Below are 115,343 nucleotides of genomic sequence, written 5' to 3' on the forward strand. Positions count from 1 at the left end.
TGGGGCTTTCCAGCGAAGCCATGCAGAAGATGATGAACGTCGACGAGCCGGACTACGGGCACCTGCTCGACGAGATGGAGGTCTTCGAGGACACCCCGATCAAGACCTCGGCGTATCTGTATCCGCGGGTTGAGGTCGAGGTGGGGTTCATCCTGGCCAGCGATCTGCCCGGCGCCGGTTGCACCGAGGACGACGTCTTGGCGGCCACGGCGGCGTTCGTTCCGTCCATCGAGTTGATCGACACCCGGATCAAGAACTGGCAGATCAAACTGTGCGACACCATTGCCGACAACGCGTCCTCGGCGGGTTGGGTGTTGGGCAAGGAACGGGTGTCCCCCAAGGACATCGACATCACCGCCATCGATGCCGTGCTCACCTGCAACGGCGAGGTGGTCGCCGAGGGGCGCAGCGATGCCGTGTTGGGAAATCCGGTCACCGCCGTGGCGTGGCTGGCCCGCAAGGTCGACAGTTTCGGTGTGCGGTTGAAGGCCGGCGACGTGGTGCTGCCCGGCTCGTGCACCCGTGCGATAGATGCACGTCCGGGCGACAATTTCGTCGCGGACTTCGCTGGGTTAGGTTCAGTACGACTGACTTTCGAATGAGCTGTGTTTTTCCGAGATTGAGCTTGGGTTTTTCCAGATGAGCAGGAGTCCACACATGAAAGCCTCCGTTGCGATTGTCGGGTCGGGCAATATCAGCACCGACCTGCTGTACAAGCTGCTGCGCTCGGATTGGCTCGAGCCACGCTGGATGGTGGGCATCGACCCGGAAAGCGAGGGCCTGGCCCGCGCCCGCAAGCTCGGCCTGGAAACCAGCCACGAGGGTGTCGACTGGCTGCTGGGACTCGACGAGAAACCGGACCTGGTGTTCGAGGCCACCAGCGCCTACGTCCACCGCGAAGCCGCACCGCGCTACGCCGAGGCCGGTATCCGGGCGATCGATCTGACCCCGGCCGCGGTCGGGCCGGCCGTGATCCCGCCGGCCAACCTGCACGAACACGTCAACGCGCCGAACGTCAACATGATCACCTGCGGTGGCCAGGCCACCATCCCGATCGTGTACGCGGTAAGTCGCGTGGTGGACGTGCCGTATGCCGAGATCGTCGCGTCGGTGGCCTCGGCCTCCGCCGGCCCCGGCACCCGGGCCAACATCGACGAGTTCACCAAGACCACCAGCAAGGGTGTGGAGACCATCGGCGGCGCCAAGCGGGGCAAGGCCATCATCATCCTCAACCCCGCCGACCCGCCAATGATCATGCGCGACACCATCTTCTGCGCCATCCCCGAGGACGCCGATCAGGCCGCGATCACGAAGTCCATCAAGGAGGTGGTCGCCGACGTGCAAACCTACGTGCCGGGCTACCGCCTGCTCAACGAACCGCAGTTCGACCCGCCCTCGATGACCTCCGGCGGGTACGCCACCGTCACCACGTTCATCGAGGTGGAGGGCGCCGGCGATTACCTGCCGCCCTACGCGGGAAATCTGGACATCATGACCGCCGCGGCGACCAAGGTCGGCGAGGAGATCGCCCGCGAGTTGGTCTCGGCCGAGAAGGAAGCAGCACGATGAGTACTTCAGAGATCTTCTTCAACCCCGTCTGGGATGTCCGGATGACCGACACCTCGCTGCGGGACGGATCGCACCACAAGCGGCACCAGTTCACCAAGGACGAGGTGCACAGCATCGTCGCGGCGCTGGACACCGCGGGTGTGCCGGTCATCGAGGTCACCCACGGTGACGGGCTCGGTGGATCGAGCTTCAACTACGGGTTCTCCAAGACCCCCGAGCAGGAACTGATCAAGTTGGCGGCCGAGACCGCCAAGGAGGCCAAGATCGCCTTCCTGATGCTGCCCGGGGTGGGCACCAAGGAAGACATCAAGGAGGCGCAGGCCAACGGCGGGTCCATTTGCCGGATCGCCACGCACTGCACCGAGGCCGACGTCTCCATCCAGCACTTCGGGCTGGCCCGCGAACTCGGACTGGAAACCGTCGGGTTCCTGATGATGAGCCACACGATTTCGCCCGAAAAGCTCGCCAAGCAGGCCCGCATCATGGCCGATGCAGGCTGCCAGTGCGTATATGTCGTCGATTCGGCCGGCGCGTTGGTGCTCGAAGGGGTCGCCGACCGCGTGGCCGCCCTGGTGGCCGAACTCGGCGACGACGCCCAGGTCGGTTTTCATGGCCATGAGAACCTCGGTCTCGGGGTGGCGAACTCGGTGGAGGCCGTGCGTGCCGGCGCCAAGCAGATCGACGGCAGTTGCCGGCGGTTTGGTGCGGGCGCTGGAAACGCCCCGGTGGAGGCGCTGATCGGTGTCTTCGACAAGATCGGCGTCAAGACCGGGATCGACTTCTTCGACATTGCCGACGCCGCCGAGGAGGTGGTGGCCCCGGCCATGCCCGCCGAATGTCTGCTCGACCGCAACGCCCTGATCATGGGGTATGCCGGGGTGTATTCGAGTTTCCTCAAGCACGCCATCCGGCAGTCGGAGCGCTACGGCGTCCCCGCCCACGTGCTGTTGCACCGAGCGGGGCAGCGCAAGCTGATCGGCGGCCAGGAGGACCAGCTCATCGACATCGCGCTGGAGATCAAGCGGGAACAGGAAGCCGCGCCGGCCGGCTGAACAGTCCTCGGCGCTTCAGGCGTTCGCCTTGATCCAGTCCGCGGTGAACTGCTGGAGAACGGAGATGTTCTGCACCAGCGATCGGCCCATGACGTTTTCGATCTGACCGCCGATCAGCGGCACTTTGAACTCCACGGTCGCGTTGCATTTCAGGCGGGAACCGCCCCGAGTCGGAACCAGCAGGGCCGAGCCGGACCCGGAGCCCGGCGCTCCGTGGGACATCAGGCGAACCTCACCCCGCACGCGGCCGTCGCCGATGGGACTCCAGGTCTCGCTTTGCACGACTCGCCACTCGCGGGGGAAGAACTTGGCCGCGGGCCCGGGTAACCCGTCGGGCCTGAGGTCCTTGACGCACACCGCGGTGACCGCGCCATCGTCGTCGACAGTTAACGAATCCAAGTCGCCGAGCCCGCCAAAAGAGGACAGCCGCGCACGCCAGTAGTCCCTGCTGGCAAACGCAGAATGGATTTGCTCGACACTGGCTGGCGAGTCGACCGTGAAGTCGTATGACCGCGGCACAGCAACAGGCTATGCCGGATCGCGGATTTTTACACCTCTCTTCAAGAGAAGTCGCTATGCTGACTGCCAGCAACAAGTAAGTAGCTGGAGCTGGCCACCGAGGCAGACAACACGGAAGCAAGGCGTGGGGGCGCATTTGCACCGGACCGTCGAACGATCTCACCGGCCGGCTCGAGGCTCTAGGGTGGGGAGGCCCGAGTGAGCGTCAATCCGTTTGACGACGACAATGGCAATTTTGTCGTATTGATCAATGACGAAGAACAACACAGCCTTTGGCCAACCTTTGCCGACGTTCCGGCGGGTTGGAAGGTTGTCTACGGCGAGGCCGGCCGGACTGAGTGTCTGGAATACATGGAGCAGAACTGGCCCGACATAAGGCCCAGGAGTCTGCGCGAGAGGCTGGAGAGCCACTTCTCCGACCGATAGGCAGCTCAACAATTTAAGTGCCCGGGGGGGGGCATGGGGTAGTAAATCCTGCGGTGGGGGAACCAATGCAGCATGATGACCGGACGCTGCCCGTAACACGCGCACAGCTCGATATATGGCTGGCGGGGACTACGGCTTACAGCAGCACAGAATGGCAACTCGGCCTCTTCGTGAGGATCGAGGGCACGCTAGACCGTGATGCCCTGGAGTGGGCGGTCCGTCGGGCGGTGCGCGAAGCCGAACCGGTTAGGGCCACCTTCTTCGAGAAGGACGGCCAGATCTTCCAAACGGCGCGCGACTATCCGAATGTCGAACTGGTCTGTCACGACCTGACCGGCTCTTCGGATCCCGTTGCGGACGCGCGCGAGATGGCAGCGTCGATGCAACGCACGCCGATGCCCTTCACTGGGCCGCTGTTCAAATTTGCGTTGTTTCAGACACAAGCCAATGAATCGTACTTCTTCGGTTGTTGTCACCACATTGTCCTCGACGGAACCGGTATTGCCCTGGTAGGCCACCGGATTTCGGCGCTCTACTCTGCGGTCGTTTCCGGGGCGCCCATCCCAACTGCCCTGTTCGGCTCATTGTCTGATCTGGTTGACTGTGAGTCCCGGTACGAAGCGTCCGACGAGTACGTCGACGATGCCAACTATTGGAAGAACAACCTTCCCCCCGACGCCGAATCGCCTCATCGGTTGCCCGACAAAGACAGCGCGGACGACCGACATTGGCCTTCTGCGCCAGCGCCATTGGACCCCGCGGTACTTCGCCGAGTCGAGGATCTATCCCGCGGTTGGAACGTTCCTCGTTCCTCGATCATCACCGCTGCCTGTGCACTGTTGGTTCGTGGTTGGCACGCCGAGGGTGCGGATGTAGTGCTCGATTTCCCAGTCAGCCGGCGTGTCAGTCCGGAGTCGAAGACACTTCCCGGGATGGTCGCGGGCGTGGTGCCGCTGGTTCTGAAGGCACGACCGGATGATTCGGTGGCCAATTTCTGTGCACACGTCGATCTGCGTATCCGGGAAGCCCTGCGACATCAACGATTCCCGGTCTATTCCCTTGAACGCAAGATCAACTCTCGTGCGCCTGGTCGGCTGGCGAGCCGGGTGAGCGTCAATTTCCTTCCATCTACCTTCACCCTGGACTTCGGGGGTCTGGCGGCGACGGCATCGCTGACGAATGCCGGGATCGTGGGTGGTTTCGGGCTGGTCTTCTCAGGCATCGGCGACCAGCTTTCGCTCAGCACCATGGGTGCCGGACAACCGTTTTCGAATATCGAGGCTCCTGAGCTGGCCCGCCATCTGGAGCGGGTGTTGGTGGCGATGACGGGTGATCCGGGGCGGCGGTTGTCGTCGGTGGATGTGCTCGATGGCGCCGAGCGGGTGCGGTTGGAGGAGTTCGGTCGGGGGGCGGTGTTGGCGGAGCCGGTGTCGGCGGTGTCGATTCCGGCGGTGTTCGCCGGGGAGGTGGAGCGTGCCCCGGATGCGGTCGCGTTGGTATCCGGCGATAGCTCGTGGACGTACCGAGAGTTGGATGAGGCGTCGAATCGGTTGGCGCACTTGTTGGCTGGTCTTGGTGCGGGACCGGGTCGGTGTGTGGCGTTGCTGCTGGAGCGTTCCGCGGCGGCGATCACGGCGATTGTGGCGGTGCTCAAGACCGGCGCGGCGTATCTGCCGATCGATCCGGCGCATCCCGAGGCGCGGGTGCGGTTCATGGTGGAGGATGCGGCGCCGATTGCGGCGGTGAGCTCGCCCGGGCTGGTTGACCGGCTGGCCGGGTGTGCAGTGCTGGTGGTCGAGGTGGGGGATCCCCGCATCGACCACCAGCCCAGCACCGCATTGCCCGGGCCGGGGCCGATGGCCGAGGATGTGGCGCACCTGATTTACACCTCGGGCACCACTGGGGCCCCGAAGGGGGTGGCGGTCACGCATGCCAATGTGACGCGGTTGTTCGACGGGCTGGATGTCGGCGTGGAGATGGGTCCGGGTCAGGTGTGGACGCAGTGTTCGTCGTTGGCGTTCGACTATTCGGTGTGGGAGATCTGGGGTGCGTTGCTGCACGGGGGCCGGTTGGTGGTGGTTGCCGAGGACGTGACGCGTTCGCCGCAGGAGTTGCATGCGTTGTTGGTGGCCGAGAAGGTCAGTGTGCTCAGTCAGACCCCGTCGGCGGTCGGGGTGCTTGCGAGTGAGGGCTTGGAGTCGGCGGCGTTGATGATTGCTGCGGAGCCGTGTCCGGTGGAGGTGGTGGATCGGTGGGCGCCGGGTCGGGTGATGATCAACGGCTACGGTCCGACCGAGACGACGGTGTATGCCACGATCAGCGCGCCGTTGCAGGCCGGTGCCGGGGTGGTGCCGATCGGTTTCCCGGTTCCGGGGGCGGCACTGTTCGTGCTGGATCGGTGGTTGCGGCCGGTGCCGGTCGGGGTGGTCGGGGAATTGTATGTGGCCGGTCGTGGTGTCGGGTTGGGGTATGTGCGCCGGCCGGGGTTGACCGGATCCCGGTTCGTGGCGTGTCCGTTCGGGGCGCCAGGATCGCGCATGTACCGGTCCGGGGATCTGGTGCGTTGGGGTCCTGACGGGCAGTTGCAGTATCTGGGCCGGGCCGATGAGCAGGTCAAGATCCGCGGCTACCGCATCGAACTCGGCGAGATCCAGGCGGTGCTGGCCGATCTGGACGGGGTCGAGCAGGCGGTGGTGATCGCCCGCGAGGACCGACCCGGCGACAAGCGCCTGGTCGGCTACATCACCGAGTCGGTTCCGGGCACCGTCGATCCGGTCGAGGGCCGGACCGCGCTTTCGGAGCGATTGCCGGCCTACATGGTGCCGACGGCGGTCGTGGTGCTGGATGCGTTGCCGCTGACGGTCAACGGGAAACTCGATCGCCGGGCCCTGCCCGCGCCGGAGTACTCCGACATCGACCACTACCGGGCACCGGCCAACGCGGTCGAGGAGATTCTGGCCGGTGTCTACGCCGAGGTCCTGGGTCTGGAACGCGTCGGGGTCGACGACTCCTTCTTCGACCTCGGCGGCGACTCGTTGTCGGCGATGCGCCTGATCGCCGCGATCAACACCAATCTCGACGCCGGATTGGCGGTCCGCGCCCTGTTCGACGCACCTACCGTCGCCCAGTTGGCGCCGCACATCGGGGAGAGTGCGGGCACGCGCGCGCCGCTGACGGCGCAGCAGCGCCCGGAGCGGGTGCCGTTGTCCTACGCCCAGAGCCGGATGTGGTTCCTCAACCGGTTCGAGGGCGGGGTCGCGACCTACAACATGCCTACCGCCTTCCGGATCAACGGAAAGCTGGATGCCGAGGCGTTGGGGGCAGCGCTCGATGACGTGATCGCCCGCCACGAGTCGCTGCGCACGGTGTTCCCCGACGTCGACGGTGTGCCCGTGCAGCAGGTACTGCCCGCGGCAGCGGGAATGTGGCGCCGCCGCGAAGCGACTGTGGTCTCGGTGTCGGAGCAGGACGTCGCGGCCGAACTGGTGACGCTGGCACAGTACCGGTTCGACCTATCGACCGAGATTCCGGTACGCGCCCACATCTACCGGGTCGGACCGGAAGAGCACGTGTTGGGTATTGTCCTGCACCACATTGCCTTTGACGGCTGGTCAATGGCTCCGATGGTCCGCGACGTGAGTGCCGCCTATCGAGCGCGGCGTCAGGGCGAAGCGCCGGGCTGGTCCCCGCTGCCGGTGCAGTACGTCGATTACACGCTGTGGCAACAGGGTTGGTTGGGAGTCGAGTCCGATCCCGAGAGCGTGATCACCGGACAGTTGGACTACTGGCGGCGCCAGCTGTCCGACTTGCCCGAGGTGGTGTCCCTGCCCACGGATCGGCCTCGCCCGCCGGTTCCCAGCTACCGCGGCGACGGTGTCGAACTGCGCATCGATCCGCAGACCTGGGCCGCGGTCAAGGCGCTCGCGGCCGAGCACAATGCCACGGCATCAATGGTGGTGCAGGCCGTGGTGGCGGTGCTGTTGCACCGGGCCGGGGTGGGTGAGGACGTGGCGATGGGCACGCCGATCGCCGGCCGGATGGATCAGGCCCTCGACGAGTTGGTCGGGTTCTTCGTCAACACCTGGGTGCTGCGAGTGGGGGTCAATCCCGGATTGCGGTTCACTGACGTGCTGGCGCAGGTGCGTCAGCAGGCCCTGGACGCCTACAGCAACCAGGATGTGCCGTTCGAGTTGCTGGTGGAGCGGCTCAACCCGACCCGCTCCCCGTCTCATCACCCGTTGTTCCAGGTGGCCACGGTCTTCCAGAACAACGTGCGTCCCGAACTGGCATTCGACGGAATCGGCGTGCAACCGGTCGAGGTGGGCACGCGCACCGCCAAGTTCGATCTCGAATTCGATCTGCGTGAAGTGCCGACCGACGAATCCGACGCGCCCTTCGCCCTGCGGGAGATGCCCAGCGCGGACGCGGGCGCGGCGATGGCCGCCGGGACGCTGACCTATGCCACGGACCTGTTCGACCGCGCCTCCATGCAGCGGTTGGTGGGGTGGTTCGGTCGGGTGGTCGAGGCTGTGGTGGCCGATCCCTCGGTGCTGGTGGGTCAGGTGGCGCTGCTGGACCGCGGCGAGCGTGAGTTGGTGCTGTCGGATTGGGCCGGTGCGGGTGTGACGGCCCCGGTGGGGTTGGTGCCGGAGTTGTTGGCCGCCGCGGTGGCCGCCGATCCGGACGCGATTGCGCTCGTCGACGGGGTGCGGCAGTGGTCCTATCGCGCGCTCGACGTGTGGTCGACGCGGTTGGCTCGGGTGCTGATCGACTGCGGTGTCGGTCCGGAGCGCGCGGTCGGTGTGGTGATGGACCGCTGTGCCGAGTTGGTGGTGGCCTGGTGGGCGGTGCTCAAGGCCGGCGGGGTGTACGTGCCGGTGGATCGAGCGCATCCGGTCGAGCGGATCGCCACGGTGCTCGATGCTGCGGGTGCGGTGTGCGTGTTGACCTGTGGGGTCGATGTGGTGGCCGGTGCGGGTGAGCGTCCGGTGTTGCGGGTCGATGAGATGGATTTGTCGGGACGCAGCGCATATCCGATCACGGATGTCGATCGGCTGGCGCCGCTGTCCATCGACAATCTGGCGTATGTGATCTTCACGTCGGGGTCGACGGGGACGCCGAAGGGGGTGGCGGTCGCCCACGCCGGTTTGTTGGGTGTGGCTGCGGCGCATCGTGATTTGTTCGGGGTGGCTGCGGGGGCGCGGTTGTTGATGGTGGCCGCGCCGACGTTCGATGCCTCGGTGTTCGAGTGGTTGTGGGCGACGGCGTCGGGGGCGGCGTTGGTGGTGGCGCCGTCGGATTCGTATGCGGGTGAGGCGTTGTCGGCGCTGGTGGCCGAGCAGCGGGTGGATGCGGCGTTGCTGACCCCGACGGTGTTGGCGACGTTGGATCGGGATCGGCTGCGGGGGCGGTTGGGCACGCTGATCACCGGTGGAGAGGCATGTGCGCCGGAGTTGGTGGCGGGTTGGGCGCCGGGGCGCCGGATGTTCAATGCGTACGGTCCGACCGAGGTGTCCATCTGGGTGACCTGGAGCGCGTTGTCGGCGGGGCGACCGGTGGGCATCGGTGCCCCGATCCCGGGTGTGTGCGCGATGGTGCTCGACAGTCGGCTCAATCCGGTGCCGGTCGGGGTAGTCGGTGAGTTGTATCTGGCTGGAACAGGTTTGGCGCGCGGCTACGTGGGCCGGCCGGATCTGACGGCGGATCGGTTTGTGGCCAATCCGTTCGGGGCCGCCGGTGCGCGAATGTATCGCAGCGGTGATCTGGTGCGGTGGACTGCTACCGGTTCGTTGGAGTATCTGGGTCGTGCCGATGCGCAGGTGAAGTTGCGAGGGCAGCGGCTGGAACTCGGCGAGATCGAGAACACCCTGCTCGCCTGCCCGCAGGTCAACCGGGCCGCGGCCGCCCTGCACCACAGCGACACCGGCTCCCAACTGATCGCGTACCTGGCACTGGAGCGCACCAGCACCGCTGATCATGAGGCCGAGGTGGTGGATCAGTGGCAGCACATCTATGACGAGTTGTATGACGCCCACCTCGAGGTCGCGGAGTTCGGCAGTGATTTCCGGGGTTGGAACAGCAGCTACACCGGGCAGCCGATTCCGCTGCCGCAGATGCAGGAGTGGCGTTCGGCGGCAGTGGAGCGGATCCTGGCCCTGCGGCCGCAGCGGGTACTGGAGATCGGTGTGGGCTCGGGGTTGGTGCTGGCCCGGGTCGCTCCGGGATCGGTGGAGTATTGGGGGACGGACTTCTCGGCTCCCACCATCGAGACCCTGCGATCGGCGGTGGCAGTCCAGCCGTGGGGCGACCGGGTGCGGTTGCGGGCACAACCTGCGCACGTCACCGACGGGTTGCCACCAGGCCACTTCGACACCATCGTCTGCAACTCGGTCGTGCAGTACTTCCCCAACTCTGGGTATCTGGCCGACGTTATCGGCAAGGCCCTGCAGCTGCTGGCACCCGGTGGCCGGCTTTTCATCGGCGACGTGCGCAACTTCAGTCTCCAAGGCGCCTTCCAAACCGGTATCGCCCTGGCGCACACCGGCACCGATGCCGATACCGACGATGTGCGCCAACGCGTGCAGCGGGCGATGCTGGGTGAACCCGAATTGCTACTGGCACCGGAGTTCTTCACCAGCCTGCTGGCCGAGCATGCTGAGGCGGCCGGCGTGGACATCCAGGTCAAACGGGGAGAGGCCGACAACGAGCTGACCCGGTACCGCTACGACGTCACCATCCACAAGTCGCCGACCGCGGTGTGCTCGCTCGCCGCGGCGCCCACCTGGCAGTGGGGCGACTGCGCGAGCCTCAGCGGACTGCACGCCGAACTGAGCTCACAGCGCCCGAACCTGGTGCGCATCAGCGGTATTCCGCGTAGCGGTGTGATCGCCGACGTGCTCATCGAGCAGGCACTGGCCGAAGGGGCGCCGCTGGCGGAGGCGCTGGCACGCGCCGAGGCCACCGACGACACCGCCGCTCCCGAACAACTGCATCGCCTCGCCGCCACCATCGGATATCGGGTCATGGTCACCTGGGGTGCCGAACCCGGCACGCTCGATGCCGTCTTCCTGGCACGCGACGCAGGAGGGGATCCGGCGGCGTTCACCGACGTCTACCTACCGGTGACCGGTGCGCTGCAACGCAGCGCCTACGCCAGTGATCCCGATACCAACAGCAAGGTCAACGCGGTCCGGCAGTGGCTGTCCGCGCGGTTGCCGGAATACATGGTGCCGACGCATCTGATGGTGCTCGACGAGTTCCCGCTGACGACGTCGGGCAAGATCGACCGCAAGGCGCTACCGGAGCCGGTGCTGGCCGCCACGCAGTTCCGGGCGCCGAAGACACTGACCGAGATCACCGTCGCCGAGGTGTTCGGCGAGGTACTCGGGCTCGAGCGGGTCGGCCTCGACGACGACTTCTTCGCCCTCGGCGGCGATTCCCTGATCGCGATCCGGGTCAGCTCGCGGCTGCAATCGGCACTGGACAGAGAAGTGCCGGTGCGGTATCTGTTCGACACGCCGACGGCCGGCGCCCTTGCCGACTACCTGGATCGCAATCAGGGCCGCACAGCCCGCCCACCGTTGCGACTGATGACGCGGCCCCCCCAGATCCCGCTGTCCTACGCCCAACAACGGTTGTGGTTCTTGGAGCAGTTGCAGGGGCCGTCGCCGATCTACAACATGTCGGTGGCGTTGCAGTTGAGCGGTCCGCTGGAGGTGGACGCACTGGGTGCGGCGCTTGGCGATGTCGTGGGGCGGCACGAGAGTCTGCGTACCGTCTTTGCCGCTAGTGGGGGTGTGCCCCGGCAGGTGGTGGTACCGGTCGAGCAGGCAGATCTGGACTGGCAGGTGGTAGATGCGCTCGGCTGGTCGGCGGACCGGTTGGCGGAGGAAATCGGAGAGGTGGCCCGGCACAGCTTTGACGTGGCCACCGAAATCCCCTTGCGGGCGACGCTGTTCCGGATCGCCGAGGACGAGCATGTGTTGGCCGCCGTGGTGCATCACATCGCCGCCGACGGCTGGTCAGTCACCCCGCTGGTGCATGACCTCAGTGTGGCGTATGCCAGCCGGTGCGCCGGGCGGGCGCCCGGCTGGAGTCCGCTGCCCGTGCAGTACGCCGATTATACGTTGTGGCAACAGGATTGGCTGGGCGTCGAGTCCGACCCCGACAGTGCGATCGCCGGCCAGCTGTCGTATTGGGAGCAGGCGCTGGCCGGGTTGCCCGAGCGGTTGGAGTTGCCCACCGACCGGCCGTATCCCGCGGTGGCCGACTACCGGGGTGCCAGTGTGGCCGTCAACTTGCCCGCACAGCTGCAGCAGCAGATCGTGCGGGTCGCTCGCGAGCACAACGCCACCAGCGCCATGGTGGTCCAGGCCGCGCTGGCGGTACTGCTGGGCAAGCTCAGCGCCAGTCCCGATGTGCCCGTCGGAGTCGCGACCGCCGGACGCGGCGATCCGGCCCTGGACGAGTTGGTGGGTTTCTTCGTCAACACCCTGGTGCTGCGGGTCGATGCGTCCGGTGATCCCACGATCTCCGAGCTGCTGGATCAGGTGCGTCGGCGCAGCCTTGCCGCCTATGAGCATCAGGACGTGCCGTTCGAGGTGCTGGTCGAACGGCTCAACCCGAGCCGGAGCCTGACCCACCATCCCCTGATCCAAGCGATGCTGACCTGGCAAAACCTGCCCTGGCGCAGTACCGACCCCGCGGCCGGGCTGTCGCTGGGCTCCGTACGCGCCGTCCCGCTGCCGGCCGAAACCCGGACCGCGCGGATGGATCTGGTGTTTTCGCTGGCCGAACGCTTCGCCGAGGACGGTGCTCCGGCCGGCATCGAGGGGATCGTGGAGTTCCGCACCGACGTCTATGACGCGGCCAGCATCGAGACGATGGTTCGGCGCCTGGAGCGGGTGTTGGTGGCGATGACGGGTGATCCGGGGCGGCGGTTGTCGTCGGTGGATGTGCTCGATGGCGCCGAGCGGGTGCGGTTGGAGGAGTTCGGTCACCGCTCGGTGTTGGCGGAGGCCGGTTCGGCGGTGTCGATTCCGGAGTTGTTCGCTGAACAGGTGGAGCGCGCCCCGGAAGCGGTCGCGTTGGTATCCGGCGATAGCTCGTGGACGTACCGAGAGTTGGATGAGGCGTCGAATCGGTTGGCGCACTTGTTGGCTGGTCTTGGTGCGGGGCCGGGTCGGTGTGTGGCGTTGCTGCTGGAGCGTTCGGCGGAGGCGATCACGGCGATTGTGGCGGTGCTCAAGAGCGGCGCGGCGTATCTGCCGATCGATCCGGCGCATCCCGAGGCGCGGGTGCGGTTCATGGTGGAGGATGCGGCGCCGATTGCGGCGGTGAGCTCGCCCGGGCTGGCCGACCGGCTGGCCGGGTGTGCAGTGCTGGTGGTCGAGGTGGGTGATCCCCGCATCGACCACCAGCCCAGCACCGCATTGCCCGGGCCGGGGCCGATGGCCGAGGATGTGGCGCACCTGATTTACACCTCGGGAACCACGGGCATCCCGAAGGGGGTGGCGGTCACGCATGCCAATGTGACCCGGTTGTTCGACGGGCTGGATGTCGGCATCGAGATGGGTCCAGGGCAGGTGTGGACGCAGTGTTCGTCGTTGGCGTTCGACTACTCGGTGTGGGAGATCTGGGGTGCGTTGCTGCACGGGGGCCGGTTGGTGGTGGTTGCCGAGGACGTGACGCGTTCGCCGCAGGAGTTGCATGCGTTGTTGGTGGCCGAGAAGGTCAGTGTGCTCAGCCAGACCCCGTCGGCGGTCGGGGTGCTTGCGAGTGAGGGCTTGGAGTCGGCGGCGTTGATGATTGCTGCGGAGCCGTGTCCGGTGGAGGTGGTGGATCGGTGGGCGCCGGGTCGGGTGATGATCAACGGCTACGGTCCGACCGAGACGACGGTGTATGCCACGATCAGCGCGCCGTTGCAGGCCGGTGCCGGGGTGGTGCCGATCGGTTTCCCGGTTCCGGGGGCCGCACTGTTCGTCCTGGATCGGTGGTTGCGGCCGGTGCCGGTCGGGGTGGTCGGGGAATTGTATGTGGCCGGTCGTGGTGTCGGGTTGGGGTATGTGCGCCGGCCGGGGTTGACCGGATCCCGGTTCGTGGCGTGTCCGTTCGGGGCGCCAGGATCGCGCATGTACCGGTCCGGGGATCTGGTGCGTTGGGGTCCTGACGGGCAGTTGCAGTATCTGGGCCGCGCCGATGAGCAGGTCAAGATCCGCGGCTACCGCATCGAACTCGGCGAAATCCAAGCTGTCCTGGCAGACTTGGACGGCGTCGAGCAGGCCGTGGTCATCGCCCGCGAAGACCGGCCTGACGACAAGCGCCTCGTTGGCTACCTCACTGGGACCGCGGATCCAGCAGAGGTGCGAGCCACGATGGCCGACCGGCTCCCGGCCTACATGGTCCCGGCGGCCATCGTGGCGCTCGACGAACTGCCGTTGACGGTCAACGGAAAACTCGACCGCCGCGCGCTGCCGGCTCCGGAGTATGGCGGGACCGGTGACGGTTACCGCGCGCCGGCAACTCCCACCGAAGAGATCCTGACCGGCATCTACGCGCAGGTCCTGGGTCTGGAACGCGTCGGGGTTGATGACTCCTTCTTCGACCTCGGCGGCGACTCACTCTCGGCGATGCGGCTGATCGCGGCCGTCAACGCAGCCCTTGACACCGAACTCGGCGTCCGCACGCTGTTCGACGCGCCCGCCGTGGCGCAACTCGCGCCGCGCGTTGGAGCCGGCAGCGGCCGCCCCGAACCCCTGGTGCCGATGCCCCGGCCCGCGGAGATCCCGTTGTCGTATGCGCAGCAGCGGTTGTGGTTCCTGGAGCAATTGCAGGGCCCGTCGCCGATCTACAACATGCCGATCGCGCTGCGGCTCAACGGACGCCTCGACACCGATGCGTTGGGTCGTGCCCTGGCAGACGTGGTAACCCGGCACGAGAGCCTGCGTACCACCTTCACGGCCAGCGAAGGAGTGCCGCGGCAGGTGGTGGTGCCTGCCGAGTACGCGGATCTCGGCTGGCAGGTGGTGGACGCCGCGCAGTGGTCCGCCGCCCAACTGGCGGAGGAAGTCGGCGCGGTGGCGCGTCACAGCATTGACTTGATGAGTGAGATTCCCTTACGGGCCACCCTTTTCCGGCTGGCAGACGACGAGCATGTGCTGGTCGCCGTGGTGCATCACATCGCCGCCGACGGCTGGTCGATCACTCCGCTGGTGACCGATCTGAGTGTGGCCTATGCCAGCCGATCCGCAGGCCGGTCGCCGGAGTGGACGCCGCTGCCGGTGCAGTACGTCGATTACACGCTGTGGCAGCGCGCCTATCTCGGCGATCTCACCGACGAGGGGAGTCGGATCGCGGCGCAGCTGAACTATTGGGAGCAGGCGTTGACCGGGCTGCCGGAGCGGCTGGAGTTGCCCACCGATCGGCCGTACCCATCCGTAGCGGACTACCGCGGCGCCAGCGTCGCGGTGCAATGGCCCACCGAGTTGCATCAGCGGATCGCTGGACTCGCCCGCGATCACCACGCCACCAACTTCATGGTGGTGCAGGCCGCACTGGCGATGCTGCTCTCCAAGCTCAGCGCCAGTTCCGATGTGGCTCTGGGCTTTGCGACCGCCGGCCGTACTGATCCGGCGCTGGATCAGCTGGTGGGATTCTTCGTCAACACCTTGGTGCTTCGGCTCGAAGTGGACGGCGATCCCACCGTCACCACACTGTTGGACCAGGTGCGCCAACGTGGACTGGCCGCATTCGAACATCAGGACGTGCCCTTCGAGTTACTGGTCGACCGCCTCAACCCGGTTCGGTCCCTGACCCATCACCCGCTGGTCCAGGTGATGCTGTCATGGCAGAACTTCGCCGGCGACCCGGCCTCCGAGTTGACGCTGGGTGAGGCGCGGGCCATCCCGTTGGATACGGAAACCCAGACCGCCCGAATGGATCTGGTGTTCTCGTTGGCTGAACGCTTCGCCGAGGACGGTGAGCATGCGGGGATCAACGGCGTAGTGGAGTACCGTACCGACGTCTACGACGCGGCGACAATCGAGACGCTGATCGAGCGACTGCAGCTGGTCTTGGTCGCGATGACGACGGATCCGGCTCGGCGATTGTCGTCGGTGGATGTGATCGAGCCCGCCGAGCACGTCCTGCTGGATGGATTCGGCAACTTGGCGGTACTGGCCGAACCCGCCGGCCCGGCGTCGATTCCGGCGCTGTTCGCCGAGCAAGCGCGACGAACCCCGCAGCGCGTGGCGGTGACGTTCGGCGACAAGTCGATGACATATCAGCAACTGGACGAGGCTTCGAACAGGTTGGCGCACTACCTGATCGAATACGGCGTGGGTCCGGGGCGGTGTGTGGCGTTGCTGCTGCCTCGATCGGCGGAGGCGATCCTGGCGATTGTGGCGGTGCTCAAGACCGGCGCGGCGTATCTGCCGATCGATCCGGCGCACCCGGAAGCACGAATCCAGTTCATGGTGGACGATGCCCTCCCCATCGCGGCGGTTACGTCCTCGACGCTCGCGGATCGGTTGACGGGGTCCGGCGTGCTGGTGGTCGAGGTCGACGATCCGCGCATTGTCCTTCGGCCCGACGTCGCGTTGCCGGCGCCGGCCGGTGACGATATCGCGCACATCATTTACACCTCGGGCACTACCGGGGCCCCGAAGGGGGTGGCGGTCACGCATGCCAATGTGACCCGGTTGTTCGACGGGCTGGATGTCGGCGTGGAGATGGGTCCGGGTCAGGTGTGGACGCAGTGTTCGTCGTTGGCGTTCGACTATTCGGTGTGGGAGATCTGGGGTGCGTTGCTGCACGGGGGCCGGTTGGTGGTGGTGCCGGATTCGGTCACGCGGATGCCGGACGAGTTGCATGCGTTGTTGGTGGCCGAGAAGGTCAGTGTGCTCAGTCAGACCCCGTCGGCGGTCGGGGTGCTTGCGAGTGAGGGCTTGGAGTCGGCGGCGTTGATGATTGCTGCGGAGCCGTGTCCGGTGGAGGTGGTGGATCGGTGGGCGCCGGGTCGGGTGATGATCAACGGCTACGGTCCGACCGAGACGACGGTGTATGCCACGATCAGCGCGCCGTTGCAGGCCGGTGCCGGGGTGGTGCCGATCGGTGTCCCGGTTCCGGGGGCGGCACTGTTCGTGCTGGATCGGTGGTTGCGGCCGGTGCCGGTCGGGGTGGTCGGGGAATTGTATGTGGCCGGTCGTGGTGTCGGGTTGGGGTATGTGCGCCGGCCGGGGTTGACCGGATCCCGGTTCGTGGCGTGTCCGTTCGGGGCGCCAGGATCGCGCATGTACCGGTCCGGGGATCTGGTGCGTTGGGGTGCTGACGGGCAGTTGCAGTATCTGGGCCGGGCCGATGAGCAGGTCAAGATCCGCGGCTACCGCATCGAACTCGGCGAAATCCAGGCGGTGCTGGCCGATCTGGACGGGGTCGAGCAGGCGGTGGTGATCGCCCGCGAGGACCGACCCGGCGACAAGCGCCTGGTCGGCTACATCACCGAGTCGGTTCCGGGCACCGTTGATCCGGTCGAGGGCCGGGCCGCGCTTTCGGAGCGATTGCCCGCCTATATGGTCCCGGCGGCCATCGTGGTTCTCGATGCGTTGCCGCTAACCGTCAATGCGAAGCTGGACCGCCGGGCGCTGCCTGCACCGGAATACAGCCACACCGACGACGGCTGCCGCCCTCCGACCACCCCCACCGAAGAGATCCTGGCCGGCATCTACGCGCAGGTCCTGGGTCTGGACCGCGTCGGGGTCGACGACTCGTTCTTCGATCTCGGTGGCGACTCGCTGTCGGCGATGCGGTTGATCGCAGCCGTAAACACCGGCCTCGACGGCGACCTAGGAGTGCGAGCCCTGTTCGACGCGCCCACCGTCGCGCAACTCGCACCGCACATCGGCGCAGGCGCGGGCCGGCGTGCGCCCTTGAGCCGAGTTCAGCGGCCAGCTGTCATCCCGCTGTCCTATGCCCAGCAGAGGTTGTGGTTCCTCAATCGGTTCGAGGGCGGGGCGGCGACCTACAACATGCCGATCGCGTTCCGGGTCAACGGAAGACTCGATATCGAGGCGCTGCAGACGGCCCTCGACGATGTGATCGCCCGGCACGAATCGCTGCGTACCGTTTTCCCCGACATCGAGGGCGTGGCGTTGCAGAAGGTGCTGCCGGCCGAGGCCGGCATGTGGCGACGAGGCGGCCCGGTGACGCTGACGGTGTCCGAGCAGGAGGTTGCCGGTGAGCTGATCGCGCTGGCGGGGCATCGATTCGATCTGGCTGCGGAGATTCCGGTCCGCGCGCAGCTCTATCAGGTCGGACCGGACCGGTATGTGCTGGGGATGGTATTGCACCACATAGCCTTTGATGGCTGGTCGATGGCGCCGATGGTCCGCGATGTGGCCGTCGCGTACGGGGCACGGCGAAACGGACGGGCCCCAGACTGGATGCCGCTGCCGGTGCAGTACGTCGATTACACGCTGTGGCAGCGCGCGCACCTGGGTGAGCTGACCGATCCCAACAGCCGCATCAGCGGTCAACTGAACTACTGGCAGAACGCGTTGGCCGGGCTGCCGGAGGTGGTGTCGTTGCCGACTGACCGGCCTCGCCCGCCGGTGCCCAGTTACTGCGGTGACGGCGTCGAATTGCGCATCGACCCGCAGACCTGGGCCGGGGTCAAGGCGGTGGCGACCGAGCACAATGCAACCGCCTCGATGGTCCTGCAGGCCGTGATGGCGGTGCTGATGTACCGGGTCGGCGCGGGTGAGGACGTGGCACTGGGCACGGCGATCGCCGGCCGGATGGACCCGGCGCTCGAGGAGTTGGTCGGGTTCTTCGTCAACACCTGGGTGCTGCGGGTGGAGGTGAACGCCCAGAAGCGCTTCGGTGAGGTGCTCGAGGACGTTCGGCACACGGCACTGGATGCCTACAGCAACCAGGACGTGCCGTTCGAGTTGCTGGTGGAGCGGCTCAACCCGACGCGCTCCACATCGCATCATCCGCTGTTTCAGGTGGCCCTGGTGTTCCAGAACAACGTCCGCCCCGAGGTGGCACTCGACGGGGTGGGCATCGAGCCGATATCGATGGTGACCCGCACGGCCAAGTTCGACCTCGATTTCGACCTGCGGGAACTGCCCGGACAGGATTCCGGCGCGCCGATGGCCGCCGGGGTGGTGACCTACGCCACGGATCTGTTCGACCGGTCCACCATCGAGCGGTTGGTCGGATGGTTCGGCCGGGTCATCGACGCCGTGGTGGCCGACTCGTCGGTGGTGGTGGGGGAGGTGGCGCTCCTCGATGACGCCGAGCGCGATCTGGTGCTGACGCGCTGGTCAGGCGCCGCGATGGCGGCCCCGGAGGGGCTGGCGCCGGAGTTGTTGGCCGCGGCGGTGGCCGCTGAACCGGACGCGATCGCGCTCGTCGACGGGGTGCGGCAGTGGACGTACCGCGAGCTGGACGAGACGTCGAATCGGTTGGCGCGGAACCTGATCCATGCTGGGGTGGGTCCGGAACGTGCGGTGGGCGTGGCGATGGAACGGTGCGCGGAGTTGGTGCTCGCCTGGTGGGCGGTGCTCAAGGCCGGTGGGACCTACGTACCGGTGGATCGGACTCATCCCGTCGAGCGGATCGCCACGGTGCTCGACGCAGTCGAGGCGGTGTGCGTGATGACCATTGGCGCTGACTTCATGGTCGGGGTCGGGCAGCGCCCAGTGTTGCGCATTGACGGCCTCGACTTGTCGAGTTGGTCCGAGCAACCGATCACCGACGCCGATCGGTTGGCGCCCCTGAGGATCGACGACGCCGCGTACATCATCTTCACGTCGGGATCCACCGGCGTCCCGAAGGGAGTGGCCGTCAGCCACGCCGGTCTGCTTGGCGTGGCTGCGGCGCAACGTGCAACGTTCGAGTTGGAGCGGCGATCGCGGGCGCTGCTGGTCGCAGCACCGACCTTCGATGCGTCGGTCTTCGAGATCATTCTGGCGGTCGGTTCCGCCGCCGTGTTGGTGGTGGCGCCACGGGACTCCTACGCTGGGGAACCGTTGACCGCCCTGGTGCGCGATCAGCGAGTCGACGCGGCCGTGTTGACCCCGACAGTGCTGCTGACGCTGGAACTCGACTGCCTCGAAGGACGGCTTGGCACCCTGATCACCGCGGGCGAGGCGTGCCCGGCTGAGTTGGTGGCCGCGTGGGCGCCAGGTCGGCGCATGTTCAACGCCTATGGACCCACCGAGTCCACCATCTGGTCCACCTGCACGGCGCCGCTGGTGGCCGGGCAACCGGTGGACATCGGCGCCCCGATCACGGGCGTGAGCGCGCTGGTGCTCGACGGCCGGCTCAGCCCCACCCCGATCGGGGTGGTCGGTGAGCTCTATCTCGGTGGTCCGGCGCTGGCGCGAGGCTATGTGGGCCGAGCCGACCTGACCGCGGACCGGTTCGTGGCCAACCCCTTTGGGGCGGCCGGCACCCGCATGTACCGCACCGGCGACCTGGTCCGCTGGACCGCGACCGGCACGCTGGAGTATCTGGGCCGCGCCGATGCCCAGATCAAGCTGCGCGGGCAGCGCCTGGAACTCGGCGAGATCGAGAACACCCTGCTGGCCTGCCCGCAGGTCAACCGGGCCGCGGTCGCGATGCATCACAGCGACACCGGTGCCCACCTGATTGCCTACGTCGCCCTGGCGCGTACCAGCAGTGTCGATCGCGATGCCGAAGTCGTCGATCAATGGCAACAGATGTACGACGAGTTGTATGACGGCGAGGTCGGCATCGCCGAGTTCGGCAACGATTTTCGCGGTTGGAACAGTAGTTACACCGGCGAAGCGATTCCGCTGCCGCAGATGCAGGAATGGCGCTCGGCAACCGTGGATCGGATCCTGACCCTGCAGCCGAGGCGGGTGCTGGAGATCGGTGCCGGGTCGGGTCTCGTCCTGTCCCAGGTCGCCCCGCATTGCGAACACTACGTCGGCACCGACATGTCGGCCGTCGCGATGGACACGCTGGCCCGCACGCTGGAGCGGCTGCAGATCCCGTGGCGGGACCGGGTGCAACTGCTGGCCCAGCCTGCGCACGTCACGGCGGCATTGCCGCGGGAGTACTTCGATACCATCATTCTCAACTCGGTGGTCCAGTACTTCCCCAACGCCGATTACCTGGCCGACGTCATCGATCAGGCCGTAGATCTGCTGGCACCTGGTGGGCGGCTGTTCATCGGAGATGTGCGCAACCACAGTCTGCAGGGTGCCTTTCAAACCGGCGTCGCCCTGGCGCACGCCACGACCGTCGATGCCGATGAAGTTCGTCAGCAGGTGCAGCGCGCGGTGCTGGGAGACCCCGAATTGCTGTTGGCTCCACAGTTCTTCAGCTACTGGGTCGCGCAGCATGACGGCGGAGCGGGCGTGGACATTCAGCTCAAACGCGGTGCGGCCGACAATGAGCTGAGCCGATACCGCTATGACGTCATCATCCACAAGGCGCCGGCCGCGGTGCGCTCGCTGGCCGCGGCGCCCGCTTGGGCGTGGTCCGATTGCGCGAGCCTCAGCGGGCTGCACTGCGAGTTGACCGAACAGCATCCGAATGTCGTTCGCATCACCGGGATTCCTCGAACCGGGGTGATCGCCGATGTATACCTCGAACAGGCCTTGTCCGACGGGCGCCCGCTGGCCGAGGTGCTTGCCAACGCCGGTGCCACCGCCACCGGCGCCCCCGAAGACACCGCAACCCCCGAACAGTTGTACCGGCTGGGTGAGAGCGCCGGGTACCGCGTCGCGGTTACCTGGGGTGCTCGGCCCGGCACGCTGGACGCCGTCTTCATCTCCCCCGACGTCGGCCACGTCTCGGCGCTGACCGACCTCTACCTCGCTCCCACGGAGGGCCGCCAGCGGCATAGCTACGCCAACGACCCCGACGCCAACGCCAAGGTCAGCGCGATCCGGCAGCAGATCAGCGCGCGGTTGCCCGAATACATGGTGCCCACCCAAATCATGGTGCTCGACGAGTTTCCGGTTACCTCCTCGGGCAAGATCGATCGAAAAGCCCTGCCCCAACCGGTGTTTGCGGCCGCGGCTTTCAGGGCGCCGCAGACCCAGTCCGAAAAGGTCGTCACCGAGGCCTTCGCCGAGGTGCTCGGGCTCGACCGAATCGGGCTCGACGACGATTTCTTCGCCCTTGGTGGGGACTCGCTCACCGCCACCCGGGTCAGTGCGCGGCTGCAGTCGGCGCTGGGCATGGAGGTGCCGGTGCGGTATCTGTTCGACACGCCCACCGCCGGGGCGTTGGCCGCCTGCCTGGACCGGCAGCAGGGTGGTACCGCCCGCCCGCCGCTGCAGGTGATGCCGCGCCCGCAACACATCCCGTTGTCCTATGCCCAGCAGCGACTTTGGTTCTTTGACCAGCTGCAGGGCCCGTCACCGATTTACAACATGGCGGTGGCGCTGCGGCTGAGCGGACGCCTCGACACCGCCGCGCTCGGCCAGGCGCTGGTCGATGTGGTGCACCGTCACGAGAGCCTGCGCACCGTCTTCGTCGTGGTCGAGGGGACGCCTCGGCAGGTGGTGGTGCCTGTCGACCGGACACGGCTGTGCTGGCAGGTTGTTGACGCCACCGGCTGGCCGGAGGAACAGTTGGCGGACGCGATCGGGGCGGTGGCGCGTCATCCGTTTGACCTGGCCAACGAAATACCTTTGCGAGCAACTCTTCTCCGGATCGGCGAGGAAGAGCACGTGTTGGTGGCCGTCGTCCACCACATTGCCGCCGACGGCTGGTCAATCACCCCGCTGGTGGCGAATCTGGGGGCGGCGTACGCCAGCCGGACGGCGGGGCAACTCCCGGACTGGGCTCCGTTGCCTGTGCAATACGCCGATTACACGCTCTGGCAACGCGAACACCTTGGCGACCTCGACGACAGCAGCAGCCGCATCTCCGCACAGCTGTCCTACTGGGAACAAGCATTGTCCGGGCTGCCCGAGCGGCTGCAGCTGCCCACCGACCGACCGTATCCGCCGGTGGCGGATTACCGCGGGGCCAGCGTGGCCGTGGACTGGCCGGCCGAGTTGCAGCAGCAGGTGGCGCGGATGGCCCGCGAGCACAACGCGACGAGTTTCATGGTGATCCAGGCCGCCCTGGCGGTGTTGCTGTCCAAGCTCAGCGCGAGTCCCGATGTCGCGGTGGGGATCACGATTGCCGGCCGCAGCGATCCCGCGTTGGACGAGCTGGTGGGATTCTTCGTCAACACGCTGGTGTTGCGGGTCGATCTGTCCGGCGACCCCACCATCGCCGACCTGATGGCGCAGGTTCGCCGGTCCGGGCTGGCCGCCTACGAGCACCAGGATGTGCCGTTCGAGGTGCTGGTCGATCGGCTCAAACCGACGCGAAGCCTGGCCCACCATCCGCTGGTTCAGGTGGCCCTTTCCTGGCAGAACCTGGACTGGCAGCGCAGCAGCGGTCCCGCGGCCGGGCTGACCCTGGGTGATGTGAAGGTCACCCCGCTGCCTGCACACACCCAGACCGCCCGCATGGACCTGACCCTCGCCCTGGGTGAGCGTTGGAGTGAGACCGGCGAACCCGCCGGGATTGGAGGGACCGTGGAGTTCCGTACCGATGTATTCGACACCGAGACCGTCCAAACCCTGATCGAGCGGTTGCGGCGGGTGCTGGTGGCGATCACTGCCGACGCGGAGGACCGGTCATGACCGCGGACCTCAGTCGGCGGTTGTCGTCGATGGATCTGCTGGACGAGGATGAGCACACGCGGTTGTTCGGGTGGGGCAATCTCGCTGCGCTGACCCGGCCGGTGGGCCCATCGCTGTCGATTCCGGAGTTGTTCGCCGCGCAGGTGGCGCGTGCTCCGGAAGCCGGCGCGGTGACGTTCGAGGGCCGCTCGATGTCGTACCGCGAGGTTGACGAGGCCGCGAATCAGTTGGCCCACCTATTGATTGGACATGGGGCGGCCCCGGGCCAGTGCGTGGCACTGTTGTGTGCCCGGTCGGCCCGGTCGGTCGTGGCGATCTTGGCGGTGCTCAAGACCGGCGCGGCGTATCTGCCGATCGATCCGATGCATCCGGCCGCGCGGATCGAATTCATGGTGGCCGACGCCGCCCCGATCGCGGCGGTCACCACCGCCGAGTTGGCCGACCGGCTTGACGGGTGCGAACTGCCGATCATCGATATCGATGATCCGCGCATCGACACCCAGCCGTGCACCGGCCTTGCGCCGCCGCAAGCCGATGACGTCGCCTATCTCATCTACACCTCGGGTACCACTGGTGTCCCGAAGGGGGTGGCCATCACCCATCAGAATGTGGCCGAGCTGCTGAAATCGCTGGACGACCGGCTGGAGCTGGCGGGGCAGGTGTGGACGCAATGGCACTCGTTGGCCTTCGACGTCTCGGTGTGGGAGATCTGGGGGGCGCTGCTGTACGGCGGGCGTGTGGTGGTCGTGCCGGAATCGGTGGCGCGCGCACCAGAGGACTGCCATGCCTTGCTGGTTGCTGAACAGATCACCGTCCTGAGCCAGACCCCGTCGGCGTTCTATGCATTGCTGACCGCCGATGAGCTGCACCCTGAGCTGGGACGGCAGCTCAAGCTGGAGACCGTTGTCTTTGGCGGTGAGGCGCTGGAACCGCAGCGGCTCAGGACGTGGCTGCGTGACCATCCGGGCCTGCCACACATGATCAACATGTATGGCACTACCGAGACGACGGTGCATGCCTCGTTCCGCGAGATCGTGGAGGCCGATACCGATAGCAGCGTCAGCCCGATCGGGGTGCCGTTGGCGCATTTGGCGTTCTTCGTGCTGGACCGGTGGCTGCAGCCCGCGCCGGTCGGTGTGGTGGGCGAGCTGTACGTGGCCGGAACCGGTCTGGGGTACGGGTACTGGCGGCGGCCGGGATTGACCGCATCACGCTTTGTGGCGTGCCCGTTCGCCGGGTCTGCAGCGCCGGGCGGACGCATGTATCGCACCGGGGATCTGGCGTCTTGGGGCGCCGACGGGCAGTTGCAGTATCTGGGTCGCGCCGATCAACAAGTCAAGATTCGTGGCTACCGCATCGAACTCGGTGAGATCCAAACTGCGCTGGCCGAATTGGATGGGGTCGATCAGGCCGCGGTGATCGCTCGCGAGGACCAGCCCGGCGACAAGCGCCTGGTCGGCTACATCACCGTATCGAGGGAGGGGGCGGTAAGCCCTGCGGAGGCGCGGGCCGCATTGGCCGAGCGACTGCCGCCTTATATGGTGCCGGTCGCCGTGGTGGTGCTCGATGCGTTGCCGTTGACGGTCAACGCCAAGCTCGACAAACGGGCGCTGCCGGCGCCGGAGTACAGCGATGCTGACCAGTATCGTGCCCCGACCACTCCGACCGAGGAGATGCTGGCCGGGATTTACGGACAGGTGCTGGGGCTGGAACGGGTCGGGGTCGACGACTCGTTCTTCGACCTGGGCGGGGACTCGCTCTCGGCGACGCGGGTGATCAATGCGGTCAACCTGAGCCTGGGTGGCGGCCTCGCCGTGCGCGCGGTTTTCGAGTCACCCACCGTGGCCCAGCTGGCGCTGCGCATCGGTGAAAGTGCCAGTGGGCGTGTGCCGTTGGCGGCGCAGCACCGGCCGCCGACAGTGCCGTTGTCGTATGCCCAGCAGCGGTTGTGGTTCCTGGACCAGTTGCAGGGTCCGTCACCGATCTACAACATGCCGGTGGCTCTGCGGCTGAGCGGCCCCCTGGATGCCGATGCGTTGGGGGCGGCGCTGGGCGACGTGGTGGGCCGTCATGAGAGCCTGCGCACGCTGTTCGCCGCAGACGAGGGAATCCCGCGGCAGGTTGTCATGCCCGCCGAGCAGGCCGATCTTGGTTGGCGGGTCGTCGATGCCACCGACTGGCCGGCGGACCGGCTGACCGCGGCCCTCGAGGCGGCGGTGTGTCACACCTTTGATTTGAGCGCTGAGATCCCCTTGCGTGCAACGCTATTCCGCGTCGGCGAGGACGAGCACGTGTTGGTGATGGTGGTGCACCACATCGCCGCCGACGGGGGGTCGGTCCGACCGTTGGCGCGTGACCTCGGCGCGGCGTACGCCAGCCGGTGCGCGCAGCGGGAGCCGGACTGGGCGCCGTTGCCGGTGCAGTACGTCGATTACGCACTGTGGCAACAGGAGTGGCTGGGAGACGAGTCTGATCCCGACAGCGTGATTGCGGCGCAGTTGGGGTACTGGGAGCACGCGTTGGCCGGGCTGCCCGAGCGGCTGGAGCTGCCCACCGATCGGCCCTATCCTCCGGTGGCTGACTTCCGCGGCGCCACTGTGACGGTGGACTGGGCGGCCGAGCTGCAACATCAGGTGCGCGAGGTGGGCCGCGAGCACAATGCGACCGGGTTCATGGTGCTGCAGGCCGCGTTGGCGGTGCTGCTCTCGAAGCTGAGCGCCTGCGATGACGTGGCGGTGGGATTCCCGATCGCGGGCCGCGGCGACCCGGCATTGGAAGAGTTGGTGGGTTTCTTCGTCAATACCCTGGTGTTGCGGGTCGACCTGACCGACGATCCCAGCTTTGTCGAGCTGCTGGATCAGGTGCGCCAGCGCAGCCTGGCCGCATTCGAGCACCAGGATGTGCCCTTCGAGGTGCTGGTAGATCGGCTCAACCCGACTCGTAGCCTGACTCATCATCCCCTGGTTCAGGTGATGTTGGCTTGGCAGAACTTTGCCGAGGACCTCGGCGCCAAGTCGGCATTGGGTGAGGTAGAGGTCAGCGCGCTGCCCACGGACACCCAGGCTGCCCGGATGGACCTGACTTTCGCCCTGTCCGAGCGCTGGACCAGCGCCGGTGACCCGGCCGGCATCGGGGGCACGGTGGAATTTCGCACCGATGTGTTCGACGCGACCACCATCGAACTGCTCATCGAGCGACTCCGGCGGGTCGTGGCGGCGGTGACGGCCGACCCGACCCGGCCGGTGTCGGCAGTGGACTTGGTCGATGACGCGGAGCGCGTCCGGCTGGACGGCTGGAGCAACCGGGCGGTGCTGGCCACGACCACGAGTCCGATCTCGATACCGGGCCTGTTCGCCGCCCAGGTCGACAGAGCCCCGGACGCAGTGGCGGTGACCTGTGACGGGCGTTCGATGACGTACCGCGAACTCGACGAGGCCGCAAATCGGCTGGCGCACCTGCTGGCCGCACACGGGGCCCGCCCGGGCCAGTCGGTGGCACTGCTGCTTACCCGGTCGGCCGAGGCGGTCGCGGCGATTCTGGCGGTATTGAAGACGGGGGCCGCTTATCTGCCGATCGACCCGACCCTCCCGGCCGCCCGGGTCGAATTCATGGTGGCCGATGCCGCGCCGATCGCCGCACTGACCACCGCGGGGGCGGCTGAGCGGCTGGACGGATTCGCCCTGACGGTCATCGATATCGACGATGAGCGCATCGGCGCTCAGCCCTGCACCGGCTTGCCAACGCCCGCTGCCGATGACGTCGCTTATGTCATCTACACCTCGGGCACCACTGGCACCCCGAAGGGCGTGGCGATCACCCACCACAACGTGACCCAGTGGTTGGGGACACCGGATGCCGAGCTGCCAGTGCAGGCATGGGCGCAATGGCACTCTTATGGCTTCGACGCCTCGGTGGAAGAAATCTGGGCTGCGTTGTTCCACGGTGGACGGCTGGTGGTGGTGCCCGAGACGGTCGCGGCCTCGCCCCGGGACCTGCAGGTGTTGCTGGCTGCCGAGCAGGTCAGCGTGTTGAGTCAAACACCGTCGGCGGTCGGGGTGATATCGCCCGAGGGGCTGGGGTCGGTCGCGTTGTTGGTGGCCGGTGAGCCGTGCCCGCCTCAGCTGGTGGACCGGTGGGCCCCAGGTCGGGTGATGATCAACGGCTACGGTCCGACCGAGACGACAGTGTGCGCGGCCCGGAGTGCGCCGTTGGCCGCTGGATCGTCGGTGGTGCCCATCGGTGCCCCGGTGGCGACGGCGGCGTTGTTTGTGTTGGATCGGTGGTTGCGTCCGGTGCCGGCGGGGGTGGTCGGTGAGTTGTATGTGGCCGGTCGTGGTGTCGGGGTGGGGTATGTGCGGCGGCCGGGGTTGACCGGGTTGCGGTTTGTGGCGTGTCCGTTCGGGGGTGCGGGTGCTCGGATGTATCGGACCGGGGATCTGGTGCGCTGGGGTGCTGATGGGCAGTTGCAGTATGTGGGCCGGGCCGATGAGCAGGTCAAGATTCGTGGTTACCGGGTCGAGTTGGGTGAAATTCAGTCCGCGTTGAGTGATTTGGCTGGTGTCGAGCAGGCGGCGGTGATCGCCCGTGAGGACCGTCCCGGTGACGTGCGCCTGGTCGGCTACATCACCGGGACCGCGCAACTGGGCGAGATCCGTGCTCAGCTCTCCGAACGCCTTCCCGGGTACATGGTGCCCGCGGCCGTCGTGGTGCTAGACGCAGTGCCATTGACCGCGAACGGCAAGCTGGACCGGCGGGCCTTGCCGGCACCGGAATACACCGAAACGGGTGAGGGGCATCGCGCCCCCACCACTTTCACCGAGGAGATCCTGGCCGGAATCTATGCCAAGGTGCTGGGGTTGGACCGGGTCAGCATCGACGACTCGTTCTTCGACCTGGGCGGCGATTCGTTGTCGGCGATGCGGGTGGTCGCGGCCGTCAACACCGTCCTGGACAGCGATCTGGCGGTGCGCACATTATTCGACGCACCCACGGTGGCACAGTTGGCGCCGCGCATTGGCGAAGGTTCCGGCGGGTTACCGCGCTTGACCACCATGGAGCGGCCGACCGTCATCCCGTTGTCCTACGCGCAGAACAGGTTGTGGTTCCTCAATCGCTTCGAGGGCGAGGCCGCCACCTACAACATGCCGACCGCCTACCGACTCAGCGGGACGCTGGATGCGGCGGCGATGCAGGCGGCTTTGGGCGATGTGGTGGGCCGCCATGAAAGTCTGCGCACGCTGTTGCCGGCCGTTGACGGTGTGCCTCGGCAGGTTGTGTTGCCCGCCGACCAGGTTGAGGTGGACTGGCAGGTTGTTGATGCCACCGGCTGGACGATGGAGCGGATCGGCGCGGCCATTGGGAACGCAGTGCGTCACAATTTCGATCTGTCCGTTGAAATCCCGTTGCGAGCGTGGCTTTTTCGGCTGGCGGACAACGAACACATCCTGGTGTCCGTCATGCACCATATCGCAGGTGACGGTTGGTCGGTCACCCCGCTGGTGCATGACCTCAGTGTGGCGTATGCCAGCCGGTGCGCCGGGCGGGCGCCGGACTGGGCCCCGCTGCCGGTGCAGTACGTCGACTACACGCTGTGGCAGCGGCAGCATTTGGGTGATCTGACCGATCCCGACAGCGCCATCTCGGGACAGTTGTCTTATTGGGAGCAGGCGCTGGCCGGGTTGCCCGAGCGGTTGGAGTTGCCCACCGACCGGCCGTATCCACCGGTGGCCGACTATCGAGGCGACAGCGTAACCGTGGACTGGCCGGCCGAACTGCAGCAGCAGGTGGCGCGAATCGCCCGCGAGCACAACGCCACCAGCTTCATGGTGATGCAGGCCGCACTCGCGGTACTGCTGTCACAGTTGAGTGCTAGTTCCGATGTGGCGGTGGGATTTCCGATTGCGGGGCGCCGGGATCCGGCCCTGGACGAGTTGGTGGGTTTCTTCGTCAACACCCTGGTGCTGCGGGTCGATGCGTCCGGTGATCCCACGCTGTCCGAGTTACTGGATCAGGTGCGCCTGCGCAGCCTGGCCGCTTTCGAGCATCAGGACGTGCCGTTCGAGGTGCTGGTCGAACGGCTCAACCCGAGTCGGAGCCTCAGTCACAATCCCCTGATCCAGGTGATATTCGCTTGGCAGAACCTGCCGTGGGAGGACGACAACGCGGCGACCGCATTGAGCCTGGGCGATCTGCAGGTGGCACCGCTGGCCGCCGAAACCCACACCGCCCGCATGGATCTGGTGTTTTTTCTCCGGGAACACTGGACCCAGGACGGCGAGCCGGCCGGGATCTGGGGAACGGTGGAGTTCCGCACCGACGTGTTCGACGCCGCCAGCATCGACGCGTTGATCCGTCGGTGGCAGCGGGTGTTGGTGGCGATGACGGGTGATCCGGGGCGGCGGTTGTCGTCGGTGGATGTGCTCGATGGCGCCGAGCGGGTGCGGTTGGAGGAGTTCGGTCACCGCTCGGTGTTGGCGGAGGCCGGTTCGGCGGTGTCGATTCCGGAGTTGTTCGCTGAACAGGTGGAGCGCGCCCCGGAAGCGGTCGCGTTGGTATCCGGCGATAGCTCGTGGACGTACCGAGAGTTGGATGAGGCGTCGAATCGGTTGGCGCACTTGTTGGCTGGTCTTGGTGCGGGACCGGGTCGGTGTGTGGCGTTGCTGCTGGAGCGTTCCGCGGCGGCGATCACGGCGATTGTGGCGGTGCTCAAGAGCGGCGCGGCGTATCTGCCGATCGATCCGGCGCATCCCGAGGCGCGGGTGCGGTTCATGGTGGAGGATGCGGCGCCGATTGCGGCGGTGAGCTCGCCCGGGCTGGTTGACCGGCTGGCCGGGTGTGCAGTGCTGGTGGTCGAGGTGGGGGATCCCCGCATCGACCACCAGCCCAGCACCGCATTGCCCGGGCCGGGGCCGATGGCCGAGGATGTGGCGCACCTGATTTACACCTCGGGCACCACTGGGGCCCCGAAGGGGGTGGCGGTCACGCATGCCAATGTGACGCGGTTGTTCGACGGGCTGGATGTCGGCGTGGAGATGGGTCCGGGTCAGGTGTGGACGCAGTGTTCGTCGTTGGCGTTCGACTATTCGGTGTGGGAGATCTGGGGTGCGTTGCTGCACGGGGGCCGGTTGGTGGTGGTTGCCGAGGACGTGACGCGTTCGCCGCAGGAGTTGCATGCGTTGTTGGTGGCCGAGAAGGTCAGTGTGCTCAGTCAGACCCCGTCGGCGGTCGGGGTGCTTGCGAGTGAGGGCTTGGAGTCGGCGGCGTTGATGATTGCTGCGGAGCCGTGTCCGGTGGAGGTGGTGGATCGGTGGGCGCCGGGTCGGGTGATGATCAACGGCTACGGTCCGACCGAGACGACGGTGTATGCCACGATCAGCGCGCCGTTGCAGGCCGGTGCCGGGGTGGTGCCGATCGGTTTCCCGGTTCCGGGGGCGGCACTGTTCGTGCTGGATCGGTGGTTGCGGCCGGTGCCGGTCGGGGTGGTCGGGGAATTGTATGTGGCCGGTCGTGGTGTCGGGTTGGGGTATGTGCGCCGGCCGGGGTTGACCGGATCCCGGTTCGTGGCGTGTCCGTTCGGGGCGCCAGGATCGCGCATGTACCGGTCCGGGGATCTGGTGCGTTGGGGTGCTGACGGGCAGTTGCAGTATCTGGGCCGCGCCGATGAGCAGGTCAAGATCCGCGGCTACCGCATCGAACTCGGCGAAATCCAGGCCGTACTGGCCGCCCATCCACGGGTGGCGCAAGCCGTGGTCATCGCCCGCGAAGACCGACCCGGCGACAAGCAGTTGGTGGGTTATGCGGTGCCGGATCCGGAGATGAGACTGATCCGGGAGCGGTCGCGGGAAACCCAGCTCGTCGGGCAATGGCAGGAGGTGTACGAGGACCTGTACTCGGGGGCAGCGTTCACCGGAGGCGCACCGGCCGAGTTGGGGGAGGACTTCGGCGGCTGGAACAGCAGCTACACCGACGCACCGATTCCGCTGGAGCAGATGCGGCAGTGGCGGTCGGCCGCGGTGGAGCGGATCCTGGCGTTGCGGCCGCAACGGGTGCTGGAGATCGGCGTCGGCTCCGGACTGCTGCTCGCCCATGTGGCGCCCGGGTGTACCGAGTACTGGGGCACTGACTTTTCGGCGGAGACGATCCAGACGCTGCGGGCCGGGCTGGCCGGACAGCCGTGGGGTGATCGAGTGCGGTTGCGGGTGCAACCGGCCGATGTGGCCGACGGGTTGCCGGAGGGCCATTTCGATGCCGTGGTGCTCAATTCGGTCGTTCAGTACTTCCCGAGCGCGGGGTATCTGCTCGATGTGCTGTCCGTGGCGATGCGGTCGCTGGCGCCGGGCGGCGCGGTGTTCATCGGCGACGTGCGCAACCTTTCGTTGCTGCGCGCATTCACCACCGGGGTCGTCTGCGTCGAGGCCTCTGGTGATCAGTCGGCGGCGGCGGTCCGCGAACGGGTGCGTCGGGAGATGCTGGCCGAGCAGGAACTGTTGGTCGCCCCGGAGTTCTTCACGGCGCTGCCGCAGCGTATCGGTGAGATCGCCGCGGTCGAAGTGCAGTTGAAGCAGATGCAGGCGGTCAACGAACTCAGCGGATATCGGTATGAGGTGGTGCTGCATAAGGGGCCGGCCCTGGTGCGCTCGATGGCGGATCTGCCGTCACAACCCTGGGAACGGTTCGGGACTCTCGCCACGATCAGGGAATACCTGGTGGCGCAGGGGCTGCCACAGCTGCGTGTGACCGGTGTGCCGCACGCCGGGATCTGGTCCGAGGTGGCGCTGGCGGAGGCGCTGGAGCAGGCCGACGCCCGGGTGAGCCTCGGCGAGTTGCGCGCCGGCCTCACCGCACCCGATGCGGTGCTGCCGCACCAGTGCCAGCTGCTGGGCGAGGAACTGGGGTACGACACCGCGGTCACGTTGTCGCCGACCGCTGGGCTGATGGACCTCACCTACATGCACGTCCCGGCCTCGTCGAAAGGCATTCCGCCCCAGGCACTGTCGGATCTGTACCTGCCGTCCACGGAGGTCGGATCCCTGGCCGACTACGTCAACGACCCCGCGGCGATCGAACGCGGGGCGGAACTGCGTGACTTTGTGGCTGACCGGTTGCCGGAGTACATGGTGCCTGCGGCGATCATGACGATCGAATCGTTGCCCCTGACCGTCAACGGAAAGTTGGACCGCAAGGCGTTGCCGGCGCCGGAGTTCAACAGCGGCGTCGCCTACCGGGCGCCGCGCGACGAACGCGAACGGGCGTTGGCCGCGCTGTTCAGCGATGTTCTCGGGGTGAGTCAGGTCGGCATCGACGACTCGTTCTTCGACCTCGGTGGGCATTCACTGTCCGCGACTCGGCTCATCGCGCGGATTCGGGCGGACTTGGATGTCGACGTTCCGATTCGGGCCCTGTTCGATGCGCCGACCGTATCCGGGTTGAGCGAATGGATCAACGCGCATGCCGAGCAACGGTCGGGGGCCGTGTTGGCGGCCCGCGAACGGCCGGCGGTACTGCCCTTGTCGTATGCCCAGCAGCGGCTGTGGTTCCTGGACCAGTTGCAGGGGCCGTCACCGGTGTACAACATGCCGACGGCATATCGGATCAGCGGGCAGCTCGACGCGGCGGCGTTGGGGGCAGCGCTGGGCGACGTGGTGAGTCGCCATGAGAGCCTGCGCACCCAGTTCCAGGTGGTCGACGGTGTCCCGCGGCAGGTGGTGGTGCCCACCGAACGGGCCGACTTCGGTTGGAAGATAGTTGATTCCAGCGGTTGGTCGACGGACAGGCTCACGGAAGCAGTAGGCGCGGCGGTCCGCTATACGTTCGATCTCGCCGCTGAAACCCCCCTCCGGGCAACACTTTTCCGCATCAGTGCAGACCAGCACGTCCTGGTGGTGGTGGTACATCATATCGCCGCGGACGGTTGGTCGATCGCTCCGCTGGTGCGTGACCTGGGGCTGGCCTACGTCTGCCGGAGTTCGGGGCGGGCGCCGGATTGGGCGCCGTTGCCGGTGCAATATGCCGATTACACGTTGTGGCAGCGCGAGCATCTGGGTGACCTGGCCGATCCGGACAGCCGGATCGCGGCACAGCTGGCCTATTGGGAGCACGCGTTGGCCGGGCTGCCCGAGCGGCTGGAGTTGCCCACCGACCGGCCGTATCCGCCGGTGGCTGATTATCGGGGCGCCAGCGTGGCGGTCGACTGGCCGGCCGAATTGCAGCAACAGGTGGCCCGAGTCGCCCGCGAGCATGACGCGACCAGTTTCATGGTGGTGCAGGCCGCTCTGGCGGTACTACTGGCTGAGCTGACCGGCAACAGCGATGTGCCGGTGGGGTTCCCGATTGCCGGCCGACGCGAGACGGCACTCGATGATCTGGTGGGCTTCTTCGTCAATACCCTGGTGCTGCGGGTCGAGTTGGCCGGCGACCTGACGGTGACGGAGTTGCTGGCCCAGGTGCGCCAACGCAGCCTGGCCGCCTACGAACACCAGGACGTGCCCTTCGAGGTGCTGGTGGATCGACTCAACCCGTCACGAAGCCTGACCCACCACCCCCTGGTTCAGGTGATGCTGGGTTGGCAGAACTTCGGTGGACAGCACGGTGGCGAATCGACAGCTGGATCCACGATGGGTGATGTGCAGGTCAGCCCATTGGTCGCAGACACTCAGGCCGCCCGCATGGATCTCGCATTCTCCCTCGAGGAACGCTTCACCGGGGCCGGCGAACCAGCCGGGATCGGCGGGTCTGTCGAGTTCCGCACCGATGTGTTCGACGCGGCCCGCATAGAAACACTTGTCGGCCGGCTGCAGCGCGTGTTGGCGGCGATGACCGCCGACCCGACCCGGCGGCTCTCGTCGGTCGATGCGTTGGATACCGCCGAGCGGGTGCGGCTGGACATGTTCGGCAACCGGGCGGTGCTGGCCCGGCCCACGACCGAACGATCGGTTCCGGAACTGTTCGCCGACCAGGTCGCACGCGCCCCGCAGGCGGTGGCGATCCGCTGCGACGGCCACGCGATGACGTACCGGGAGCTCGATGAGACGGCCACGCGGTTGGCGCACTTGTTGATTGACCACGGAGCTGCGCCGGGACAGTGTGTGGCGTTGCTGTTCGCCCGGTCGACCGAAGCCATCGTGGCAATGCTGGCGGTGCTCAAGACCGGTGCCGCCTATCTGGCGATGGATCCGGCTCATCCCACCGCGCGGATCGAGTTCATGCTGGCCGATGCCGCGCCGATCGCCGCCGTGACCACCGCAGGCCTGGCCGACCGGCTGAACCAGGGCGACACCACAATCATCGATGTCGAAGACCCTCGCCTAGACCGCCAGCCCAGCACCGTCTTGCCGGCACCGACCGCCGATGACATCGCGTACCTGATCTACACCTCGGGCACCACCGGCACTCCGAAGGGGGTGGCCATCGCGCACCGAAACCTGGTCCACCTGGCGGAGTCCATGCCCCTGGGCCTGCCGGAGACCCAGGTGTGGACGCAGTGCCACTCCTACGCCTTCGACTTCTCGGTGTGGGAGATCTGGGCGGCCTTACTGACCGGCGGGCGGCTGGTGGTGGTGCCCGAAGTCGTGGCGGGCGCACCGGAGGAGCTACACGCCTTGGTCGTGCGTGAGCACGTGAACGTGCTCACGCAGACTCCGTCCGCGGTGGGGATGCTGGCGCCGCAGGGCTTGGAGTCCGTGGCGCTGCTGCTCGGCGGTGAGCCCTGCCCAGTCCAGGTGGTGGATCGGTGGGCACTCGACCGGACGGTGATCAACGCCTATGGTCCGACCGAGGCCACGGTCTACGCCACGATGAGTGCGCCGTTGGCCGCTGGATCGTCGGTGGTGCCCATCGGTGCCCCGGTGGCGACGGCGGCGTTGTTTGTGTTGGATCGGTGGTTGCGTCCGGTGCCGGCGGGGGTGGTCGGTGAGTTGTATGTGGCCGGTCGTGGTGTCGGGGTGGGCTATGTGCGGCGGCCGGGGTTGACCGGGTTGCGGTTTGTGGCGTGTCCGTTCGGGGGTGCGGGTGCTCGGATGTATCGGACCGGGGATCTGGTGCGCTGGGGTGCTGATGGGCAGTTGCAGTATGTGGGCCGGGCCGATGAGCAGGTCAAGATTCGTGGTTACCGGGTCGAGTTGGGTGAAATTCAGTCCGCGTTGAGTGATTTGGCTGGTGTCGAGCAGGCGGCGGTGATCGCCCGTGAGGACCGTCCCGGTGACGTGCGCCTGGTCGGCTACATCACCGGGACCGCGCAACCGGGCGAGATCCGTGCTCAGCTCTCCGAACGCCTTCCCGGGTACATGGTGCCCACCGCAGTAATGCCGGTGAATGTGCTGCCGTTGACGCCCAATGGCAAACTCGACACCCGCGCCCTGCCTGCTCCCGAATTCGCCGACACCGGACGGGATTACGTCGGCCCAACCACGTTCACCGAGGAGGTCTTGGCCGGCATCTACGCCGAGGTGCTGGGGCTGGAACGCGTCGGCATCGACGACTCGTTCTTCGACCTGGGCGGCGATTCACTGTCGGCGATGCGCGTGATCAGCGCGGCCAACAAGGCGTTGGCCTCCCATCTGGCTGTCCGCGCCATCTTCGACGCACCTTCGGTACGAAGCCTGGCCCACCAGGTGGGCTGCTCCGACGGGGCAGCGGAACTGGTCCCCGTCGAAATCCTCAGGGAGGGCAAGGGCGTCCCGTTGTGTTGCATTCACGATGGTTTCGGGCTGAGCTGGTCTTATCGGGCGTTGGACGATCAGCTGGACTGCCCGATCATCGGAATCAATCAACTTCCGCAGGATGGCGAAGTCGAACCGGGATCGATTCGCAGCATGGCTGCCAACTATGCGGACAGACTCCAAGCGCTTTATCCGGACGGTCCCTACCAGCTGCTTGGCTGGTCGTTCGGTGGCGTGGTTGCTCACGCGCTCGCGGTCGAGCTGCAGCGACGCGGGTGTGAGGTGCAACGCCTCGTACTCTTGGACGCCGCGCTGAGCGCGAACGTGATGAACAAGATCAGGATGGGTGCCTACCGGACCATTGCGCGGAATCGCGCTCTCGCCGAAGGGCACGTATTGGAATACATCTTGCGGACCAATCGCATGAGCGTCCCTGCGCATTGGCGGCCGATCACGTATCAGCAGGCCGAAGAATTGATCCAGCATCGGGGGATGGACTTCGCCCTGCCGCCCCGGGAATTGGTGGAATTCATGGTTCACAGCCTGAATACGAACCAGGAGTGCCTGCTCGAGCACGTGCCCGATGTGTACGACGGCGACATCGTCATCTTCTCCGCCGCGCGACGTCGGAATCAGGACCGAAAGAACCCCGAATCGATCTCGCGGTGGCGGGGACTGCGAAACCGAATGGCGACCCGCTCAAACCTGCAAAGCTGGCGTACCTATGCAACCGGTAATGTCACCGCACACTCGGTCGATTGCACGCATTATGAAATGTTCGCGACCAACTCGCTGAGGGAATACGGGGAAAAACTCAAGTCGGCACTCAAGGCGTAACCCGGGCAGTTGGGCCGCCGTTGCCGGGGTTCAGGGCTGATTCGAACTCACTGCGATGCGCCGGTTCACCAAACACCCGGCATCATGCGACTCGGAACTTGTCGCATGTAAGCCTCGTACCCGGCGAGATCGTCCTGGAGCAGTTTTTCTTCGTCGCGGATGCGAAAGGCGAACACCACAAGGGCGGGGATCACAAACACGAGACCCCAGTAAGAACCGAGCGCAAGTGGTGTTCCTACCAGCAGGAACACGTTGCACGTGTACATGGGATGGCGCACCAGCCCGTAGAGACCGGTGGAGATCAGCTGCTGGCCGGGCTCCACTCTGACCGTGACAGCCGCATGGCTGTTCTGCATGAGCACCAGGCCCACCGCACCAATTCCGATCGCGATCAGGGCGGCGCCGAACAACGAGACCGCCACCGGAACCGTGGACCATCCGTTCCGGTGGTCGAGAGCGCTCACAACGAGCATTGCGGCCCACAACATAAATACGCCGCCCGCGATGACCCGCTGCGTGATCCGGGTCTCGGGTACCAGCCTGCGCCGCGCCAGTACTTCGGAATTCGTGCGTAGAAAATAGATGCTCACGAGCCAGCTGGAAGTTGCAATTACGGCCAGAAACACCCACGCCTGCCAGTAGTCGAACGTGCCGGCGGGCCCGAATATCAGCAATCCCATCAGCGCCATTCCGAGCGAGCCGGATAACAACATAGAGAATATATTTTTCACGACTTCCCCCTACGCGTACATAACGACGCTCCCATCAATAGCTTACCTCGGCGCTGGCGCAATTCATTCGCCTTTCCCGGGCTTCGCGGCGCGGAGTTTCCGGCCGTGATTCGGGGGTGGCTTCGCAGCAGAAAGCCGTGCGCCGGGAGCGGGCCCTAGACCGTGCGGGCCAGTCGGTCCGCGAGCAGGCCGGCGAACCTCGCCGGATCTTCCAGCTCGCCGCCCTCGGCGAGAAGAGCTGTGCCATAGAGCAATTCGGCGGTATGGGCGAGGTCCTCCGGTGTTCTCACGCCGTCACCGAGGTTGTGATGCGCCCGTTGCAGGCCGGCCACCAGCGGATGATCCGGATTGATCTCGAGAATCCGCTTTCCGACCGGCAGCACTTGTCCGGATGCACGGTACATGCGCGCGAGTGCCGGGGTGATACCGAAGGTGGGGGTGATCAGGCAGGCCGGGGACTCGGTCAGGCGAGTCGACAACCGCACCTCCGAAACATGATCACTCAGGGTGTCCTGCAACCAGGCGATCAGGTCGGCGAAATCCTTTTGTTGTTCCTCGCGCTCGGCCTCATGGGCCGCCTTCTCGTCTTCCGAGTCGAGGTCAACCTCGCCCTTGGCCACCGACTGCAAGGGTTTGCCGTCGAACTCGGTCACCGTCCCCACCCAGATCTCATCGACCGGATCGGTGAGCAGCAGCACCTCGTACCCCTTGGCCTTGAACGCCTCCAGGTGAGGCGACTTCAGAAGTCCGGTCAACGATTCCCCGGTGGCATAGAAAATCTGTTCCTGACCGTCCTTCATGCGTGCGACGTACTCGGACAGGGTGGTGGGTTCCTCGTCGCTGTGCGTCGACGAGAACGAGGCAACTCGCAGCAGGGCGTCCTGATTGTCGAAATCTGATGTCAGGCCCTCCTTGAGAACCGCGCCGAACTGCGTCCAGAAGGTGCGGTAATCCTGAGGTCGCTCGGCCTGCAGCTCGCCGATGGTCGTGAGAACCTTCTTGGTCAAGCGGCGTCGGATGGCTGCAATCTGTCGGTCCTGCTGCAGGATCTCGCGGGATACGTTGAGCGACAGATCTTGTGCATCGACCAGGCCCTTGATGAAACGCAGGTACGGCGGCATGAGCTGATCACAGTCACCCATGACGAAGACGCGTTTGACATACAGCTGGACCCCGGTCTTGGCGTCGCGGTTGAACAGGTCGAACGGGGCTTGCGACGGGATGAACAGGAGCGCTTGGTATTCGAAGGTGCCTTCGGCTTTCATCGCGATGACCTCGAGAGGGTCGTCCCAGGCGTGCGCGATGTGCTTGTAGAACTCCTTGTACTCGTCGTCTGAGACCTCATCCTTGGATTTGGCCCACAACGCCTTCATCGAGTTGAGGGTCTGCGTCTCGACGGTGATGGTTTCTTCGCCACCGTCCGCTGCCGCGGGGCTGCGCCGCTCGACCTGCATCCGGATGGGCCAGGCGATGAAGTCGGAGTACTTTTTGACCAGTTCCCGGATCTTCCATTCAGCCGTGTAGTCGTGCAGTTCGTCTTCGGCGTCTTCTGGCTTGAGGTGCAGGGTTACGGATGTCCCCGTCGGGGCCTGGTCGACCGGTTCAATGGTGTAGGTGCCGTCACCGCTCGACACCCAGCGGGTGGCTCCACTCTCGCCGGCCTTGCGAGTGAGTAGCTCCACCTTGTCGGCCACCATGAACGTCGAGTAGAAGCCGATGCCGAACTGACCGATCAGCTCTTCCGAAGCCGCCGCATTCTTGGCTTCTTTGAGCTGCTGACGTAGCTGGCCGGTGCCAGACTTGGCGAGCGTGCCGATCAGATCGACGACTTCCTCGTGCGTCATGCCGATGCCGTTGTCACGAACGGTCAGCGTGCGTGGATCCTGCCCCACCTCGATCTCGACGTGGAGGTCGGACGCGTCGACGTTCAGCTCCTTGTTCCGCAGTGATTCGAGGCGAAGCTTGTCCAGCGCATCGGAGGCGTTCGAGATCAACTCCCGCAGAAAAGAGTCCTTGTTCGAGTAGATCGAGTGGACCAGCAACTCCAGCAGTTGGCGAGCTTCGGCCTGAAACTCCAGCTGCTCAACGTGTGCAGTCATGTGTGATTCCGTTCCGCCCAAACAACCTTCGATTACCGATACCGGGAGATAATACCGAGCGCGCCAGCACGCGGCACTGCGCTCAGAAGCCGCCCAGGCCCCGGACTACGAGCGAGGCGCCGACCAACGCCAAGATGGCTGCCACGAACTTCCGGTGATGAGCCTGCGCCCACTCGTGCAGCCGGTGAAGTAATGCCTGGGTCCTGGTCGGGGCCACCACATTGCTGGCGAGGATGATCTCTTCGATCAAGAGCACGCCGACCATGTACGCGACGACGGCGATGACCTGCGTCCCGAGGGCGGCGCCCGAGGCCACGATGATGGCGAGGGCAAACAGCACTCCGTCGAGTGGCGGCAGCACTATGACCCCGAGGGTGAACGCGATCCACGGGGACCCGTTCTGCCACGCAGTGCGGGCGCGGCTGAGCAGCCTGCGAAACAGCGACGCATCCGTGGCCGGGGCGCCGTCGGCTGGGCCCAGCCACCTCGAAATGAAGGGCGGTGTCGTTGAATCCAGCGCCAGTGGCGAGGTGGCCCCGCCCCGATCCGGAGTTGTCTGCCTGACCTCGGCGGCAGGTGCCTGCGCGAACGAGCGCACTACTATCAGCGCGGCGGCCGCCAACAGAGCCACACCTACGCCGATGGCAGTGCGCTGGGCGGTGGGATTCGCCGTCGGGTCCGCGAAATCCCTGGCAAACGAGGCCGACGCCGGGTTGGCGTGCAGCAGCACCAGTGGAAGGAGCAGAGTCGCTAAACCCACGATCGCGGCGCCGACCCAATAGGCGAGCAGGTTCTGCATGGGCCGCGGTCGGGACAGCACCAGCAGGATGATGCCGAGACGTACGGGATTGATCGTCGTCAAGAGCGCCAGTGCCAGCAACGAGCCCCACATCAGCGGAGCCTCGTTGATTGCTTGTTGTTCTCCATCTCGGACCTCCCAGGTTCGCTTCGCACCGGTATCGCTGTCAGCGTTTCTCCGTCGATTCGTCGGACGACGAGGGCCCCCCATCGTCTTTGCTTGCAATGACCACCGTGGGACCCGTTCGACGAGTGCGGAATTCGACCGTGATGGCCGGGTCGGCGTGCTGGGCGAGCGCCCGGAGTGCCGACGGGCTATAGGCGCGAAGGCCGCTGATGACCGCATCGTGTATCACCGGGACGCGAGCGAACGGCAGCACTGCCGTCAACATCGCCAAGTGCAGCGGCGGCCGTGGCCTGCGGACGTCGATGATCAACAGCTTCCTGGCGGCCCGCGTTCCTTCGGTGAACACCCGGGCGGCCAACTCCGGGGGGAGATGGTGCAACGACAACGCGAACACCGCCAGGTCGTAATACCCGTCGGGGGCGTCGATTGCGGTGGCGTCCATCACCCGAACCGTGGCGCGGGGGTGACTGCCGAGGTCGCCGGCTCCGATATCGGCGACGAACGAGGGGTCGACGTCGGTGACCGTCACCTCGGTGGTGGGGTGCAACTCCAGCAACTTGCGGGACAACCCGCCGAGGCCGGACCCGATTTCGAGGATTCTCGGCGCGGGCACCTCGGGCAGTTCGGCGAGCACTATCCGGGCATGCTTCTCGTAGGTACCGAACCGCGGTCGCCGCCCACCCCGGTCGAGTGCCCGGACCACCTTGCCCTTCAGTTCGTCGACGTCGTCTCGGTCCAGATACTCCAGCCGGTCGGTCTGCAGGCGTCGGGACAGCCAGGAGGCGTCCGGTCCGCCCCGCGCCATCCCGGCGATATCCACTCCCTCACCGACGACCATGGCCGATCGCGGCGGTGCGACGCTGAGCACCTGGAGAAGCGTTCGGGGCGACCACGTCATCAGACCGCCTCCACGGGTTCGAGCTTCTCGCAGAGGTAGTCCGCCAGCGCATGAACTGTGGTGATGTCGGTGGTCGAGATGCGTATCCCTGTTTCGGTCTCTATCCGGGTACGCAGTTCGAGCACGCCCAGCGAATCCAGACCGTACTCCGGGAGCGCGCGGTCGGGATCGATACTGCGCCGCAGGATCAGGCCCACCTGCTCGGAGACCAGACGTCGTACTCGAACCGGCCACTCGTCGGGGGGCAAGTCGCTGAGTTCCGCGCGCAATCTCCCCAAGCCCATAGAGTTCTGCCCGTTGGAGCGGAACGCCTGGGCGAATGCGCTCTGCAGGGCGAATGCAGTGAGCCAGGGGTTAGCCGAAGTCGGCGCGTAGCCGGTGTAGGCCCGGTTGTGGCGCAACAGCGCTTCGAATGCGTATGCGCCCTCCTCGGGAGAGATGGCAACGCCGGCCCCTTCGGCCAGCGTCACACCGCGCCCGATCTCGGCCCACGGCCCCCACGCTATCGAGGTGGCCGGCAGGCCATGGGACCGCCGCCAGCTGGTGAAGGCGTCCAGCCAGCTGTTGGCGGCTGCGTAGGCACCTTGGCCGGGAGAACCCACCAGCGCCGCGGCCGAGGAGAATGAGCAGAACCAATCCAACGGCTGGTCAGCGGTGGCGGCATGCAAGTTCCATGCGCCGTAAACCTTTGGTGCCCAGTCCCGCTCAATCAGTTCGTCGGTGATGTTGGTCAGGATGGCGTCGTCGATGACACCGGCCGCATGCAACACTCCCCGCACCGGGAGCCCGGACGCCGTCGCTGTAGCCACCACGCGGTCGGCCGTCTCGGGGGCGGCGATGTCGCCGCACATCACGACGACGTCGGCACCGGCAACCCGGATGAGCTCGATCGTTTCCAGCGTCTTGGTATCGGGCTGAGAACGGGAGATGAGGACGATTCGCCCGCACCCGGCCGCGCCCAGTTTCTCCGCGAAGAACAACCCCAGCCCGCCCAGGCCGCCGGTGATGATGTACGAACCGTCGGCGCGAAACGCCTGAATGTTCTCCGGGGGCAGCACCACATTGCTGTTTCCCGCATGCGGGATGTCGAGGATGAGTTTCCCGGTGTGTTGAGCCGCGCTCATCTGCCGCAGCGCCGTGGCGGCGTCGGTGAGCGGGAAGTGCGTGCTTTCGGGCAACGGCAACGTACCGTCGGCGGTGAGTTGGTACACCGTCCTGAGCAGGTCGCGCACCCGCGCGGGATGACTGACCGACATCAACCCTAGATCGAGGCCGTAGAACGCGAGGTTGCGACGGAACGGGAACAAACCCAGCTTGGTGTCCCCGTAGATGTCACGCTTTCCGATTTCGACGAATCGACCTCCGAGAGCAAGCAATTCGATACCGGCGCGCTGGGCAGCACCAATAACCGAGTTCAGCACGATGTCGACGCCGTAGCCGTCGGTGGCATTGCGGATCTGGTCCGCGAAGTCGACACTGCGGGAGTCGTAAACGTGCGCGATGCCCATGTCGCGCAGCAGTTGTCGGCGCTGCTCGCTGCCGGCGGTGGCGAATATCTCCGCGCCGGCGGCGCGGGCGATCGCGATTGCCGCCTGGCCGACTCCGCCGGTTGCCGAGTGGATCAGCACCTTGTCGCCGGCCTTGATGCGCGCCAGGTCATTGAGGCCGTACCAGGCGGTTGCGTGCGCGGTGGTGACCGCCGCGGCCTGATCGTCGGTCAGGCCGGGCGGCAGCGTCACGGCCATCCGACTGTCGCACGTGACGAACGTGGCCCAGCAGCCCTCTGCAGACAACCCGCCAACATGATCGCCGACCTGGTGCTCGGTGACATCGGGCCCGACCGCGGTCACCACCCCGGCGAAATCGGTACCCAGTTGTGGCAGGTGCCCGTCGAACGCAGGGTAACGGCCGAAGGCGATCAGCACATCCGCGAAGTTGATACTGGATGCCGTGATCGCGACCTCGATCTGTCCCGGCCCGGGTGGAATCCGCTTGCAGGCCACAAGTTCCATCGACTCCAGGTCGCCCGGTGTACGGATCTGCAGACGCATCCCATCGCATTCAGGGTGGCTGACTACGGTTTGCCGATCCTCGGGGCGCAGCGGAGTGGCGCGCAGCCGCGCGGTGTACCAGTGTCCGTCCCGCCAGGCGGTCTCGTCCTCCTCCGACCCGCCGATCAGTTGCTGTGCCAGTTGCTCAGGGTCAGTGGCCTCGTCCAGGTCGATCTGAGTGGCATCCAAATGGGGATGTTCAGCGGCGATCACCCTGATCAATCCCCACAGCCCGGCCTGCTCGAGGTTTGGCGTTTCGCCGGTCAGCACGCTGTGGGCGTTGCGGGTCACCACGTACAGCCGCGGTAGCTCGCCCGGCATGTCTGGCAGTTCGCGCGTGATATGCACCAGGTGTCTGACGTACTCGCTGCCCAGCGCCGGGGACCGGTCCTCGGTTGCGTTGTCGGTGGAGCCGCGCTCCGGTGCGGTGAGAACCACGACGCCGGTGAATGCACCGGTGCGAAGCAGACTTGTCAGTCGTGCGCCGTTCGTGCCGTTGTCGACATTTGTCGGCCAGTGCAGTGTGTTGCACTGGGCGCCATACCTTTTGAGCCCGCCCGCCACGGCGTCCGCCAGCGCGTCGTCGGTAGGGGCGGAGCTGACCAGCAGCCAATTGCCGGCCTCGACGAATTCCGATTCCGGCAGTTCCCGTTGTTGCCACTCGATGGTCAGCAGCCCCTCGGACAACACCCGGTCCCGTCGAACCTGCTCGGAACCGGTACCGAGCTGCAGCCCCTGCACGGCGATCAGCACATTCCCGTCCTCGTCGAGGACATCGATATCGGCCTCTACCCGAGTTCCGTCGGCACAGGTGACGCGGGTATGGCAGTAGTGCGCGTTGCGGGCCGAGCCATAGGTGCGTAGCCGCCGAACACCCACGGGCAGCCCGAGCATGTCGGTGCCGATGGCCCGAACGGATGGATGAGCTTCGAGGGACTGGAAACATGCATCCAGAAGCGCGGGGTGCACGTCGTAGGCGTCCTGCTGCGATCGAATCGAGCGCGGCAGCGCGACCTCGGCCAGCACGGTGCCGGTCGAATCGTCACCGGTGTGCACCGCGGCCAGGCCGGCAAACGCCGGACCATACTGAACGCCGTGTTGAGCCACCCGTCCCCGGATCTCGGCGCCGTCCTCGCGGCTCGGATGCGCCGCGAGTAACGCAGCCATGTCATATGGAGCCGGTTGCTCGTCCGCTGCCGCCTGTAGCACCGCTGCGGCGTGCCGGGTTTGTTCGGTTTCCTGCGTTGTCGCCACCGTGAACCTGATGTGCCCCGGGTCGGACTGCACCGCCGAGGCACCAACGGTGGTCTGCTCATCCAGCAACATCGCCTGTTCGAAGCGGAGATCACGAACCTCACCCACATCGCCCAGGACGGTCCGGGCGGCCGCCAGCGCCATCTCGCAATACCCCGCGCCCGGGAACACGGCGACATCGCGGATCCGGTGGTCGGCGAGCCAGGGTTGAGCGGCGGTGCCGAGGTCGGCCTGCCACACGTGCCGCTCAGGCTCCTCCTGCAAGTGCACATGCTGGCCCAGCAGCGGATGCACTGCAACGGTGCAAGCGCCATGCGTCGACGATTCCCGACCGCCGCCGGTCAGCCACATCCGTTGGTGGGTCCAGGTAGGCAGGGGCGCGTCCACCAACCGCCCGCTCGGGTAGTGCACGGCGAAGTCGACCGCCGCACCCGCGCAGTGCAGGTCCGCCACGAACGGGCGCAACCCGTAGGGGAGCGCTTGCTCGCGGCGCATTGCTGCCACGGCAGCCAGCGGTATGTCGCGGCTGAGGGCAGTCTGCTCGAGCGCACGGGTGAGCAACGGATGAGGCGCCAACTCGGCGAAGACGCGGTGACCGTCTTCCAGGGCGGCCTGCACAGCCGTGGCGAACCGGACCATCCGGCGCATGTTGGTCACCCAATATGCGGCATCGCAGACCGGTTCCTCGCGCGGGTCGAAAAGGGTTGCCGAATAGAACGGAACTTCCGGAGTCTTGGGGTTGAGGTCGGAGAGTGCGGCGCCCAACTCGTCGACGATCGGGTCGACTTGAGGCGAATGGAAGGCGACGTCGACGGGGACCTTGCGGGCCATCACCTCACGCTTCTCCCAGGCTGCGATCAGGTCGTCAACCGAATTCGTCGCGCCGGCGATCACCGTGGACTGGGGCGAGGTCACCACCGCGACCACGACATCGTCGATACCGCGGGCGGTCAGTTCTGAAAGCACTTCCTTGGCAGGCAATTCCACCGCCGCCGTGGCGCCGTTGCCGGCGACACGGGACATCAGCCGGGATCGGCGGCAGATCAGCCGCGCCCCATCCTCGAGCGATAGCGCGCCCGCGACAACGGCAGCGGCCGCCTCGCCGACTGAGTGCCCGATGACCGCACCAGGTCGTACGCCATAGGCCGCCATGGCGGCGGCCAGCCCGATCTGCATCGCGAATAGCGTCGGCTGGATTTGGTCCTGACCGCTCGGGAGCAACGGCGCCGACATCGCAGCGGTGACCGAGAATCCGGCCTCCCCCTCGATGAGCGGTTCCAGTTGCGCGATGACGCCGGCAAACACCGGTTCGGCCGCCAGCAGTTCGGCACCCATCTCCGCCCATTGCGAACCCTGCCCGGAGAACACCCACACCGGACCCCGATCATCGAGTCCGACCGCGGTCGGATACGGAGTGTCACCGTCGGCGACCTCGCGCAACGCCGCGGCCAGGTCGGTCCGGGTGCGGGCCGTGACCGCGGTGCGCACCGATCGGTGCCCGCGCCGACGCGCCAGCGTATAGGCCAGGTCCGGCAGGGCCACGTCGTCATGCGCGGCCACCCAGTTCGCCAGCCGGCCTGCGGTGCGGCGCAGTTCCTCGGGCGAGGTGGACGACAGCGGAAACAGCAGCGGTGCTGATGATTCGGCCGTCCCGTCTGCGGGACCGACGTCCGATGAACACGCATCGGGCGGTTCCGGCACCTGCTCCAGAATGGCGTGCACGTTGGTCCCCGACACCCCGTACGACGACACCGCGGCGCGCCGGGGCGCGTCGTGGTGTGCTGGCCACTGCGTGTTCTCTTGCGGTACAAAGAGATTCGTCGAGATTTGGGCCATCGCATCGGGCAGTCGGTTGAAGTGCAGATTTTGCGGAATGACGCCGTGCTGCAGCGCGAGGACCGCCTTCATCAGACCCAGGGTGCCGGAGGTCGACTGAGTGTGTCCGAAGTTGGTCTTCACGGCGGCGAGTGCGCACGGGCCGTCCACGCCGTATACCTCGGCCAGACTGGCGTATTCGATCGGGTCGCCGGTAGCGGTACCGGTGCCGTGCGTTTCCACCATTCCCACCGTGGAAGCGTCCACCCCGGCGGCCGCCAGTGCCGCGCGGTACGCCGCGACCTGCGCCGGGCGCGACGGTGTGGCGATGTTGACGGTGTGGCCATCTTGATTCGCGGATGTGCCGCGAATGACAGCCAGGATCCGGTCACCGTCTCGCTGCGCGTCGGACAAGCGTTTCAGCAGCACCACGACGCAGCCCTCGCCCGGAACGAAGCCGTCCGCCGCGGCATCGAAGGCGTGGCAACGACCGGTGGCGGACAGCATGCCTTCCGCCGACCCCGCGGACCATTTTCGTGGGTCCAAGGCCAGGGTGGCGGCACCGGCCAGGGCGAGTTCACTTTCGCGCTCATGCAGGCTGCGACAGGCCAGGTGGACGGCGGTCAGGCCGGAGGAACAGGCGCTGTCCACGGTGAGTGCGGGACCGTGAAGCCCGAGCGCATAGGAGACCCGGCCCGAGGCCAAGCTGAAGTTGTTCCCGCTGAAGCCATACGGCCCCTCTACCGCGTGGGCGTCGGCAGCCAACAACTGGTAGTCGGCATGCGTCAACCCGACGAATACACCGGTCAGCGAATCGGCCAACTGCTGACGAGTGAGACCGGCATGTTCCATGGCCTCCCAAGAGGTTTCCAGGAGTATCCGGTGCTGTGGGTCGCTGGCGATGGCCTCACGCTCGTTGATCCCGAAGAACTCGTAGTCGAAGCCGGCAACGTCGTCCAGAAACGCGCCCCACTTCGACACCGAGCGGCCGGGCACCCCCGGTTCCGGATCGTAGTATTCGCTGGCGTCCCAGCGGTCCGGCGGAACCTCGGTGACCAGGTCATCGCCCCGAAGTAGCGCCTCCCACAGGTGCTCCGGGGACTCGATGCCGCCCGGGAGCCGGCACGCCATGCCGATGACGGCAACCGGGGTGACCGGCTGGGCGTGCGCAGGATGGACGGCGTCGAAGCCTGAGCCCGACGACGAATGTTGCTCGGTCGCGGATGTAACCACGTGTCTCCCCCTCACAGCAGACCGAGCAACGGCATGGCATGGCCGTTGCTGGGCTCGCTTCCCCCTCGTGTGAGCCTGATACCGACGCCGGTGTCGCGTTTCCCCCGGACTTCAGCGCAAGCAGTAGGCAGTCACTACGCCTAACGGTAGGTACGTGCAGCCGAGTTGTCTCGAAATCTGAGCAATCTGTCGGTGCTGGAGCGCACCGAATGTTTGCTGCCGTTTCCGCAGATGCGGTCGGGACCACCGCGCTACCCTGATGCCCGTGGGGGACACAACTATTCTGACTGTGCTGCGCGAACGTGCCGGTCTGCAGGGCGACGACCCGGCGCTCACGTTCATCGACTACGACCAGGACTGGTCCGGGGTCCCGGAAAGCCTGACGTACGCGCAGCTATATCGGCGGACGCGCAACGTTGCCCGTGAACTCCAACGGTGCGGTTCGGCAGGCGACCGCGCGGTGATCTTGGCGCCGCACGGGTTGGACTACATCGTCGGGTTTCTCGGCGCGCTGCAGGCCGGCCGGATCGCGGTTCCGCTGTCCGTTCCGCTGGGTGGCGTCAGCGATGAACGCGTCACCTCGGTGCTCCGCGATGCGTCGCCGTCGGTCGTGCTCACCACCTCGCCCATCGCAGAGCTGGTGGCGGAGTACGTCGAGGCGCAACCCGGGGCTTCCACCCCGGCGATCGTCGAGGTGGACCGACTCGATCTTGATGACCCGTCCGGGTCGATTGCCGCGGCCCAAAACCACACGGACATCGCGTATTTGCAATACACGTCGGGGTCGACACGGCAGCCGGCCGGGGTGATGATGTCGCACAGCAATCTGTTGGCCAATTTCGAACAGCTGATGTCCAGCTACTTCGCCGAGTACGGAAACCTGGCTCCGCCCGGCACCAGCATCGTGTCCTGGCTGCCGTTTTATCACGACATGGGCTTGTACCTGGGAGTCTGTGCGCCGGTGCTGGCCGGAGTTCCCGCCACGCTCATGAGCCCGGTGGCTTTCCTGCAACGCCCGGCCCGGTGGATCCAATTGCTGGCGACCAATGGTCGCACCTACACGGCGGCGCCGAACTTCGCGTTCGAGTTGGCCGCACGCAAGACATCGGATGAGGACATGGCCGGGCTCGATCTTGCCGATGTTCTGGTCGTCGTCACTGGCAGCGAGCGGGTACACCCGGCAACGCTGCGACGCTTCACCAAGCGATTCGCCCCTTTCAAACTGCGCGAAGCGGTGGTGCGGCCGTCGTACGGGCTCGCCGAAGCGACGGTTTACGTGGCGACCGACGTCGCGGATCGACCGCCGGCCATCGTGCGCTTCGACACCGAGAAGTTGACCGCCGGCACGGCACAGCGCTGCGAGAGCACCGGCGGCACACCACTGGTCAGCTACGGGATGCCGCAGTCACCGCTGATTCGCATCGTGGATTCGGAGACATGCAGGGAGTGCCCGGCGGACACCGTCGGTGAGATCTGGGTGCACGGCGACAACGTCGCGTCCGGTTATTGGCAGAAGCCGAAGGAGACCGCGGCCACGTTCGGTGGCCGGCTCAGCACTCCGTCGGCCGGCACGCCCGAGGGTCCCTGGCTGCGCACCGGGGACCTGGGATTCGTCTCTGAGGATGAACTGTTCGTCATCGGACGGATCAAGGACCTGTTGATCGTGTACGGCCGCAATCACTCGCCCGACGACATCGAGGCGACAATCCAGGAAATCACCAAGGGTAGGTGTGTGGCGATCGCGGTTCCGGACGGTTCGACCGAAAAGCTGGTCGTCATTTTCGAAGTCAAGACGCGCGGCGATTCTCGGGAAGCGATCCTGGACCACCTCGCCGACCTCAAGCGCGAAGTGACCGCTGCGGTATTCGACGTGCACGGCCTGGCGGTCGCGGACGCGGTTCAGGTGTCGCCGGGGTCGATCCCGGTCACCACCAGCGGCAAGGTCAGGCGTGCACTGTGTGTGGAGCAGTATCGGCAGGGCCAGTTCGCCCGCTTGGACGCATGAACCTGGCGTACGACGACCGCGGCCACGGTGAACCCGTGCTGTTCATTGCCGGCCAGGGCGGCCTTGGACGTACCTGGGGTCTCCACCAGGTCCCCGCGTTCCTGGCGGCCGGCTATCGGGTCATCACGTTCGACAACCGGGGCGTCGGCGCGACCGCAAACGCAGACGGGTTCACAACGGCAACGATGGTGGCCGACACAGCGGAGCTGATCGAGCGGCTCGATGCGGCACCGGTACGCATCGTGGCTGTCTCGATGGGTTCCTACATCGCCCAGGAGTTGATGCTCGCCCGCCCCGAACTGGTGCGGCAGGCAGCGTTGATGGCCACGCGTGCTCGCCACGATCGCACGCGCGAGTTCTTCCGCACCACCGAACGGACCTTGGCGCAGTCCGGCGTCCGACTCCCGACCCGCTACGAAGCGAAACTGCGTTTGCTTGATAGCTTTTCACCGAAGACCTTGAACGATGACCGGTCGGTTCAAGATTGGATCGACACGTTCACGATGTGGCCCGCGGCGTCGACCCCCGGGATCGGCGCCCAGTATGACGTCGCCCCGGAAACCGATCGACGACCGGCCTACGGGTCGATCACCACCCCGGTGTTGGTGATCGGATTCGCCGAAGACCTCGTGATGCCCCCGCACCTGGGCGCCGAAGTAGCTGCGGCCCTTCCGAACGGCCGGTACCTGGAGGTGGCGGACACCGGCCATCTGGGCTTTCTGGAGAGACCACACGCAGTGAACAAGGCGGTGCTGGACTTCTTCGCCGGCGGCGCCGGCCGGGGGTAGCGCCGCGCACCGCACGTGCCGACCGACCGGTACCCCGCCTGCACCTGCCTGCCGGCTTCGAACACCGCGCCTTGCCAGGAAGTTTACGGCCGCACCGCGGCTGAATTGACGTCTGAGTCGGGAAATGTGCTGAAACCGTAACCACCGTTTCCGGCTCAGGACGCAGGTGATATGCATTACGCTCCGTATCGCGCTGGGGGAGCGAATTTGACGTCGCTTGCGAGGGGGTTCGCAATTTTGGGGGTACTAAGGCGGGTGTGGATCCCGCTGCTCATACTGGCGGTCCTCGGTGCTGGCGGATTCACGGTTTCGCGCCTGCACGGCGTCTTCGGGTCCGAGGTCTACCCGACCTATGCGGATACCGAAGTCGAGGAACGTCCGCCCTACAACCCCAAGCAGTTGGTGCTCGAGGTTTTCGGCCCGCCCGGCTCGGCAGCCCGGATCAGTTACTTCGATGTCGACGCCGAACCGCAGATCATCGAAAGTGCAAGCTTGCCTTGGTCTTTGACGTTCGACATGACCGAGACGACCGCGATGGTGAACATCATCGCGCAGAGCGATGCCGACACCGTCGGCTGCCGTATCACCGTCGACGATGAAGTGAAGGCGGAGCGGGTGCGGCAAGGCGAAAGCGCTTTCACATTCTGTGTGCTGAGGGCCGCATGAGCACCCAGCAGCTCGACGAACCGGTAGACCGAAAGCCGCCGTTCGTCGCGCGGATGATCTATCGACTCGCGGTGCCGATCATCCTGGGATGGGTACTGATCGCCTACGTCCTGGGCGCGGTCGTCCCGCCTCTCGAACAGGTCGAGAAGGAGCGCTCCGTATCGCTGATTCCCGAGGGGGCGCCGTCCTTCGAGGCCATGAAGCGGATGGGAGCGCACTTCGAGGAATCGAACTCCAACAGCGTGGCGATGATTGTCCTGGAGGGGCAGCAACCACTCGGCGATGAGGCCCATCGCTACTACGACGAGTTGACTCGGCAACTGCGAGCCGACACCGCACACATCCAGCATGTGCAGGACTTCTGGGGGGACCCGCTCACCGCTGGTGCCGCGCAAAGCCCGGACGGCAAAGCCGTATACGTCCAAATGAGTCTCACCGGCGACCTCGGTCAGGCGTTGGCGAACGAGTCCTTGGCGGCTGTCCGAGACATCGTGGGACAGACGCCCGCGCCGCCGGGGGTCTCCGCCTATGTCACCGGCCCGGCGGCCCTGGTTGCCGATCTGAGCCAGAGCGGCAACAAAACCGTCCTGCTGGTCACCGGACTCAGCCTCGCCGTGATCTTCACCATGCTGCTGTTGTTCTTTCGGTCGATCGTCACGGCCGTGGTGCTGCTTTTGCTGGTGGGAATCCAATTGCAGGTGGCCCGCGGAGTGGTCGCACTCCTCGGTGATCAGGAAATCATCGGGCTTTCAACGTATGCGGTGAACTTGTTGGTCACGCTCGGGATCGCGGCGGGAACCGATTACGGCATCTTCTTCACCGGGCGGTACCAGGAGGCCCGCCAAATCGGTGAGGATCGGTTGACGAGCTTCTATACCACTTACCGAAGCGTTGCCAAGGTTGTGCTGGCGTCCGGCTTGACGATCGCCGGAGCGGTGTTTTGTATGAGTTTCACTCGTCTTCCGTACTTCAAAACCCTGGGCATTCCATGCGCCCTGGGCATGGTCGTCGCGGTCGCGGTGGCGCTGACGCTGATCCCGGCCGTTCTGGCATTGGGCGGCCGTTTCGGGTTGTTCGAACCCAAGCGAAAAATCATGGTTCGTCGGTGGCGCCGGTTGGGAACGGCGATCGTGCGATGGCCGGGTCCAATTCTCGTGGCCACTTGCGCCGTATCGCTCATCGGATTGTTGGCATTGCCGGCGTATGAACCGGGCTACAACGACCAGAAATATCTACCGCACGATATACCCGCGAACGAGGGGTATGCGGCCGCCGACCGCCATTTTCAGCAATCGCTGATGGTGGCACCCGACATCTTGTTGATCGAAGCCGATCATGACCTCCGCAACCCGGCCGACTTCCTCATCTTGAACAAGGTGGCCAAGGAGGTGCAGTCCGTTCCCGGCATTGCTCGGGTCCAGGCTGTCACCCGACCCGAGGGTAAACCGCTCAAACACACGACGATACCGTTCATGATCAGCATGTCGAATGCCGGTCAGCTGCAACTCCTGCCGTTTCAAAAAGCGCGCATGGACGACTTGCTGAAGCAGGCAGACGAGATATCCAAAACAGTAGGCGTGATGCAGCGCATGTACGGGTTGATGCAACAACTGGCAGCCACGACCAGCGAGATGGTGGCCAGAACGCATGAGCTCCAAGAGGTGACCGACGAACTGCGTGATCATATTGCGAACTTCGACGATTTCTTCAGGCCTATTCGCAACTACTTCTACTGGGAATCGCATTGCATGAACATCCCGGTGTGCTGGTCGATCAGGAGTTTGTTCGAGGCCCTCGACGGTGTCGATCAAATCAGCGATAAAATGCGTGATCTCGTCGGTAATCTAGACGAGCTGAATGCGCTTATGCCGCAGCTGATGGCCGAGTTTCCGGCGATGATCTCCACCATGCAGAGCACCCGCACCATGATGCTGGGTATGCATAGCACCATGACTGGAATATTTTCCCAAATGGAGGAGATGAGCGACGACGCAACTGCGATGGGTAAGGCTTTTGACACCGCGCAGAACGACGACACTTTCTACCTGCCGCCGGAAATATTCAGGAACGAAGACTTCAAACGTGTCATGGACGTTTTCATATCGCCGGACGGCACAACGGTGCGCATGCTGGTTACGCAGCAGGGCGACCCGGTGACACCGGAGGGGATAGCGCGGGCGGGTCCGATTCGGACCGCGGCGGCCGAGGGCCTCAAGGGGACGCCGCTGGAGACCGCCAGAATTTCCCTCACCGGCAGTGCGGCAATGGGGCAAGACCAAGTGGTTGGTTCAACCTACGATCTCTTGATCGCCGGCGTCGCAGCGCTCTGCCTGATTTTCATCATCATGCTGATAATGATCCGCAGTTTGGTGGCCGCCTTGGTCATCGTGGGGACGGTGGCGGTTTCGCTGGGTGCGGCATTCGGACTTTCGGTGCTGATCTGGCAGCACATCCTCGGCATGCAACTGCATTGGCTGGTACTCGCGATTGCGCTGATCATTTTGTTGGCGGTCGGATCGGACTACAACCTGCTGCTCGTCTCACGGATGAAGGAGGAAATCGGCGCCGGCATCAACACGGGGATCATCCGGGCGATGGGTGGTACCGGCACGGTCGTGACTGCAGCGGGGTTGGTGTTCGCCTTCACCATGATGGCCATGCTGGCCAGTGACGTGCGCACCATCGGCCAAGTGGGCTCGACCATCGGGATCGGCCTGCTGTTCGACACCCTGGTGGTGCGCGCGTTCATGACCCCGTCGATTGCCGCACTGCTGGGTCGGTGGTTCTGGTGGCCGCAACGGGTGCGACAGCGGCCGGCAAGTGCGCTCCTGCGGGCGACGGGGCCCCGGCCGCTGGTCCGTGCGCTCTTGCTGAGTCCGGAAGAACGCTCCCCCTGATGAACCACGATCCGCCGCTTGTTGCGCGGATGATCTACCGGCTGGCCGTGCCGATCATTCTCGGGTGGCTGGTGGTCGTCACTGCCGCGACCTTCCTCGTCCCCTCGCTGGAACACGTCGGACGAGAGTTCTCGGTGTCTCTGGTGCCCAAAGACGGCCCGTCATTCCATGCGATGCAGCGCATGGGGCACAACTTCGGAGAATCGGATTCCGACAGTGTGGCGATGATTGTCTTGGAGGGGCAACAATCGCTCGGCGACGAGGAGCATCGCTACTACGACGAGTTGGTTCGTCAGCTGCGCGCAGACCCGGCACATGTTCAACACGTACAGGATTATTGGGGCGACCCGCTGACGGCGACGGGCGCGCAGAGCGGCGATGGCAAGGCCGCGTATGTGCAATTGAATCTCGCCGGAAATCAAGGCGAAGCGCTGGCAAACGAGTCCGTGGCGGCGATCCGCGCCATCGTCGACCGGACACCGTCGCCGCCCGGCGTCGAGGCCTACGTGACCGGCGCCGCACCGCTGGTGACCGACATGAATCTCGCCGGCGACCAATCGATCATCCGAATCACCATCGTCACGCTCGCGGTGATCTTCACGATGTTGCTGTTCGTCTACCGGTCGGTGACAACCGCCATCCTGTTACTGCTCATGGTCGGCATCCAGGTGCAAGCCGCCCGGGGGGTCGTCGCATTCCTCGGTGACAACGAAATCATCGGGCTCTCAACATTTGCCGTCAATCTACTGGTATCGCTGGGGATCGCCGTCGGGACCGATTACGGCATCTTCTTCACGGGGCGCTACCAGGAGGCACGGCAAGCCGGGGAAGATCCGGTCGCGGCCTTCTATACGACCTACCGCAGCGTCGCCAAGGTGGTCCTGGCCTCGGGACTGACCATCGCCGGAGCGATCTTCTGCCTGAGCTTCGCCCGACTGCCGTACTTCCAGACCATGGGCATCCCTACCGCGGTCGCCATGGCCGTTGCCGTTGCGGTTGCGCTGACGCTGATTCCGGCGACGATCGCGGTCGGCGCCCGCTTCGGGCTGTTCGAACCGAAGCGACGGATCGTCGTCCGCCGATGGCGTCGGTTGGGCACCACCATCGTGCGGTGGCCCGCACCCGTTCTGGTCACGGCATGCGTGGTGGCGCTCGTCGGACTCTTGGCGCTGCCCGCGTACAAGACCAGCTACAACGACCGGCTTTACGTTCCCGCGGACATTCCCTCCAACGTCGGGTATGCGGCGGCTGAGCGCCATTTTCCGAAGTCCCGGATGATGCCCGACATCTTGTTGGTCGAGGCCGATCATGACATGCGGAATCCCGCCGGCGTTCTGGTGTTGGACAAGTTGGCCAAGGCCATATTCGAGGTCGAAGGGATTTCGCGGGTCCAAGGGATAACGCGGCCGGAGGGAAGTCCGATCGAACGAACTTCGATCCCATTCATGCTGAGTCTCCAGAGTGCCAGCCAGCAGCAAATCCTGCCGTTTCAGCGGGACCGCATGGATGACATGGTGGTCCAAGCCGACGATCTGGAATCGATGATCGGCATCATGCAACGGATGTACAAATTGATGCAGCAGCTGGTCGCAGCGACGCATATTACTGTTCGCGATACCCACGATCTGGAAGATCTCACGAACGAGCTACGCGACAATATGGCTGATTATGACGATTTCTTCCGGCCGATTCGTAACTATCTTTATTGGGAGCCGCACTGTTTCAACATCCCGCTCTGCTGGGGGTTCCGATCGTTGTACGACGCCCTTGACGGTGTCGACGAACTGAGCGAGAAGATGCGCGGCATGGTCGAGAATCTCGATCGACTCGATGTTTTGATGCCGCAGATGATCACCCAGTTTCCGGCGATGATCGCCACCATGAAGGTGATGCGGAGCATGATGCTCACGATGCATAGCACCATGTCGGGCACATTCGCGCTGATGGACGAGATGGATACCGACGCCACGGCCATGGGCAGAGCGTTCGACGCGTCCTTCAACGACGACTCGTTCTACCTGCCGCCGGAAGTTTTCGAGAATGCGGACTTCAAGCGCGCGATGGACTTGTTTTTCTCGCCGGACGGGAAGACGGTCCGTTTCATCCTCACGCATCGGGACGACCCGGCAACACCCGAAGGGATCGCCCGGGTCGACGCAGTTGTGAATGCCGCTGAGGAAGCGCTCAAGGTGACACCGTTGGAAAATGCCAAGATCAGCCTGGCCGGGACTGCTGCCACGTTCAAGGATATGCGCGATGGCTCAACGTATGACCTTTTGATTGCGGGCGTGGCGGCCCTGGTCCTCATTTTCAGTATTATGCTGATCATCACCAGAAGTCTGGTCGCGGCATTGGTGATTGTGGGTACGGTCGCTTTATCACTGGCGGCGGCATTCGGATTATCGGTATTGATATGGCAACACATTCTCGGTATTGAATTGCACTGGTTGGTGCTCGCCATGTCGGTGATAATCCTGCTCGCGGTGGGTTCGGATTACAACCTGCTTTTGGTGTCGCGGATCAGGGAAGAAATCGGTGCCGGTATCAACACTGGAATTATTCGTGCCATGGGTGGTAGCGGCAAGGTGGCGACCGCCGCGGGCCTGGTTTTCGCTTTTACCATGATGTCGATGGTGGTCAGTGACCTGCGCATCATCGGTCAGGTGGGGTCCACGATCGGGATCGGTCTATTGCTGGACACCCTGGTGGTGCGCGCGCTGATGACGCCGTCGATAGCCGCGCTGCTCGGACGCTGGTTCTGGTGGCCGCAACGGGTACGACAACGACCGGCGAGTTCATTGCTCAGACAGACCGCACCACGTCCGGTGACCCGGTCGTTGCTGCTCCCACGCGACGACTCTGAGCCGCGGCCGTGATGAACCCGGCAATTTCCTGTGGACATCACAAAACCGGCGGGACGCCAAACCTCGGCGAGTAAAGTCCCGGCCTTAAGGGGAGGAAGAGGTTCACACATGATCAAAGCGTCGTTGACCAGGCTGACCGTAACCGTTGCCGGGTTGGGTTTGGCGTTGACCGCGGGGGCCGGCATCGCAACCGCGGCGCCACTGGATTCGATGGTCAACACCACCTGCAGTTACCCGCAGGTGATGTCGGCGTTGAATGCCCAGGATTCGGCGGCCGCCGCGCAGTTCAACGCGTCCTCGGGGCCGTCCATGTTGCAACAGTTCCTCGGCGCTCCGCCGCCGCAACGTCGGCAGATGGCAAACATGCTGGCGAACTACCCGGCAAATCAGCCCTACCTTGGCCTCATCGAGCAGGTGTTCAACACCTGCAACAACTTCTGAGGACCAGCGCCGGGCGCGATTTCGCGAAACTTTCGCACATCCGTTGAACGCGGAGGTCAGAGCGCTGGACGGGCTCCGAATCGGGTGACTCCTGCCCGCCGCGGTGTTTCGGCCCATGGACAGTCGGGTAGTTGCAACAGCGGGTCGGGGTGTGGCTGTTTCAAGGACGGCCACGAAACCGTTAGGAGCAACGCAATGAAAGCTAGCAAGACGACTGTGTACCGCGGACTCGGCGGAATGCTTGCCGGGGGCCTGCTCGGTGCAGCCGCCAGCGCTACGATCGCGCTGCCCGCGGCTAGCGCGGCCCCGGATAACTGCAGCGCCAGCGACGTGGCCACCACGGTCAGCTCCGTGCAGGAGTCCGTGGGCGGTTACCTGTCCGCCAACCCCGAGGTCGACCAGGCTCTGAGCGAGATCGCCAAGAAGCCGGCCGAGCAGGCGCAGGCGGCCTACCAGACCTACTTCGCCGAGAACGAGGACGTTGCCGGCGAGCTGCGCAGCATCCAGCAGCCCGTGCGGACCCTCAGCGAGGAGTGCGGCCTTCAAGTGACGCCGTCGCAGTCCCTCGAGGCGCTCGAGGCCATCTAGCCGAACCCGCAGGTAGTGCCCGCCCGCTCCCGAGTGGGCGGGCACGCTTGTGTGCCTGCGTCCGCTGTCCGGCCGGCGCGTCGGCCCCACCGGGCAGGATGGGGCCATGGCAACCCGCGAGCAGGCGCAGTCGATCCTCGAACAACTGGCCGGACCGGGCGCCACCCTGCGCGATGACCAGTGGGTGGCGATCGAGGCTCTGGTGGTGCATCGGCGTCAGGCACTGGTGGTGCAGCGCACCGGCTGGGGCAAATCGGCGGTGTACTTCATTGCCGCCAAGCTGCTGCGCGCCACCGGGCACGGCCCCACCGTGATCGTCTCCCCGCTGCTCGCCCTGATGCGCAATCAGGTCGAGGCGGCCGAGCGGGCGGGGGTGCGCGCGGCGACGATCAACTCCGGCAACGTCACCGAATGGGAGACGATCCACCAGCGGGTCGCCGACGGTGCCCTCGATGTCCTGCTGGTCAGCCCGGAACGGTTGAACAACCCCGACTTTCGGGAGAATGTGCTGCCGGCGTTGGCCGCCGACGCGGGACTGGTGGTGGTCGATGAGGCGCACTGCGTCTCCGACTGGGGTCATGACTTCCGGCCCGACTACCGGCGCATCCGCACGCTGATCGGCGAACTCGGTTCCAACATCCCGGTTCTGGCGACGACGGCCACCGCCAATGATCGCGTGGTCACCGATGTCGCGGCCCAGCTGGGGGTCGGTGGACGCGACACCCTGGTGCTACGGGGCGGGCTGGACCGCCAGTCGCTGCGGCTTTCGGTGGTCCGGGTGGGCAACCCGGCCCAACGTGCGGCATGGCTTGCCGCACAGTTGGATTCGCTGCCGGGCTCCGGCATCATCTACACCCTGACGGTGGCGCAGGCCCAGGACGTCGCCGCCCTGCTGCGGGATCAGGGCCACCCGGTCGCGGCCTACACCGGGGCCACCGACACCACCGAACGTGAACAACTCGAGGCCGACCTGCTCGCGAACCGGGTCAAGGCGCTGGTCGCCACGTCGGCGCTGGGGATGGGTTTCGACAAGCCCGACCTGGGTTTCGTCGTTCATCTGGGCGCGCCGTCCTCGCCGATCGCCTATTACCAGCAGGTCGGCCGCGCCGGCCGTGCGACCGACAGCGCCGAGGTGATCCTGTTGCCGGGCACCGAGGATCAGGACGTGTGGCGGTACTTCGCGTCCGTGGCATTCCCGTCGGAGGCGATGGTGCGCCACGTTATCGGGGCCTTGGACGCCGATCGGCCGCAGTCGACGGCGGCGCTGGAACCGCAGGTCGATCTGAACCGGTCTCGGCTCGAAATGGTGCTCAAGGTGCTCGATGTCGACGGGGCGGTGCGTCGCGTCAAGGGCGGCTGGATCGGCACCGGACAACCGTGGGAGTACGACGAGGACCGCTACCGGGCCCTCGAGCAGGCGCGCAACCGGGAACAACAGGCCATGCTGGACTATCAGAGCACCGACGGCTGCCGAATGGTGTTCCTGCGCAGCCAACTCGACGATCCGGACCTACAGCCCGGCGAGCGGTGCGGACGCTGCGACAACTGCACCGGTGCTCGCTTTGAAACCGCCGTCGACGAGGCGACGCTGGCCGCCACCCGGGAGCGGTTACGTCGCCCCGGCGTCGACATCACCCCCCGCAAGCAGTGGCCGTCCGGTTTGGCCTCGCTGGGATTGGAGCTGAAGGGCCGGATCGCCGACGGCGCCCAGCCGGGCCGCGCCATCGGCCGGCTCACCGACCTCGGTTGGGGTGCCCGGCTGCGGAAGTTGCTGGCCGAACCCGATGCCGAGGTGCCCGACGAGGTGATCGGCGCGGCGATCGAGGTGCTCAAGGTCTGGGATTGGAAAACCAGGCCGGTCGCAGTGCTGGGTCTGGACTCCGAGACCCACCCGCTGCTGATTTCGTCCACGGTCCGGCGGCTCGCCGAGGTCGGGCGGCTGACCAACCTCGGCACCCTGCGGTACGCGCCGCAGCGTCGCCCGGTCACCGCGGCGAATTCCGCGTACCGGGTGGCCGCGCTCGACGGGGCCTGGGAGCGCCCCGAGATCAGCGCCGACGGTCCGGTGCTGCTGGTCGACGATCTGGTCGACACGGGATGGACGATGACCATGGCGGCCCAGCTGTTGCGCAGTGCCGGCGCCCCCGAGGTGCTGCCGTTCGCGCTGGCCAGCGTCAGCTGAGCGGTGCCGAACCGCCCAACTGCGCGGTGATCACCTCGGCGGAGGCGACCAGATCGCGCGCCCGCTTGGTGATCTCGGTGTCGGTGAGGGCATGGCCGATATGCAGCGAGGCGACCATGACCTGCCGTTGATGGTGGTCGAAGATCGGCGCGGAGATGACGCTGATATCCGTACGGGCCCTGCGGCGCTGCCCGCCGGCCCCGGCCTCGTCGCGCAGGTACACCCGTTCGCCGATGTCGGAGACCAACTCACCGAGCAGCGCGCGCAACTCGTCGGGTAATGCGTTGGGCATGCCCGCCATCAGGGCATAGAGTCGCCGCCCGCCCGGCGTGAGGCGCTCGACCAGGTAGCCGCAGGAACGGCACTCCGCGACCACGGACGCCAGCCGGTCGGACTCGGTGCGTAGCGGGATCGTCGGCGACTTGGCCAGCCAGTCCCGCAGCGCGTCGTCGTCCCAGAGCACGAACATCAGCCCGACCGGCGGGGCGAACGGGTAGCTCTGCCCCACCCGGACCCCCACGTCGACCCCGGACGGCCCGACGAGATCGAGCAGGGTGATGCGGTCGTCGACGACGGCCGAGAGGGCCGCGGTGGTCTGGTAGGTCTGCGAGAGTCGGCGCAGTTCGGCGCGGGCGGCGGGGCTGATCCGCAGGGACTCCTGGGCGGTGTGGCCGAGTGCGATCAGCGCCGGGCCCAGCCGGTAGGTCTTGTCCCGGCCATTGTCGGCGGTGTCGCGAACCAGATAGCCCGCATCGGTCAACGTGGTGAGGATGCCTAGGCAGGTGGGCTTGCTCAGCCCGATCCGGCGGGCCAACTCCGACAGGCCGAACCGGTCGTGGGGGTGGCCTGCCAAGAACTCCAGGACCGCGACCACGCGCGCCGTCGGCGGGGAAGCGCGGCCGGTGGGCTCGGGGGGACTGACCAACATTGACTCCGATTGGAACGCGTTCTAGTCTCGGGTCAGAACTCTACCAGTGTGTTCCAATACTGGACCACCGATAAGGCAAACCGAAGGACGCCGATGTATTCGCAGCCACTCCTCGACGCCATCGCGGAGGCCGAACGCCTGGTCGCCGAGGCGCCGCACATCGAGACCGAAGCCGATCTCCTGGAGGGCCTGCAATACCTGGCCGGCGGGATCTCGGCGTGCACCCATATCGCCTTCGACTACGACCGGGACCATCCCTTCCTGCAGTCGGGCACCGGACCGTTCAACAAGATGGGCCTGGACAACCCGGACACGCTGTACTTCGGCACCCGGGTGCAGGCCGGGCACGAATACGTGGTCACCGGAAAGCGCGGCACCACCACCGATCTGAGCTTCCAACTGCTCGGCGGTGACTACACCGACGCGACCGTTCCCGACAGTGAAACCGCGTTCGACGACCGTCAACTCGACATCGCCGCCGACGGCAGCTTCGAATGGCGGCTCACCCCGAAAGCGCCTGCCCAGCTGCTCATCCGCGAGGTGTACAACGACTGGTCCGCCCAGCGCGGCACCGTCACGATCGCCCGTACCGATACTGCCGGCACCGCGCCGCCGCCGCTGACCCGCGCGCAGATCGAGAAGCGTTACGCCGTCGCGGGCAGTCAACTGGTGCAGCGGGTCAAGACCTGGCTGCAGTTCCCGCAGTGGTTCTACCTCAACATCCCGGTGAACACCATGGTGGCACCGCGGCTCACCCCGGGCGGCCTGGCCACGCAGTACTCGTCGGCCGGCCACTTCGAGTTGGCCCCGGAGCAGGCGCTGGTGATCACCGTGCCGGTTTCGGATGCGCCCTACATGGGCTTCCAGCTCGGCAGCCTGTGGTACATCTCGCTGGACTACATCAACCACCAGACCTCGTTGAATGGCACTCAGGCGCAGGCTGATCCGGACGGCAACATCAGGATCGTGGTCTCCGACACCAACCCGGGGATCACCAACTGGGTGGAGACCCTCGGGCACCGCCGCGGCTACCTGCAGTTCCGCTGGCAGCGGCTGTCCCGAGACCTCACCGAGGCCGACGGACCCAAGGTCGAACTGATGGACGCGGCCGACGTCGCGACGGCGTTGCCGTATTGCGAGAAGAACACAATCACCGAGGATGCCTGGCGCGCTCGAATCGCAGTGCGCCAGCAACAAATTGCCAACAGGATGCTGGGGTAGACGATGGCCGGGTTGCTGCAGGACAAGGTAGTGGTGATCAGCGGTGTCGGACCCGCGCTGGGAACGACGCTGGCGCGCCGATGCGCCGAGGCCGGCGCCGACCTGGTGCTGGCCGCCCGCACCATGGATCGCCTCGAAGAGGTCGCCAAGCAGGTCGGCGACACCGGGCGCCGGGCGGTGGCGGTGGGCACCGACATCACCGACGATGAACAGGTGCAGAACCTGGTCGCGGAAACCATGCGGGAGTTCGGCAGGGTCGATGTGCTGATCAACAACGCCTTCCGGGTGCCGTCGATGAAGCCGTTGGCCGACACCACGTTCGAGCATATGCGGGAGGCGATCGAGCTCACGGTCTTCGGCGCCCTGCGCCTCATCCAGGGCTTCACCCCGGCGCTGGCCGAGTCCGCGGGGTCGGTGGTCAACGTCAACTCCATGGTGGTGCGGCACTCACAGGCCAAGTATGGCGCCTACAAGATGGCGAAGTCCGCGCTGCTGGCGATGTCACAGTCGCTGGCCACCGAGCTGGGGGAGCAGGGCATCCGGGTGAATTCGATTCTGCCCGGCTACATCTGGGGCGGAACCCTGGAGGGGTACTTCACGCACCAGGCCGGCAAGTACGGCACCACCGTGGACGAGATCTACCGGGCCGCCGCGGCGGCCTCCGACCTCAAGCGGCTGCCCACCGAGAACGAGGTGGCCTCGGCGATCCTGTTCATGGCCAGCGACCTGGCCAGCGGCATCACCGGCCAGGCCCTCGACGTCAATTGCGGGGAGTTCAAGGCGTGACCGGGAGACGAAGCGAAGTGAGGATCGCAGCGAGGTACGAGCGAGGACCGGAGCGAGCGGGAGTCGACCAATGACCGGGGCCCGCACCAACGTCGGCACGGTCGAGGACCTGCACGCCTCGGCGACCAAGGCCGTCGGTCTCGACGACTTCGGCGTCGACGACGACAACTACCGCGAAGGTCTGCGGGTACTGCTCGAGTCCTATCAGCGCGACGCCGACCTCACCGAGTTCGGCAGCAAGATGTGCCGGTTCTTCCTGCGCAACGCCCTGGTGGCCCGGCTCATGTCGGAGGCGGCGTGGCAGCAGCATCCGCAGCATGCGGACGTGGTGATCGAGCGGCCGATCTTCGTGACGGGGTTGCCGCGCACCGGGACCACCGCATTGCACCGGCTGCTGACCGCCGATCCCGGCCACCAGGGGCTGGAACTGTGGCTGGCCGAGTTCCCGCAGCCGCGGCCGCCGCGGGAGACCTGGGCGCAGAATCCGGTGTTCCAACAACTTGATGCGCAATTCGCCAAGGCGCACAACGAGGATCCGGAGTATCTGGGCCTGCACTACATGACCGCGGACGAGGTCGAGGAGTGCTGGCAGCTGCTGCGCCAGTCGCTGCACTCGGTGTCCTATGAGACGTTGGCGCATGTGCCCACGTACGCGCAGTGGCTGTCGCGGCAGGACTGGACCAAGCCGTATCAACGGCACCGCAAGAACTTACAGCTGATCGGGCTCAACGACCCCGAAAAACGTTGGGTGCTCAAGAATCCCAGCCACCTGTTCGCGTTGGACGCGCTGATGGCCACCTACCCCGATGCGCTGGTGGTGCAATGTCACCGCCCGGCCGAAACCCTGATGGCCTCGATGTGTTCGCTGGCCGCCCACACCACCGCGGGTTGGTCGAATTCGTTTGTCGGCCCGCAGATCGGCGCCGACGCCCTGGAGACCTGGTCGCGCGGCCTGCAACTGTTCAATGCCGAACGGGCCAAACATGATCCGGCGCAGTTCTGCGATATCGAGTACGCCGACTTCGTCAAGGACCCGATCGCCACGGTCGCGGGCATCTACACCCACTTCGGTCTCGAATTGACCGACGCCGCCGAACAAGCGATGCGCGACATGCACAATGCCAGCCAACAGGGGCCGCGCTCACCGAAGCACACCTACTCGCTGGCCGATTACGGACTGACCGTCGAGGACGTCCGAGAGCGTTTCGCGGGGCTGTGAACTAGCCGGGCCCCTTGCCGGGTTTGTCGGGTTTACCGTTGCCGCGGCCGTTGCCGCGGTTGCCGGGCGACTTCTTCTTGCCGGGTGGCTCTTCTCCCATCACCGGCACCGGTGCGGGCGGCAGGGTGGACGCCGACGGTGCGGGTGGCGGCGGCGCTGTCGAGACGGCGGGCGCTGTGGTCCCCGGTGCCGGTACCGAGGGCGAGTCCTGCGCAGCGGCCACGAACATCGCTGTCACCGCGACCAGCACGGCACCGCCGCCCGCCAGCGCCACGGATCGGCGCGACGGTCGGCGCCGCGGCGGCGGCACGTAGACCAGCGACGCCGGTTCCATCGGGAACGGGGTTTCGAGCACCTTCGTCGACGGCGGCCGCGGCGACGGCACGGCGGGTCCGCTCAGCGCACCTAGCATGTCGTGCGCGCTGCGGAATCGATGTTGCGCATCGCGAGCCATGGCGCGTTCGATGGTGTGCACGAGATCCGGTTCGGCGTCCGGCCGGAGGGCGAGTAACGGGGGCGGTTGTTCGGTCATGATCGCGCGGGCCAGCGCTCCCAGGTTGTCGTGGTGAAACGGCGCGCTGCCGGCCAGGGCCTGATAGCCGACCACCCCGACCGCGTAGACGTCGTCGGCCGCTGATGCCGCCTCGCCTGCGACCCGCTGCGGACTCAAATACGCCATGGTGCCCAGGATTTCACCGGTCCGGGTCGGCGCGGTATCCACGGTCTTGGCAATCCCGAAATCGGCCACCTTGAGGGCATCCCCGGAGTCGGTCAGCAGAATGTTTCCCGGTTTGATGTCGCGATGCAGTATCCCCGCCGCATGCGCCACTTCCAGGGCAGCGAGCACGTTCTGCAACATCGACCGCACGACTGTCCCGGGCAACGCGCCTCGGGCGAGCACATCGGCAAAAGTGCTGCCGGGCAGCCGTTCCATCACGATGTACGGCGTACCGAGGTGTTCACCGGTGTCGTAGACCGACCCGATGTTGGGATGATTGAGAGCGGCCGCCGCCCGGGCCTCCGCATGAAAGCGGTGCTGCATGTCGGGCCGGGATCGGAGGCCGGGATGCAGCAGTTTGATCGCGACCGGACGATTCAGTCGGGCGTCCCAGCCGTCACGCACCTCGGCCATGCCGCCACTGCCCAACACGCCTCCGAGCTGGTAGCGGCCTCCGAGAAGTACGGCGTCCATCGACCCGGCTGCATACCCGGGCGGACCGATTTCAAACGGGTCCGGCGTCAAGGGATCAGGAACGGGTTGGTGCGGCGCTCCAACCCGATGGTGCTCTGGGCCCCGTGCCCGGGCAGCACCAGCGCCCGATCGTCGCGCACCAGCAGCTTGTTGATGATCGAACCGAGCAGATGGTTTCCGCTGCCACCCTCGAAGTCGGTGCGTCCCACGCTGCCGTTGAACAGCGTGTCGCCGGTGAACAGCAGATCGGGATGGTGCGGGTCGGCCACCCGGAACGTCACCGAACCCGGGGTGTGGCCGGGCGTGTGATCGACGGAGACCGCGATCCCGCCCAGGGTCAGCGCGGCGCCGTCGGAGAGTTCCACCACCTGCTCGGGCTCGGAGCACAGCACCCCCACCAGGCGTTGGACCAGCTTCGGCGCGACCCCGCGGATCGGGTTGACCAGCATCGCCCTGTCCTCGACATGGATGCACGTCGGTATCGCGTAGTGGTCCGACAGCCGCTGGGCGCTCCACACGTGATCGAGGTGCCCGTGGGTGAGCAACACCGCGCGCGGCGCCAACCGGTGCTGACGAACCAGATCGCGCACGCGGGCCGACGCGCCGTCACCGGGGTCGATGATCAACGCTTCTCGGTCGGCGTGATGAAACACCAAGTAGCAGTTGGTCCGTACCAAGCCGGTCTGAAATCGCAGAATCTCCAGTTGGCCGAAGCGTTGCCGATCAGTCACCGATCATCCCGGCCGAACGCGTCAACCGTCGCCCGGTGACGGGGCGCTGGACACCGCCTCGAGGCAGCCCTCGGCGATGGCGTGCTTGATGCTGTCGGACAGCTTGGGGCACGACCGCATGGGTGCGGTGTTGCCCTCGGCGCGGGCGTCGGCGAACACCGCGCAACGCCGGGTGGCCTCCGAATTCCACTGCACGGCAGTGTATTGCGGACCGAGCTTCTTCACCGACACGGTGGCGTGGCAGAACCGGCAGTCGACCGGCGCCAAGCCGGAGGTCAGATACCGTTCCTGGTCGGCCGTGGTGGCGGCGCGTACGGCCGCGGCCCGCTCCGGATCGGAGGCGAAATCCGGTGCCTTGCTCCAGGATCCACCCGAGGTCGCGTCGCCGTCGGGATGGCCGTGACCGTCGTCGTCATCGTCGTGGCCACCCTGCAAGAGGACCATCGACCGCGCCAGGCGATCGACGTCGGGAGTCCCCTTGCCCGAGGTCATCCAGGGACCTCGGTGGCCTGCTGTTGCTTGGACTCGGCCTGGCGCTTGAGATTCTCTTCGACCTCGACCTGCCACTTCTCGTTGGCCGCGGTGGTGTCGACCTCGAGTTCGAAACGGTCGGTCATCTCCGGGGTGACGTCGGCGGCGTCGACGTAGAACTGCTGGTACCAGCGGCGCATCTGATAGACCGCGCCGTCCTCCTCGACCAGCAAGGGATTGTCGATGCGGGTCTTGTGCTTCCAGATCTCGACGTCCTGCAGGAAGCCCTTGCTGACCCCGTCGGTGAACGCGTCGGCGAGCTTCTCGGAGGTGGCGTCGTCGAGGCCCTGCGGCTTCTCGACGATCACGCCCCACTGCAGCATGAACGAGTCCTGGGTCACCGGGTAGTGGCAGTTGATCAGGATCGACTCGGCCTTGAAGTCACCGTAGGTGTTGTGCAGCCAATTGATCATGAACGACGGGCCGAAGTACGACGCCTCGGAGTCCAATTTGGCATCGCCGTAGGCGGTACCCATGTCGTTGATGTCCGGTCGGCCCACGTTGTGCAGGTACTGCGAGGCGATGTGGCCCTCGAAGACGTTCTTGAAGTAGGTCGGCAGACCGAAATGGATGTAGAAGAAGTGCGCCATGTCGGTGACGTTGTCGATGATCTCGCGGCAGTTGGAGCCCTCGATCAACAGCGAGTTCCACTTCCAGTCGGTCCACTGGCCGCTGGCCCACTCCGGGATCTCGGGGATCCGCACCTCGGGCTGCGGCGGATTGCCCTCGTGGTCGTGCCAGACGAACAGCAGGCCGCCGCGGACGTCGGTGTGCCATGCCCGGGTGCGGGCCAGCCGCGGGGTGCGCTTGGCGTACGGCACCAGCTTGCACTTGCCGTCGCCGCCCCAGCGCCAATCGTGGAACGGGCAGGCCACCTCGTCACCCTTGATGGTGCCCTGGGACAGGTCCCCACCCATGTGCCGGCAGTACCCGTCCAGGATCTTCAGCTCGCCCGCAGAGTCCGCGAACACCACCAGTTTGCTGCCGAAGATCTCCACGCTGTGCGGCTTGCCGTCCAAAAAGCTCTGCACGGGCCCCAGGCAGTGCCAGCCGCGGGCGTAGCGGTCGGGCAGTGCTCCGGTGTCGATCTCGCGAATTCCGCTGTGGGCTGTTTCAGTCGTCACTTCGCGCCTCCAGTCTCTCTAACTAGAACACGTTACAGTTTTCAACCCGATTCCCGCAATGACGGGGGCGTGACCTGCGGCATACCCGCTGCCGAGGGGGATTACTCCGTGTCTCGCAGGCCGGTCTGCAGGGCGATGAGCTGCATCTTGCCGACATTGTTGACGAACTGGTCGGTGGTGGTGTCGCCGACGGCGCTCTCGAAGTCCAGCCGCACCAGCGCCCGCCCCTCGGTGAAGAGCAGCTGCGTCACGGCGGTATCGCCCTCGGGCGAGGTCCCGGAGATGACCACGCCGTCGGTGCCGACCGGGGCGGGCCGCGGGGTGCCGCCGATGACCTTCGTGGGCAGGCTTTCGGTGGCGGCCTGCAGCGTCTTCTGGGCGGTCTCGGCGTCGGGGTAGAGCAAGATGGTGTTGGCGATGGCGCGGTCGTCCTCGGCGTTGACGAAGAACGCACTCGCACCGGGCATGCCGTTCGGATTGGTGTCGACCGACCGCGCGGTGAAGGTGTCCTCGCCATCGCTGAGATGCTCGGCCTTGATCAGCAGGGGGCGGAAGTCGACCGCCAGATCTTTATCGGTGTCGGCTTTCGTCGAGGTGGCGGTCGGCGAGGACGCCGCGGTCGAGGACGTGGTGGTCTCGGCGTCGAGGCCTGCCGCCGGATCAGCGGACAGGCCGCCGCATGCGGTGGCGCCCAATGCGATCAGCGCCGCGATCGCGGCGCCGCAGAGACGGCCGGAGAGCCGTCTGGACTGGCGTGCGGTGGCGTGGGTGCTGGCGTAATGGCGTGGCAAAGCGATCAATTCTCGTGTGCGAGGGTTGGCGAAGTCGGACTGACTTGTCGGACTTTTTTTACCCTACGCGGTCGAGCTGTCAGCGACCTGAGACGAGCGCCTTCGGGGCGGCCACCGTGGCGAGGCTCACTGCGGCTTGTCGCTGCCGACCACCCACATGGAGTAGTACTGGGCGCCGCCGCCATAGGCGTGCCCCAACGCCTTGCGGGCACCCTCGACCTGGTGCGCTCCGCCCTTGCCCATCACCTGGATCGCCGACTCGGCGAACCGGATCATGCCCGAGGCGCCGATCGGATTCGACGACAGCACCCCGCCGGACGGGTTGAACGGGATCTTGCCGCCGATCGCGGTCTCGCCGGCCTCGGTGAGTTTCCAGCCCGCACCCTCGGGGGCGAAGCCCAGGTTCTCCAACCACATCGGTTCGAACCAGGAGAACGGCACGTACACCTCGGCGACGTCGATCTCGTCGATCGGGCTGGTGATGCCCGCATCGCGCCACAGCGCGGCGGCGGCATCCCGGCCGGCCTGCGGGTTCACCTGATCGCGCCCCGAATACGCCAGTGGTTCGGTGCGCAGCGCGGTGGCGTGGATCCAGGCGACCGGATGGCCGTCGCTCACCCGGGCATCGGCGGCCTGCTCGTCCCCGATCACCATCGCCGCGGCGCCGTCGGAGGACGGGCAGGTCTCGTCGAACCGGATCGGGTCCCACAGCATCTGTGAGGACAGCACCTTCTCCAGCGTGATGTCGGCCTGTTGCAAGTGCGCCAGCGGATTCTTCGAGCCGTTGAGCCGGTCTTTGACCGCGACCATCGCCCCGATGTGATCCGGCGCCCCGGACCGCCGGATGTAGGCGCGCACGTGCGGTGCGAAGTAGCCGCCCGCACCGGCGCCGACCGGCTTGGTGAACGGCACCGGAATGCTCAGCGCCCACATGGCATTGGACTCGGACTGCTTCTCCCAGGCCATGGTCAGCACCCGGCGGTACTTGCCGGACTGCACCAGGCTGGCCGCGACGATCGCCGTCGAACCGCCCACCGAGCCCGCGGTGTGCACCCGGATCAACGGTTTGCCGGTCGCGCCGGTGGCGTCGGCCATGAACAGCTCGGGCATCATCACGCCCTCGAAGAAGTCCGGCGCCTTGCCGACCACGACGGCGTCGATGTCGGCCATGGTGGAACCGGAGTCGGCCAGCGCCCGATCGATGGCCTCTCGCACCAGGCCGTTCATCGACACGTCGTGGCGTTTGGTGACGTACTTGGTCTGCCCGGTGCCGAGCACCGCGGCGGTGTTTTTCCTTGAAAGCCCGGCCACGATGTTATTTCCCTTCCAGGACGGCAACGAGATTTTGTTGTAGCGCAGCGCCACTGGTGGCGTGCGCCAGGACCCGGCCGGCCGAGCCATCGAAAATGTGCTGGGCCGCGAATCCGATGCGTTCCAGGCCCGCGGAGAACATCGGGTTGGCCGCCAACGCGCCACCGGAGGGGTTGATCTTGGTGGACGGCCCGAGTCCGATGGCCTCGGCCAGGATCAGCTGCTGGTGGGTGAACGGCGCATGCAGTTCGGCCACCTCGACGGACCCGGCGTCACCACCGAGGGCGGCCTGCGCCGACGCCGCGGTGGACGTCGACGTGGTCAGGTCGCGGGCGCCGAGGATCGGGGTCTCGATGCGATGCTCGATGCCGGTGATCCAGGCCGGGTTCTCCCGCAGCTCGCGGGCCTTGTCGCCGGCGGCCAGCACGATCGCGGCCGCGCCGTCGGTGATCGGCGCGATGTCGTGGCGGCGTAGCGGATCGGCGAAGAACGGCCGCTCCAACAGTTCGGACACGCTGGCTGCGGACTCGACCGAATCCACCCGGTCGGCCGCGGCAAACGACTCCACGGCCACCTGCGCCATGTCCTCGGCCGTCCATTTACCGCTGTCCAGACCGAAGCGGGCCTGCAGCCCGGCGATCGAGACCGCGTCGGGCCACAACGGCGCCACGCTGTAGGGATCGGTCTGCAACGACAGGATGCGCCGCAGCATGCCGGCGGAGGACTTGCCGAAGCCGTACACCAGCGCGGTATCGACCTGACCGGTCAGCAGCTTGATGTAGGCCTCGTACAGCGCCCACGCGGCGTCCATCTCCACATGCGACTCGTTGATCGGCGGCACCGCGCCGATCGAGTCGATCGCCGAGATGAACGAGAAGGCCCGGCCGGCGAGGTAATCCGAGGAACCCGAACACCAGAAACCGATATCGGTCTGCTGGAGCCCGAGCTCGCTGTAGAGCTGGGCGAAACAGGGCATCAGCATTTCGACGCCGTTGGTGGTGCCGTCGGTGTTGCGCACATGCGGTGCGTGTGCGAAGCCGACTACCGCAACATCACGAAAAGTCATTGGGGGTCAGCCTTTACAGATGGTGCTTGTAGGTGTCGTAGTCGGCGTCCGGTTCGCCGGTCGGCCGGAAATGCGAGATGTTGTCGATGCCCAGCCCCCATTCCTCCTGGGGCTTCCACACCGCTTCGACCCGCATGCCCATCCGCACCTCGGACGCGTCGATCTCGGTGACCAGATGCAAAAACGGGATGTCGGCGCCGTCGAGCAATACGTAGGCAGCCACGTACGGCGGCTGGATCCGCTGGCCGGCGAACGGAATGTTGATGATCGCGAACGTGGTGACGGTGCCCTTGTCGGGCAGCTCGACGTACTCGGTGAGCTGCTGGCCGGTGGCCGGATCGGCCTCGCGGGCCGGGAAATACACCTTGCCCTTTTCGCCGTTCTCGCCGACGGTGCGCGCCCCGACGAGCTTGCCCTGCTCCAGCGCGCGCAGATACGTGCTCTCCGGGTACGACGCGGAGTGCTGGATCTCGATCGCGGTGGGCACCACCAGCATGGTCACCGGATCGCGCTCGTCGGCCGGCAGCGGCTCGACCTCGTCCTCACCGGGCACGAAACACGCGATGTCGGTGATCGAGCCCACCGGTTCGTCGACCCACTGGGCCCGCACCCGGGTTCCGGCGCTGATCGAGCCCTCCGGAACGTCCACGGCGTGCAGCAACGGCGTGTCGGCGCCGTCGAGCAGGATCAGCGCCCAGGCGAACGGCCGGTCCAGCGGCTGACCCGCCAGCGGCTGCGGCTGCCAGGTCCAGGACTGCACGGTCCCCACGCCGGACACCGGAACCACCTCGGTCAATGGCTCGTAGGTCACCGGGTCATACTCAGCGGGTGGCACATGCACCCGTCCGTCCGACCCGCGCACGCCGACGATTCGGCGCTCCCGCAGGGCCGTGAAGAATTGGCTGAGCAACGGTCCGACTGAACGGGTGTAGTCAAAAGCAAGCTTCAGAGGCGCTGAAAGTGGCGGCTCGTGATGATCTGGCGAGGCCGGGCGGCTTTGGCTGGCTGTCACACATCGAGTAGAACAGGTTCTAAGAATCGTGGCAAGGATGGGGTGGCGGAAATGAAACTGGGTCTACAGCTCGGCTACTGGGGCGCGAAGGCCCCCGACAACCACGCCGAGCTCGTCGCGGCCGCCGAGGAGGCCGGGTTCGACACCGTCTTCACCGCCGAAGCGTGGGGTTCGGACGCGTACACCCCGTTGGCGTGGTGGGGACGCGAAACCACCCGAATGCGGCTCGGTACGTCGGTCATCCAGCTCTCGGCGCGCACCCCGACGGCCTGCGCGATGGCGGCGCTGACCCTCGATCACCTCTCGGGCGGTCGCCACATCCTGGGCCTGGGCGTCTCCGGTCCGCAGGTGGTGGAGGGCTGGTACGGCCAGCGCTTCCCCAAGCCGCTGGCCCGCACCCGCGAATACATCGACATCATCCGGCAGGTCTGGGCCCGCGAGGCCCCCGTCACCAGCGCTGGGCCGCACTACCCGCTGCCGCTGTCGGGGGAGGGCACCACCGGTTTGGGGAAGGCGCTCAAGCCGATCACCCATCCGCTGCGCGCCGACATCCCGATCATGTTGGGCGCCGAGGGCCCCAAGAACATCGCGCTGGCCGCCGAGATCTGCGACGGGTGGCTGCCGATCTTCTACAGCCCGCGGCTGGCGCCGATGTACAACGAGTGGCTCGATGAGGGCTTCGCCCGCCCGGGCGCCCGTCGGACCCGGGAGGATTTCGAGATCTGTGCCACCGCGCAGGTCGTCGTCACCGACGACCGGCCGGCGGTGCTCGAGATGATCAAGCCGCACCTGGCGCTCTACATGGGCGGGATGGGCGCCGAGGACACCAACTTCCACGCCGACGTCTACCGCCGAATGGGTTACTCGGACGTCGTCGACGAGGTGACCGCGCTGTTCCGCTCAGATCGCCAGGATGGCAAAGAGCAAGCGGCCAAGGTCATCCCCGACGAGTTGGTCGACGACGCCGCGATCGTCGGCGACATCGACTACGTCCGTAAGCAAATCGCCGCGTGGGAGGCCTCCGGGGTGACCATGATGGTGGTCGGCGCGCGTTCGACCGAGCAGATCCGGGACCTCGTTGAGCTGGTCTGACACCGGTTCGGCACCCGTTGGGTAGACAGATGTTGGACACTGTCTAGAACACGTTCTAGATTGGTCAGTGATGACCGACACAGCGAGACCCACGCACACGATCCAGGGCACCGTGCTGACCATGCCGGTGCGGATCCGCAAGGCCGACACCCACGTGGCGATGTTCTCGGTCCCCGCCGACGCGGCCCAGCGCATGATCGACTACAGCGGATTGCGGGTCCGCGAGTACCTGCCGGGCCGCGCGGTGACCATGCTGATGCTGGTCCGCTACATCGACGGCGACCTCGGCAAGTACCACGAGTTCGGGACCGCGGTGATGGTCAATCCGCCCGGATCGGCCGCGAAGGGACCCACGGCGCTGGCCTCGGCCGCGGCGTTCATCCACCACCTTCCGGTCAATCAGGGGTTCACGCTCGAGGCCGGCCAACGGATCTGGGGCTTCCCCAAGATCATGGCCGACTTCACCGTCCGTGAAAACCGTACCTTCGACTTCGACGTCTCCGCGGACGACAAGCTGATCGCCGGAATCGAGTTCAGCCCCGGCCTGCCCGTGCCGTCGGCGTTCACCTCGAAGTCCCAGGTGCTGACCACCTATAGCCACACCGGCGGCGTCACCCGCGAAATCGCTTGGGAGATGAAGAACTCCGGGATGCGGGCGCGGGTCGGCGGGGCCCGGCTGCGCCTCGGCGCCCACCCGTACGCCGACGAACTGCGCGCGCTCGGACTGCCGAAGCGCGCCTTTGCGACCCAGTCGTCGGCCAACGTCGAGATGACCTTCGGCGAAGCCACCGAGATTTCTTGACTCCACGTAATCACCTGACTGCATGAGGGAGCACGAAGACCGATGACAGCCACAATTCTCGACGTCGACCTGACCGACGGTAATTTCTACGCCGACGGCGGCGCCCGGGAGGCCTACAAGTGGATGCGCGCCCATCAGCCCGTGTTCCGTGACCGCAACGGTCTGGCGGCCGCCACCACCTACCAGGCCGTCCTCGACGCCGAACGCAATCCCGAGGTGTTCTCCAGCACCGGCGGCATCCGACCCGATCAGCCCGGGATGCCCTACATGATCGACATGGACGATCCCGATCACCTGCTGCGCCGCAAACTGGTCAACGCGGGGTTCACTCGCAAGCAGGTGATGGACAAGCTGCCCTCGATCGAGCGGCTGTGCGACGCGTTGATCGACGGCGTGATCGAGGCCGGCGAATGCGACTACGTCCGCAGCATCGCCGCACCCCTGCCGATGGCCGTGATCGGCGACATGCTCGGCGTGCTGCCCGAACAGCGCGAAATGCTGCTGACCTGGTCCGACGACCTGGTCTGCGGGCTCAGCTCACACCTGGACGAGTCGGCCATCCAGAAGCTGATGGACACCTTCGCCGCCTACACCGCGTTCACCAAGGACGTCATCACCAAGCGGCGCGCCGAACCCACCGAGGACCTGTTCTCGGTGCTGGTCAACGCCGAGGTCGACGGGCAGCAGCTCTCCGACGACGAGATCGTCTTCGAGACGCTGCTGATCCTGATCGGCGGCGACGAGACCACCCGCCACACGCTGTCCGGCGGTACCGCGGAGCTGCTGCGGCACCGCGAGCAGTGGGAGCAGATGGTCGCAAACCCCGAACTGCTGCCGAATGCCATCGAAGAGATGCTGCGCTGGACCTCACCGGTGAAGAACATGTGCCGCACCCTGACCCAGGACATCGAGTTCCACGGCACGGAGCTCAAGGCCGGCGAGAAGATCATGTTGATGTTCGAATCGGCGAACTTCGACGAGACCGTCTTCGAGGATCCGGAGAACTTCCGGATCGATCGGAATCCGAACAGCCACCTGGCATTCGGCTTCGGCACGCACTTCTGCATGGGCAACCAGCTGGCCCGGTTGGAGCTGAAACTGATGCTGTCGCGGGTGATCGAGCGGATGCCCGATCTGCGGCTGGCCGACGACAGCCGGCTGCCGCTGCGCCCCGCGAACTTCGTCAGCGGGCTCGAGGAGATGCCGGTGGTGTTCACGCCGGGCACGCGTCTGGGCTAGCTGCGGTCCCCGCCCCACCCGCGGCCGCCCGCCCCACCCGTCGAGCGTGTGGTTTCGTACGCGAATCGCCGTGCGAACGGATAGCACTGCACGTTCACCACGTTTTGGGGCATCCGCGGGCGATCAACGCCGCACCGACGCGGTCGAACAACACTTGCGGTCGGTTGTGCAGCAGACCGGCGGTCACCCGAATGTCGATCCAACCGAATTCCGGCAGCCGCGCGTAGCGCTCGACGTCCCAGTTCCGTCGGCGCGAGTCGGTCCAGTGCTGGGCGCCGTCAAAGTCGACCCCGACGCGGTGCGCACGCCAGCCCATATCGAGGCGTGCGAAGACGCGGCCGTACTCGTCGTGAATCTCGATCTGGGTTTCGGGAGATGGAAAACCGGCCTGTACCAACCTCAGTCGGGTCAGCGATTCGTAGGGCGACTCGGCGCCGCCGTTGACAAGCGCCAGGGTTTTCCGCAATTGCCGCAAGCCCCGGGCACCAGGATGCGCCGCAATGACGTCCTCGACGGCCGCGACCTTGAGGTGCGTCGCATTCATCAGCGCGTCGATGCGTTGGACGCCCGGGTCCAGTTCCAGCCGTCTGCCGAGATCGAAGGCGGTGCGCGCGGCCGTCGTCGTCGCCATTCCGTCAACGAGTTCGGTCTCGCCGGGAGCCAATGTGTCGCTGTGGACGATGATTCCAGCCGGGGGACGGCGGTTGCTATGGATCAGTTCGGCCGGGTTTCCCGCTTCCACCCATTTGGTGCCGAGCATTGCCGAGGCGGACAAGCCGGCCAGGACTGCTTGGCGCCGCGACCACAGCCACGCGGCCGTGGCCTGTTGTTTCGCGGACAGTTCGACGCCACGGGGGACCCAGACGCCCGGGGCCGCCGCAGCATGGAACTTGCGCAGTTCACGAAAACTGAGTCCGCCGTCCGCCAGCGCCTCGGCGGACAGAAATGGCCAATCGCAGTCCCGCATGACCGGATGCTGACAGTGCTGGCGAATCGCTGCCGACCACTATCCACAGCGTCGAAGCGGTTCCGCTGCGTCAACCCCCGCGAAAGTGCCGAACTATCCGCCGTAGCGGCGTGTTGCGTATAAAACTGCACGCTCGGCGGGATCGGCGATCGGGATCGGCGATCGGCGGAAACTGGGGTGGGCCGGTCGCGAAAGCTACTTCAGCTGGAAGTTGGGCTTGCGCTTCTCGGCGAACGCGCGCGGGCCCTCCTTGGAGTCCTCGGACAGGAACACCGGGATGCCGTTCTTCGTGTCGGGGACGAAGGCCTCGTTCTCGTGCATGCCCTCGGTTTCCCGGATGGTCTTCAGAATGGCCTGTACCGCCAACGGGCCGTTGTTGTTGATCACCTCGGCGATTTCGAGCGCCTTGTCCAGCGCCGTGCCGTCGGGCACCACGTGGCCGATCAGCCCGAATTCCTTGGCCTCGGCCGCGGTGATGTGCCGCCCGGTCAGCAAGATCTCGCAGGCCAGCGTGTACGGGATCTGCCGCACCAGCCGCACCGCGGATCCACCCATCGGGTACAGGCTCCACTTGGCCTCGGAAACCCCGAACTTGGCGCTCTCCCCGGCCACCCGGATGTCGGTGCCCTGCAGGATCTCGGTGCCTCCGGCGATCGCGGCCCCTTCGACGGCAGCGATCAGCGGCTTGGTCAGCCGGCGGCCCTTGAGCAGCCCGTCGATGCGGGTCGGGTCGTAGCCGGCCTTGAACGTGTCGCCGGGCGCCTGCTTGTTGGCGTTCTTCAGATCCATGCCCGCGCAGAAGGCCCCGCCGGCGCCGGTCAGGATGCAGGTGCGGATCTCCGGATCGCTGTCCACCCGGTCCCAGGCGTCGACCATTATCGAGAGCATCTCGCCGGTGAGGGCGTTTTTGCGCTCCGGGCGGTTCATCGTGACGATCAGCGTGTGTCCGCGCTGCTCAACCAGGGCGTCGGGCTGTTCAGCAGTGCTCGGTGCGTCGCTCACGAGGGACCTGCCTTCCTGCATCATCGGCGGAAACTTGTCACGAAATGTAACACGTTCTAGTTTAGGAGCATGGCCCTCAATATCGCTGATCTCGCCGAGCACGCCATCGATGCAGTGCCCGACCGCGTGGCCCTCATCTGTGGCGACGAACAGTTGACCTACGCCCAACTCGAGGAGAAGGCCAACCGGCTGGCGCACTACCTCATCGATCAGGGCGTCCAGAAGGACGACAAGGTCGGCCTGTACTGCCGCAACCGCATCGAGATCGTCATCGGGATGCTGGGCATCGTCAAGGCCGGCGCGATCCTGGTCAACGTCAACTTCCGCTACGTCGAGGGCGAGTTGCGCTATCTGTTCGACAACTCGGACATGGTGGCACTGATCCACGAACGTCAGTACTCCGAACGGGTGGCCAACGTGCTGCCGGAGACGCCGAACGTCAAGACGGTGTTGGTGGTCAACGATGGCAGCGGCGGGTCCGACGAAATTTTCCAACGCTACGGCGGCGTCGAGTTCGGGGCCGCGCTGGCCCAGGGGTCCCCCGAGCGCGACTTCGGTCCGCGCAGCGAGGACGACATCTACCTGCTCTACACCGGCGGCACCACCGGCTTTCCCAAGGGCGTGATGTGGCGCCACGAGGACATCTACCGAGTCCTGTTCGGCGGCACCGACTTCGCGACCGGCGAGCCCGTCGCCGACGAGTTCGACCTGGCCAAGGGGGCCAAGGAGAACGCGCCCATGATCCGGCTGCCCATCCCGCCGATGATCCACGGTGCGACGCAGTCGGCCACCTGGATGGCGCTGTTCTCCGGTCAGACCGTGGTTCTGACACCGGAATTCGACGCCGACCAGATTTGGCGGATGATCCACGAGCACAAGGTCAACCTGCTGTTCTTCACCGGCGACGCGATGGCCCGCCCGCTGCTCGACGCCCTGCTCGCGGCGCAGGCCGCGGGCCAGGAATACGACCTGTCATCGCTGTTCCTGCTGGCCAGCACCGCGGCACTGTTCTCCACGAGCCTCAAGGAGAAGTTCCTCGAGTTGCTGCCCAACCGCATCATCACGGACTCGATCGGCTCGTCGGAGACCGGATTCGGTGGTACCAGCATCGTGGCGAAGGGGCAGTCGCACACCGGCGGACCGCGCGTGACGATCGACAAGAACACCGTGGTGCTCGACGACGACGGCAACGAGGTCGAGCCCGGCTCCGGCGTGCGCGGCATCATCGCCAAGCGCGGCCACATCCCGGTCGGCTACTACAAGGACGAGAAGAAGACCGCCGAGACCTTCAGGACCTTCAAAGGGGTGCGCTACGCGATCCCCGGCGACTACGCGCAGGTCGAGGAGGACGGCAGCGTCACGATGCTCGGCCGCGGATCGGTGTCGATCAACAGCGGCGGCGAGAAGATCTACCCCGAAGAGGTCGAGGCGGCGCTCAAGGGCCACCCGGACGTGTTCGACGCGTTGGTCGTCGGCGTGCCGGATGAACGCTTCGGTCAGCACGTCGCTGCGGTGGTGCAGCCACGCGAGGGTGCCCGCCCGACGCTGGCCGGGCTGGATTCGTTTGTGCGCAAGGAAATCGCGGGTTACAAGGTGCCGCGTAGCCTGTGGCTGGTCGACGAGGTCAAGCGGTCACCGGCCGGCAAGCCGGACTACCGCTGGGCCAAGGACACCACCGAAGCGCGTCCCGCCGATGAGGTGCACGCAAACCATTCCGTCGCCCAGGGAGCCGAAGCGTAAATGCGTACAGAACTCTGTGATCGGTTCGGGATCGAATACCCGATCTTCGTCTTCACCCCCTCGGAGAAGGTGGCGGCCGCGGTCACCCGCGCCGGCGGCCTCGGGGTGCTCGGCTGTGTGCGTTTCAACGCGGCCGAAGACCTCGAGGACGTGCTGTGCTGGATGGACGAGAACACCGACGGCAAGCCCTACGGCGTCGACGTCGTGATGCCGGCCAAGGTGCCCACCGAAGGCAGCGCCGTCGACATCAACAAGCTGATCCCGAAGACCCACCGCGACTTCGTCGACAAGACCCTGGCCGACCTCGGGGTGCCGCCGCTGTCGGAGGACAACGACCGCAACGAGGGGGTGCTGGGCTGGCTGCACTCGGTGGCCCGCAGCCACGTCGACGTCGCCCTCAAGCATCCGATCAAGCTGATCGCCAACGCCCTGGGCTCGCCGCCCAAGGACGTCATCGATCAGGTGCACGCGGCCGGGGTACCGGTTGCCGCGCTTGCGGGGTCGGCCAAACACGCGCTGCGCCATGTCGAGAACGGGGTCGACATCGTCGTCGCGCAGGGGCACGAGGCCGGCGGACACACCGGCGAGATCGGGTCGATGGTGTTGTGGCCCGAGGTCATAGATGGTCTGCGTGCGCTCGGCCATCAAACCCCGATGCTGGCTGCCGGCGGGATCGGCACCGGTCGCCAGGTTGCCGCGGCGCTGGCGTTGGGCGCCCACGGTGTCTGGATGGGTTCGGCGTTCCTGACCGCGGCCGAATATGACCTCGGGGTGCGGACCGAGGCGGGCACCTCGGTGGTGCAGCAGGCGTTGTTGGCGGCTACCTCGAGCGACACGGTGCGGCGGCGCATCTACACCGGCAAGCCGGCCCGTCTGCTCAAGAGTCGCTGGACCGAGGCCTGGGATGCCGAGGGTGCGCCCGAACCGCTGCCGATGCCGTTGCAGAACATCCTGGTCAGCGAGGCCCATCAGCGGATGAGTGAGTCCAGCGACCCGACCACCGTCGCGATGCCGGTGGGGCAGATCGTGGGCCGGATGAACGAGATCCGCCCGGTCGCCGACATCATCGCCGAACTGGTCGACGGGTTCGAAGAAGCGACCAATCGACTGGACGAGATCCGCGACCGGGGTTAGATGGTGCCGTGAACGGCGCACAAACCCTGCTCAGTACCCTCGTTGACCACGGCGTAGAGGTCTGCTTCGCCAATCCCGGGACCTCCGAGATGCATTTCGTGGCCGCATTGGACCGCGTGCCCGCGATGCGCGGGGTGCTGGCGCTGTTCGAGGGGGTGGCCACCGGCGCCGCCGACGGCTACGCCCGAATGGCGGACAAGCCGGCCGCGGTGCTGCTGCACCTGGGCCCCGGGCTGGGCAACGGGCTGGCGAACCTGCACAACGCCCGTCGGGCGCATGTCCCGATGGTGGTCGTCGTCGGCGATCACGCGACGTATCACAACCGCTACGACGCCCCGCTCGAATCCGACATCGAGGCGTTGGCGGGCAGCGTCTCGGGGTGGATGCGCCGCACCGATCGGGTTTCGGAGATCTGCGCCCACACCGTGGATGCGATCGCCGCGAGCCGCGCCGGCGTGGTGTCCACTCTCATCCTGCCCGCCGATGTCTCCTGGGCCGACGGCGCGACAACCGCTGGCGCCGCCCGTCTTTCGCCGGAGCGGGTCACCGAACCCGATCGGGGCGCGCTGCGCGGCGCGGCCGACGTGTTGCGCTCGGGTGAGTCCGCGGTGATCCTGCTCGGCGGCGACGCCACCCGCGTTGCGGGGCTGTCGGCCGCCGACCGCATTGCCCAGGCCACGGGCGCCCGGGTGCTGTGCGAAACCTTCCCCGCCCGACTACAGCGCGGCGCCGGGATCCCCGCGGTGGACCGGCTCGCGTACTTCGCCGAGGCGGCCGAGGCGCAATTGGCCGGCGCGCAGCATCTGATCCTGGCGGGGACGACGTCGCCGGTGTCGTTCTTCGCCTACCCGGGCAAGCGCAGCGACCTGGTTCCGGCCGGCTGTCGGGTGCACACCCTGGCCGGATATGCCGGTGCGGCAGCAGCTTTGGAGAGTCTGGCCGACGAGGTGGCACTGGACGTCGAGGCCACGGTGGCGCCCGCGGTGCGGCACGAGACGCCGACGGGACCGTTGACCGCGGTGTCGCTCGCAGCCGTCGTCGGCGCGGTGTTGCCCGAGCGGGCCATCATCGTCGATGAATCGAACACCGCCGGAGTGATGCTGGCGGCGAGCACGGCCGGCGCCCCCGCGCACGACGTGCTGACCTTGACCGGGGGCGCGATCGGCTACGGGATGCCGGCGGCGATCGGGGCGGCCATCGCGGCACCGGGTCGCCCGGTGCTCTCGCTGCAGGCCGACGGGTCGGCGATGTACACGCTGTCCGCGCTGTGGACCCAGGCGCGCGAGCAACTGGACATCACCACGGTGATCCTCAATAACGGCGCGTACGACATCCTGCGGATCGAACTGCAGCGCGTCGGCGCCGAGAACGCCGACAGCCCCGGCGCCCGCGCCCAGGATCTGCTCGACATCGGCCGCCCCACCATCGATTTCGTCCAGATTGCCGAGGGAATGGGCGTGCCGGCCCGACGCGTGCACACCGCCGAGGCACTCGGCGTGGCGCTCACCGCGGCCTTCGAGGAGCCCGGCCCGCACCTGATCGAGGCCGTGGTTCCGTCGATCCTGGGTTGAGTGCGTGCGCCGAGATCGACGAAATGCCGCAAGCCACTCGAACTTAGCGGCCCAAAGGTGAGTTTGGGCGGGGGATGGGGTGGACCGGGTCGGGGGTGTCGGTGGCCTCGGCGGCGAGTTGGCGTTTGAGCACCTTGAAGGTCTCGGTGCGGGGCAGGGCGGAGCTGAGCCGGACATAGGACGGCCACTGCTTGGGTCCGAGATCGTCTTGGGCGTCGAGGAATTCGACGAAGTGCTCGACATCGAACGATGCGACGTCCGGCAGTACCAGGGCGGCCATCACGCGATCCCCGACCGACGGGTCGGGAATGGGGTAGACCGCGACCTCGGTGACGTCCGGATAGCGCATCAGGATCCGCTCGATGGGCGCGGTGCCGAGGTTTTCGCCGTCGACGCGCATCCAGTCGCCCAGCCGCCCGGCGAAATACGCGAAGCCGTTCTCGTCGCGGTAGGCCAGGTCGCCGCTGCGGTAGACGCCGCCGGCCATCCGCTGCGCCTCGGCCTCCGGGTCGCGGTAGTAGCCGCGGAACTGGCCGGGGCCGGCGGTGTTCACCAGTTCGCCGACCACGCCGGGCGGACACGGTTGACCGGTCTCGACGTCCAGGATGTCGACGCCGGCCACCAGCGGGCCCAGCGCACCCTCCGGGGTGTCGGGGGTGCGGGCGATCGCGACGCCGCCCTCGCTGGATCCGAAGCCGTCGACCACCTGCACGCCGAACCGATCCGCGAACCGACGCAGATCGCGGGGTGCGCCCTCGTTGCCGTACAACACCCGCAGCGGGTTGTCGGCGTCGTCGGGTCGGGCCCGCGTGGCCAGGATGTAGGACAGCGGCTTGCCGACGTAGTTGGCGTAGGTGGCGCCGAAGCGACGAGCATCCGGGATGAACTGGGAGGCGGAGAACTTGCGGCGCAACGCAATCGAGGCGCCGGCGGCCACCGCCGGGGCCCAGCCCGCCATCACCGCATTGGAATGGAACAGCGGCATCGACAGATAACAGGTGTCGGCGGGCCCCAGTCCGAACCGTTCGGCCAGCATCACGCCGGGGAACGCGACCTTTTCCTGGGTGCAGCGCACCGCCTTCGGATCGCCGCTGGTGCCCGAGGTGAAGACCAACAGATAGAGGTCGTCGGGGTCGGCGTCCGGAAACGCCACCGGCGCTCCGCGGTGCGCGGCGAGTTCGGCCGCGAATCCGGTGGATTCGACGTCGACGACTTCGATTCCCTCGGCGGCGGCCCGCGCGCTGGAATCGGCGAGCACCAACTGACAGTCCGCCTTGTCGATGTCGCGTTGCAGCGCCGCGCCCCGGCGGGTCGGGTTGAGCCCCACCGGGACGATGCCGGCCAGAGCCGCCGCGACCAGCACCGTGCTGAAGAACGGCGTATTGCCCAGCAGCACACCCACATGCGGCGGCGCGGCGGGGTCCAACCGGCCCCGCAGCGTCGCGGCCAGGTCGGCGCCGTCCTGAATGTGGTCGCGCCAGCTCACGAACGACACCGGCGCGTCCGGGTCGTCGCCGAAGTACACCCCGCGGTCCTCGACTTCGGCCAACGCCGCCAACAACCCGGGCACGGTCGCGGGATTTCGGCGTGATTGCCCACGCTCACCGTGCGTAATCACGCCCAAATCACTGTGCACGCGTCAGACGGGGGTCTCGGCCAGGTCCCGACCGATGCCCAACAGCTGGCCGGTTGCGCTGCCGAGGTTGAACTCGGTCTGCTTGGCGGCCAGGAAGTACCGGTGCACCGGATGGTCGGTGTCGATGCCCACACCGCCGTGCACGTGTACCGCGGTGTGTGCCACCCGATGTCCCGCCTCGGCGGCCCAGAACGCGGCGGTGCGGACATCCACCTCGGTGGACAACCCCTCCGACATCCGCCAGGCGGCCTGGGTCAACGTCAGCCGCAGGCCCTTGACGTCGATGTAGCCGTCGGCCAGCCGCGACGAGACCGCCTGGAAGCTGCCGATGGGACGGTCGAACTGCTCGCGTTCGCGGGCATAGAGCGCGGTCAGCTCCAGTGCACGGTCCAGCACACCGAGTTGGTATGCGCTCAGCCCCAGCAGTTGACGCGCGGTCAGCCAGTCCAGCACCTCCTGGCCGCCCACCAGACGGTCGGCGCTCACCGCGACGGACTGCAACTGGAGGTGGCCCACACTGCCGTGCCCGGTGGTGTCCAGGGCGGTCACCGCGACGCCGGGATCCTGTGCGGACACCAGGAAAACCACGGTGCCCGAATCGGTTTCGGCCGGAACCAAGAACGCCTCGGCAGACGGGGCGTAGGCCACCTGGGTGCGGGTGCCGGTGAGTCGATGGCCATCACCGTCGGATTGGGCCAGCACCGGTCCCTGGCCCATCTCACCGGCGAGCGCGACGGTCAGCACCTTCGCGCCGGCCACGGCGGGTTTGGCCCAATCCTCGTGCAGCGGCTCGGCGCCGAACTCCGCGAGCGCCCCGGCGGCCAGCACCACCGAATCCAGATAGGGGACCGCGGCAAGCTGGCGACCCAGCGCCTCGAGCACGGCGACCTGCTCGAGGACGCCATAGCCACCGCCGCCAAGGGATTCCGGTGCGGCCGTGGACAGTACGTCCGCGTCGATCAGCTTGGACCACAGCTCGCGGTCGAAGCGTTCATCGAGGCCGTCGAGCGTGCGCTGATGCTGCGGGGTGCAGACCGATTCGGTGATGGTGCGGACCAGTCCGCCGAGGTCCTCGGCGGCTTCCGGCTGTGCGAAGTCCATGTGAAACCTTGCTTTCCCTTAGCGGTTGACGCGGGGCAGGCCGAGCGCGACCATGCCGATGATGTCGCGCTGGATCTCGTTTGTCCCGCCCCCGAAGGTCAGGATCAGGCAGGACCGGTGCATGCGTTCGATGCGGCCGCGCAGCAGCGCGCCGGGGGTATCGGTCCGCAGCGTCGCCGCCGTGCCGAGCACCTCCATCAGCAGCCGGTAGGCCTCGGTGGCCAGTTCGGTGCCGAACACCTTGGCCGCCGACGCGTCTGCCGGGGACGGGGCCGCATCGGTCGATGCCAGCTCCCAGTTGATCAGCTTGAGCACCTCGGCCTTGGCGTGCACGCGGGCCAGATTCAGCTGCACCCACTCCGAGTCGATGAGCCGGCGGCCGCGGCCGTCCGGCGAAATGTGAGTGTTCTGCGCCCACTCCCGCACGCCGTCGAGGGCGACGAAGATCGGCTGCGCCGAAACCAGGGCGACGCGTTCGTGGTTCAGCTGGTTGGTGACCAGCTTCCAGCCCGCGTTCTCCTCACCCACCAGGCTGGACACCGGCACCCGGAGGTCCTGGTAGTAGGTCGCGCTGGTGTCCACGCCCGACATGGTGTGCACCGGCGTCCACGAGAAACCCTCGGCGCTGGTGGGCACGATCAGCATCGAGATCCCGCGGTGCTTCTTTGCTTCCGGATTCGTGCGCGCGGCCAGCCAGACGTAGTCGGCGTAGGCGATGAGGCTGGTCCACATCTTCTGACCGTTGATCACATAATCGTCGCCGTCGCGCACCGCCGTGGTGCGCAGCGCGGCCAGATCGGTGCCGGCGCCGGGCTCGGAGTAGCCGATGGCGAAGTGCAGATCGCCGGCGGCGATGCGCGGCAGGAAGAACTTCTTCTGCTCATCGGTGCCGAACGCCATGATCGTCGGCGCCACGCTGTTGATCGTCAGGAACGGGACCGGCACATTGGCGATGGCCGCTTCGTCGTTGAAGATCAACCCGTCCATCGGCGGTCGGGCCTGGCCGCCGTACTCGGTGGGCCACGACAGGGTCAACCAGCCGTCCTTGCCCATCTGCGCGACCGTCTCGCGGTAGACGTTGCCGCGGCCCATCTCGCCGTCGTTGGATGCCAGCGCTTCAGCGCGCTCGGGGGTCATCAGTTTGGTGAAGTACGCGCGCAACTCGCGGCGTAGTTCCTCCTGCTCCGGGGTGAAGCCGATCCGCATGCGCGCTCCCTTACGTCTCGGGCGGTCCGCTGGTGCGCGAACGACCCGTTTGCCACATCGGTTGTAACACGTTCTAGTCTTGGGGTCCACATAGGTGCGAGACTGGTTTCGACGGCGTCCGGTCCTATTCTGATCATGGGCCTGGCCAACCGGCCCCGGAATAGCAGTGGGAGGAGATTGCGATGCGGGTGAAGGTGGACCGTGATCGATGCGAAGGCAACGCCATATGCGTGGGCATCGCTCCGCAGGTGTTCGATCTCGATGACGATGAATACGCCGTGACAAAGGTCGACGTGATTCCCGCCGACCAAGAGGACCTGGCCGCGCAGGCGGTCGCCGAGTGCCCGCGCGCCGCGCTGAGCCAGGAAGACTAGAGGTATTCGTAAGTGACATCGAACGCGACTCGAGATTCGGCCGCCCTGGACCTGTCCGGGAAGGTCGCGGTGGTTACCGGCGCCGCGGCGGGGCTGGGGCGGGCAGAGGCGATCGGCCTGGCCCGCTGCGGGGCGACCATCGTCGTCAACGACATTGCCAAGGCCCTGGAGGCCTCCGATGTGCTCGACGAGATCGCCAGCTCCGGTGGCAAGGGTGTCACCGTGGCCGGCGATGTCAGCGCCCGCTCCACCGCGGATGAGTTGGTGGCCACCGCCGACGGACTGGGCGGTCTGAGCATCGTGGTGAACAACGCCGGCATTACGCGCGACCGGATGCTGTTCAACATGTCCGACGAGGACTTTGACGCGGTCATCGCGGTGCATCTGCGCGGTCACTTCCTGCTGACCCGCAACGCGGCGACCTATTGGCGCGACAAGTCCAAGGCGGAGAACGGCCCGGTCTACGGCCGCTTGGTGAACACCTCCTCGGAGGCCGGGCTGGGTGGGCCGCCCGGGCAGGCCAACTACGGGGCCGCGAAGGCCGGTATCACCGCGCTGACGGTCTCGGCGGCGCGCGGCTTGAGCCGCTACGGCGTGCGCGCCAACGTGATCTGCCCGCGGGCCCGGACGCCGATGACGGCGGACACCTTCGGTGCGGCACCCGAACTCGACGCCGGCGAAGTGGACGGCCTGTCGCCCGAGCATGTTGTCACCCTGGTGCAGTACCTGGCCTCGCCGGCCTCCGAACCGGTCAACGGCCAGGTGTTCATCGTTTATGGTCCATCTGTGGCGCTGGTTTCAGCGCCCACGATCGAGCAGACGTTCAGCGCGGCGGGCGACGCCTGGGACACCGCGGCGTTGAGCGGGGCAATGGGGCAATACTTTGCCGACCGCGACCCCGAGCGGATGTTCTCGGCCGTGGGTCTGCTGGACGGTTGACGTGGAGCAAAGGACAGGAGGGCCCCGGCGGACAAGTAGAACACGTTCTACAATGACGTGTGTCATAATTGGCCTGACCTGGACAAATTCATCCAATTTGTCTCAAAAATTGGCCTTTGACAGGGCGAACGTGTTCTAGTTACTATGATCCGGCTCACCTAAGACGGCGTCCTGCCCGCGGGTGGGTGCAATCGCCGGGACACCTATTTGTGGACTTCGCCAAGATCGTCGAAGTCCGTCGAGCACGCCATCTCGAGCGAGAAGGGAACCAAGGTTGATCGAACAGCTTGCGGTTCCGGCTCGGGCCGTGGGCGGCTTCTTCGAGATGTCGATCGACACGTTCCGGGCGATGTTCCGCCGCCCGTTCCAGTTCCGGGAATTCCTGGACCAGACCTGGATGATCGCCCGCGTCTCCCTGGTGCCCACGTTGCTGGTGTCCATTCCGTTCACCGTGCTCGTGGCATTTACGCTCAATATCCTGCTTCGTGAGATCGGTGCCGCCGACCTGTCCGGCGCGGGCACCGCGTTCGGCACCGTCACACAGCTGGGCCCGGTGGTGACGGTGCTGGTGGTAGCCGGGGCCGGCGCCACCGCCATTTGTGCCGATCTCGGGGCGCGCACCATCCGCGAGGAGATCGACGCGATGCGGGTGCTCGGCATCGACCCGATCCACCGGCTCGTCGTCCCCCGAGTGCTGGCATCGACGGTGGTGGCGTTGCTGCTCAACGGGCTGGTCTGCGCCATCGGGTTGGCCGGCGGGTACGCATTCTCGGTGTTCCTGCAGGGCGTGAATCCCGGTGCGTTCATCAACGGACTGACGGTGCTCACCGGCCTTCCCGAGCTGCTGCTGGCCGAGGTCAAGGCTTTGTTGTTCGGTGTCGTTGCCGGCCTGGTGGGCTGCTACCGCGGGCTGACGGTCAAGGGCGGACCCAAGGGCGTCGGCACAGCGGTCAACGAAACCGTGGTCTACGCCTTCATCTGCCTGTTCGTCATCAATGTGCTGATGACGGCGATCGGCGTGCGGGTGTTGGAGTCATGACGCGCGTGAGGATCGCAGCGAAGCGAGGACCGGAGCGCGCGTCGTCGGGGGACAAACCATGAGCTTCGACGCCACGCTGCGCTTCCGGCGCCTCGTTTCCGGCCTGCCCAGGACATTCGACAGCTTCGGGGAGCAGTCGCTGTTCTTCGGCGAGTCGTTGCGCTACATCCCGCACGCGCTGAACCGGTACCGGCGGGAAACGGTCCGGCTGATCGCCGAGATGACGATGGGGACCGGCGCACTGGCGATCATCGGCGGCACCGTCGGCGTCGCGGCGTTCCTGACGTTGGCTTCCGGCGGCGTCATCGCGGTGCAGGGTTATTCGTCGCTGGGCAATATCGGCATCGAAGCCCTGACCGGCTTCCTTTCGGCATTTCTGAACGTGCGCGTGGTGGCCCCGATCGTCGCCGGCATCGCGCTGGCCGCGACGATCGGTGCGGGCACCACGGCACAGTTGGGCGCCATGCGGGTCGCCGAAGAGATCGACGCCGTCGAATCGATGGCCGTGCACTCGGTGGCCTACCTGGTCTCGACCCGGCTGATCGCCGGCCTGATCACGATCGTCCCGCTGTACTCGCTGGCGGTGCTGGCGTCGTTCTTCGCGGCGCGATTCACCACGGTCTTCATCAACGGGCAATCCGCGGGTCTCTACGACCACTACTTCAACACCTTCCTGGTACCGACCGATCTGCTGTGGTCCTTTTTGCAGGCGATCGTGATGTCGGTCGCGGTGATGCTGGTCCACACCTACTACGGCTACAACGCCTCCGGCGGCCCGGTCGGCGTGGGAATCGCCGTCGGCCAGGCGGTGCGGACCTCGCTGATCGTCGTCGTGGTGATCACCCTGTTCATCTCACTCGCCGTCTACGGTGGGTCCGGCAACTTCAACCTCTCCGGGTAGCGGCATGGCAGACGGCGAAGCGAACCGGACCCACGTTCGGGTGGCGGCGGCGATCATGGCCGCGATCATCACGGCGGCCGCGGTCATCACCTATCTCGGTTACACCGCGGCGTTCACCGCCACCGACACCGTCACCGTGACGTCACCGCGCGCGGGCCTGGTGATGCAGCAGGACGCCAAGGTCAAGTACCGCGGCATCCAGATCGGCAAGGTCACAGATATCGCGTACGACGGCGACCAGGCCAAGCTGACCCTCGCCATCGACCGCAGCCAACTGCCCTACGTGCCGGCCAACGCGCGGGTGGATATTGCCGGCAACACCATCTTCGGCGCCAAATCCGTGGAGTTCACTCCGCCGGGATCGCCCGAAGGCGCGATGAAGCCGGGAACCACTGTGCGGGCCTCCGACGTCCAGCTGGAAGTCAACACGCTGTTCCAGAAGTTGACCGACTTGCTGCACAAGGTCGATCCGGTCAATCTCAATGCCACCCTGTCGGCGCTCGGGGAGGGGTTGCGCGGCAACGGCGATGATCTGGGCGCGATGATGGCGGGTCTGAACAGCTATCTGGAACAGCTGAATCCAAAGCTGCCCACCCTGCAGGCCGATTTTGCCCAGGCCGCAACGGTCGCCGATATCTATGCCGATGCCGCGCCGGACTTGACCCGGGTATTCGACAATGCGCCGGCACTCAGCGCCACGATCATCGACCAAGAGGGCAACCTGAACGCCACATTGTTGGCTGCCACCGGCCTGGGCAACAACGCCTACGAGACCCTGGCGCCGGCCGCCGAGGATTACATCGCCGCCATCCAACGCCTACGGGCCCCGACCAAGCTGCTCGGCGAGTACTCGCCGCAGTTCGGTTGCCTGCTCGAATCTTTGGTGACCGCGGCAGACAAGTTCGGCCCGATCATCGGCGGCACCCGGCCGGGGCTGTTCGTGTCGTCCAACTTCCTGCCGGGTGTGCCCGCCTACACATATCCGGAGAGCCTGCCGATCGTCAACGCCACCGGCGGACCCAACTGCCGCGGACTGCCCGACATTCCGAGCAAGCAATCCGGCGGGTCCTGGTACCGCGCGCCGTTCCTGGTGACCGACAACGCCTATGTGCCCTTCCAACCCAACACCGAAGTGCAGTTCGACGCGCCTTCGACGTTGCAGTTCCTGTTCAACGGCGCCTATGCAGAACGGGATGATTTCTGATGGGGCAGCGGGGAGTCCTGGCCAAAGTCGGCGTCTTCACCGTCGTCATGCTGATGGTCGCCGCCGGGCTGGTGGTCGTCTTCGGCGAGTTCCGCTTCGCCTCCGGCACCACCTTTCACGCCAACTTCGAGAACGCCTCCCGGCTGAAGTCCGGTCAGGACGTACGTATCGCCGGTGTTCCGGTCGGCACCGTCAAATCGGTGAGCCTCGCCGAGGACAACAGCGTCGACGTGACGTTCGACGTCAACGAGCGCTATCAGCTCTACACCTCGACCCGGGCGCTGATCCGCTACGAGAACCTGGTGGGCGACCGTTACCTGGAGATCACCTCGGGCCCCGGCGAATTGCGCAAGCTGCCGCCGGGCGGCACCATCATCCGGGAGCAGACCGACCCGGCGCTCGACCTCGACGCACTACTCGGCGGCCTGCGTCCGGTGCTCAAGGGGCTCGACGGCAACAAGGTGAACGAGGTGAGCAACGCCGTCATCGAGTTGCTGCAGGGGCAGGGCGGCGCGCTGTCGGAAATGCTGTCCAGCACCAGCTCGTTCACCACCGATCTGGCCGCGCGTGATCAGCTGATCGGCGACGTCATCGCCAACCTGAACACCGTGCTCGCAACCGTGGACGAGAAGGGCGCCCAGTTCGACACGAGCGTCGACCATTTGCAGCAGTTGATCAGTGGGCTGGCGCAGAATTCCGACACCATCGCCGGGGCGATCCCGCCGTTGGCGGCCGCGGAGGCCGACCTCACCGACATGCTGCAGAAGAGCCGCAGGCCGGTACAGGGCGTGCTGGAGAATCTGCGGCCGCTGGCGACCAAGTTCGACGAGCGCAAGCAGGACCTCAACGACGTCATCGAACCGCTCGCCGAGAATTACCTGCGGCTCAACGCCCTCGGCGCCTACGGCTCGTTCTTCAACATCTTCTACTGCTCGGTCCGGTTGAAGTTCAACGGCCCGGCCGGCAGCGACATCTTGGTTCCATTCGGCGGACCGCCGGACCCGTCCAAGGGGAGGTGCGCTCCACTTGAGGAGAACTGACGACTCCAATCCGCTCCGGACCGGCATCTTCGGCATCGCCGTGGTGGTGTGCCTGGTCCTGGTGTCCTTCGGCTACACCAAGTTGCCGTTCTGGCCGCAGGGTAAGACTTACGAAGCATTCTTCACCGACGCCGGCGGCATCGCCCCGGGCGACGATGTCAACGTCTCGGGTATCAAGGTGGGCCAAGTCAATTCGGTCGGCCTGGCGGGCAACGCCGCGAAGGCGACCTTCACCGTCGATCGCAACATCCAGGTCGGGGACCAGACCCTGGTCGCCATCAAGACCGACACGGTGCTGGGCCAGAAGTCGCTGGACGTCACGCCTGCCGGCGGCGGGTCGGTCAGCAGCATCCCGCTGGGACGCACCACCACGCCGTACACACTGAACGCCGCATTGCAGGACCTCGGCGCGAACACGGCGGCCCTGGACAAACCCAAGTTCCAGGAAGCGCTGCAGACGCTCACCGACACCCTGGCCGACGCCACGCCGCAACTGCGGTCGACACTGGATGGCGTCACCGATCTCTCGCGCGCCATCAACACCCGGGACGAGGCGCTCGGCGAGTTGCTTGCGCACGCCCGGTCGGTGTCCCAGACGCTGGGGCAGCGCGCCGAGCAGGTCAACAGCTTGATCGTCGACGGCAACCAGCTGTTCGCCGCGCTCGATGAGCGTCGCGCCGCGCTGTCCAACCTCATCGCCGGCATCGACGATGTCTCCGTGCAGATCTCGGGTTTCGTCGCCGACAACCGCGAACAGTTCGGCCCCACGCTGAGCAAGCTGAACCTGGTGGTCGACAACCTCAACGAACGCAAGGAGCACATCAGCGAGGCGCTCAAGCGGCTGCCGCCGTACGCCACCACACTCGGCGAGGTCGTGGGCTCGGGACCGGGGTTCCAGATCAACCTCTACGGACTGCCGCCCGCGGCAATTTCGGAGATGCTGCTCGACGCCTACTTCCAGCCCGGAAAGCTGCCCGACAGCCTGTCGGACTACCTGAAGGGCCTCGTTGCCGAGCGCCTGATCATTAGGCCGAAGTCACCATGACCGATACCTCAACTACGCGCCGTTTCGGCAACCGCGGACTCCTCATCGGCTTGGTGGTCGCCCTGGTGGCGGTGCTGGCCGTCGGCCTGTACGCATTGTGGCCGGGCCGCGGCACCTACAAGGTGATCGGGTTGTTCTCCACCGCGGTTGGGCTGTATCCGGGCGACGACGTGCGTGTCGTCGGGGTGCCGGTCGGAACCATCGACTCGATCGAGCCGCGCGCCGGCGATGTCAAGATCACGATGTCGGTGGACGACGACGTGAAGCTTCCCGCCGATGCGCACGCAATCATCGTGTCGCCAAACCTGGTGGCGGCCAGATTCGTTCAGCTCACGCCGGCCTACGACGCCGGCGGCCCCGACGGTGGCGGGCCGGTGCTGGCCGACGGCGCGACCATCGGACTGGACTCCACCGGTGTTCCCGTCGAATGGGACGAGGTCAAGGACGAACTGACCAAGCTGTCGCAGACTCTCGGCCCGGGCGAGGACGGTTTACAGGGCCCGCTGAGCGAATTCGTCGATCAGGCCGCGACGACTTTCGACGGCAATGGCGATTCGTTCCGCGACGCATTGCGCGAACTCTCCCAGACTGCCGGCCGCCTCGGCGATTCGCGCACCGACCTGTTCGGCACCGTCCGTAACCTCCAGGTTCTGGTCAACGCGCTGTCGCAGAGCAACGAGCAGATCGTCCAGTTCTCCAGCCACGTCGCGTCGGTCTCCCAGGTGCTGGCCGAGAGTTCAGCGGGCCTCGACGACACGCTGGGAACCCTCAATACGGCGCTCGGAGATGTGCGGGGCTTCCTCGACGAGAACAACGAGACGTTGATCGGCACGGTGGATAAGCTGACGGAGTTCACCACGCTGCTGTCCAACCAGAGCGAGGACATCGAGCAAGTGCTGCACATCACGCCGAACGGGTTGGTGAACTTCTACAACATCTACAACCCGGCGCAGGGCACCCTCGCGGGGCTGTTGTCGCTGCCCAACTTCGCCAACCCGGTCCAGTTCATCTGCGGTGGCACCTTCGACGTCAGTGAGACGGCCGGCGCCGACAACATCAAGCGCTCCGAGATCTGTAAGCAGCGGATGGGTCCGGTGTTGCGACGTATCACGATGAACTTCCCGCCGGTGATGTTCCATCCGATCAACAGCATCACCGCCTACAAGGGCCAGATCATCTACGACACCCCGGCCACCGAGGCCAAGGCCCGGACGCCGCTGCCGTATCTGCAGTGGGAGCCTTCCCCCGGCGTGACCCCGCCGATCATTCCCCCGGGAACCACGTTGGATGACCTGATGCTGCCACCGCCCGCGGTGCCGGGTCAGGTGTCCCCCGGGCCGGGCCATGCTCCCGGCTCCGTCCCCGGCAGCCCCGGGCCCGCCCCGGACGCGGGAGGCGGTGGCTGATGCCTGCGATCGATAGGGGAAAGACGTTGCGCAGCAACGGGTGCCGGACCATTGCGTTGGCTTCTGGCGTCGTCATGCTGGCCGGCTGCTCATTCGGCGGCCTCAACTCGGTCAACATGCCCGGCACCAAGGGGCATGGTTCCGGCGCGTACACGATCACCGTCGAGCTGCCCGACGTCGCGACCTTGCCGCAGAACTCGCCGGTCATGGTCGATGACGTGACGGTGGGCAGCGTTTCGGGGATCGAGGCCCTGCAGCGGCCGGACGGCACGTTCTACGCGTCGGTCCAGCTGTCACTGGAATCGGAGGTCGATCTCCCCGCGAACGCCACGGCGCAGGTCGCCCAGACATCGCTGCTGGGTTCCCAGCACGTCGAACTGGCCGCGCCGCTCACCGATCCGGCGGAGGCCAGGCTCACCGCGGGGGGACATATCCCGGTGAGCCGGACCGGTCGGTACCCGACCACCGAGGAAGTGTTGTCCTCGCTGGGTGTGGTGGTCAACAAGGGCAACCTGGGGGCAATTCAGGACATCACCGACGAGGTCTACGCCGCGGTCGCCGGTCGCACCGGCAGCTTCGCCGGCCTGGTGCCGAGGCTGGCCGAGCTCACCGCGTCGCTGCGGGATCAGACCGACGACATCCTGGCGGCGCTCGACGGCTTCAACCGGTTCGCCGCGATCCTGGCCGACAGCGAGGAAAGCCTGGGCCGCACCCTGGACACCCTGCCGGTCGCGCTGGAGGTGCTCAACCGCAACCGCGACAACATCGTCGACGCATTCACCGCCCTGGGGCGGGTGGGCACAGTGGCCGCCGACGTCCTCGCGAAAACCAAGGACGATTTCGCGGCCGACTTCAAGGACCTCTACCCCGTGGTGCGGTCGTTGGCCGAGAGTGCGGACAACCTGATCGACGCCTTCCCGATGATCCCCACGTTCCCGTTCCACAGCAAGTACCTGCGGCAGGCGGTCCGCGGTGACTACCTCAACGTGTACGTGACGTTCGACCTGACGATGCGTCGCCTCGGTGAATCGATCTTCACGACCTCGGGACTGGATCCGAATATGAAGCACATGTCCGAGATCCTCAATCCGCCGGAATTCCTCACCGGGCAGCTGGCCAACCTGTCCGGACAAGCGGCGGATCCGTTCAAGATTCCACCGGGCGACGTGCCGGGAGAGGAGGCACCGCGCTGATGCTCGACCGCCTTTCCCGAATCCAGCTGATGATCTTCTCGATCATCACCGTGCTCACGGTCGGTGCGATCGCGATCTTCTACCTGCAGGTGCCCGCCAAGGTCGGCATCGGTGCCTACGAGGTCGACGCGAATTTCGTTGCCGGCGGCGGCATCTACGGCAACGCCAACGTGACCTACCGCGGTGTCACCGTCGGCCGGGTGGAGTCCGTCGGCCTCACCGACAACGGTGTAATCGCGCATATGCGTCTCAACAGCAACGCGCCCGTGCCCGAGAACGTCACCGCCACCGTCAAGAGTGTCTCCGCGGTCGGCGAGCAGTACATCGACCTGGTGCCGCCGGAGGATGAAGCCGCCTCGGAGACCATGCTGTACGACGGGTCGAGTATCGGCCAGGACCGCACGGCAATCGGCCAGGACATCGCCGGGATGCTCGCCGAGGCCGATGCGCTGGTCAGCAGCATCAGTGACAGCCGGTTGCAGGACGTGTTGCGAGAAACCTCCAACGCGTTCAACGGCTCCGGGCCCGAACTTGCCCGGGTGATCGAATCCGCTCGAGGACTGGTCGACGAGGCCAACGCCAGCTACGACCAGACCGCGGCGCTCATCGACGAAGCTGGTCCGTTCCTGGATGCGCAGGTGCGCAGCGGCGACGACATCAAGTCGATTGCCGACGGCCTGGCCCGACTCACCACCGAACTCAACAACGCCGACCCGCAACTGCGTGACCTTCTCACCACCGCCCCGGGCGCCGCGGACACGGCGAACGCGGCGTTCTCCGGGATTCGGCCCAACTTCCCGATGTTGGCCGCCAACATGGCCAACCTGGGCCGCGTCGGCGTGATCTACAACAAATCGATCGAGCAGGCGCTGGTGGTTTTCCCGGCGTTGATCTCCGCGCTGATCACGGTTGCCGGCGGTGTGCCCGCAGACGAGGGCGGCAAGCTGGACTTCAAAGTGGACCTCGGCGATCCGCCGCCCTGCTCGGTGGGGTTCGTCCCGGCCACCCAGATCCGGCCGCCGGCCGACGAGACCCTGCGTGATCTGCCGCCAGATCTCTACTGCAAGGTGGCCCAGAACGATCCGTCGGTAGTCCGCGGCGCCCGTAACTATCCGTGCATGGAGTTCCCGGGCAAGCGGGCCCCCACGGTGCAGCTGTGCCGCGATCCGCAGGGCTATGTGCCGATCGGCAGCAACCCGTGGCGCGGGCCGCCCATCCCGTACGGCACGCCGATCGAGGATGGCCGGAACATCCTGCCGCCCAACAAGTTCCCGAATATTCCGCCGCAGGCGGACTACGATCCGGGGCCGCCCGTGGTGCAGTTGCCCCCGGGGGTTCCGCCCGGTCCGGGGCCCGCGCCGCACGCTCCGTTCCCGTTGCCGGTGCCGCCGGTCGATGGTCCCGCCCCGGCGCCGTGGCCGTTCTTTGCCCCTCCGGATCAGCAGGTTCCGCCCTATGGGCGGCAGCCTGCTACGCCACCGCCCCCGCCGGGACCGCCGCCGCCCGAGGCGCCCCTGCCCGCCGAGGCGCCGGCGCCGCAGGCCAGCGGACCCGCCTACGCTACGTATGATCAGAACGGGAAGTTCGTCGACCCGAACGGCGGGGGCACCGGAGTGTTGGTCGCGGCCGATGCGGACCATCGTCCCGCCGAGAACTGGGTCGAACTAATGCTCGATCCGAGGCAGGTGTAATGACGGAACCACCGACTTCGACGCCCGACCCGGCGCCGAAGCCGGTTCGGCGGCGTGCGTCGCGCGCTGCGGGGCCGACGTCCCCGGAGCCCGCGGTCGCCACGGTCACGACCCGGATCGAATCCGGTGCGACGAGCACCGCGAAGACGCCGTCGCCGGCCGCAGGAATCGCCCCGCCGGCGCGTAGGCAGCCCAACCGGGTGGCGGTTGTCGGTATTGCCGCTGGGATTGCCGTAGTCCTCCTGGCCGCGCTGGGCACGGTGACCGGGTTGCTGCTGCTGCAGAAGGATGCCACCGACGAGGCCGTGGCCCGGGATCAGCGTTTCGTCGACACCGCATCACAGACCGTCGTGAACATGTTCAGCTACACCCCGGACACCATCGACGACAGCGTCAACCGTTTCGTCGACGGCACCAGTGGCCCGCTGCGCGACATGATGAGCCAGAACAACAACGTCGACAACCTCAAGGCCCTCTTCCGCGACACGAACGCCACCTCGGAGGCCGTGGTGAACGGCGCCGCGCTCGAGGACATCGACGAGGTCCGGGACAACGCCTCGGTGTTGGTGGCGGTGCGGGTGACCGTGACCGATATCGACGGGGTCAACAAGCCATCCCAGGCCTACCGGCTGCGCGTGATCGTGCACGAGGATGACGCCGGCCGGATGACCGGCTGGGACCTGAAATATCCCGACGGAGGCAACTGATGGGGCGGGCCAGCCGGGTACTAGTGGCGGCGCTGTCGGTGGTGGTTACGGCCGGCATCGTCGCGCTCGGCGGGCTGCTCGGCGGGCTGTACTGGGACCGGGTCTCCGCGGCCGCGTCGCAGACCACCCGGGCTGAGTTGGAACGTCTTGCCGCCGAACAGGTTCCGCAGGTCTTCGGGTATGACTACCAGACCGTGGAACGCAGCCTTACCGATGCCTACAACCTGCTGACTCCGGATTATCGCCGAGAGTTCCGGGACCGCTCCACCACCGACATCATTCCGCAGGCGCGGGAGCGTCAGGTGATCAGCCAGGCCAACGTCGTGGGCGTCGGGGTGCTGGAGGCGCGCCGTGATACCGGTTCGGTGCTGGTGTTCATGAACCGCACGGTCACCGACCAGTCCAAGGAGCCCATCTACGACGGCAGCCGCCTGCGGGTCGACTATCAGAAGGTCGACGGCAAGTGGCTGATCAGCTACATCACGCCGATCTAAGTCACGATTTGCCGCCCGCGGCCGCCAACGCCTCGAGGAATGACCGCGCCCATTGGTCCACATCGTGGGTGAGCACCTGACGTCGTAGCGCGCGCATGCGCTGGCGTCCGTCTTCGGATGTCTGTTCGAGGGCGGCCACGATCTTGTCCTTGACGCCGTCCAGGTCGTGCGGATTGACGAGGTAAGCCCGCTGCAACTCGGCGGCGGCGCCGGTGAATTCCGAGAGCACCAGCGCGCCGCCCAGGTCGCTGCGGCAGGCCACATACTCCTTGGCCACCAGGTTCATCCCATCGCGCAGCGGTGTCACCAGCATGACGTCGGCGGCCACGAAGAATGCGATCAGCTCATCGCGCGGCACGGGGCGGTGCAGGTACTGCACCACGGGATGGCCGACCTCGCCGAACTCGCCGTTGATGTGGCCCACCTGCCGCTCGATGTCGTCGCGCAGCATGCGGTAGCTTTCCACCCGCTCCCGGCTGGGCGTGGCCAGTTGCACCAGCACTGTGTCCTCGCGTCCGGCGCGACCTTCCTCCAGTAGTTCGGTGAACGCCTCGAGCCGGACGTCGATGCCCTTGGTGTAGTCCAACCGGTCGACGCCGAGCAGGATCTTGCGGGGATTGCCCAACTCGGCGCGGATCTCGCGGGCGCGGCGCCGGATGTCGCGATTCTTGGCGCGTTGGTCCAGTTCGGCCGAATCGATCGAAATGGGGAACGCCCCGACCTTCACCGTGCGGGACTCGAAGTGGACCTCACCGAAGCGGGAACGCACACCGATCGAGGCTCGCGAGGTGTTGGCACCGATCAGCCGTCGGGCCAGGACCAGGAAGTTCTGTGCGCCACCGGCGAGGTGGAAACCCACCAGATCCGCCCCCAGCAGGCCCTCGATGATCTCCGTTCGCCACGGCATCTGCAGGAACAGCTCCACCGGCGGGAACGGGATGTGCAGGAAGAAGCCGATGGTCAGGTCGGGTCGCAGCTCCCGCAGCATCTTGGGAACCAGTTGCAGCTGATAGTCCTGGACCCAGACCGTGGCGCCGAGGGCCGCGGTTCGGGCCGTGGCGTCGGCGAACCGCCGGTTCACCACGACGTAGCGGTCCCACCACTCGCGCCGGTATTCGGGCTTGACGATCACATCGTGGTACAGCGGCCACAGCGTGGCGTTGGAGAAACCCTCGTAGTACTGGGCGATGTCGTCGGCGCTGAGCCGGACCGGCTGCAGCCGCAGGTCTTCCTCGATCATCGGCTCGTCGATGGTCTCGACGTCGTCATCGGCGATTCCGGCCCAGCCAATCCAGGCGCCGCGGCGTTTACGCAGCAGCGGTTCCAACGCGGTGACCAACCCGCCGGGGCTGCGCTTCCACGTGGTGGTGCCGTCCGGGTGCCGTTCCATGTCGATCGGCAGCCGGTTGGCGACAACCACGAAGTCGGAGTCCCCGGAGGGGGTGGGCCGGCCCTCCCCGGGCCGCACCTAGGCCTCGATTTTCGACGGTCCAATACCGAGCATCGAAAGAAAAACCCGGCACTCGTCGGCGTCGGTGGCGTAGGCGGCTACGACGCGGCGGGCGTCGCTTGCGGTGTTGTCAGGCAATGGCTCGACGTCGGGGTCTACGGGTTCAGTTTTGGGTGGCATCACACGAGTCTACCGATGGCGGGGCCCGGCCTCATAACCCTGAGCTCTGCGGATGCTATATGCGTCGACACCGACGGCCCGCTTCGAGCTGCCCGGCGGTTTACGGTCTGGGCCGAAGTCGTAAAGTACAGGGATGGCGAAGCCCGAGCAAACCGACAATAGTTCTCCGGCCGACGGCACCCCGGAGTTCGTGACCTACGAGACCCTCGATTCCGGCCAGATCGCACGGGTCTGGCTCAACCGTCCCGCCGAGCACAACGCCCAGAACCGGACCCTGTTGGTCCAGCTCGATGAGGCGTTCCGCCGGGCCGAGGCCGACGACGAGGTTCGCGTGATCATCCTGGGAGCGCGCGGCAAGAACTTCTCGGCCGGCCACGACCTCGGTTCGGAGGCCGCGCTGGCCGAACGCACCCCCGGCCCCGGCATGCACCCGAGCTTCGCGTGCGACGGCGCGACCCGACCGGGCATGGTGGAGAAGCTCTACCTGCAGGAATGGCACTACTACTTCGAGAACACCTCGCGCTGGCGTGACCTGCGCAAGATCACCATCGCCTCGGTGCAGGGCAATGCCATCTCGGCCGGTCTGATGCTGGTGTGGGCCTGCGACCTCATTGTCGCCGCCGACAACGCGAAGTTCAGCGACGTCGTCGCCACCCGGCTGGGCATGCCCGGCGTGGAGTACTTCGCTCACCCGTGGGAGTTCGGGCCCCGCAAGGCCAAGGAATTGCTGTTGACCGGCGATTCGATCGACGCTGACGAGGCGCATCGGCTGGGCATGGTCGCCAAGGTGTTCCCGGTGGACGAGTTGGAGGATAAGACCTTGGAGTTCGCCCGGCGCATCGCCGCCCGGCCGACCATGGCGGCGCTGCTGGTCAAGGACTCGGTGAACGCGGCCACGGACGCCATGGGCTTCGGCGAGGCGCTGCGGCACGCGTTCCACATTCACGAACTGGGGCACGCGCACTGGGCGGCCTACAACGAGAATCGGTTCCCGGTTGCCCAGGCCCCCGACGTGGAGGATTGGCGGACGGCAAAACCCACCCAGCCCGCGCGCAAGGACGTACCCTGACCCGTGCGTTACTAGAACCTGTTCTAATTCGGCGAAGGGGTCGGCGTGCAGCTGTCGTTTGAGGACCGGACCTACCTGGTCACCGGTGGTGGAAGCGGTATCGGCAAGGGCGTCGCCGGCGCGCTGGTGGCCGCCGGCGCCAACGTGATGATCATCGGCCGCAACGCCGACCGGCTGTCGGCCGCGGCGGAGGAGATCACGGGCGGCGGCGACATCCGCTACGAGCCCGCCGACGTCACCAACGAAGACGAGGTGGCCCGCGCTGTGGCCGCGGCGGCGGCCTGGCACGGCCGGCTGCACGGCGTCGTGCACAGCGCCGGCGGCAGCCACACCATCGGCCCGATCACCCAGACCGACTCCGAACTGTGGCGCAGCACCGTCGACCTCAACGTCAACGGCACCATGTATGTCCTGAAACACTCCGCGCGCGAGATGGTCCGCGCCGGCGGCGGATCGTTTGTGGGCATCTCCTCGATCGCGGCGAGCAACACCCACCGCTGGTTCGGCGCCTACGGTCCGGCGAAGTCGGCGCTGGATGCGCTGCTGCGGCTGGCGGCCGACGAGCTGGGCCCGTCCTGGGTGCGGGTCAACGGCATCCGGCCCGGCCTGACGCGCACGGACATGGTGGGGCCCATCATGGAACTGCCCGCCACGCTCGAGGACTACCGCCAGTGCACGCCGCTGCCGCGGGTCGGGGAGGTGGCCGACATCGCGAACATGGCGCTGTTCCTGCTCTCGGATGCCGCCGAATACGTCACCGGGCAGGTGATCAACGTCGACGGCGGGCACGGACTGCGCCGCGGCCCGGACATCTCCGGGCTGCTCGAGCCCGCGTTCGGTGCGGACGGTTTGCGCGGGGTCGTCTGACCGCCGATGAGGTTCGGGACGCCGGCTGACACCCACTCGCCGCGTCGGGCCTGGGCCGCAGTCATGCTGCTGGCCGTCGTCGGGACGCTGAATTACGCCGACCGGGGCAGTCGCTGCCGGCCGCGCCGGTGGTGCGGGCCGAGGACTCGACGCGCTGGTGGGACCTGCTGGCCAAACCCAGCTACCGCGCGATAGTGGCTGGGGCGGCGTGTGTTTCGTTCGCCGGCTACTCGCTGACGACGTTCGCCCCGGCGTTCCTGATGCGCAGCCGCGGCATGTCGCTGGGTGCGGTGGCCTGGCAGTACGGCCTGGCCAGCGGGCTGACCGGAATCCTGGGACTGCTGCTCGTCGGGCGCATCGCCGACCGGCTCTCCAGGCGGGACCCGCGCTGGCTGCTGTGGTTGGTGGCCGCGATGACCGCGGCCATGGTGCCGTTCTCGTTCGCCGCGTTGTTGGTGGACGGCGCAGGCGCCACCGTGTGGTTCATCGCGCTGAGTTACGTGATCGGCACGGCGTACATGGCGCCGTCGATAGCGGCCATCCAACGCCTGGTGCGGCCCGAGCAGCGGGCCACGGCATCGGCGATCTTCCTGTTTTTCAGCGCGATCGTGGGGTCGGCCGGACCGTTTCTGACCGGGGTGATCAGCGATGCCCTGCTGGCCGATTTCGGCGCCATGTCGCTGGAACGGGCGCTGTTCGTGGTGCCGGTGGTCCAGATCGTGGCGATCGGTTGCTACCTGTGGGCCGGCCGGCGATTCGTCGAGGAGATCATCGACGACGTGCCGGAGGCTGCGGCCGACCGCGCTGCGGTCGTCCACTGAGGTGGTTCACCGGTCCCGGAACTCGTAGGGTGGCGGGAAGGAATCGGCAGCTAGGACACCGGGGGCTCGCATGGTCGACATTCACGTGGAGCGGACCATCGCCGCGTCACCGGACCGGGTCTTCGCGTGGTTGGCCGACCCCGCCAGCCTGACCTCGGCGCCGTTGGTGTTGCGCGCGGCCTGGGCCGCGGACTCGCCGGCACCCGGTGTCGGCGCGGTGCGCAAGGTCACCGCGGCCGGGATGTGGTTCCACGAGGAGATCACTGCCTACGAACCGCCGCACAGCTACTCCTATCTGATCGTGCGGTCGCTGCCGGCGTTCGACCACGACGGCGGCACCCTCACGTTCACCGCATCCGGGGAGGGCACGCACGTCGATTGGTCGTCGTCCTACACCCACCCGCTGCGCGGCGGCGGCGCGGCGATGCAGGCGCTCAGTTCGCGGCTGCTGCCGTGGAACTTCCGCGCGGTGCTCGCCGGTTGCGCGCGCACCCTGGAGGGGTAGCCGACGTTGGCACTGTCGGCATAATCGGGGGGTGCGCTCGGCCGAGATCCTGTTGTGTGTCGCCAACGCGGTCGGTCTGACGGCATTGTTGGTCCCGCTCCGTGGCCGGGCTCGCTACGGCCGGCACCTGGCCGTGCTCCCGCCGGTGGTGGCGCTCGTCCAGGTGGTCACGGAAGGCTACCGCTGGCAGCTGGTTCCGGCGTACCTACTGGCCGTCGGGGTGGGGCTGGGCTGGATTACCCGCGTTGGACTTCCGCGACAGCGGTGGCGACGGGTGATCGGATTGGGTGTGGCCGTCGCCGTATTCGTCGTCTCGGTGCTGATTCCGGTGGCCGTACCGGTCTTCCTGTTCCCGGCTCCCGAAGGCCCCTACGCGATAGGGACGGTGACCTACCATTGGCGCGACGACCACCGGCGGGAAATCTTCGACGCCGATCCCGCGGCGCGTCGCGAGCTCATGGCCCAGGTCTGGTACCCGGCCGAGCGTGACGCCGAGGCCCCCACGGCACCGTATGTTCCGGATGCTGCCGCGTTGGCGCCGGCGGCGGGGCGGCTCCTCGGCGTTCCCGGATTCGTCTTCGGCCATTTCGACGTGGTGCCCACCCACGCGGCGCAGGGGCCGCCGGTGGCCTCCGACCGGCCCCGCTATCCGGTGCTGGTCTTTGCCTCGGGGCTCAACGCGTTCCGGCAGTCCAACATGTTTCAGATCGAGCAACTGGTGTCGCGTGGCTTCATCGTGGTCGGACTCGACCAGCCGTACACCTCCGCGGTCACCGCTTTTCCGGACGGCCGCACCGTCGACGGGTGGTCCAAGGACCGGCTGGTCGAGGTCATCCAGCAGAGCGTCACACCGACGGCGCCGGCGCCGTCGCTCGGCGACGTGGAGCTGCCCGACGGAATCTTCCCCTACTTGGCGGCCGACCTGAGCTTTGCGTTGGATCAGCTTGCAAGGCTGAATGATTCGGATTCGCAGGGGCTGCTGACCGGTCGGGTCGACCTGGACCGGGTCGGGGCGTTCGGCGTATCACTGGGTGCGATCACGGTCGGGCAGGCGTGTCACACGGACCCGCGTCTGCGGGCCTGCCTGATGATGGACGCGGCGATGCCGGCCAATGTGGTCCGCGATGGGCTGACGCAGCCGAGTATGTGGGTGACGCGGGATGTCGACTCGATTTTGTCGGAGCGCAGCCGCAGTGGCGGCTGGCCGGACCACGAGATCCGGGAAACCCTGGCCACGCAGCGCGCCACGTTCGACAAGAGCGCCCCGGGGTACGGCTACCACATCGAGATTCCCGGCATGTTCCACATGAACTACACCGACGCCCCCGCCTGGACGCCGTTGGCGGAGCGACTCGCGTTCTCCGGGCCGATCGGCGCGCGGCGTGGCCATGAGATCGTCGCGGCCTACACGGTGGCGTTCTTCGAACGCTTCCTCGGCGGCAACCGACCGGCGCTGCTCGAGGGCTCGCCGCCGTGGGATGGGGTGCGCATCGACCGGAGCTGAGCCGGGGTGGGCAACGACCGCGACCGAGCATGGGGCGGGTTGCCCCACGCGCCGTAGTCGAATTCAGCCTCATGGTCGGACTGGACCCAATGCGCCTGTAACGCTGTTACGTTGGCCCGGTAGCCGTCGTACCGCGCCCGCTGGTCCGGGGTACTCGCGCCCGTTGTTCAGGCCTATCGACAGCAGACATAGAAGGAGAACGACGGATGGCGAATTCGGATCTGCGCGACTGCCTCGTCGACCGGGCCCGCAGCATGCGGGCTCTAGTCAGTGCGCAGGCAAGCGAGTCCGAGCGGTTGCGCACGATGGCACCGGCGATCGTCGACCAGATGTGGGCCACCGGGCTGATGACGGCGCTGAACCCCGCGGCTGCCGGTGGATGCGAACCGTCCTTCGCCGAAATGATCGAGATGTGGATCGAAATGGCCTGGCAGGATGGTTCCTTCGGGTGGACGGGCATCGCGAACTTCCCCTCGTCGTTCGCCGCCGCGACATACCTTCCCGACGAGGGTTTCGCCGAGGTCTTCACCGACAACGACAATCGGGTCACTACGGGTGGTCAGTTCGCGCCGAACGGTCAGGGCGTTGTCGTCGACGGTGGATACCGGATCACCGGCGCGTGGAACTTCGGGTCGGGCACCGGGCACGCGCATTATGTGGCGGCCGGCTTCATCCCGATGGAGGACGGCCAGCCACGGATGCTCAGCGACGGTGTCCCCGCACTGATGGTCGCCTACGTCCCGCGCGACGAGATCACCTTCACCGACGGCTGGCATGTCCAGGGACTCAAAGGAACCGGCTCCTACGACTACAACGTGCAGGACCTGTTCGTGCCCGGATACCGGGCCATCGAGTTGTTCAGCCGGGAGCCCCGGCGGGGGGCTTCGCCCGCCGGCCGGATGGGGATGATGTCGGTCACCGCGGCCGGCCACGCAGCGTGGGCACTCGGGGTTGCCAAGAGCATGCTCGACGACGTTCAGGAGTTGGCCGCCACGAAATACCGGATGAGCGATGTGGGGGAGTCATTGGCCAGTCGCGCGACCTTCCAGACGAGCCTTGCCCACCACGTCGCGATGTGGCGGGCGGCGCGGCTTTTGGTGCTCGACGCGTTCGCCACGGTCGAAACCGGTGTCGCCGACGGTGTTGCCCTCACCCCGACAATGCGCGCGGACATGCGCGCGGCGGCGGTGTATGCCACCCATGCGGCCCGGGAATGTGCGCAGTGGGCCCACCTGGCGGCGGGCACGACCTCGATTCGGGAGGGTACCCGGCTGGAGCGGGCATTTCGCGACATGTATACCGGTACCCAGCACGCGTTCATCAGCGAGAAGGTCGCCATCGACGCCGCACAGGTGTGGCTGGGTATCGTCGATGACCAATTTGCGCTGTGACGGTTGCTAAGGCCCCGACACAACCGTCATTCCTTCGAAGCGTGCCACCGAAAACCCCTAGGAGCGTGGGTCGGTAACACGCCGGGTGGGGTGTCTGGGTTGGCGGCGGGTGTAGGGGATCATGGGGTGTGCCTGATGATCTCGATGCCGAGGGTTTGTTCGAGGTAGATCCCGAACTGCGGGTGGATTCGCATTCTGTGGCGCCGAAGGCGCCGGTGGATAAGTCGTTTCGCCCGTTCAACCCGGATCAAGACTTGTTGTTGCCGCCATCGCTGGATGACTGGCTACCGGCCGAGCACCTGGTCCGGTTCATCGCCGATCTGGTCGATGAGCACTTGGACCTGTCCCGGATCCACGCCGCCTATACCGAGGTCCGCGGTGGGCCACCGTATGACCCGCGGCTGATGGTGCGGATCCTGCTGTATGGCTACACCACCGGGGTTCGTTCCTCGCGCAAGCTGGAAGCCGCCTGCACCGATGTGGTCGCGTTTCGGTGGCTGGCTGCAGGCAGCGCCCCGGACTATCGGGCGATCGCCCGGTTCCGCAAACGCCACCTCTCGGCGTTGGGACGCCTGTTCGTCCAAGCGTTGGCGTTGTGCCAGGCCGCCGGGATGGTCAGCCTGGGCCAGGTCGCACTCGATGGCACGAAGGTGCGCGCCAATGCCTCCAAACGCAAAGCCATGAGCTACGTCCGGATGACCGAGAAGGAAAAGATCCTGGCCGCTGAGGTCTCAGCACTGCTGGCCGAGGCGCAGCGCATCGACACCGCCGAAGACAAGGCGTTCGGCAAAAATCGCCGCGGTGACGAACTACCGGCGGAGCTGGCGCGGCGCGAAACCCGGCTGGTCAAGATCCGGGAAGCCAAGGCCGCCCTGGAAGCCGAAGCCGCCCAAGCGGCACGGGAACGCGCTGAGCAGCGGGCCAAAGACCGCGGTGACGACGATGACACCACCGCGGGCAAGGGTGCCGCGGCTGCGCAGGCCGCGACACCGAAACCGAAGGCGCAACGCAACTTCACCGACCCCGATTCCAAGATCATGCTCACCAGCGACGGGGCATTCCACCAGTGCTACAACGCCGCGGCCGTCGTCGACGGTGATCATCAGGTGATCGTGGCCACCGAAGTGGGCACCAACGCCGCCGACGTGAACACGCTGATGCCGATGACCGAACAAACCGTCACCAACACCGGCCAGATTCCTAGCCAAATGCTCGCCGATGCCGGCTACACCAGCACCGCCAACCTCGACGCCGCCGCCGGGTTCACCGAAGAACATGGCACCGAGTTCTTCATCGCCCCCGGCCGCCCCCGCCGCGATGACCCGCCACCGGTCGCCCCGCGGGGACGCATCCCCGCCGAGGCCACCGCAAAACAGCGGATGGCCCGCAAGCTGGCCACCAAACGCGGACAGACCGTTTATGCCCGCCGCAAAGCGATCGTCGAACCGGTCTTCGGCCAGATGAGCACCCTGCAGAACGCCAAACATCTGCTGCTGCGAGGACTCGACCAAGCCCGCGGAGAATGGCTGCTGCTAGCCGCCTGCCACAACCTACGAAAACTGCACGGCCACATCGGAGTTACCGGACTGACCGCCCTACCGGCCTAACAAGCCATCCGATGGGGCGTCTCAATTGCCAGCACCCGACCCATCGGAGACCTCCACACCGAGCGGGCACCCGGATCACCCACATCACGTGAAATGCGATCGCTACCCACATTCGACACCCCGCACCCCCTCAAGGCGTTACCGACCCGCGCTCCTAGCCGCGAACCGAACCGTTCGCCACTGCCCGCGGTGGGATGTCCAACGCGGATCAAATCTTGGTGTAACCCTTGTCGGCCGGGGTCTGGGCGGCAGTGAGCACACCGGCGTTGGCCACGACAATATTTAGGCGGCTCCGGTCACAAAGGCCACCTTGCCGGCCAGCGTGGATTCGGGATGGCTCATGCCGAGGGCTCCTTTGGCGGCGCCGTATGGACGATGATGTGCAGCGGTTTGGCGGTTGTTAGACGGGTCGCGAGGGCGTTCAGCCGGCCGGCCGCAGCAGCGCGACCAAAAATTCGGAGTCGTCGTCGAAGGGCCGCAGATCCCAGGTGGACAGCAGCAGATCGGGGACCAGGCCGGCGCCGGCAGCGTCGGCGAGGAACTGATCGAAGTCGTATTCGCGGCCGGCGCCGAAGCCGATCACCGCCCGGCCGTTGTCGGCCAGGTGGGCGCGCAGCTTGCCCAACACCGTTGTGCGGGTGCTCGGCGCGAGGAACGCCATCACATTGCCGGCCATCACGATGACCTCGAACGGTTCGGGGATGCCGCGCGCCGGCAGGTCGAGTTCGGCGAGGTCGCTGACGACGTAACGGGGGCCCGGATGGTCCTGCTCGGCGGCCTCGATCAGTGCGGGGTCGACGTCGACTCCCACCACGTCGTGACCGGCCGCGGACAGATATCCGCTGAGCCGTCCGGGGCCGCAGCCCGCGTCGAGGATGCGGGCTCCGCGGGGAACCATCGCATCCACGAGGCGGGCCTCGCCGACCAGATCCTCGCCGGCGCGTGCCATGGCTCGGAAGCGCTCGATGTACCACTGTGAATGCCCGGGATCCGCCTCGACTTTTTGCATCCAGATGCTCTGCTCGACCATGTGGGCCATTGTCCCAGGTGAGGTCCGGGTTGCGGCGGCGTCGCGTCAGGTGAAGGGTTCGAGCGCAAAGCGACCCCAGGCCACGAAGGCGAACAGGCCGATGAAGACCATATCGCCGACGAGGTAGCTCCACTCACTGCGGCGTAGGCGGGTCGTCGCGGCGCCGGCCATGAACAACGCCAGCCCGCACGCGGCCAACGGCACCAGAACCGGGGCGATCCCCGTCCACGCCGGAAGCACCAGCCCGAGCGCGCCGATCGACTTGATCACGCCGATGGCCTTGAGATGTCCGGCGCCGAAGTCGTCGACCCAGTGCTGGTTGGCGCCGAGCGCGCGGTATTTCTCTTTGGGCATGAGGATCAGCGCCGACCCGCCGGCCAGGAAGCCGACGGCCAGCAGCACGGCGATGACCCATAGCGCGGTATTCACGAAAGCCTCCTTGTTTCGGTTACGTAAGCCCGGTCGGGCCCGTCATATTGGTGACGGATACCGGACCGGAAAGGTAACCACCATGACGACCGACATTGATCTGGCGGCGGCGTTCGACGCCGAGCGGCAACGACTCACCGCGCTGGCCCACCGGATGCTCGGCTCGATGGCCGACGCCGAGGACGCGGTGCAGGAGGCCTGGCTGCGGCTGGCCCGGCAGGATCCGGACGCGATCGACAGCGTGCCCGGCTGGCTGACGACGGTCGTCGGCCGGGTGTGCATCGACGCGCTACGCACGCGGCGCTCGCGGTCCGAGACCGCGTACGACGAACACCTGCCGGACCCGATCGTCGCCGAGGACGACGGTGACCCGCAGGAGCGCGCCGCGCTGGCCGACTCGGTGGGCCTGGCGCTGTTGGTGGTGCTGGACTCGCTGAGTCCCGACGAGCGCCTGGCGTTCGTGCTCCATGACACGTTCGGCGTCCCGTTCGCGGAAATCGCCATGATTCTCGGCAAGACGCCGGATGCGACGAAGATGCTCGCCAGCCGGGCCCGCCGGAAGGTGCGCGGCACACCGCAGCCGGACCCGGATCGACGTCAGCAACGGCAGGTGGTCGACGCCTTTCTGGCGGCCGCGCGTGGCGGTGACTTCGAGGCGCTGTTGGAGTTGCTCGATCCGCAGATCACCTGGCGCACCTACACGCCGCACGGCGTCGTCGTGAAGCTCGGCGTGACCGACGTGCTGGCGGCCGCCGAACGCGGGGTGCGGGCGGCCGTGGTGGCGCGGCGCGTGCTGGTCAACGGTGCCCCGGGCATCTTGACCTGGAGTCGCAGCGGAAAGCCGCTGGGGTTGATGGCGTGCACGGTGCGCGACGGGAAGATCGTCGACGTCGTAGCGCTGCTGGATCCGGCGCGCCTGGCCGCGATGGATCTGCCGGCGCCGCCGCCGGCGTGACGTGCGCGGCGGCGGCTGGTGGAGCCCCCTGTCAGGATTGAACTGACGACCTTTCGCTTACAAGGCGAGTGCTCTACCACTGAGCTAAGGAGGCGGGCCGAAACCGGCGCCCAGCTTACTGCGCGGGGGTCCGGCGACGAAAAGCGCTCGCCCGGTCGGGTCAGTCCTCCGGCTCGATGATCCGCTGCGAGGTCACCGGGCGGGTCGAGGGCCGCCGGGTCCGCCCCGGAAACGGGATCCGGTCGGCGATGTTGCTCAGCGGGTTCACCACCTGGCTCAGCGTGATGACGGCCTCGCGCAGCGTTTCGATGGTCGGAGCCAGCGCCTCCAAGCCCGGGGCCAGCCGGTTCAGGGTGTCGGCGACGTCGGCCAACTGCTCGAGCGGGCCGTTGCGTGCGGTCAGCTTGTCGATCACGCCGCCTTCGGCCAGCAGCCGATCGGCCACCCCGTCGTCGGCCAGCAATCGCTCGACCAAGCCGTCCTCGGCCAGCAACCGCTCGACCAGCCCGTCCTCGTCGAGCAGTTGATCCACCAGGCCGCCGGGAGCCAGCGCGCGCTCCAGGCCGCCGCCCTCGGCGGTCAGCTTGTCCAGTAGGCCGTCCGGCGCGGTCAATCGGTCCACCAGGCCGCCCGGCCGCAGCAGCCGGTCGATCGCACCGCCGGGGGCGAGCGCGCGGGTCAGCGGCGCGTCCTCAGCCAGCAGGTCATCGGCGACCCGGGCCATTCGATTCGCGCGGGCCACAGTGTCGTTGAAGCCCATCATGTAGGCCCTGGTGGAGGTCGAATCCGGTCCGCCGTCGTCGCCCAGGGAGCGCCTGGCCAGGCTCAGCGCGCCGCCGGCGACCTCGAGACCGGCCTCGGTGGCCATCAACCCGACCCGGACCGGGGCCGTGGCCAGGTCGACAATCGCTTTGCCGAGGTTCATGTTTGTCAGTGTATGGGCGCGTGCCGGCGGAAACCGGCGCTCGGCGGCGACAACAAACTCACAGGAACTACACAGCCGTCCCGCAGCTGTGGCGAAGGTAAACCGGAGGACATTGAACTGATGGCAGCTCCCGGTGGTGCCGACACCAAGCCCGAGGCGCGGGTCCTGGTCGTCGACGACGAAACCAATATCGTTGACCTGCTCTCGGTGAGCCTGAAGTACCAGGGCTTCGAGGTGTTCACCGCGGCCAACGGACCCTCCGCGCTCGACAAGGCCCGCGAGGTCAAGCCCGATGCCGTCATTCTCGACGTGATGATGCCCGGCATGGACGGCTTCGGGGTGCTGCGCCGGTTGCGCGCCGACGGTATCGACGCCCCCGCGCTGTTTCTGACCGCGCGCGACACCCTGCAGGACAAGATCACCGGCTTGACGCTCGGCGGCGACGACTACGTCACCAAACCGTTCAGCCTCGAGGAGGTCGTGGCCCGGTTGCGGGTCATCCTGCGTCGCACCCGCAAGAACGTCGAAGAGCAGCAACCGCCCTCGCGGCTGCGCTTCGCCGACATCGAACTCGACGAGGACACCCACGAGGTGTGGAAGGCCGGCGAACCGGTGTCGTTGTCGCCGACGGAGTTCACGCTGTTGCGCTACTTCGTCATCAACGCGGGCACCGTGCTGAGCAAGCCGAAGATCCTCGACCATGTCTGGCGCTACGACTTCGGCGGTGACGTCAACGTCGTCGAGTCCTACGTCTCCTATCTGCGCCGCAAGATCGACACCGGCGAGACGCGCCTGCTGCACACACTGCGCGGGGTGGGGTATGTGCTTCGCGAACCGCGCTGAGCGACGCTAGCGCCGCCGGGACGCACAATGGGCGCCATGGTGTCTTCGCTTCGACGGGGGATCCCGCTCCGGGTGGCCCTGGTCGCGGCGACGCTGTTGTTGGTGGCCTGCGGACTGCTTGCCTCGGGTATCGCGGTGACCACGATCATGCGGCACAGCCTGGTGACACGCATCGACCGAACCCTCATCGACGCCTCGAACGGTTGGGCCCTGGCGCCGCGCGGCGTGCCGCGACACAACGAGGGGCCGAACCCGGGCCGGCCGCCGACGAACTTCTACGTCCGCGGCGTCGGCACCGACGGCGAGGTGTGGATCGGCGCCGCCGACCGCGATTCGGAACCGGCGCTGCCGCCGGACAACGACGTCGGCCCGGTGCCCACCACCGTCGGATCGCTGGACGGCTCGCCCGCGACCTGGCGCGCGGTGTCGGTGCGCGGCGAGCGCGGCGAGTTGACCACCGTGGCAATCGAACTCGCCGACGTGCACTCCACCATGCGGTCCCTGATCTACACCCAGCTGGGGATCGGGGTGGGGGTGCTCGTGATCCTGGGCATCGCCGGGTATGCCGTGGTGCATCGCAGTCTGCGGCCGCTGGCCGAGGTCGAGGAGACCGCCGCGGCGATCGCCAGCGGCAAGTTGGATCGCCGTGTCCCGGAACGGGATCCCCGCACCGAAGTGGGCCGGCTCTCATCCGCGCTCAACGGCATGCTGGCCCAGATCCAGCGCGCGGTGGCCGCCTCGGAGTCCTCGGCCGACCAGGCGCGCGGCTCGGAGGAAAAGATGCGCCGGTTCATCACCGACGCCAGCCACGAATTGCGCACCCCGCTGACGACAATCCGTGGCTTCGCCGAGTTGTACCGGCAGGGCGCGGCCACCGACGTCGAGATGCTGATGTCGCGCATCGAAAGCGAATCCGCGCGGATGGGGGTGCTGGTCGAGGACCTGCTGCTGTTGGCGCGGTTGGACGCCGAGCGCCCCTTCGAGCAGCACCGTGTCGACCTGCTGGCACTGGCCGCCGACGCCGTTCACGACGCCCAGTCGGTGGCTCCCAAGCGCGCGATCACCATGGAGGTCTTCGACGGTCCCGGCACCCCGGAGGTCATCGGCGACGAGTCCCGGCTGCGGCAGGTGCTGGGCAATCTGGTCGCCAACGCCTTACAGCACACCCCGGAGTCCGCCGGCGTCACCGTACGCATCGGGACCCGTGGCCAGGACGCCGTCCTCGAGGTGGTTGATGAGGGGCCCGGGATTGCGCCCGAGGATGCGCGGCGGGTGTTCGAGCGGTTTTATCGCACCGACTCGTCGCGGACCCGCTCCAGCGGCGGCGCCGGCCTGGGCTTGTCGATCGTCGATTCGCTGGTGCGGGCTCACGGTGGCTTGGTGACCGTCGCGACAGCTCCCGGTCAGGGCAGTCGGTTTGTGGTCCGGCTGCCGCGGCTGGTCAACGTCGACATGGACGGTCCGCCAGTAGTCAGTTCAACTCGGCCAGGGCGGCTTTGATCTTGGCCTGCGCCTCGTCGAGGGACTGCGCGGACGGGTTGCGATCGACATGGGCGAACCCGAAGTCGGTGAGCTGCCGCGCCGGGAAGACGTGGACGTGCAGGTGCGGGACCTCCAGACCGGCGATGATCAACCCGGCCCGGGGCGCGTCGAACGCACGGACCACGGCCTTGCCGATGCGCTGCGACACCGCCATGATGCGGGCGTAGGTGTCGGGGTCGACGTCCTGCCATTGGTCGATCTCCGCGCGCGGCACCACCAGCGTGTGACCCTGGGTCATCGGTTCGATGGTCAAGAACGCCACGCACTCGTCGTCCTCGTAGACGAATCGGCCCGGCAGTTCGCGGTTGATGATTTTCGTGAAGACGGTCGCCATGCCAGCAGCATAGGCCCCGCCAAAACTGGCGAGCAGACGCAAACTCGCCCAATTCCGAGAGGAAGAGGGCGAGTTTGTGTCTGTTCGCGGCTCGGGCGCCTAGCGGTCGGCGTCGGTGTAGCGGATGACGCCGCGGATGTTGCGACCCTCCAGCATGTCCTTGTAGCCGTCGTTGATCTGCTCGAGCTTGTACTGCCGGGTGACCATGTCATCGAGGTTCAACTTGCCGGCCTTGTACATCGACAGCAGCTGGGGGATGTCATGGTGCGGGTTGCCACCGCCGAAGATGGTGCCCTGCAGGTTCTTCTGCAGCAGGGTCAGCATCGCCAGGTTCAACTTCACGTCGGAGTCAGCCATCGGGGCCACGGCGGTCACCACGCAGGTGCCGCCCTTCGAGGTGATGTTGAGGTAGTTGTCGATCTCCTCGCCCTTGAGCTCACCGGTGGTGATGATGGTCTTCTTGGACATCATGCCCGCGGTGACCTCGGCGACACCCGCCATCGCGGAGAAGATGTCCGGATAGACGTGCGTGGCACCGAACTTCAGCGCCTGATCCCGCTTCCACTCTACCGGGTCGATCGCGAAGATGTTGCGGGCGCCGGCGATGACCGCACCCTGCAACGCGCCCATGCCGACGCCGCCGATGCCGGCGACCACGACGTCGTCGCCGGGGCGGATGTCGGCGCTGCGCACCGCCGAGCCGTATCCGGTGGTGACACCGCAGCCCACCAGGCAGGCGACCTCGAACGGAATCGACGGATCGATCTTCACCACCGAACTCTTGTGCACCACCATGTACGGGCTGAAAGTGCCCAGCAGGGTCATGGGGAACACCGGCTTGCCGTTGGCGTGGATCCGGTTGGTGCCGTCGGCGACGGCGAGTCCGCCCAGCAGCCCCGCACCCAGGTCGCACAGGTTGCGCATGCCGGCCTGACACGACGGACACTCGCCGCACGACGGAATGAAGGACAGTACGACGTGATCGCCCGGAGCGATGTGCTCCACACCCGGTCCGACCTCGGTCACGATGCCGGCGCCCTCATGGCCGCCGAGCACCGGAAAACCTGCCATCGCGATATCGCCGGTCACCAGGTGGTGATCGGAGTGGCACATCCCCGAAGCTTCCATCTGGATCTTGACCTCGTCTTTGACGGGATCACCGATCTCGATCTCTTCGACTGACCACGGCTGATTGAAATCCCAGACGAGAGCGCCTTTTGTCTTCATCGTTCGACCTGACCTCGATTCGAGCTGTTGATGCTGAGAACTGCCGGACCCGTCTCGGTCGACAGTGGTTTCACGAGTGACAAGGGCCACTCCCGTGGGGCAAGCATAGCGAGCCAGCCTCACAAAGCAACTGCTTGGTCGGTCCCGGTTCGGCCACTCAGAAGATCGGGGCCGGGGCCTGTCCGAGCGCGTAGTACCCGGGCAGCTTCTCGCCCGACAGCGCCCGCTCGATCCGCTTCTGCATGGCGGGCGTGAGGTCGCCGGACTCGATCAGCTTCATGTACGCCTTCTGCACATGGCCGAAGTCGAAGAAGTCGCGCTGCCATTCGATCAGCAGCTCGTCGTTGAGGCGAAACCAGCTGCCGCCGATGCCGTAGATCTCGTCGCGAGTGCCGTCGCTCTTGTTGGCGATCTGCTTCCAGAAGCCGACGATCTCGTTCTGCTTCTCGTCGATGATCGTCTTCTGGTACTCGTAGACCCAGTTCTCCAGGCCTTCCATCTCCAGACCCAGCGCGACGTCGCGGATCTCGTCGCGGCCGATGCACATCACGTCCTCCTTGGGACCGATGTTCCAGCCGTAGGTGGCGTCCTCGGTGAAGAAGTCCGCCAACGGCTTCCAATCACCAGCCTCCTCCGCGACGCGGTTGGCCTCGAGCCAGCTGTCGACCCACTTCTCCAGATCCTCGCGTGATGCCATAACGGTCAGCCTTTCTCTTGAATGGACAGTGCTCGGGTAGGACACATTTCGACAGCCATCTCGACGGCTGCGCGCATCTCGTCGGGCGGTTCGTGATCCAGGATCTCGACGGTGCCGCGCTTGGGCACCCGGAACACCTCCGGGGCCTCCAGTTCGCACATGGCGTGGCCCTGGCACAGATCCTCGTCGAGTTCGATGCGGTAACAACCCATGGTTCAGGCCTGCTCTGATCCCCGGTCGCTGCGCTCCTGCCCTTCGGAAACGCGCCTGCGGTAGCGCACCTTGGCGGGCTGGGCCAACTGGACGACCATCTTGGAGTGGTCGTTGCGGTAGCTCTCGGGTGGCTGCGCCATCTCG

General features: G+C 66.5%; 74 protein-coding genes, 1 tRNA gene and 2 pseudogenes (2 of these 77 running past the window's edge). 46 read left to right on the forward strand and 31 right to left on the reverse strand.

All coding sequences use genetic code 11. The features are described 5' to 3' along the window. The 3 genes in view from RCP80_RS02165 to dmpG are tightly spaced (at most 55 nt apart) and all read left to right on the forward strand, a layout consistent with a single transcriptional unit that may run on beyond the window. On the forward strand, positions 1-602 hold the 3' portion of the coding sequence (locus RCP80_RS02165; RefSeq protein ID WP_308480782.1) for a 2-keto-4-pentenoate hydratase. It extends 184 nt beyond the left edge of the window; the window shows 602 of its 786 coding nt (coding positions 185-786); its start codon lies off the left edge, out of view; its stop codon occupies positions 600-602. Positions 603-657: 55 nt separating this feature from the next. Continuing rightward, on the forward strand, positions 658-1,569 hold the full coding sequence (locus RCP80_RS02170) for an acetaldehyde dehydrogenase (acetylating) (protein ID WP_308480783.1): 912 nt from the start codon (positions 658-660) through the stop codon (positions 1,567-1,569). Then, on the forward strand, positions 1,566-2,621 hold the full coding sequence (gene dmpG / locus RCP80_RS02175; RefSeq protein ID WP_308480784.1) for a 4-hydroxy-2-oxovalerate aldolase: 1,056 nt from the start codon (positions 1,566-1,568) through the stop codon (positions 2,619-2,621). The genes RCP80_RS02170 and dmpG overlap by 4 nt, the downstream gene beginning before the upstream one ends. 15 nt (positions 2,622-2,636) lie before the next feature. Here dmpG and RCP80_RS02180 read toward each other — a convergent pair whose 3' ends face one another. Beyond that, positions 2,637-3,140, reverse strand: a complete 504-nt coding sequence (locus tag RCP80_RS02180; RefSeq protein WP_308480785.1) for a DUF2505 domain-containing protein — start codon at positions 3,138-3,140, stop codon at positions 2,637-2,639. 198 nt (positions 3,141-3,338) lie between these two features. On the opposite strand from RCP80_RS02180, the gene RCP80_RS02185 reads away from it, so the two are divergent. The 4 genes and pseudogenes from RCP80_RS02185 (at position 3,339) to RCP80_RS02195 (ending at position 36,738) form a co-directional block, all read left to right on the forward strand. After that, positions 3,339-3,566, forward strand: coding sequence for an MbtH family protein (locus tag RCP80_RS02185; protein ID WP_308480786.1), 228 nt, complete (start codon positions 3,339-3,341; stop codon positions 3,564-3,566). A gap of 65 nt (positions 3,567-3,631) precedes the next feature. Beyond that, positions 3,632-4,936 (forward strand): annotated as a pseudogene (locus RCP80_RS26045) (condensation domain-containing protein); the annotation flags it as partial. Positions 4,937-4,948: 12 nt separating this feature from the next. Continuing rightward, positions 4,949-23,245, forward strand: coding sequence for a non-ribosomal peptide synthetase (locus RCP80_RS02190; protein ID WP_465270704.1), 18,297 nt, complete (start codon positions 4,949-4,951; stop codon positions 23,243-23,245). Beyond that, positions 23,242-36,738, forward strand: a complete 13,497-nt coding sequence (locus tag RCP80_RS02195) for a non-ribosomal peptide synthetase (RefSeq protein WP_465270703.1) — start codon at positions 23,242-23,244, stop codon at positions 36,736-36,738. The genes RCP80_RS02190 and RCP80_RS02195 overlap by 4 nt, the downstream gene beginning before the upstream one ends. 65 nt (positions 36,739-36,803) lie before the next feature. Here the strand turns inward: RCP80_RS02195 and RCP80_RS02200 are convergent, their stop codons facing one another. The 5 genes from RCP80_RS02200 to pks2 form a co-directional block, all read right to left on the reverse strand. After that, positions 36,804-37,469, reverse strand: a complete 666-nt coding sequence (locus RCP80_RS02200; protein WP_308480788.1) for a methyltransferase family protein — start codon at positions 37,467-37,469, stop codon at positions 36,804-36,806. A 155-nt stretch (positions 37,470-37,624) separates the two neighbouring features. After that, complete coding sequence (gene htpG / locus RCP80_RS02205) at positions 37,625-39,568, reverse strand: molecular chaperone HtpG (RefSeq protein WP_308482667.1); 1,944 nt, start codon at positions 39,566-39,568, stop codon at positions 37,625-37,627. Between the two features lie 82 nt (positions 39,569-39,650). Beyond that, the gene (locus tag RCP80_RS02210; protein WP_308480789.1) at positions 39,651-40,460 is read right to left on the reverse strand and encodes a GAP family protein; all 810 of its coding nucleotides are present in this window, start codon (positions 40,458-40,460) and stop codon (positions 39,651-39,653) included. Positions 40,461-40,533: 73 nt separating this feature from the next. Beyond that, on the reverse strand, positions 40,534-41,331 hold the full coding sequence (locus RCP80_RS02215; protein ID WP_308482668.1) for a class I SAM-dependent methyltransferase: 798 nt from the start codon (positions 41,329-41,331) through the stop codon (positions 40,534-40,536). A gap of 59 nt (positions 41,332-41,390) precedes the next feature. Next, on the reverse strand, positions 41,391-47,744 hold the full coding sequence (gene pks2 / locus RCP80_RS02220) for a sulfolipid-1 biosynthesis phthioceranic/hydroxyphthioceranic acid synthase (RefSeq protein WP_308480790.1): 6,354 nt from the start codon (positions 47,742-47,744) through the stop codon (positions 41,391-41,393). 265 nt (positions 47,745-48,009) lie between these two features. Here pks2 and RCP80_RS02225 point away from each other — a divergent pair, with 265 nt between their 5' ends. The 8 genes from RCP80_RS02225 to RCP80_RS02260 all read left to right on the forward strand — a co-directional run bounded on the left by RCP80_RS02225 (position 48,010) and on the right by RCP80_RS02260 (position 60,175). After that, positions 48,010-49,749 carry an AMP-binding protein gene (locus RCP80_RS02225; protein WP_373693433.1) on the forward strand — a complete coding sequence of 580 codons (1,740 nt, stop codon included), beginning with the start codon at positions 48,010-48,012 and terminating at the stop codon, positions 49,747-49,749. After that, a complete protein-coding gene (locus tag RCP80_RS02230) occupies positions 49,746-50,537 on the forward strand; it encodes an alpha/beta fold hydrolase (RefSeq protein ID WP_308480792.1) in 792 nt (263 codons plus the stop codon). The genes RCP80_RS02225 and RCP80_RS02230 overlap by 4 nt, the downstream gene beginning before the upstream one ends. A 255-nt stretch (positions 50,538-50,792) precedes the next feature. Beyond that, on the forward strand, positions 50,793-51,203 hold the full coding sequence (locus tag RCP80_RS02235) for an MmpS family transport accessory protein (RefSeq protein WP_308480793.1): 411 nt from the start codon (positions 50,793-50,795) through the stop codon (positions 51,201-51,203). Then, positions 51,200-54,100: an MMPL/RND family transporter gene (locus tag RCP80_RS02240; RefSeq protein ID WP_308480794.1), complete on the forward strand. Its 2,901-nt coding sequence runs from the start codon at positions 51,200-51,202 to the stop codon at positions 54,098-54,100. Before RCP80_RS02235 ends, RCP80_RS02240 begins: the two co-directional genes overlap by 4 nt. Further along, positions 54,100-56,976: an MMPL/RND family transporter gene (locus RCP80_RS02245; RefSeq protein ID WP_308480795.1), complete on the forward strand. Its 2,877-nt coding sequence runs from the start codon at positions 54,100-54,102 to the stop codon at positions 56,974-56,976. Before RCP80_RS02240 ends, RCP80_RS02245 begins: the two co-directional genes overlap by 1 nt. Before the next feature lie 96 nt (positions 56,977-57,072). Next, positions 57,073-57,405: a hemophore-related protein gene (locus RCP80_RS02250; protein WP_373693434.1), complete on the forward strand. Its 333-nt coding sequence runs from the start codon at positions 57,073-57,075 to the stop codon at positions 57,403-57,405. Between the two features lie 195 nt (positions 57,406-57,600). Continuing rightward, positions 57,601-57,993 (forward strand): heme-binding protein, encoded by a 393-nt coding sequence (locus RCP80_RS02255; RefSeq protein ID WP_308480796.1) that lies wholly within the window; start codon positions 57,601-57,603, stop codon positions 57,991-57,993. Between the two features lie 106 nt (positions 57,994-58,099). Next, the gene (locus tag RCP80_RS02260) at positions 58,100-60,175 is read left to right on the forward strand and encodes a RecQ family ATP-dependent DNA helicase (RefSeq protein WP_308480797.1); all 2,076 of its coding nucleotides are present in this window, start codon (positions 58,100-58,102) and stop codon (positions 60,173-60,175) included. Here the strand turns inward: RCP80_RS02260 and RCP80_RS02265 are convergent. Further along, positions 60,168-61,103 carry an IclR family transcriptional regulator gene (locus RCP80_RS02265; protein ID WP_308480798.1) on the reverse strand — a complete coding sequence of 312 codons (936 nt, stop codon included), beginning with the start codon at positions 61,101-61,103 and terminating at the stop codon, positions 60,168-60,170. The two genes, RCP80_RS02260 and RCP80_RS02265, sit on opposite strands and share 8 nt — an antisense overlap. A gap of 93 nt (positions 61,104-61,196) precedes the next feature. On the opposite strand from RCP80_RS02265, the gene RCP80_RS02270 reads away from it, so the two are divergent. From RCP80_RS02270 to RCP80_RS02280, 3 genes are all read left to right on the forward strand, one after another. After that, on the forward strand, positions 61,197-62,324 hold the full coding sequence (locus RCP80_RS02270) for a hypothetical protein (protein WP_308480799.1): 1,128 nt from the start codon (positions 61,197-61,199) through the stop codon (positions 62,322-62,324). A gap of 3 nt (positions 62,325-62,327) precedes the next feature. Continuing rightward, a complete protein-coding gene (locus tag RCP80_RS02275; RefSeq protein ID WP_308480800.1) occupies positions 62,328-63,110 on the forward strand; it encodes an SDR family oxidoreductase in 783 nt (260 codons plus the stop codon). A gap of 70 nt (positions 63,111-63,180) precedes the next feature. Next, positions 63,181-64,329, forward strand: coding sequence for a sulfotransferase family protein (locus tag RCP80_RS02280; RefSeq protein WP_308480801.1), 1,149 nt, complete (start codon positions 63,181-63,183; stop codon positions 64,327-64,329). A gap of 1 nt (position 64,330) precedes the next feature. Here RCP80_RS02280 and RCP80_RS02285 read toward each other — a convergent pair whose 3' ends face one another. The 8 genes from RCP80_RS02285 to RCP80_RS02320 all read right to left on the reverse strand — a co-directional run bounded on the left by RCP80_RS02285 (position 64,331) and on the right by RCP80_RS02320 (position 72,087). Next, positions 64,331-65,521: a serine/threonine-protein kinase gene (locus RCP80_RS02285; protein WP_308480802.1), complete on the reverse strand. Its 1,191-nt coding sequence runs from the start codon at positions 65,519-65,521 to the stop codon at positions 64,331-64,333. Positions 65,522-65,568: 47 nt separating this feature from the next. Next, positions 65,569-66,225, reverse strand: coding sequence for an MBL fold metallo-hydrolase (locus RCP80_RS02290; RefSeq protein WP_373693502.1), 657 nt, complete (start codon positions 66,223-66,225; stop codon positions 65,569-65,571). Between the two features lie 48 nt (positions 66,226-66,273). After that, positions 66,274-66,744 carry a hypothetical protein gene (locus tag RCP80_RS02295; RefSeq protein ID WP_308480804.1) on the reverse strand — a complete coding sequence of 157 codons (471 nt, stop codon included), beginning with the start codon at positions 66,742-66,744 and terminating at the stop codon, positions 66,274-66,276. Continuing rightward, complete coding sequence (locus RCP80_RS02300; RefSeq protein WP_308480805.1) at positions 66,741-67,907, reverse strand: 3-ketosteroid-9-alpha-monooxygenase, oxygenase component; 1,167 nt, start codon at positions 67,905-67,907, stop codon at positions 66,741-66,743. Before RCP80_RS02300 ends, RCP80_RS02295 begins: the two co-directional genes overlap by 4 nt. A gap of 101 nt (positions 67,908-68,008) precedes the next feature. After that, positions 68,009-68,698 (reverse strand): hypothetical protein, encoded by a 690-nt coding sequence (locus RCP80_RS02305; RefSeq protein ID WP_308480806.1) that lies wholly within the window; start codon positions 68,696-68,698, stop codon positions 68,009-68,011. A gap of 126 nt (positions 68,699-68,824) precedes the next feature. Then, complete coding sequence (locus RCP80_RS02310; protein WP_308480807.1) at positions 68,825-70,099, reverse strand: thiolase family protein; 1,275 nt, start codon at positions 70,097-70,099, stop codon at positions 68,825-68,827. Then, a complete protein-coding gene (locus RCP80_RS02315) occupies positions 70,014-71,075 on the reverse strand; it encodes a thiolase family protein (RefSeq protein WP_308480808.1) in 1,062 nt (353 codons plus the stop codon). Before RCP80_RS02315 ends, RCP80_RS02310 begins: the two co-directional genes overlap by 86 nt. A 13-nt stretch (positions 71,076-71,088) precedes the next feature. Continuing rightward, on the reverse strand, positions 71,089-72,087 hold the full coding sequence (locus RCP80_RS02320) for a Zn-ribbon domain-containing OB-fold protein (protein WP_308480809.1): 999 nt from the start codon (positions 72,085-72,087) through the stop codon (positions 71,089-71,091). Between the two features lie 51 nt (positions 72,088-72,138). Between RCP80_RS02320 and RCP80_RS02325 the strand changes: the two genes are divergently transcribed. The 3 genes from RCP80_RS02325 (at position 72,139) to RCP80_RS02335 (ending at position 75,220) form a co-directional block, all read left to right on the forward strand. Next, complete coding sequence (locus RCP80_RS02325) at positions 72,139-73,179, forward strand: LLM class F420-dependent oxidoreductase (RefSeq protein ID WP_308480810.1); 1,041 nt, start codon at positions 72,139-72,141, stop codon at positions 73,177-73,179. A 70-nt stretch (positions 73,180-73,249) separates the two neighbouring features. Next, positions 73,250-73,981 carry an acetoacetate decarboxylase family protein gene (locus RCP80_RS02330; protein ID WP_308480811.1) on the forward strand — a complete coding sequence of 244 codons (732 nt, stop codon included), beginning with the start codon at positions 73,250-73,252 and terminating at the stop codon, positions 73,979-73,981. A gap of 42 nt (positions 73,982-74,023) precedes the next feature. Beyond that, the gene (locus RCP80_RS02335; protein WP_308480812.1) at positions 74,024-75,220 is read left to right on the forward strand and encodes a cytochrome P450; all 1,197 of its coding nucleotides are present in this window, start codon (positions 74,024-74,026) and stop codon (positions 75,218-75,220) included. Between the two features lie 94 nt (positions 75,221-75,314). On the opposite strand, the gene RCP80_RS02340 is transcribed toward RCP80_RS02335, so the two are convergent. After that, complete coding sequence (locus tag RCP80_RS02340) at positions 75,315-76,187, reverse strand: putative endonuclease domain-containing protein (protein WP_308480813.1); 873 nt, start codon at positions 76,185-76,187, stop codon at positions 75,315-75,317. A gap of 195 nt (positions 76,188-76,382) precedes the next feature. Continuing rightward, complete coding sequence (locus RCP80_RS02345; RefSeq protein WP_373693435.1) at positions 76,383-77,189, reverse strand: crotonase/enoyl-CoA hydratase family protein; 807 nt, start codon at positions 77,187-77,189, stop codon at positions 76,383-76,385. Positions 77,190-77,258: 69 nt separating this feature from the next. On the opposite strand from RCP80_RS02345, the gene RCP80_RS02350 reads away from it, so the two are divergent. From RCP80_RS02350 to RCP80_RS02360, 3 genes are read left to right on the forward strand one after another with little or no spacing between them, the layout of a single operon-like run. Next, positions 77,259-78,929 carry a medium/long-chain-fatty-acid--CoA/3-oxocholest-4-en-26-oate--CoA ligase gene (locus RCP80_RS02350; protein WP_308480814.1) on the forward strand — a complete coding sequence of 557 codons (1,671 nt, stop codon included), beginning with the start codon at positions 77,259-77,261 and terminating at the stop codon, positions 78,927-78,929. Beyond that, a complete protein-coding gene (locus RCP80_RS02355) occupies positions 78,930-80,063 on the forward strand; it encodes an NAD(P)H-dependent flavin oxidoreductase (protein WP_308480815.1) in 1,134 nt (377 codons plus the stop codon). 8 nt (positions 80,064-80,071) lie between these two features. Then, on the forward strand, positions 80,072-81,634 hold the full coding sequence (locus tag RCP80_RS02360; RefSeq protein ID WP_308480816.1) for an acetolactate synthase large subunit: 1,563 nt from the start codon (positions 80,072-80,074) through the stop codon (positions 81,632-81,634). A gap of 43 nt (positions 81,635-81,677) precedes the next feature. On the opposite strand, the gene fadD17 is transcribed toward RCP80_RS02360, so the two are convergent. From fadD17 to RCP80_RS02375, 3 genes are read right to left on the reverse strand one after another with little or no spacing between them, the layout of a single operon-like run. Then, on the reverse strand, positions 81,678-83,252 hold the full coding sequence (gene fadD17 / locus RCP80_RS02365) for a long-chain-fatty-acid--CoA ligase FadD17 (protein ID WP_308480817.1): 1,575 nt from the start codon (positions 83,250-83,252) through the stop codon (positions 81,678-81,680). Between the two features lie 21 nt (positions 83,253-83,273). Continuing rightward, entirely contained in the window at positions 83,274-84,371 is a 1,098-nt protein-coding gene (locus RCP80_RS02370) for an acyl-CoA dehydrogenase family protein (RefSeq protein ID WP_308480818.1), read from the reverse strand. An 18-nt stretch (positions 84,372-84,389) separates the two neighbouring features. After that, a complete protein-coding gene (locus RCP80_RS02375; RefSeq protein ID WP_308480819.1) occupies positions 84,390-85,577 on the reverse strand; it encodes an acyl-CoA dehydrogenase family protein in 1,188 nt (395 codons plus the stop codon). A 182-nt stretch (positions 85,578-85,759) separates the two neighbouring features. Between RCP80_RS02375 and RCP80_RS02380 the strand changes: the two genes are divergently transcribed. From RCP80_RS02380 to RCP80_RS02435, 12 genes are all read left to right on the forward strand, one after another. Beyond that, positions 85,760-85,951, forward strand: coding sequence for a ferredoxin (locus tag RCP80_RS02380; RefSeq protein WP_308480820.1), 192 nt, complete (start codon positions 85,760-85,762; stop codon positions 85,949-85,951). A gap of 12 nt (positions 85,952-85,963) precedes the next feature. After that, positions 85,964-86,890 carry a 3-oxoacyl-ACP reductase gene (locus RCP80_RS02385; RefSeq protein WP_308480821.1) on the forward strand — a complete coding sequence of 309 codons (927 nt, stop codon included), beginning with the start codon at positions 85,964-85,966 and terminating at the stop codon, positions 86,888-86,890. A 274-nt stretch (positions 86,891-87,164) separates the two neighbouring features. Continuing rightward, a complete protein-coding gene (locus RCP80_RS02390) occupies positions 87,165-87,929 on the forward strand; it encodes an MlaE family ABC transporter permease (RefSeq protein ID WP_308480822.1) in 765 nt (254 codons plus the stop codon). A 58-nt stretch (positions 87,930-87,987) separates the two neighbouring features. Then, positions 87,988-88,830 (forward strand): MlaE family ABC transporter permease, encoded by an 843-nt coding sequence (locus RCP80_RS02395; protein ID WP_308480823.1) that lies wholly within the window; start codon positions 87,988-87,990, stop codon positions 88,828-88,830. 4 nt (positions 88,831-88,834) lie between these two features. Continuing rightward, complete coding sequence (locus tag RCP80_RS02400) at positions 88,835-90,034, forward strand: MCE family protein (RefSeq protein ID WP_308480824.1); 1,200 nt, start codon at positions 88,835-88,837, stop codon at positions 90,032-90,034. Then, positions 90,034-91,074 carry an MCE family protein gene (locus RCP80_RS02405; protein WP_308480825.1) on the forward strand — a complete coding sequence of 347 codons (1,041 nt, stop codon included), beginning with the start codon at positions 90,034-90,036 and terminating at the stop codon, positions 91,072-91,074. Before RCP80_RS02400 ends, RCP80_RS02405 begins: the two co-directional genes overlap by 1 nt. Continuing rightward, positions 91,061-92,119, forward strand: coding sequence for an MCE family protein (locus RCP80_RS02410; protein WP_126332303.1), 1,059 nt, complete (start codon positions 91,061-91,063; stop codon positions 92,117-92,119). Before RCP80_RS02405 ends, RCP80_RS02410 begins: the two co-directional genes overlap by 14 nt. Then, a complete protein-coding gene (locus RCP80_RS02415; RefSeq protein WP_308480826.1) occupies positions 92,116-93,525 on the forward strand; it encodes an MCE family protein in 1,410 nt (469 codons plus the stop codon). Before RCP80_RS02410 ends, RCP80_RS02415 begins: the two co-directional genes overlap by 4 nt. After that, a complete protein-coding gene (locus RCP80_RS02420) occupies positions 93,525-94,718 on the forward strand; it encodes an MCE family protein (RefSeq protein WP_308480827.1) in 1,194 nt (397 codons plus the stop codon). Before RCP80_RS02415 ends, RCP80_RS02420 begins: the two co-directional genes overlap by 1 nt. Then, positions 94,718-96,409 (forward strand): MCE family protein, encoded by a 1,692-nt coding sequence (locus tag RCP80_RS02425; RefSeq protein WP_308480828.1) that lies wholly within the window; start codon positions 94,718-94,720, stop codon positions 96,407-96,409. The genes RCP80_RS02420 and RCP80_RS02425 overlap by 1 nt, the downstream gene beginning before the upstream one ends. Beyond that, positions 96,409-97,116, forward strand: coding sequence for an Rv1363c family protein (locus RCP80_RS02430; protein ID WP_308480829.1), 708 nt, complete (start codon positions 96,409-96,411; stop codon positions 97,114-97,116). Before RCP80_RS02425 ends, RCP80_RS02430 begins: the two co-directional genes overlap by 1 nt. Next, positions 97,116-97,610 carry a mammalian cell entry protein gene (locus RCP80_RS02435; RefSeq protein WP_308480830.1) on the forward strand — a complete coding sequence of 165 codons (495 nt, stop codon included), beginning with the start codon at positions 97,116-97,118 and terminating at the stop codon, positions 97,608-97,610. Before RCP80_RS02430 ends, RCP80_RS02435 begins: the two co-directional genes overlap by 1 nt. A 1-nt stretch (position 97,611) precedes the next feature. Here the strand turns inward: RCP80_RS02435 and RCP80_RS02440 are convergent, their stop codons facing one another. Both RCP80_RS02440 and RCP80_RS02445 read right to left on the reverse strand, forming a co-directional pair. After that, entirely contained in the window at positions 97,612-99,078 is a 1,467-nt protein-coding gene (locus RCP80_RS02440; protein ID WP_308480831.1) for an alpha,alpha-trehalose-phosphate synthase (UDP-forming), read from the reverse strand. Continuing rightward, the gene (locus tag RCP80_RS02445) at positions 99,079-99,240 is read right to left on the reverse strand and encodes a hypothetical protein (protein ID WP_308480832.1); all 162 of its coding nucleotides are present in this window, start codon (positions 99,238-99,240) and stop codon (positions 99,079-99,081) included. Positions 99,241-99,373: 133 nt separating this feature from the next. Here RCP80_RS02445 and RCP80_RS02450 point away from each other — a divergent pair, with 133 nt between their 5' ends. The 7 genes and pseudogenes from RCP80_RS02450 (at position 99,374) to RCP80_RS02480 (ending at position 107,004) form a co-directional block, all read left to right on the forward strand. Then, positions 99,374-100,309, forward strand: coding sequence for an enoyl-CoA hydratase (locus RCP80_RS02450; protein ID WP_308480833.1), 936 nt, complete (start codon positions 99,374-99,376; stop codon positions 100,307-100,309). Positions 100,310-100,354: 45 nt separating this feature from the next. Then, the gene (locus RCP80_RS02455; protein ID WP_308480834.1) at positions 100,355-101,176 is read left to right on the forward strand and encodes an SDR family oxidoreductase; all 822 of its coding nucleotides are present in this window, start codon (positions 100,355-100,357) and stop codon (positions 101,174-101,176) included. A gap of 107 nt (positions 101,177-101,283) precedes the next feature. Continuing rightward, positions 101,284-101,997 (forward strand): annotated as a pseudogene (locus tag RCP80_RS02460) (MFS transporter); the annotation flags it as partial. Positions 101,998-102,067: 70 nt separating this feature from the next. Further along, positions 102,068-102,502, forward strand: coding sequence for an SRPBCC family protein (locus tag RCP80_RS02465; RefSeq protein ID WP_308480836.1), 435 nt, complete (start codon positions 102,068-102,070; stop codon positions 102,500-102,502). Between the two features lie 31 nt (positions 102,503-102,533). Continuing rightward, positions 102,534-104,006: an alpha/beta hydrolase family protein gene (locus RCP80_RS02470; protein WP_308480837.1), complete on the forward strand. Its 1,473-nt coding sequence runs from the start codon at positions 102,534-102,536 to the stop codon at positions 104,004-104,006. Positions 104,007-104,212: 206 nt separating this feature from the next. After that, positions 104,213-105,397 carry an acyl-CoA dehydrogenase family protein gene (locus RCP80_RS02475; RefSeq protein ID WP_308480838.1) on the forward strand — a complete coding sequence of 395 codons (1,185 nt, stop codon included), beginning with the start codon at positions 104,213-104,215 and terminating at the stop codon, positions 105,395-105,397. 215 nt (positions 105,398-105,612) lie between these two features. After that, entirely contained in the window at positions 105,613-107,004 is a 1,392-nt protein-coding gene (locus RCP80_RS02480; protein ID WP_465270705.1) for an IS1182 family transposase, read from the forward strand. Between the two features lie 421 nt (positions 107,005-107,425). On the opposite strand, the gene RCP80_RS02485 is transcribed toward RCP80_RS02480, so the two are convergent. Both RCP80_RS02485 and RCP80_RS02490 read right to left on the reverse strand, forming a co-directional pair. Next, on the reverse strand, positions 107,426-108,034 hold the full coding sequence (locus RCP80_RS02485) for a class I SAM-dependent methyltransferase (RefSeq protein ID WP_308480839.1): 609 nt from the start codon (positions 108,032-108,034) through the stop codon (positions 107,426-107,428). 45 nt (positions 108,035-108,079) lie between these two features. Beyond that, positions 108,080-108,463, reverse strand: a complete 384-nt coding sequence (locus tag RCP80_RS02490) for a DoxX family protein (protein ID WP_308480840.1) — start codon at positions 108,461-108,463, stop codon at positions 108,080-108,082. An 82-nt stretch (positions 108,464-108,545) separates the two neighbouring features. Here RCP80_RS02490 and RCP80_RS02495 point away from each other — a divergent pair, with 82 nt between their 5' ends. Next, entirely contained in the window at positions 108,546-109,418 is an 873-nt protein-coding gene (locus RCP80_RS02495; RefSeq protein ID WP_308480841.1) for a sigma-70 family RNA polymerase sigma factor, read from the forward strand. Positions 109,419-109,437: 19 nt separating this feature from the next. Here RCP80_RS02495 and RCP80_RS02500 read toward each other — a convergent pair. Then, positions 109,438-109,512: transfer RNA gene (locus tag RCP80_RS02500), tRNA-Thr, on the reverse strand. A 66-nt stretch (positions 109,513-109,578) separates the two neighbouring features. Continuing rightward, positions 109,579-110,343 (reverse strand): hypothetical protein, encoded by a 765-nt coding sequence (locus RCP80_RS02505; protein ID WP_308480843.1) that lies wholly within the window; start codon positions 110,341-110,343, stop codon positions 109,579-109,581. Between the two features lie 120 nt (positions 110,344-110,463). Here RCP80_RS02505 and RCP80_RS02510 point away from each other — a divergent pair, with 120 nt between their 5' ends. Further along, positions 110,464-111,186 carry a response regulator transcription factor gene (locus RCP80_RS02510; protein ID WP_308480844.1) on the forward strand — a complete coding sequence of 241 codons (723 nt, stop codon included), beginning with the start codon at positions 110,464-110,466 and terminating at the stop codon, positions 111,184-111,186. Positions 111,187-111,222: 36 nt separating this feature from the next. Continuing rightward, entirely contained in the window at positions 111,223-112,686 is a 1,464-nt protein-coding gene (locus RCP80_RS02515) for a sensor histidine kinase (protein ID WP_308480845.1), read from the forward strand. Here RCP80_RS02515 and RCP80_RS02520 read toward each other — a convergent pair. The 5 genes from RCP80_RS02520 to RCP80_RS02540 form a co-directional block, all read right to left on the reverse strand. Next, positions 112,658-113,062, reverse strand: a complete 405-nt coding sequence (locus RCP80_RS02520; RefSeq protein ID WP_308480846.1) for an HIT family protein — start codon at positions 113,060-113,062, stop codon at positions 112,658-112,660. The two genes, RCP80_RS02515 and RCP80_RS02520, sit on opposite strands and share 29 nt — an antisense overlap. A gap of 99 nt (positions 113,063-113,161) precedes the next feature. Further along, a complete protein-coding gene (locus tag RCP80_RS02525; RefSeq protein ID WP_308480847.1) occupies positions 113,162-114,289 on the reverse strand; it encodes an NDMA-dependent alcohol dehydrogenase in 1,128 nt (375 codons plus the stop codon). A gap of 157 nt (positions 114,290-114,446) precedes the next feature. Continuing rightward, entirely contained in the window at positions 114,447-114,986 is a 540-nt protein-coding gene (locus RCP80_RS02530; RefSeq protein ID WP_308480848.1) for a nuclear transport factor 2-like protein, read from the reverse strand. A 5-nt stretch (positions 114,987-114,991) separates the two neighbouring features. Then, complete coding sequence (locus tag RCP80_RS02535) at positions 114,992-115,198, reverse strand: ferredoxin Fdx (RefSeq protein ID WP_308480849.1); 207 nt, start codon at positions 115,196-115,198, stop codon at positions 114,992-114,994. A 3-nt stretch (positions 115,199-115,201) separates the two neighbouring features. Continuing rightward, positions 115,202-115,343: the 3' portion of a lanosterol 14-alpha demethylase gene (locus RCP80_RS02540; RefSeq protein WP_308480850.1), read on the reverse strand. Its footprint extends 1,253 nt past the window's final position; only the last 142 of its 1,395 coding nucleotides appear in the window; the start codon falls outside the window, past its right edge; the stop codon is at positions 115,202-115,204.

Origin of the sequence: Mycolicibacterium sp. MU0053 (genome assembly GCF_963378095.1) — a bacterium.
Taxonomy (GTDB): domain Bacteria; phylum Actinomycetota; class Actinomycetes; order Mycobacteriales; family Mycobacteriaceae; genus Mycobacterium; species Mycobacterium burgundiense.

Coding starts and splice junctions, on each gene's coding strand:
- RCP80_RS02510 (WP_308480844.1), top strand. CDS start 110,464: ATGGCAGCTCCCGGTGGTGCCGACACCAAGCCCGAGGCGCGGGTCCTG.
- RCP80_RS02495 (WP_308480841.1), top strand. CDS start 108,546: ATGACGACCGACATTGATCTGGCGGCGGCGTTCGACGCCGAGCGGCAA.
- RCP80_RS02395 (WP_308480823.1), top strand. CDS start 87,988: ATGAGCTTCGACGCCACGCTGCGCTTCCGGCGCCTCGTTTCCGGCCTG.
- RCP80_RS02195 (WP_465270703.1), top strand. CDS start 23,242: ATGACCGCGGACCTCAGTCGGCGGTTGTCGTCGATGGATCTGCTGGAC.
- dmpG (WP_308480784.1), top strand. CDS start 1,566: ATGAGTACTTCAGAGATCTTCTTCAACCCCGTCTGGGATGTCCGGATG.
- RCP80_RS02215 (WP_308482668.1), bottom strand. CDS start 41,331: ATGGTCGTCGGTGAGGGAGTGGATATCGCCGGGATGGCGCGGGGCGGA.
- RCP80_RS02270 (WP_308480799.1), top strand. CDS start 61,197: ATGTATTCGCAGCCACTCCTCGACGCCATCGCGGAGGCCGAACGCCTG.
- RCP80_RS02310 (WP_308480807.1), bottom strand. CDS start 70,099: ATGGCTCGGCCGGCCGGGTCCTGGCGCACGCCACCAGTGGCGCTGCGC.
- htpG (WP_308482667.1), bottom strand. CDS start 39,568: ATGACTGCACACGTTGAGCAGCTGGAGTTTCAGGCCGAAGCTCGCCAA.
- RCP80_RS02465 (WP_308480836.1), top strand. CDS start 102,068: ATGGTCGACATTCACGTGGAGCGGACCATCGCCGCGTCACCGGACCGG.
- RCP80_RS02265 (WP_308480798.1), bottom strand. CDS start 61,103: ATGTTGGTCAGTCCCCCCGAGCCCACCGGCCGCGCTTCCCCGCCGACG.
- RCP80_RS02355 (WP_308480815.1), top strand. CDS start 78,930: ATGCGTACAGAACTCTGTGATCGGTTCGGGATCGAATACCCGATCTTC.
- RCP80_RS02520 (WP_308480846.1), bottom strand. CDS start 113,062: ATGGCGACCGTCTTCACGAAAATCATCAACCGCGAACTGCCGGGCCGA.
- RCP80_RS02370 (WP_308480818.1), bottom strand. CDS start 84,371: ATGGACTTCGCACAGCCGGAAGCCGCCGAGGACCTCGGCGGACTGGTC.
- RCP80_RS02285 (WP_308480802.1), bottom strand. CDS start 65,521: ATGGACGCCGTACTTCTCGGAGGCCGCTACCAGCTCGGAGGCGTGTTG.
- RCP80_RS02525 (WP_308480847.1), bottom strand. CDS start 114,289: ATGAAGACAAAAGGCGCTCTCGTCTGGGATTTCAATCAGCCGTGGTCA.
- RCP80_RS02245 (WP_308480795.1), top strand. CDS start 54,100: ATGAACCACGATCCGCCGCTTGTTGCGCGGATGATCTACCGGCTGGCC.
- RCP80_RS02505 (WP_308480843.1), bottom strand. CDS start 110,343: ATGAACCTCGGCAAAGCGATTGTCGACCTGGCCACGGCCCCGGTCCGG.
- RCP80_RS02415 (WP_308480826.1), top strand. CDS start 92,116: ATGACCGATACCTCAACTACGCGCCGTTTCGGCAACCGCGGACTCCTC.
- RCP80_RS02340 (WP_308480813.1), bottom strand. CDS start 76,187: ATGCGGGACTGCGATTGGCCATTTCTGTCCGCCGAGGCGCTGGCGGAC.
- RCP80_RS02260 (WP_308480797.1), top strand. CDS start 58,100: ATGGCAACCCGCGAGCAGGCGCAGTCGATCCTCGAACAACTGGCCGGA.
- RCP80_RS02530 (WP_308480848.1), bottom strand. CDS start 114,986: ATGGCATCACGCGAGGATCTGGAGAAGTGGGTCGACAGCTGGCTCGAG.
- RCP80_RS02420 (WP_308480827.1), top strand. CDS start 93,525: ATGCCTGCGATCGATAGGGGAAAGACGTTGCGCAGCAACGGGTGCCGG.
- RCP80_RS02315 (WP_308480808.1), bottom strand. CDS start 71,075: ATGACTTTTCGTGATGTTGCGGTAGTCGGCTTCGCACACGCACCGCAT.
- RCP80_RS02330 (WP_308480811.1), top strand. CDS start 73,250: ATGACCGACACAGCGAGACCCACGCACACGATCCAGGGCACCGTGCTG.
- RCP80_RS02400 (WP_308480824.1), top strand. CDS start 88,835: ATGGCAGACGGCGAAGCGAACCGGACCCACGTTCGGGTGGCGGCGGCG.
- RCP80_RS02255 (WP_308480796.1), top strand. CDS start 57,601: ATGAAAGCTAGCAAGACGACTGTGTACCGCGGACTCGGCGGAATGCTT.
- RCP80_RS02430 (WP_308480829.1), top strand. CDS start 96,409: ATGACGGAACCACCGACTTCGACGCCCGACCCGGCGCCGAAGCCGGTT.
- RCP80_RS02485 (WP_308480839.1), bottom strand. CDS start 108,034: ATGGTCGAGCAGAGCATCTGGATGCAAAAAGTCGAGGCGGATCCCGGG.
- RCP80_RS02325 (WP_308480810.1), top strand. CDS start 72,139: ATGAAACTGGGTCTACAGCTCGGCTACTGGGGCGCGAAGGCCCCCGAC.
- RCP80_RS02515 (WP_308480845.1), top strand. CDS start 111,223: ATGGTGTCTTCGCTTCGACGGGGGATCCCGCTCCGGGTGGCCCTGGTC.
- RCP80_RS02295 (WP_308480804.1), bottom strand. CDS start 66,744: ATGACCTCGGGCAAGGGGACTCCCGACGTCGATCGCCTGGCGCGGTCG.
- RCP80_RS02335 (WP_308480812.1), top strand. CDS start 74,024: ATGACAGCCACAATTCTCGACGTCGACCTGACCGACGGTAATTTCTAC.
- RCP80_RS02240 (WP_308480794.1), top strand. CDS start 51,200: ATGAGCACCCAGCAGCTCGACGAACCGGTAGACCGAAAGCCGCCGTTC.
- RCP80_RS02380 (WP_308480820.1), top strand. CDS start 85,760: ATGCGGGTGAAGGTGGACCGTGATCGATGCGAAGGCAACGCCATATGC.
- RCP80_RS02170 (WP_308480783.1), top strand. CDS start 658: ATGAAAGCCTCCGTTGCGATTGTCGGGTCGGGCAATATCAGCACCGAC.
- RCP80_RS02475 (WP_308480838.1), top strand. CDS start 104,213: ATGGCGAATTCGGATCTGCGCGACTGCCTCGTCGACCGGGCCCGCAGC.
- RCP80_RS02445 (WP_308480832.1), bottom strand. CDS start 99,240: ATGCCACCCAAAACTGAACCCGTAGACCCCGACGTCGAGCCATTGCCT.
- RCP80_RS02405 (WP_308480825.1), top strand. CDS start 90,034: ATGGGGCAGCGGGGAGTCCTGGCCAAAGTCGGCGTCTTCACCGTCGTC.
- RCP80_RS02210 (WP_308480789.1), bottom strand. CDS start 40,460: ATGTGGGGCTCGTTGCTGGCACTGGCGCTCTTGACGACGATCAATCCC.
- RCP80_RS02250 (WP_373693434.1), top strand. CDS start 57,073: ATGATCAAAGCGTCGTTGACCAGGCTGACCGTAACCGTTGCCGGGTTG.
- RCP80_RS02275 (WP_308480800.1), top strand. CDS start 62,328: ATGGCCGGGTTGCTGCAGGACAAGGTAGTGGTGATCAGCGGTGTCGGA.
- RCP80_RS02375 (WP_308480819.1), bottom strand. CDS start 85,577: ATGCGGATCGGCTTCACCCCGGAGCAGGAGGAACTACGCCGCGAGTTG.
- RCP80_RS02535 (WP_308480849.1), bottom strand. CDS start 115,198: ATGGGTTGTTACCGCATCGAACTCGACGAGGATCTGTGCCAGGGCCAC.
- RCP80_RS02435 (WP_308480830.1), top strand. CDS start 97,116: ATGGGGCGGGCCAGCCGGGTACTAGTGGCGGCGCTGTCGGTGGTGGTT.
- RCP80_RS02280 (WP_308480801.1), top strand. CDS start 63,181: ATGACCGGGGCCCGCACCAACGTCGGCACGGTCGAGGACCTGCACGCC.
- RCP80_RS02450 (WP_308480833.1), top strand. CDS start 99,374: ATGGCGAAGCCCGAGCAAACCGACAATAGTTCTCCGGCCGACGGCACC.
- RCP80_RS02425 (WP_308480828.1), top strand. CDS start 94,718: ATGCTCGACCGCCTTTCCCGAATCCAGCTGATGATCTTCTCGATCATC.
- RCP80_RS02230 (WP_308480792.1), top strand. CDS start 49,746: ATGAACCTGGCGTACGACGACCGCGGCCACGGTGAACCCGTGCTGTTC.
- RCP80_RS02350 (WP_308480814.1), top strand. CDS start 77,259: ATGGCCCTCAATATCGCTGATCTCGCCGAGCACGCCATCGATGCAGTG.